The sequence below is a fragment of the Mycobacterium paraense genome, from assembly GCF_002101815.1.
Classification (GTDB): Bacteria; Actinomycetota; Actinomycetes; order Mycobacteriales; family Mycobacteriaceae; genus Mycobacterium; species Mycobacterium paraense.
Map to the genome: position 1 here is coordinate 111,549 of NZ_LQPM01000030.1, position 113,178 is coordinate 224,726.

Sequence of the window (113,178 nt, forward strand, 5' to 3'; positions counted from 1 at the left end):
TCGACCACCGGCAAGCCGTTCTCCGCGCTGCCGGCCTGGCGCGTCATCCGGCTGGCGTTCGATCCGCCGGCCAAGGACGCCTCGGCCGAGGAGAAGCTGGCCTTCGAGGTGCGCAACGTCGCGGTGTTCAACGGCCCCAACTTCCTGCCGACGGACGCCGAGCTGCACGCGCGGGTGCGCCGGCTCGCGGAGCGCTGCAGTTACCCGCCGGGCATGCTGCGCCAGTTCGACGCGGTGCTGGGCACCGGCAGCCTGCTCGGGTACGCGAAGGCGATCACCGCCCCGACCGTGGTGCTGCACGGTTCGGCCGATCCGATGGTCCGCCCGCGCAACGGGCGCGCCGTCGCCGCGGCCATCCCGGGCGCGCGGTTCGTGGTGGTGGACGGGATGGGACACGACCTTCCGCAGCCGGTCTGGCGGCCGATCCTCGAGACGCTCACCGAGCACTTCGCGCTCGCCGGGGCCGGGTGAGCGCGCTCACGGCAATTGGGACTTGACAGCCCCGATTTGGCAGACTGCTGGAATGACTACTACCAAACACCGCGAGGTGGCCAAGCTCGACCGGGTGCCGCTGCCGGTCGAAGCGGCCCGGGTAGCAGCCACCGGTTGGCAGGTCACCCGCACCGCCGCCCGCGTCGTCGCCAAGCTGCCCGGCCGGGGGCCGTGGCAACAGAAAGTGATCAAGCAGCTCCCGAACACGTTCGCCGACCTCGGGCCGACGTACGTGAAGTTCGGGCAGATCATCGCGTCCAGCCCCGGCGCGTTCGGCGAGTCGCTGTCCCGCGAATTCCGCGGGCTGCTCGACAAGGTGCCGCCCGCCGACCCCAAAGAGGTGCACAAGCTCTTCGTCGAGGAACTCGGCGGTGACCCCGCCGAGCTGTTCGCCAAGTGGGACGAGACGCCGTTCGCGTCGGCGTCGATCGCCCAGGTGCACTACGCGACCCTGCACAGCGGCGAGGAGGTCGTCGTCAAGATTCAGCGCCCGGGCATCCGGCGCCGTGTCGCGGCCGACCTGCAGATCCTGAAGCGGTTCGCCCAGGCCGTCGAGCTGGCCAAGCTGGGCCGGCGCCTGTCGGCGCAGGACGTGGTCGCCGACTTCTCCGACAACCTGGCCGAGGAGCTGAACTTCCGCCTCGAGGCCCAGTCGATGGACGCGTGGGTCTCGCACCTGCACGCCTCGCCGCTGGGCAAGAACATCCGGGTGCCGCAGGTGCACTGGGACTTCACCACCGAGCGGGTGCTGACCATGGAGCGGGTGCACGGCATCCGCATCGACGACGTGAAGGCCATCCGGCAGGCGGGCTTCGACGGCACGGAGCTGGTGAAGGCCCTGCTGTTCTCGCTGTTCGAGGGCGGGCTGCGGCACGGCCTGTTCCACGGCGACCTGCACGCCGGCAACCTGTACGTCGACGAGGCGGGCCGCATCGTCTTCTTCGACTTCGGCATCATGGGCCGCATCGACCCCCGCACCCGCTGGCTGCTGCGCGAGCTGGTGTACGCGCTGCTGGTCAAGAAGGACCACGCCGCGGCGGGCAAGATCGTCGTGCTGATGGGCGCCGTCGGGACCATGAAGCCCGAGGCGCAGGCCGCCAAGGACCTGGAGAAGTTCGCCACCCCGCTGACCATGCAGACGCTGGGCGACATGTCGTATGCCGACATCGGGCGGCAGCTGTCGGCGCTCGCCGACGCCTACGACGTCAAACTGCCCCGCGAGCTGGTGCTGATCGGCAAGCAGTTCCTCTACGTCGAGCGGTACATGAAGCTGCTGGCGCCGAAATGGCAGATGATGTCCGACCCGCAGCTGACGGGTTACTTCGCCAACTTCATGGTCGAGGTCAGCCGCGAGCACCAAAGCGACGTGGAGGTCTAGGGTCCACCCGATGGAAATCCGCACCGGCCATGCCATTTCGGGCGACCTGAAGCTGTACTACGAGGACATGGGCGACGTCGATCACCCGCCCGTCCTGCTGATCATGGGGCTGGGCGCCCAGCTGCTGCTGTGGCGAACCGGGTTCTGCGAGAAGCTCGTCGCCCAGGGCTTGCGCGTCATCCGCTACGACAACCGCGACGTCGGGCTGTCCGACAAGACGCCGAGGGCGGGCGCCGGCTCGCCCCTGGTCCCGCGGCTGCTGCGGTTCTGGTTCGGGCTGCGGGGCGAGGCGGCCTACGCGCTGGAAGACCTGGCCGACGACGCCGCGGCCGTGCTGGATCAGCTGGGCATCGAGCGCGCCCACATCGTCGGCGCGTCGATGGGCGGCATGATCGCGCAGGTCTTCGCGGGGCGGTTCGCCGAGCGGACCAAGAGCCTGGCGGTCATCTTCTCCAGCAACAACCGCCCGTTCCTGCCGCCGCCGGCCCCGCGCGCCCTGCTGGCGGTCCTCAAAGGGCCGCCGCCCGGTTCCCCCCGCGAGGTGATCGTCGACAACGTCGTGCGCGTCACGAGGATCACCGGCAGCCCGCGCTACCAGGCGCCCGAGGAGCAGGTCCGGGCCGAGGCGATCGAGGGCTACGAACGCAGCTACTACCCGTGGGGCGTGGCGCGGCACTTCAGCGCGATCATGGCCAGCGGCAGCCTGCTGGGCTACAACCGGCGGACGGTCGCACCGACCGTGGTGCTGCACGGCCGGGCCGACAAACTCATGCGTCCATCGGGCGGACGCGCGGTCGCACGCGCCATCGACGGCGCTCGACTATTCTTATTCGACGGCATGGGTCACGACCTGCCTCAGCAATTGTGGGATCGGTTGATCAGCGTGCTGACTAGCAACTTCGCCGAGGCCAGCTGAAGCCGAGATCGGCGGCTTTCGCCACTGCCCTGTGAATTTCACGGAAGCTCTTACCGCGTTGTACGGTTGGCGTTGGGAGGATGTCTAATAATGGCCGAGCTGAAACCCTACTACGAGGACTCGCAAGCGGCGTACGACATTTCGGACGACTTCTTCGGCCTCTTTCTCGACCCCACCTGGGTTTACACGTGCGCGTATTTCGAGCGCGACGACATGACCCTGGAAGAGGCGCAACTCGCCAAATTGGATCTGGCGCTGGACAAGCTCAATCTGGAACCCGGCATGACGGTGCTCGACGTCGGGTGCGGCTGGGGCGGCGCGCTGGTGCGCGCGGTCGAGAAGTACGACGTGAACGTCATCGGACTTACGCTGAGCCGCAACCACTATGAGCGCAGCAAGGCCAGGCTCGCCGCGCTCGACACGACGCGGCACGCGGAGGCGCGGCTGCAGGGCTGGGAAGAATTCGACGAGAAGGTCGACCGGATCGTCTCGTTCGAGGCGTTCGACGCGTTCCACAAGGAGCGCTACGGCGCGTTCTTTGAACGCTCCTACGAGATGCTGCCCGACGACGGCCGGATGCTGCTGCACAGCCTGTTCACCTACGACCGTCGCTGGTTGCACGAGCAGGGCATCGCGCTGACGATGAGCGACCTGCGCTTCCTCAAATTCCTGCGCGAGTCGATATTCCCCGGCGGCGAACTTCCTTCCGAGCCCGACATCGTCGACAACGCGCGCGCCGCGGGGTTCTCCCTCGAGCAGACCCAACTAATGCAGCAGCACTACGCGCGAACCCTGGACACCTGGGCCGCCAACCTGGAGGCCAACCGCGACCGCGCCGTCGAGCTGCAGTCCGAAGAGGTCTACAACAACTTCATGCACTACCTCACCGGGTGCGCGGTACGGTTCCGCAGGGGGCTCATTAACGTCGGGCAGTTCACCCTCACCAAGTGACCTGGCACCAACGGGGCCGAGGGAGGCATCGAGCGCCATGGCCAAGGATCTGACGCCGCACTTCGACGACGTGCAGGCGCACTACGACTTGTCCGACGACTTCTTCCGCCTGTTTTTGGACCCCAGCCAGACCTACAGCTGCGCGTACTTCGAACGCGACGACATGACGCTCGAGCAGGCGCAGCTCGCCAAGATCGACCTGGCGCTGGGGAAGCTGGGCTTGCGGGCCGGCATGACGCTGCTCGACGTCGGCTGCGGCTGGGGCGCCACCATGCGCCGGGCGGTGGAAAAGTACGACGTCAACGTCGTCGGCCTGACGCTGTCGAAGAACCAGGCCGTCCACGTGCAGAAGTCCTTCGACGACATGGACGACCCGCGCACCAAGCGGGTGCTGCTGGCCGGCTGGGAACAGTTCGACGAGCCCGTCGACCGCATCGTGTCGATCGGCGCGTTCGAGCACTTCGGCCACGATCGCTACGACGACTTCTTCGCGATGGCCCGTCGCGTGCTGCCCGAGGACGGCGTGCTGCTGCTGCACACGATCACCGGGCTCACCGGGCCGCAATGCATCGAGCGCGGCATACCGCTGACGTTCGAGATGGCCCGGTTCATCAAGTTCATCGTCACCGAGATCTTCCCCGGGGGCCGCTTGCCGTCGATCGAGATGGTGGAGGAGCACTCGGCGAAGGCGGGTTTCACGCTGACCCGCCGCCAATCGCTGCAGCCGCACTACGCCAGGACGCTGGATCTGTGGGCGCAGGCCCTCGAGGCGCACCGGGACGAGGCCATCGCGATCCAGTCCGAAGAGGTCTACGAGCGCTACATGCGGTACCTGACCGGCTGCGCCGACGCATTCCGGATCGGCTACATCGACGTCAATCAGTTCACGCTGGAGAAATAGGGGAGGCACCCGTCACACTGGGGTGCGGACTGGATCCAAAAACCCAGGGGCATGCGCTGTTAAATGCAAAGGATGCGCGCGGCCGCGTGTAGGGTGCCGAGGACGGCCACCTGGATAGGGTGCCTGTCCGGTCGGGAGGACGAAATGTCTGAAAATCGAGTGGGGGCGACGCGGATGCGGTCGGATTCCGACAATGTCCGCGCACATTACGATCTGTCGAACGAGTTCTTCGCGCTGTTCGTGGATCCGACCCGCACCTACAGCTGCGCCTACTTCCCGCGCGAGGGCATGACCCTGCAGGAAGCGCAGATCGCCAAGATCGACCTGATGCTGGACAAGCTGGGGCTGCAGCCCGGGATGACCCTGCTGGACGTCGGCTGCGGCTGGGGCTCCGTGATGAAGCGGGCGATCGAAAAGTACGACGTCAACGTCGTCGGCCTGACCCTGTCGAGGAACCAGCACGCCTACTGCCAGCAGGTGCTCGACGGCGTCGACAGCGACCGCTCGCGCCGGGTGCTGCTGCGCGACTGGGCCGACTTCAGCGACCCGGTGGACCGCATCATCATCATCGAGGCGTTGGAGCACTTCGGCTTCCACCGCTACGACGACTTCTTCAAGTTCGCCTACGAGGCCATGCCCGCCGACGGCGTGATGGCGCTGCACGCCATCACCGGGTTGCACGTGAAGCAGGTCATGGAGCGTGGCATCCCGTTGACCATGGAGATGGCCAAGTTCATCCGGTTCATCGTGACCGAGATCTTCCCCGGCGGCCGGCTGCCGACGATCGAGACCGTCGAGGAGCACTCCGAGAAGGTCGGCTTCAAGGTGACCCGCCGCCAGTCGCTGCAACAGGACTTCGCCACGACCCTGGACTTTTGGGCCGAGGCCCTCGAGGCCCACCGCGACGAGGCCATCGCGATCCAGTCCGAAGAGGTCTACGAGCGGTACATGAAGTTCCTGACCGGTTCCGCCAAGGCATTCCGCATCGGCTACATCGACTGCAACCAGTTCACGTTGGAGAAGTGAACTTCGGTATCGTCGTCAGGAATCTCGACGGCGCCCCACCGCGTCTTCGGCAGTGAACTCCCAGGAGAACAAGACGGATAATGGCTGATCAACCGACTAGCCCGACGAAGACGCGGACGCGCTTCGAAGACATTCAGGCGCACTACGACGTCTCCGACGACTTCTTCGCCCTGTTCCAGGACCCGAGCCGCATCTACAGCTGCGCGTATTTCGAGCCGCCGGACATCACGCTGGAACAGGCGCAGTACGCCAAGATCGACCTGAACCTGGACAAGCTCGACCTCAAGCCGGGCATGACCCTGCTCGACATCGGCTGCGGCTGGGGCACCACCATGAGGCGCGCGATCGAGAAGTACGACGTCAACGTCATCGGCCTGACGCTGTCCAAGAACCAGCACGCCCGCTGCGAACAGGTGCTGGGTGCACTCGACACGACCCGCTCGCACGACGTTCGGCTGCACGGCTGGGAGGATTTCAACGAGCCCGTCGACCGGATCGTGTCGATCGAGGCCTTCGAGCACTTCGGGCACGAGAACTACGACGACTTCTTCAAGCGGTGTTTCGACATCATGCCGGACGACGGCCGCATGACGATTCAGAGCAGCGTCAGCTACCACCCGTTCGAGATGGCGGCCCGGGGCAAGAAGCTGACCTTCGAGACGGCGCGCTTCATCAAGTTCATCATCACCGAGATCTTCCCGGGCGGCCGGCTGCCGTCCACCGAGATGATGGTCGAGCACGGCCAGAAGGCCGGTTTCGTTGTGCCCGAACCGCTTTCGCTGCGGCCGCACTACATCAAGACGCTGCGCATCTGGGGTGACACGCTGGAGTCCAACAAGGACAAGGCCATCGAGGTCACCTCCGAAGAGGTCTACGAGCGGTACATGAAGTACCTGCGCGGCTGCGAGCACTACTTCACCGACGAGATGCTCGACTGCAGCCTGGTGACCTACCTCAAGCCGGGCGCCGCCTAACTGTCGGATCGGGGCTGCGCCGTTCGTCGAGTAGGTAGAGAGTGGAACACAGGGTTTCGCTCACTACCGGAGGTGACGACACATGCAGTACTTCGCGCTGTTGATCAGCCAGGAGCAAGACCGCGCACCCGAAGATGCGGCCGCCGCCATGGCGGAATGGGAGAGCTTCCACGCCAAGGCCGGCCCGGCCATCAAATCCGGGGACGCGCTGGCCCCCGCCGCCGCGGCGGTGGCCATCACCGGCGGCCCGGACGCGCCGGTGGTCACCGACGGCCCCTTCGCCGAGGCCGCGGAGGTGGCCTGCGGCTACTACGTGTTCGAGGCCGAGAACCTCGACGAGGCGCTGGCGCTGGCGCGCGACATCCCGCTCGCCAAGTTCGGCGCCGTGGAAGTGTGGCCCGCGGTCCACTCGATTGAGCTGTCCCGCAAGCTCACCGGCAACGACTGGCTCGCGCTGCTGCTGGAGCCGGCCGAATCCGCGCACACGCCGGGCACGCCGGAGTGGGAGGCGGTCGCGGCCAAGCACGCCGATCTGCACGCCGCCGCGGGCGATCACATCATCGGCGGAGCCGCGCTGCACGACCGGTCCACGGCCACGACCGTGCGGGTGCGCAACGGCGAGGTTCTGATCACCGACGGCCCGTATGTGGAGGGCGCCGAAATCGCCACGGGGATCTACCTGCTCGGCGCCGCGGATCGCGAGGAGGCCGTCAAGATCGCCTCGATGATCCCCGCCTCGACCGTGCAGGTGCGGCAGCTGGCCGGGGTGTCCGGGCTCTAGATGCGCGAATGACCAACCTGGACGGCGTCTTCCGTCGCGAATGGGGACCCGCCGTCGCCGCGCTCGCGCGGTGGTCCGGCGACCTCACGATCGCGGAGGACGCCGTCCAGGAAGCCTGCGCCGAGGCGCTGCGCGCCTGGCCCCGCGACGGGATGCCGGACAGTCCCGGCGGCTGGCTGGTGACCGTGGCGCGCAACCGCGCCCGCGATCGGCTGCGCCGCGAATCGACGCGTCCCGGGAAGGAATTGGCGGCGGTGATGGACGAGATCCTCGCGCGCACCGACGGCGTCGACCCGCATCCGGTCCGCGACGACGAGCTGCGGATGATGTTCACCTGCGCGCACCCGGCGCTGGACCGGCCGTCGCAGCTGGCGCTCACGCTGCGGCTGGTGTCCGGGCTGACCGTCGGTGAGATCGCCCGCGCGCTTTTGCAGAGCGAAGCGGCGATCGGTCAACGAATCACGCGCGCCAAGAACAAGGTTCGGCACGCGAACATCCCGCTGCGGGTGCCGCCCGCCGTGCTGCTGCCCGAGCGCACGCCGCACGTGCTCGCCTGCATCTACTCGGTGTTCACCGAGGGCTATTGGTCGACGGCGGGCCCGTCGGCGATTCGGGACGAACTGTGCGACGAGGGGGTCCGGCTGGCCGGGGAGCTGTGCGCGCTGATGCCGCACGAGCTGGAGGCGCACGCCCTGGCCGCGCTGGTGCTGCTGCACGATTCGCGGCGGGCGACCCGGGTCGACTCCGCGGGAGCCCTGGTGCCCCTCGACGAGCAGGACCGCCGCCGATGGGACCGCGGGCGCATTGCGCGCGGGCTGGAGCGGTTGCGGCAGGCCGAGGGATCGACCGGCCCGTACCTGCCGCAGGCGGTGATCGCCGCGCTGCACGCGACGGCACCGTCCTGGGAGCAGACGGATTGGGTCACCATCTGCGCGGCCTACGACCGGCTGCTGCAGATCACCGACTCCCCGGTGGTGCGCGCCAACCGCGCGCTGGCGATCGGTTTCCGCGACGGGCCCGAGGCCGGCCTGACCGCGCTGGACTCCGTCGCGCACGATCCCCGGCTGGCCCGGTCGAACCTCGTCGCGACCGTGCGCGCCGATCTGCTGCGGCGCGCCGGGCGGCACGCCGAGGCCGCGCGCTGGTACCGCACGGCGTTGGAATCCAACGGTTCCGAGCCGGGCCGCGACTTCTTGCGGCGGCGCATCGCCGAGTGCGGTGGCTAGGCCTCGGCGAAGTTGCGGGTGACGGCCGGGTCCACCGGAATGCCGGGGCCCGTGGTCGTCGACACGGTGATCTTCTTCAGGTAGCGGCCCTTCGACGACGACGGCTTGAGCCGCAGCACCTCGTCGATTGCGGCGCCGTAGTTCTCCGCCAGGCTCTTCTCGTCGAACGACGCCTTGCCGATGACGAAGTGCAGGTTGGCCTGCTTGTCCACCCGGAAGTTGATCTTGCCGCCCTTGATGTCGGACACGGCCTTGGCGACGTCGGGGGTGACGGTGCCGGTCTTGGGGTTCGGCATCAGGCCGCGCGGGCCCAGGATGCGGGCGATGCGACCGACCTTGGCCATCTGGTCGGGGGTGGCGATCGCCGCATCGAAGTCCAGGAATCCGCCCTGGATCTTCTCGATCAGGTCGTCGCTGCCGACGATGTCGGCGCCGGCGGCCTGCGCCTGCTCGGCCTTGTCGCCCACGGCGAACACCGCGACCCGGGCCGTCTTACCGGTGCCGTGCGGCAGGTTGACGGTGCCGCGGACCATCTGGTCGGCCTTGCGGGGGTCGACGCCGAGCCGGATGGCCACCTCGACGGTCGCGTCCTGCTTGGCCGACGACGTCTCCTTGGCGAGCTTGGCCGCCTCCAGCGGGCTGTACAGGTTGTTGCGGTCCACCTTCTCGGCGGCGGCGCGGTATGCCTTGCTGTTCTTGCTCATTGATTCATCCAATCCGATGTTGGGTCGTGGTTAGCGGGCCGAAGCTGGCCCTCCCACGGCTTGACTTGCTACTCGACGGTGATGCCCATCGACCGGGCGGTGCCGGCGATGATCTTGGCGGCGGCGTCGATGTCGTTGGCGTTGAGGTCGGCCTTCTTGGTCTCGGCGATCTCCTTGACCTGATCCCAGCTGACCTTGGCGACCTTGGTCTTGTGCGGCTCGGCCGAGCCCTTGCCGACGCCGGCCGCCTTCAGCAGCAGCTTGGCCGCGGGCGGCGTCTTGAGCGCGAAGGTGAAGCTGCGGTCCTCGTAGACCGTGATCTCCACCGGGATGACGTTGCCGCGCTGGTTTTCCGTGGCGGCGTTGTACGCCTTGCAGAACTCCATGATGTTGACGCCGTGCTGGCCGAGCGCGGGACCGACCGGCGGGGCGGGGTTGGCCTGCCCGGCCTGGATCTGGAGCTTGATCAGCCCGACGACTTTCTTCTTCGGGGCCATGAGATGTTGTTCGTTCCTTCCTGACTAAATCTTGGAGACTTGGCTGAACGTCAGTTCGACGGGCGTTTCGCGGCCGAAGATCGACACCAGGACCTTGAGCTTCTGCTGCTCGGCGTTGACCTCGTTGATCGTGGCCGGCAACGTCGCGAACGGCCCGTCCATGACGGTGACCGATTCGCCGACCTCGTAGTCGACCTCGACGACGGGACGTTCCAGGCCGCCGGCCTCGGCGACGGCGGCGGTGCTGGCCGCGCCCTTGGCGGCCTTCTTCGCCGCACCCCGCGGCAGCAGGAACTTGACCACGTCGTCGAGCGCCAGGGCCGACGGGCGCGAGGTCGCGCCGACGAACCCGGTGACCCCCGGGGTGTTGCGCACCGCGGCCCACGAGTCGTCGGTCAGGTCCATGCGCACCAGGATGTAGCCGGGCAGCACCTTGCGGTTGACCTGCTTGCGCTGGCCGTTCTTGATCTCGGTGACCTCTTCGGTGGGCACCTCGACCTGGAAGATGTAGTCGCCGACGTCCAGGTTCTGCACGCGCGTTTCCAGGTTGGCTTTCACCTTGTTCTCGTATCCCGCGTACGAGTGGATGACGTACCAGTCCCCGGGCTTGCTGCGCAGCTCCGCCTTGAGCGCGGCGGCGGGGTCGGCCTCCTCGGCCTCTTCGGCCGGCTCGGCCTGTTCAGTGGTCTCGGTGGCCTCGGGGGCCTCAGGGGCGGCGTCAGTGGCTTCGGCCGCTTCCGTGGCTTCAGTGGCCTCTGGGGTCTCAGCGACCTCTTGCACGTCGACCGCTTCACCCGCGGACGTGTCACCGTCGAAGGTAGTCACGGTTTTCAGTCCTCTCTGTCTTTCTCAAGCTCAGCCGAACACCAGCAGCACGAGCTTGGCCAGGCCGAAATCCGCCAGGCCGACCAGCGCCACCATGAAGGCGAGAAACGCCAACACCACCGAGGTGTAGGTGAGCATTTGCTTGCGGTTCGGCCAGATCACCTTCCGCATCTCCGCAACGACCTGCTTGAGGTAGTTGTAGACGAACACGAACGGATTGACCGAACGGTCGCCGGGCTTCCGCGGCTTCTTCGAGGCCTTCGCCTTCTTGCCCGCCCGGCCCTTCTTGGCCTTGTCCTCCTTGGCGTCCTCGGCCTCGTCCGGCGACTCCACGTCGACTTCGTCGGCATCGGCCGCGCGCTGCCGCGACCGCTTGCCGGTCGGCCGTTGCGGCCGCGTCACCACGGCCGTCCGGCCGCCGCTGTCGCGGCTGTCCTCGGTGTCGCCGCCGTCGCGTGCGGCGTCGTTGGCTGCGTCGCCCTCGTCGCTCACCGCATGCTCCTTTGTTTGCTGTATCCCGCGAGCCGTCCCATTGTCATGGGGCACTTTCTTCCAGTGTCCACCATGGCACGGCACGAACCATTGTCCGGCTCCTCCTCAGGCCGTCCCGGCCTGCATCGTCGCCGGACGGCCGTTAGCAGGGGCGACAGGACTTGAACCTGCAACCTGCGGTTTTGGAGACCGCTGCTCTGCCAGTTGAGCTACGCCCCTTCGCGGTTGGCAGGCCAACCTGCGCTTACCTGCCGGGGCTTACATGACACGCGCGCTCCCCGAATGCTCGAATCCCGGAAAGCGCGCTAATGCTGGGAAAACCCCGAGGTCCGAGTGTACATCGAGGCGGGTGTCAGACACTAATTACGACGTTCTGATGACCTGTCCGGAGTCTTTGTCCCATTTGAGCCGGGCGGATTCCTCGCCCTGCTGGCCCATCAAGGTGGTGTAGGCCTCCAGCACGAGCTCGCCGTCGTCGTTGTGGCAGATGTTCTTGGTGACCACGATGTCGGCGCCGAAGCGCTCGTTCACCGAGTGGATGTCCATCCGGGCCCACAGCTTGTCGCCGGCCAGCACCGGCTTGTAAAACAGGAACTGCTGGTCGACCTGGACGATCTGCATCGTTTCCATGCCCACGTCGACGTTCCGGAAGAAGTCCAGCTGGACGTACTTGGCGAGGATCGTCACGAACGTCAGCGGCGCGACGATCGCGTCGTAGCCGAGCTCGGCGGCCGCGTCCTCGTCGAAGTAGGCGGGGTGGTCGCATTTGATGGCGCGGGCGAACTCACGGAGCTGTTCGCGGCCCACCACGAAGTAGTCCGGATACCGCCAGATCATCCCGCGGATGTCGGTTTTCAAAGCCATGAAGCAAGCCCCCGCCTACGCCAATTTTGCCGACGCGATGGCCCGTCCGAAGATCTTCTTGCCGCCGGTGGTCGCCGTGAGGGCGATCGTCACCGACTTGCTCTCCGGGTCGACGGACTTCACCCGGCCGCTGAACACCAGCTCGGCGCCCTTGCCGTCGTTGGGCACCGGCACCACGGCGGTGAACCGCACGTTGTATTCGGTCACCGCGCCGGGGTCGCCCACCCACGACGTGACGTAGCCGCCGCCCAGCCCCATGGTCAGCATGCCGTGGGCGATCGCGGTGTCCAGCCCGACGACCTTGGCGATCTCGTCGTCCCAGTGGATCGGGTTCAGGTCGCCGGACACCCCGGCGTAGTTCACCAGGTCCTGACGGGTCAGCGGATAGGTCTTCTCCGGGAGCTTGTCGCCCACCTTGACCGAACTGAACTCACGCAGTGGCATCAGAAAATCCCTTTTCTCCATCCTCGCCGGCACGCCCCGCCAGGGTCGTGTAGGTCTCCTGCACAACGTCACCGGCTTCGTCGCTGATGATGTTCTTGGTCACGATGATCTGGGTGCCGTGCGACTCGCGCATCGAGTCCACCCACACGTCGCAGTACAGCTTGTCCCCCGCCACGATCGGCTTCGCAAATTTCAGCACCTGGTCGACCTGGACGATCTGCGCGTCCTCGACGGCGATCTTGGCGTGCTTGAAGAACGCCGACTGCGCCTGGTAGCCGAAGACGGAGATGAACGTCAGCGGCGCCAGCAGGCCCTTGTAGCCGAGCTCGGCCGCTGCGTCCTCCTCGTAGAAGTACGTGTCGTCGTTTTGCACCGCGACCGCGTACTCGCGGATCTTCTCCCGCTCCACCTCGTAATGGTCGGGGTAGCGGTAGTGCATCCCGACGATTTTTGTGCTCAACGACACCGGTGGACCGCCCCTAGCGCGTCTCGCGGTGTGGCTGGTGCTTGCCGCAGTTCGGGCAGAACTTCTTCAGCTCCATCCGGTCGGGGTCGTTGCGGCGGTTCTTCTTGGTGATGTAGTTACGGTGCTTGCACACCTCACACGCCAAGGTGATCTTCGGCCGCACGTCGGTACTGGAAGCCATGTCCGTTCTCTCTGCTCTGGTGAAAAACTCGCGTTGTTGTGCTGTGTTGTGTTGTAGCGATGGCCGGACTCGAACCGGCGACCTAACGATTATGAGTCGTTCGCTCTAACCGACTGAGCTACATCGCCTCTGGTACGCGCCGCCTGCCAGCTCGGCGTCCGCCGAGCCCCCTAACGGAATCGAACCGTTGACCTTTTCCTTACCATGGAAACGCTCTACCGACTGAGCTAAGGGGGCCGTTCACCCAAGCGACAGTCGTGCCGCGGGCCTAAAAGAGGTTACAGCCTGGCGCGCAACGTCACCAAACCACGGATCGGCTGGGGGGCGGCTCCTCGACTAGTTTGCGTCGTGGCGCAGTTGCCACGCGCTGAGGTCGCTGAATTCGTCGTACTCGTCCCCCTGGTCGTCCGTCGCGTCCGCCTCCCCCACCAACGTCCGCAACGCGAGATGGACGGCCTCACGGGTGTCGGCCACATGGAACCGACGAATCACTTCTTGGACCAGATCGTCGTCGATTTCGATCTCGACCCGCTTCTTCATGCGCCAACAATACCCATTGCGCAGGGGCTCAACCGATGGGCGACGGGCGTGTGCCGGCAAACCGCGCGCCGATGAAAGGCCCCCAGCGGAGCGCTCGTGATCGCCACTAGTCTGGTCGGGTGTCAGAGGACCGGCTGTACTTTCGTCAACTCCTGTCGGGTCGCGATTTCGCCGCCGGCGACATGGTCGCGACGCAGATGCGCAACTTCGCGTACCTGATCGGGGACCGGCAGACCGGGGACTGCCTGGTGGTCGACCCCGCCTACGCGGCCGGCGACCTGCTCGACGCGCTCGAGAGCGACGGCATGCACCTGTCCGGGGTGCTGGTCACCCACCACCACCCCGACCATGTGGGCGGTTCGATGATGGGTTTCGAGCTGAAGGGCCTGGCCGAGCTGCTGGAGCGGGCGTCCGTCCCCGTGCACGTGAACACCCATGAGGCCCTTTGGGTTTCGCGGGTCACCGGGATCGGCCTCGGCGATCTCACCACCCACGAGGGCCACGACAAGGTCAGCGTCGGGGACATCGAGATCGAGCTGCTGCACACCCCGGGTCACACACCCGGCAGCCAGTGCTTCCTGCTTGGGGACCGCCTGGTCGCCGGCGACACGCTGTTCCTCGACGGCTGCGGGCGCACCGACTTTCCCGGCGGCAACTCCGACGAGATGTATCGCAGCCTGCAAAGGCTCGCCACCCTGCCGGGTGATCCGACGGTGTTTCCCGGGCATTGGTATTCGGCCGAGCCCAGCGCGTCGCTGTCGGAGGTCAAGCGCTCGAACTACGTCTACCGCGCGGCGAATCTCGACCAGTGGCGAATGTTGATGGGCGGCTGAGCGGGCCATTTTTGATTGCGCCCGATGAGTTCCCGGATCGGCAATGCGCGCCGAACGCCTTTACTATCGGTCCAGCGAAAGAAAGGGTGGGGCGAATGGGGTGGATCCGGAGCACCTGGCAGGGGGTCACCCAGGTGGGGTCGGGCACCTGGCTGGCGTGGGCGGCGTGGGCGGCGATACTGCTGGGTGTCGTCGCGCTGGTCTTCATAAACCGGCAGCTCAAACTGAACCGTCGGCAGTCGGCGGAGCGGACCCGGCCGCAGGTCGCGATGTTCATGGAACCCCATCCCGCCGACTGGCACGTGATCGAACTCGTCGTCCGGAATTTCGGTCAGACCGCGGCCTATGACATCCGGTTCGAGTTTGCCAACCCACCGACGGTGGCCGAATACGAAAACGCCGCCGACGGCTACGCCGATGTCGTCGAATTGCAACTGCCGCGCGAGTTGCCGGTCCTCGCGCCCGGCCAGGAATGGCGCATGGTGTGGGATTCGGCGCTCGACCGCGCCGAAATCGGAACCGGCATCGAGTCGCGCTTCGCCGGCTCGGTGGTCTATTACGACCGCCCGGACAAGCCGCGCGGCTGGCGGTTCTGGGAGGCCGAGCGGCCCGTGCTGCAGACCAGCGTCGTGCTGGACTGGGACGCGCTGCCGCCGGTGCAGCGCATCGAGTTGATGACCACCCACGACCTGGCGAAGCGGGAAAAGCAGAAGCTGGAGCTGCTGCGGGGGCTGCTGACCTACTTCCATTACGCGAGCAAGGAAACGCGTCCCGACGTGTTCCGCAGCGAGATCGAACGAATCAACGGCGCCGTGCAGGAGACGCAGGACCGCTGGCGCACCCGGCTGCTCGACCAGCCCACCGACGTCAGCCTGCGCTGGGGCAACGCGGAAGCCGACCTGGCCAAACACCGCAGCCAGCACGTCTGACCGAGGACCAAGGAGCGACCCATGAGCGGCCCGGTGCACTACAGCCAGAAGGATTCCATCGCGGTCATCCGGATGGACGACGGCAAGGTCAACGCGCTGGGCCCGACGATGCAGCAGGCCCTGAACGAGGCGATCGACCGGGCCGACAGCGACAACGCGGGGGCGCTGGTGATCACCGGCAACGAGCGGGTGTTCAGCGGCGGGTTCGACCTGAAGATCCTCACCTCCGGCGAGGCGCAGCCGGCGATCGACATGCTCAGGGGCGGCTTCGAGCTGGCGTATCGGCTGTTGTCCCATCCCAAGCCGGTGGTGATGGCCTGCACCGGCCACGCCATCGCGATGGGCGCGTTCCTGTTGTCGTCCGGCGACCACCGGGTGGCCGCCCACGCGTACAGCATTCAGGCCAACGAGGTGGCGATCGGCATGGTCATCCCGTATGCGGCCCTGGAGATCATGAAGCTGCGCCTGACGCAGTCGGCCTACCAGCAGGCCGTCGGGCTGGCCAAGACCTTCTTCGGTGAAACGGCGCTGGCCGCCGGCTTCGTCGACGAAATCGTGCTGCCCGAGATGGTGGTCGACCGCGCCGAGGAGGCCGCGCGCGAATTCGCCGGCCTGCACCAGCGCGCCCACGCCGCAACCAAGCTGCGCGCCCGCGCCGACGCGCTGAAGGCGATCCGCGCCGGAATCGACGGGCTAGAGGCGGAGTTCGGGCTCTGAGGCGCTGACCGCCTGAGGTTTTGACCACCCCCGGCCGGGTACGCCTTCCGGCGTGTCAGCAGACCGCATCGCCGACCCCTGGGGACCGCGGACGCCGTACGAGCCGGGCACCCCGTGGCCGGAGCGGGTCGACACCTACCTGGCGGACGGGGTCACCCCGGACTCGGTCGACCGGTGGGTGCAGTCGGCGGCGGTGTTGCACTCCAACGGCGACGGCCTGGACATCGCCGTCAAGGACGGGCGGATCGTCGGGGTCCGGGGCCGCGGGGTCGACCGGGTCAACCACGGCAGGCTCGATCCGAAGGACCTGTTCGGCTGGCAGGCCAACGCCTCACCGGACCGGCTGACGACGCCGCTGGTCCGGGTCGGAGGCGAACTGCAGCCGTGCGACTGGGACACCGCCATGGGCCGCATCGTGCTGCGCAGCCGGCAACTGCTCGACGACTTCGGCCCCAGCTCGATCGGCTTCTACACCTCCGGGCAGCTGTTCCTCGAGGCGTACTACACGCAGGGGGCCATCGCGCACGGGGCGATCGGGACCAACCACGTGGACGGCAACACCCGGCTCTGCACCGCGACCGCCGCCGAGGCGCTGAAGGAAACGTTCGGCTGCGACGGGCAACCGGGCTCCTACACCGACGTCGACCACGCCGACGTCATCGCGCTGTTCGGCCATAACGTCGCGGAGACGCAGACGGTGTTGTGGGCTCGGATGCTGGACCGGCTGGCCGGCAGCAACCCGCCGGCCATCGTGTGCGTGGACCCCCGGCTCACGCCGGTGGCCCGGCACGCCACCGTGCATCTGGCGCCGCTGCCGGGCACCAACGTGGCGCTGATGAACGGCCTGCTGCACGAGATCATCGCCCACGATTGGATCGACCGCGACTACATCGACGCGCACACCGTCGGTTTCGACGAGCTGCGCCGCCGGGTCGAGGAGTTTCCGCCCGAGCGGGTCGCCGAGATCTGCGGCGTGGACGCCGAGGACGTCCGCCACGCGGCGCGACTGCTGGGCACCGCGGAACGGTTGCTCTCGACCGTGCTGCAGGGCTTCTATCAGTCGCATCAGGCCACCGCGGCGGCCGTGCAGGTCAACAACGTTCACCTGCTGCGCGGCATGCTGGGCAAGCCCGGCTGCGGCGTGCTGCAGATGAACGGGCAGCCGACGGCCGAGAACACCCGCGAGTGCGGCGCTGACGGCGACCTGGCCGGCTTCCGCAACTGGGCCAACGACGCCCACATCACCGAGCTGGCGAAGCTGTGGAACCTTGAGCCCCTGCAGATTCCGCACTACGCACCGCCGACGCACGCGATGCAGATGTTCCGCTTCGCCGAGGAGGGCACGCTGCGGATGCTGTGGGTCACCGCCACCAATCCCGCGGTGTCCCTGCCGGAGTTGCCGCGGATCCGCGACATCCTGTCCCAGGACCGGCTGTTCCTGGTCGTGCAGGACATCTTCATGACGGAGACCGCCGCACTGGCCGACGTCGTGTTGCCCGCCGCGGCGTGGGGCGAGAAGACCGGCACGTTCACCAACGCCGATCGCACCGTGCACCTGTCCGAAAAGGCCGTGGAGCCACCGGGTTCCGCGCGTTCGGATCTCGAGATCTTCCTCGACTACGCGCGGCGGATGGACTTCCACGACAAGGACGGCCACTCGTTTCCGCCCTGGACCGATCCGGAGTCGGCGTTCGAGGCGTGGAAGAAGTGCAGCGCGGGCCGCCCGTGCGACTACACCGGCCTGAGCTACGCGAAGCTGCGCGGCGGCAGCGGCGTGCAATGGCCCTGCAACGCAGAGCATCCCGACGGGACCGAGCGCCTCTACGCCGACGCCCAATTCTGGGCGACACCGGACTACTGCGAGGCGTACGGCAAGGACCTCATCACCGGCGCCCCGCTGGAGCCGACCGAATACCGCGCGATGAACCCCTACGGCAAGGCCATCATCAAGGCGGCCGAATACATGCCGCCGCACGAGCGGCCCAGCCCCGAGTACCCGTTCGCCTTGATCACCGGGCGCACCGTGTACCACTTCCACACCCGAACGAAAACGGCTCGCGCGCAACAGCTTCAGCGGGCCGCACCCGAAGTGTGGGTGGAGGTCTCGCCGCGCGACGCCGAGCGGCTCGGCATCGAGGAGGGCGACATCGTCGAGGTGAGCACGCCGCGCGGGTGCGTCCGGTGCCCCGCCCGGATCTGCGGCATCCGCGACGGGGTGCTGTTCGTCCCGTTCCACTACGGCTACTGGGACACCGACGGCACCGACGGCCACCACCGGGCGGGCAACGAGCTCACGCTGACCGACTGGGATCCGGTGTCCAAGCAGCCGATCTACAAGACGGCGGCCGCCCGGCTGCGCAAGGCCCCGGCGCAATCGGTCGGCGGAAACGGTGCCGCGCGCGCGGCGGCGACCGAGGCCCTGCCGGCGGGGGCACGACGATGAAGCTCAAACTGGCCATCCGCGAGCTGCATCGCTCGGAACGGAAGCTGGCGCACGCCCTCAACGTGGTGGCCGCCCGGCACCGCAGCGATCAGGACATCTATCACCTGGCCCACGACATGGCCGGCTGGTCGGCGCAGCACCTGAGCCAGCTGGCCGAGCACGGTCGCCACTACGGCCTGAGCCTGTCCCCCGAGCCGCGCACCGGCGCCATCGTGGGTTCCGTCCAGTCGCGGATGAGCGGGCTGTTGCGGCGCCGGCCCGAACCCGGGTTGCTACTCCTCGCCGACCTGCGGCGGGTCCACCGGCTGGCCGCGGGAGCGTCGCTGGACTGGGAGCTGCTGGCCCAGGGCGCGCAGGCGGCCAAGGACTCCGAGCTGCTGGGCCTGGCGTCGCGCTGTCATCCCGAGACGCTGCGCCAGATGCGCTGGGCCAACGCCATGCTCAAAGAACTCTCACCGCAAGTGCTGATGAGCTGAGCGTGCGAACGCGGTGACCGGGGAAAGACCTGGCCACCGCGTTGCTCGCCTCCTCGCGGCCAGTGTGGCACGGATGCGGCGCGCCGTCACTTCACCCTTCGGCCGAGACCCATTGGTAGGGCAGGAACTTGCCGTCGAACGTCACCACCACCCGGTCGCCCGACTCGTGCGGCCTCTTCCGCAGGTCGACGCTGAAGTTGATCGCGCTCATGATGCCGTCGCCGAACTGCTCGTGGATCACTTCCTTGATGGCGCCGCCGTACACCTGCAGCGCCTCGTAGAAGCGGTAGATGGTCGGGTCGGTCGGAACGGCGGTGGGCAGGCCGCCGCGCACCGGCACCGCGGCCAGCACCGGCACCGCCGACTCGTCGAGACCGAGCATCTCGACGAGAACCTTGCCGAGCTCGGCGGGTATCGGATGCTGACCCAGCAGGGCCGACGTGGTCCACAGCACCGGCCTGCCGATCGCGTCGGCCAGCTCCTGCCAGGTCAGTCCCTTGGCCAGCCGCGCGACGACGATCTGTTCGGTGAGTTCGTTTCTCGTCATGCGTATCAGCATTGCACCGCCGAACCGACGTCGCAGGGCGTGGGCGTCACCCCGGTTTCGTCGCGGTGACCAAGCGCGTCGAGATCCACGGGCCGCCGTACCACATGCGCCATCCGACGTTGCGGCGCCGCACGTTTCGCCATCCCAACTCGCGCAGGCGGGCGGCGTGCTGACGGGTCTCCCAGAGGTCGGCGATGGCGAGGCGACCGCCCGGCCGCAACACGCGAACCGCCTCCGCAAGCGCCTGCCGGCGGCCGGCGCGGGTGGGGATGTTGTGGATCGCCAGGTTGCTGACGATGACGTCGACGCTCTCGTCGGGCAGCGGCAGGGCCGTCATGTCGGCGGTGCGCACCTCAACGCGGTCGGCGACGCCCTCCAGGGCCGCGTTGGCCGACGTGGCATCCTGCGAGTTGTCGGTCTGGTCCGCATGCCAGAGGTCGACGCCTATCGCGCGGCCGGCAGGTAGCCGCTTGGCGGCGGCGAGCAACACCGCGCCGCGTCCGCAGCCGAGGTCGAGGACGGTTTCGTCGCCGCGCAGCCCCAGCCCGTCCAGGACCCGGTCCCACACCACGAATTTGCCCGAGCGAGTCGCGTAGACGTACGACGCCATCGCGGAGAGCAGCGCGACCGCCCAGGTTCCGGCCAGCGCCGCCGTCACCCTGCGGCCGCGCGCCCAGCTGATCCCGGCCCACAGCGCCAGCGCGGCGGCCTGGGCGACGACGCTTATCGCCTGCCCGCGCGCCGAGATCGTCTTGAACGAGCCGTCGATTCCGTAATCGCCGCGGTGGTCATGCACGCCGCTTACCACCGCCCGTGGTGCACGACCTCGGCGAACGGCCGTCGATCCGGCTTGCGTATCGGGGCGAGCGGACGGTCGGCGGGATAGCCGATGCCCAGCAGGAAGGCCACCTGGTGATCGTCGGGCACCCCGAGGATGGCGCGCGCCTTGTCCTGGTCCCCCACCGACGAGTGGCCGGTGCCGATGCCCAGGTCGGTGGCGGCGATCATCATCGCCATCGTGGCCTGGCCGACGTCGTAGTTGTCGGTGACGAGCCGGCGCTCATCGGGCGGCACCGGCACGACGATCGCGATCGCGGCCGCGGCCGCGGCGATGTGACCGGCGCCCCGCCAGACCGTGGACAACTCTTGCAGCTGAGCCGGATCGGTGACGATCACGAAGTCCCACGGCTGCCGGTTTTTCGCCGACGGCGCCCGCCAGCCGGCCTCGGCGATGCGGTCCAGGTCGGCTTCGGGCACCGGTTCCGACTTGTACTGCCGCACATTGCGCCGCGCGCAGATCGCGTCCCAAGCTTCCATCGTCTTTCCTCTCAGTCCTTGCCCATGCTGCCACCACCGTCGAACGGCATGTCGGCGCAGAATCATCCCCGGCCGTCGGTGCGGCGTTCTATGGTGGCAGCGCAATGGCCCTCCATCTCCACCGTGCCGAACGCACCGACTCACTCGCCGACGGTCTGGGCGCCCTGTTGGCCGACCCGCTCACCGATCCGTTCGCCCAGGAGCTGGTGCTGGTCCCGGCGCGCGGCGTGGAACGCTGGCTCAGCCAGCGGCTGTCGCACGCGCTGGGGTGCAGGCCCGGCGCCGGCGACGGGGTGTGCGCGGGCGTGGCATTCCGCAGCCCGGCCTCGCTGATCGCCGAGATCACCGGCACGGTCGACGACGATCCCTGGTCACCGGAGGCGATGACGTGGCCGCTGCTGGAGGCCATCGACTGCAGCCTGGACGAGCCGTGGTGCGCAACGCTCGCAACGCATTTGGGCCATTTCGACACGGGCGAGGAGGCGCAGCTGCGCCGGGCCCGGCGCTATGCGACCGCGCGCCGGCTGGCCGGCCTGTTCGCCTCCTACGCGCGCCAGCGTCCGCAACTGCTCAGCGGCTGGTTGGACGGCGACGCCGGCGACGTCGCCTCCGACCTGCGCTGGCAGCCGGAGCTGTGGCGGGCGTTGGTCGAGCGCGTCGACGCCGATCCCCCGCACGTCCGCCACCACAAGACGATCGTGCGGTTGCGGGAGGGGCCCAGCGACCTGCCGGCGCGGCTGTCGCTGTTCGGGCACACCCGGCTGGCCGCCACCGACGTGCAGCTGCTCGAAGCGCTGGCGACCCACCACGACCTGCACCTGTGGCTGCCCCACCCCAGCGACGAGCTCTGGCGGGCGCTGGCCGGCGGCCACGGCGCCATCCCCCGCCGCGAGGACGTCAGCCACCGGGACGTCTCGCACCCGCTGCTGGCGACGCTCGGCAGGGACCTCCGCGAGTTGCAACGCAGCCTGCCCGCGGATCCGCGAACCGACGAATACCTCCCCGGCCGGACACGCCCCGGCACGCTGCTCGGCTGGCTGCAGTCCGACATCGCCGCGAATGCCGTTCGGCCACAAGGCCGCAAGCTCGCCGCCGATGACCGCTCCGTCCAGATACACAGCTGCCACGGCCCGGCCCGGCAGGTCGACGTGCTGCGCGAGGTGCTGCTCGGCCTCCTGCAGGACGACCCGACGCTGGAGCCGCGCGACATCCTGGTCATGTGTCCGGACATCGAGACGTACGCGCCGCTGATCGTCGCCGACTTCGGGCTCGGCGACGTGGTGCACGGCGCGCATCCGGCCCACCGGTTGCGGGTGCGGCTCGCGGACCGGTCGCCCACCCAGACCAATCCGCTGCTCGGCCTGGCCGCGCAGTTGCTGGGGCTGGCCGGCGGCAGGGTCACCGCCAGCGAGGTGCTCAACTTCGCCGAGGCCGCGCCGGTGCGCGCCCGCTTCGGCTTCACCGATGACGACCTGGAGGCGATCACCCGCTGGGTCCGGCAGGCGAACATCCGGTGGGGCTTCGACCAGGAGCATCGGCGGCCGTACCACGTCGACTTCGTGCACAACACTTGGCGTTTCGGCATCGACCGCGTGCTGGCCGGGGTCGCGATGTCCGACGATTCGCACGCCTGGATCGATTCCACCCTGCCCCTCGACGATGTCAGCAGCAACCGCGTCCAATTGGCCGGCCAGTTCGCCGAATTCGTCGACCGGCTGCAGCGCGCGGTCGACTCGCTCAGCGGGGCGCGGCCGCTGCGGGAGTGGCTGGCGGCCCTGACCGACGGCATCGCGGTGCTGGCGCACATCGACGATGCGGACCTGTGGCAAACCAGCCAGCTGCACCGCGAATTCGCGCGGGTGTTGTCCGATGCCGGCCCGCGCGCAGGCACCACGCTGCAGCTGCCCGACATCCGGGCGCTGCTCGACCGGCACCTCGCCGGGCGCCCGACGCGGGCCAACTTCCGCACCGGCACCCTGACCGTGTGCACCATGGTGCCGATGCGCTCGGTGCCGCACCGGGTGGTCTGCCTCGTCGGGCTGGACGACGGCGTGTTTCCGCGCCTTGGTGTCGTGGACGGTGACGACGTGCTGGCCCGCGACCCGATGACCGGTGAACGCGACATCCGTTCCGAGGACCGGCAATTGCTGCTGGACGCCATCGGCGCGGCCACCGAACACCTGGTGATCACCTACACCGGCGCCAACGAATATTCCGGCCAGCCGCGCCCGCCCGCGGTGCCCCTGGCCGAGCTGCTGGACACCCTCGACATGACCGTGCCCAGCGAAAAGCCGGACGAGATCCGCGGGCGCGTCGTCGTCCAGCATCCGTTGCAGCCGTTCGACATTCGCAACGTGATCCCGGGCAGGCTGGTGCCGGGCGTTCCGTTCACGTTCGACCCGACGGTGCTGCGCGCCGCGCGGGCCGCGGCGGGTGAACGCGGCGAGGCGCCGCCGTTCATTTCCGGACCGCTGCCGCCGCCGCGCCCCGACGACGTGATCCTCGCCGACCTCGTCGGCTTCTTCAAGGACCCGGTGAAGGGCTTCTTCCGCGCGCTGGACTTCACGCTGCCCCGCGACGTCGACGGCGTGCAGGACGCGATGCCGGTCGACATCAACAGCCTCGAGGAGTGGACGGTCGGCGACCGCATGCTCGGCGACATCCTGCTCGGGATGACACCGGACGACGCGCGTCAGGCCGAGTGGCGCCGGGGCACGCTGCCGCCGGGCCAATTGGGTTGGCGCAAGGCGGCCGAGGTTCGCGATCAGGCCGCGCTGCTGGCCGCGGCCACCCAGCAGCATCGGCGGGCGGACGCCCGGGCGTATGACGTCGACATCGACCTCGGCTCCGGCCGGCGGCTCACGGGCACGGTGTCGCCGGTGTATGGCGAGCGGCTGGTGTCGGTCACCTATTCCAAGCTCGACGGCAAGCACCTGCTCGAGTCGTGGATCCCGTTGCTGGCGTTGATCGTCCACGACCCTTCCCGCGACTGGTCGACGGTGTGCATCGGGCGTCGCAAGCGGGGCACGGGCCCGCGGGTGGAAGGGCTGGGGCGCCCCCACGACGACGCCGTCGCGATACTGCGCGATCTGGTGGCGATCTACGACGCGGGGCGCCGGGAGCCGATTCCGTTGCCCATCAAGACGTCCTACGCCTGGGCGGCCGCGCGGCACTGCGGCGACGACCCCGAACGCGAGGCGGAATATCGCTGGAAATACGAGGACGAGGAGCCGGCGCACGTGCGGGCCTGGGGCAGGAAGGCGCGGCTGGCCGACCTCATGCAGCCGCTGCGGCCGGGCGAGGAATGCGACGGCGAGGACAACCGGCTCGGCGCCTACGCCGCCCGGCTGTGGCTGCCGATGCTGCGCGCGGAGCGGAAGCCATGATGAGCCGGGCGGCGGAGCGTTTCGACCTGCTGGGTCCCCTGCCGGCCCGGCGGTCCACCACCGTGCTGGAGGCCAGCGCCGGCACGGGCAAGACGTTCGCGCTGGCCGGCCTGGTGACCCGCTACCTGGCCGAGGGCGAGGCGACGCTGGACCAGATGTTGCTCATCACCTTCGGCCGGGCCGCCAGCCAGGAGCTGCGCGAGCGGGTCCGCTGCCAAATCGTCGAAGCCGTGCAGTCTTTCGATGACCCGTCGATCGTCGGCGACAACGAGTTGGTGGCCTACCTGCTGGACGCCGGCGAACAGCAGCGCGCCCTGCGCAGGCAGCGGCTCCGCGATGCGCTGGCAGGCTTCGACGCGGCGACGATCGCCACCACCCACCAGTTCTGCCAACTGGTGTTGCGTTCGCTCGGCGTGGCCGGCGACACGGCGGGCAGTGTCACGCTGCTGGAGAGCCTCGACGAGCTGATCGTCGAGATCGTCGACGATCTGTACCTCGCCCACTTCGGCCAGGAGCGCGACGACCCGCTGTTGCAGTACCGGGACGCGCTGCGGCTGGCGCGCGAGGTGGCCAACAACCCGGCCACGCAGCTGCGCCCCCGCGACCCCGAACCCGGCTCGCGGGCCGCCGTCTGCGTCGGCTTCGCGGAAGAGGTTCTCGCCGAGCTGAATACCCGCAAGCACCGGCTGGGCGTCCTGGGCTACGACGACCTGCTGAGCCGACTCGCCGACGCGCTGGCCACCGACGAATCCCCCGCCCGGGTCCGCATGCACCAACGCTGGCCGATCGTGATGGTCGACGAGTTCCAGGACACCGATCCCGTGCAGTGGAAAGTCATCGACCGCGCATTCAGCGGGCGCTCCACCGTCGTTCTGATCGGCGATCCGAAGCAGGCGATCTACGCGTTCCGCGGCGGCGACATCGTGACGTACCTGCAGGCGGCCGAGGCGGCGGGCGAGAAGAAGACGTTGGGCATGAACTGGCGCAGCGATTCCGCGCTCGTCGAGCGGCTGCAGGTGGTGCTGCGCGGTGCGCAACTCGGTGACCCCACGATCGTGGTCAACGACGTCGACGCTTACCACCGGGGCCACCGGCTGGCCGGGGCGCCGCGAAACGATCCCTTCCGGTTGCGCGTGGTGCCGCGAAAGGCCTTGGGGCGCAAGGGCCTGGCGAACATGCCGATCGACGAGTTGCGCGAGCACATCGGCGCCGACCTCGCCGCCGACATCCGCGCGCTGCTGGCCGGCGGCGCGACGTTCGCCGGCGAGCCGCTGCGCGCCCGCGACATCGCCGTCATCGTGGAGAGGCATGAGGACGCCGCGGCGTGCTTCAGGGCGCTCTGCGATGCCGGCGTCCCGGCGGTGTACACCGGCAACACCGACGTGTTCGCGTCGGCGGCCGCCGCGGATTGGCTCTGCCTGCTGGAGGCGTTCGACCAGCCGCACCGTCCGGGCATGGTGCGCGCCGCGGCCGCGACGATGTTCTTCGGCGAGACCGCGGCGTCGCTGGCCGCCGGCGGCGACGCGCTGACCGATCGGGTCGCGGAAACGTTGCGGGAGTGGGCGGGCCACGCACGGGAACGGGGCGTCGCCGCCATCTTCGAGGCCGCCCAATTGCGGGGCATGGGTGACCGCCTGCTCTCCACCCAGGGCGGCGAGCGGCACATGACCGACCTGGCGCACGTCACGCAGCTGCTGCAGGAAGTCGCGCACCGCGACCGCTACAGCTTGCCGGCACTTCGCGACTGGCTGCGCAAGCAACGCGACGAGCGTGGCGGCGCACCCGAACGCAACCGGCGACTGGACAGCGACGCGGCCGCCGTGCAGATCATGACGGTCTACGTCAGCAAGGGCCTGCAGTACCCGATCGTGTACCTGCCGTTCGCATTCAACCGCAGTGTCGCCAAGCGCGACATCGTGCTGTTCCATGACGGCCAGGTGCGGTGCCTGCATGTCGGCGGCAAGGACAGCCCCGACTTCCCCAGGGTGGAAGCGCTGGGCCGCAAGGAGGATGCCGGCGACGCCAGCCGGTTGACGTACGTCGCGCTGACGAGGGCGCAGACGCAGGTGGTGGCGTGGTGGTCGCCGGCCTACTACGAACCCAATGGCGGCCTGTCCCGCCTGCTGCGCGGCCGGCGGCCCGGCGAGTCCGCGGTGCCCGACGAATGCGAACCGGCGAAGATCTCCGACGAGGACGCGATGGCCCGGTTCCGCGAGTGGGAGGCCTTGGGCGGTCCGGTGATCGAGGAGTCGGTGGTGGTGGCGGGCCCGGCGCTGATGCCCGCACCTGTGCCGTCGGACATCGACAGCCGCCACTTTCACCGCGACATCGACACCGGATGGCGGCGCACCTCCTACTCCGGCCTCATCCGGGCGGCGGAGACCTCCGACGCCACCGGGGTGAGCAGCGAGCCAGAAGTCACCGAGCTGGACGACGAGGCCGGCGATATCGCGTTGAGCCAGGCGGCATCCGGGCCGGACGTGCCGTCCCCGATGGCGGATCTGCCGGTGGGCGCGAAGTTCGGCTCGCTAGTGCACGCCGTGCTGGAGACCGCCGACCCGTTGGCGTCCGACCTGGCCGCCGAGCTTGCGGCGAACATTCGGCGGCACTCGGTGTGGTGGCCGGTCGCCGTGGCGCCGGAGCTGCTGGCCGACGCGATGGTGCCGATGCACGACACCCCGCTGGGTCCGTTGGCCGGCGGCCTGACGCTGCGGCAGATCGGGCTGCCGGATCGGCTGCGGGAGCTCGACTTCGAGTTTCCGCTGGCCGGCGGCGACCTTCGCTCGGCCGCGCCCGAGCTCCGCCTGGCGGACGTGGGGGCGCTGCTGCGCGAGCATCTTCCCGCCGATGACGCGCTGGCGTCGTACGCCGATCGGCTGGCGGGCCGCGCGCTCGGCGGGCAGCCGTTGCGCGGATACCTCACCGGATCGGTCGATGCCGTCCTGCGCATCCCCGACGGCGCGGGCCATCGCTATCTGGTGGTGGACTACAAGACCAACTGGCTCGGCGATCCCGAGCGGCCCCTGACGTCCGCCGACTACGACCGGGCGCGGCTGGTCGAGGCGATGCTGCATTCCGACTATCCCCTGCAGGCGCTGCTGTACAGCGTTGTGCTGCATCGGTTCTTGCGGTGGCGGGTCCACGGCTACCAGCCCGGCCGGCATCTCGGCGGCGTCCTCTACCTGTTTGTGCGCGGGATGTGCGGCGCCGGCACGCCGGTGATCGACGGGCACCCGTCGGGGGTGTTCAGCTGGCGCCCGCCCCCGTCGCTGGTAGCGGCGTTGTCGGACCTGCTCGAGGACGGGAGGGCCGCCGCGTGACGGTCGAGGCGATCGGCGCCGCGGGAATGCTGCGGCCATTCAGCGATGCCGGCGTCTTCGAGGCCGCGGATGTCCATGTGGCGCAACGGCTTACGGTTCTCGCCGGCGAGCCGGATGAGCGGGTGGCGCTGGCGATCGCCCTGGCGGTGCGGGCGCTGCGCGGGGGTTCGGTGTGCGTCGACCTGCGGGCGGTGGCGGCGCAGATCGGCATCGCCGACCTGCCGTGGCCCCGGGCAGACGAATGGATGGCCGCGGTGCGGGCGAGCCGGTTGCTCGGTTCACCGCCGGTGCTGCGGCTGTTCGGCGAGCTGCTGTACCTGGACCGGTACTGGCTCGAGGAAGAACAGGTGTGCGCGGACCTGCTCGCGCTGTCCGTGCGTGGGGCAACCGGTCGAACGCCGCCGCTGGAGCGACTTTTCCCGCCCGGCTATGACGAACAGCGGGCGGCCGCCGAAATCGCGCTGTCGCAAGCGGTTACGGTGCTCACCGGTGGGCCCGGCACCGGAAAGACGACCACGGTGGCGCGGCTGCTGGGCGTGCTGGTCGAGCGGGCGGAGCTGACCGGCGCACCGCGGCCGCGGATCGCCCTGGCCGCGCCGACCGGCAAGGCGGCGGCGCGGCTGGCCGAGGCCGTGGCCGCCGAGGTCGAGAACCTGGACGCGGTGGACCGGGCGCGGCTGGCCGGCCTGCAGGCGACGACGCTGCACCGGCTGCTGGGCTCCAGGCCGGATACCTCGGTGCGGTTTCGGCACCATCGCGGCAACCGGCTGCCGCACGACGTCATCGTCGTCGACGAGACATCGATGGTGTCGTTGACGATGATGGCCCGGCTGCTGGAAGCGGTGCGACCGGACACCCGGCTGATCCTGGTGGGCGATCCCGACCAGCTGGCCTCGGTGGAAGCCGGCGCCGTGTTGGCGGACCTGGTGGAGGGGCTGACCGCTCGCCACGACGTGCGGGTGGCCGCCCTGCGCACGCCGCATCGGTTCGGCGAATCGATTGGCGCACTGGCCGAAGCGATCCGGATCGGCGACGCCGACCGCGTGGTGGCCTTGCTGCGTGCCGGCGGCGAGCATGTCGAGTGGGTGGACTCCGACGGACCCACCGACCGGCTGCGTGGGGTGTTGACCGGGCACGCGTTGCGGGTGCGGGAGGCCGCGGTGCTCGGCGCCGCCGAGGCGGCCTTGGCGACACTCGACGAGCACCGCCTGCTGTGCGCGCACCGGCGCGGACCGTACGGGGTGTCGCAGTGGAACCGGCAGGTGGAACGCTGGCTGTCCGAGGAGACGGGGCAGCCGGTGTTCTCGGATTGGTACGTCGGTCGGCCACTGTTGGTGACCGCCAACGACTATGGGCTCAAGGTCTATAACGGCGACACCGGGGTGGCCGTCGCGGGCGACGACGGCTTGCGGGCGGTCATCGCCGCCGCGACCGGGACGTTGAGCTTCGCGACGAGCCGGCTCAGCGACATCGAGACGATGCACGCGATGACGATCCACAAGAGCCAGGGCAGCCAGGCCGCCGAGGTGACCGTGCTCATGCCGCCGGAGGATTCGCGTCTGCTGACCCGCGAGCTGTTCTACACCGCGGTGACCCGGGCCAAGGCGAAGGTGCGGGTGGTCGGCGCGGAGGCGTCCGTGCGCGCCGCGATCGAGCGGCGCGCGGTGCGCGCGAGCGGCCTGGCGCAGCGGTTGCAGACTGCGGCGCCTGTCGCATGAGCGGCCCGACGTGCGGCTGTCAACTCCGCGTGGGGACGAGCACCGCGACGTCGCTGTGCAGGTGCGCCAGGCCACTGTCGAGCGTCGCCAACTGACCGCTGTTGCCGCGTGCCAGCTGGGCGAGGTACGCATCGGTCACCTGTCGGTGACCGACCACGCCATTAGGCTGCACACCTGCGAAAGAGACATTATCGGGCCAGAACTCATGGCCTTTGGCATTTTCGACGGCGGTGACGACATCTCGCGCGGTCGCCGCAGTTTGCCCCATTCGCACCAGGAAGCGGACAAGACTTCCCTGCGTGATCGGACACGTCGCGAACCTTGTGTCGGCCACCGCCAGCCAATCCGCTGCGGCGTCATGATGCACATGCTCGGCGACGACCAACGCGATGAGCACGTTCGCGTCGAGTAGCGCCGTCACTCTTCATCCTCCAGCGATCGGACGTCCTCCGACGTCACGACCGTCCCAACACGAACCAGCGGCAACCCTGTCCTGCGGTCTTTGGAGACCGCGGCGGCGCTACCGGCGCCCAGGCCACGACGCATGAGATCGGCAACCGTCTCGCTCAGTGTTCGGTGGGTGTCCCGTGCGATCGCGGAGGCCTGTTTATGCAGGTCGTCCGGGAGATCGATGGTCGTGCGCACGGCCCATCCTAACATCAGCGCATCATGATGCTCTGATGCACCAGTTGGCCATGGCGAGGCGTCAAGCCGACTCGGCCTGGCTGGTCCGTAGTGGCCGCACGCCGCCCATATCGCCCACTTCCTTTTGACGCGATCTACGACGTCGCATCGATTGAGCCGAGTGTGCTCCGAGGGTCCGACAAGACGGGCACCGCAAGGTGGCCGCGACGGGTGCGCAAGAATCGCGGTCACCATGGCCGACGAAGAGGGGCCCGCGCCCGCATCCCGGCGGCGCCACATCGCGCGGCTCGCGGTGTTCGCCGCGTTCCTGGCCGCGATGTTCTACCTGGTGGCCGTCGCGCGGGTCATCGACATCGAGGCGGTGCGGCGCGCGGTCGCGGCGACGGGCCCGGCGGCGCCCCTGACCTACGTCGTGGTGTCGGCGGTCCTGGGCACGCTGTTCGTGCCGGGCTCGATCCTGGCCGCCGGCAGCGGAATGCTGTTCGGCCCGCTGCTGGGCGTCTTCGTGACGCTGGGCGCGACGGTCGGCACCGCGATGGTCGCCAGCCGCGTCGGGCGGCGGGCCGGCCGGGACAGCGCGCGGGCGCTGCTGGGGGCCCAACGCGCCGACCGCATCGACGCGCTGATCGAGCAGCGCGGACTGTGGGCGGTCGTGGGCCAGCGGTTCGTCCCCGGCATCTCCGACGCGCTGGCGTCCTACACGTTCGGGGCGTTCGGAGTCCCGTTGTGGCAGATGGCGATTGGCTCGCTCATCGGTTCGGCGCCGAGGGCGTTCGCCTACACCGCGCTGGGCGCCTCGATCAGGCATCTGTCGTCGCCGTTGGCGTACGCCGCGATCGCGGTGTGGTGCGTGAGCGCCATCGTCGGCGCGTTCGCGGCGCGGCGCGGATACCGACGATGGCGCGAGCACGCCCGCGACTCGCGCTGACGACTCACCCGCCCGTGTCGCCGCGCCGAGCGTGAAACTGTTGCGAGATTCAAGCCGTTGTGTCGCAGCAGCTTCACGCTCGGCGCAGGGGCTGCTAGCCCCCGGTGCGGTACGCGGCCACGAAGAGGTTGCCGGGAACTTGGTCCTCGACCTCTTTCGGGGCCCGGCGACCGTAGCCGGCCATCAGCTCGTCGGACGGCGTCACCGTCACGTCCCAGCCGTGGCGGCGGAACCAGTCGCCGACGTCCTCGCGCTCCTCGAAGTACCACAGCTCGTCGGTCCGCGGGATCTCGCGTCCGGGGTCCACCTTGGCCATGAGCGCGCGAATCCGCTCCATGCGCTCGCGGCGCCTGGCGCGAAACTCCGGGTCGAGGAACTTGGGTCCCAGCGCCTCGACGGCGACCCGGCTACCGGGCGCGGTGAGCTCCTGGACGCGTTCGAACAGCAACTCCTGCGCCACGGCGGGCAGGTAGGGCATCAGCCCCTCCGCCGACCAGACGCTGGGCGCCGACGGGTCAAATCCCGCCCGCCGCAACGCCTCCGGCCAGTCTTGGCGCAGGTCCACCGCGACGGCGACGCGGTCGCAGGCGGGCTGGGCGCCGTGCTCGGTCAGCGTCGCGAGCTTGAACTCCAGCACCCTGGGCTGGTCGAGCTCGTACACGGTGGTGCCGTCGGGCCAGGGCAGCCGCCAGGAGCGCGCGTCCAGCCCCGCGGCCAGGATTACGGCCTGGCGGATGCCGGCCTTCGTCGCGTCGAGGAAGAACTGGTCGAAAAACGCCGTCCGCGAAGCCATGTAGCCGACCATCGCCTGCATCTGCAGCGGCACCGAGGGTTCGGCCTCGACGAGCTCGGGCGGCAGCTGCGGAGCGGAGTGCCAGTTCCACACCCCGTCGCCGACCGCGTCGAGGAAGACCTGGGCGTACGGGTCGGAGATCAACGGATTCTCGCTGCGGGTTTCGGCCGCGCGCGCCGAGGCGACGCCCAGCGCCGTCGCGCCCACGCTTTCGGTGATCTCCCACGTGTCGTTGTCGGTGCGCACCACGGTCACTCCTTCTCGGCGGCCACGAACAGCGTCTTGGGCGCGGCGTCCTCGACGCCCTGCGGGGGCCGGCGGTCGTAGGAGGCCATCAACTCCTCGGCCGGCGTCACCGTCACCTTCCATCCGTGCCGGCGCAACCAGTCCCCGACGTCCTCGCGCTCCTCGAAGTACCACAGGTCGTGGACGTCGGGGATGTCGCGCTCCGGCTGGAGCTTGGCCATCAGGTCGCGCACCCGCTGCATGTCCGCGCGCCGCTTTTCGATGGCGGCCTCGTCGAGGAAGTCGGGGCCGGGGGCCTCCACCGCGATCCGGCTGCCCGCGGCGCCCAGCGCGTCGACGCGGTCGAACAGCAATTCCTGGGCCGCCGCCGGCAGGAACGGCAGCAGGCCCTCGGCCGACCAGGCGCTCGGCAGCGAGGCGTCAAAACCGGCCTCGCGCAACGCGGCCGGCCAGTCGTGGCGCAGATCGACCGGGACGTGCACCAGGTTGCACGTCGGCTCCGCGCCGTGGTCCCGCAGCGTCGAGGACTTGAACTCCAGCACCCGGGGCTGGTCGAGTTCGTACACCGTGGTGCCGTCGGGCCAGGGCAGCCGCCACGCCCGCGAGTCCAATCCGGCCGCCAGGATCACCACCTGCAGCGCGCCCGCGCGCGTCGCGTCGAGGAAGAAGCCATCGAAAAACGACGTCCGGGCGGCCATGTAATTGACCATCGACTGCATCCGCGGCTTCAGGTCGGGTTCGGCCTCGGCGATCTCGGCGGGCAGGTCCGGCGCCGCGAACCAGTTCCACATGCCCTCCCCCGCGGCGTCGAGGAACACCCGGGCGAAAGGATCGCTGATCAGCGGGTTTTCGCTCTCGGTTTCCGCCGCGCGGGCCGCCGCGACGCCCAGCGCCGTGGCGCCCACGCTCTCGGTGATCTCCCAGGTGTCGTTGTCGGTTCTGGCCACCTCACGCCCTCCAATTCGCTAGCACGACTACCTACCCGACCGTACGCGCGCCGGATGTGAACAAGCTGTCCGTCACGTTGATCCACCCTGGCCCGGAAGTATCCGGTTAAGGTCTCGACATGCGAGTTGACGGGCGCGATATCAGCGTTTCGGGCAACTTGCTGCAACCGCTGACCCGGCGGACCAACGACATCCTGCGACTCGCCGCGGCGGTGGTGTTCTTCGCGATCGTGATCGCCGGTTCGCTGATCACCCGGCCGCAGTGGCTCGCGCTGGAGCGATCGATCTCGGAGATCGTCGGGGTGCTGACCCCCACCCAGTCCGATCTCGTGTACCTGGCCTACGGCATCGCGATCCTGGCGCTGCCGTTCGCGATCCTCATCGGTCTGGTCGCCGGGCGGCAATGGAAGCTGCTCGGCGCGTACGCGGCCGCCGGGCTCATCGCGGTCCTTTCGCTGTCCATCGGCGGCAACGGCATCTCCGCACCGCGCTGGCATTTCGACCTGATGGACCGGCCGCAGACCGCGCTGGCGCAGATCCTCGACGACCCGCGGTGGATCGCGATGCTCGCCGCGGTCCTGACGGTGTCGGGTCCCTGGCTGCCCGCGCGCTGGCGGCACTGGTGGTGGACGCTGCTGCTGGCCTTCGTGCCGATCCACCTCTTCGTCAGCGCGATCGTCCCGGCACGCTCCCTGCTGGGGCTGGCGGTCGGCTGGCTCGTCGGCGCGCTGGTGGTTCTGGTGGTCGGCACTCCCGCGCTCGAGGTGCCGCTGGAAGGCACGGTGCGCGCGCTGGCCAAGCGGGGATGCGTGGTCTCGCGACTGCAGGTGGTGCGGCCGGCCGGACCCGGGCCGCTGGTGCTGTCGGCCACGTGCGAGGGCTCCGGCGCGGACTCCGAATCGGCGCTGATCGAGTTGTACGGCCCGCATCAGCGCAGCGGCGGTGCCCTGCTTCAGCTTTGGCGAAAGCTACGGCTGCGGGCCAGGGAAACCGCGCCGCTGGTGGCGTCGATGCGCCGCGCCGTCGAGCACCGCGCGCTGCTGGCCATCGCCGTCGGCGACGTCGGCCTCGCGAACACGTCGACGATCGCCGTCGCCAGCCTCGACCGGGGTTGGATGCTGTACGCGCACAGGCCAATCCGGGGCATTCCGCTCGAGCAATGCGCGAAGACGACTCCCGTCGACCGCGCGTGGAAGTCGCTGCGAGAGCTCAACGACCACCAGATCTCCCACGGTGACCTGCGTGCCCGGGAGATCACGGTCGACGGCGGCACGGTGCTCTTCGGCGGGTTCGGCAACGCCGAGTACGGGGCCACCGAGACCCAGTTGCAATCCGACATCGCCCAGCTGCTGGTGACGACGTCGGCGCTGTACGACGCGAAGTCGGCGGTGGCCGCCGCCATCGACGCGTTCGGCGCGGACACCGTCCTGAGCGCCTCGCGCCGGCTCACCAAATCCGCGGTCCCCAAATACATCCGGCGCTCGGTCGCCGATGCCGGGGCGGTGATCTCCGGCGCCCGCGCGGAGGTGAAGCGGCAGACCGGCGCCGACCAGATCAAGACCGAAACGATCACCCGGTTCACCCGCCGGCAGGTCATTCAGTTGGTGCTGCTCGTCGCGCTGGTCTATGTCGCCTACCCGTTCATCAGCACCGTTCCGACGTTCGTTGCCCAAGTGAGCAAGGCGAACTGGTGGTGGGCGCTGCTGGGCTTGGCGATCTCGGCGCTGACGTATGTGGGCGCCGCCGCCGCGCTGTGGGCGAGCGCCGACGAGTCGGTGGTCTTCTGGAAGCTGTCAATCGCCCAGGTGGCCAACACCTTTGCCGCGACCACCACACCGGCCGGCGTCGGAGGACTCGCGCTCAGCACGCGGTACCTGCAGAAGGGCGGCGGGCTGTCCGCGGTGCGTGCCACCACGGCGGTCGCCTTGCAGCAAGCGGTCCAGGTGATCATGCACCTCGTGCTGCTGATCCTGTTCAGCACGGTCGCGGGTGCGTCGATGGACCTCTCGCACTATGTTCCCAGCGCCACGGTGCTGTACCTGATCGCCGGCGTGGCGCTGGGCATCGTCGGCACCTTCCTGCTCGTGCCGAGGCTGCGGCGCTGGCTGGCAACGGATCTGCGGCCGAGGCTGAAGGAGGTGACCGGCGACCTGGTCGAAGTCGCCCGGGAACCGAAACGCTTGGGGCTGATCATCCTCGGTTGCGCCGGAACGACTCTCGGTGCCGCGCTCGCGCTGTGGACCAGCGTGGAGGCCTTCGGCGGCGGCGCGACGTTCGTCACGTGCACCGTGGTGACGATGGTCGGGGGGACGCTGGCGTCGGCGGCCCCGACGCCCGGCGGCGTGGGCGCCGTGGAGGCGGCGCTGATCGGTGGTCTGGCCGCGTTCGGCATACCCGCGGCCACCGGCGTGCCGTCGGTGCTGCTGTATCGCGTGCTCACCTGCTGGCTGCCCGTATTCGTCGGCTGGCCGGTGATGCGGTGGTTGACCGACAACGAGATGATCTGAGCGCGGTCAGGGTTCGTCGGGCTCGGACGTGACGACGAAAACGATTGACTTCCTGGCGGTTTCGCCGACCGTGGTGGTCAGGAACACCACGTAGTACTCGCCGGGCACCGACTGCGCGGCCGTGATCGCGACGTCGGCCGAGGCCGACCCGTCGGCGCCGAACTGCCCGGAGGCCGGTGTCACGGTGATCCCGGGATCGGTGGAGGTGCCGGTGACTTCGTAGCCGCCGGTGGCGTCGGCCATCCGTTGCAGGTCGAGCTGCACGGTGCCGGCGTGTCCCGGTTGGAGCCGGACGATGGGCTGGGGAGGGTTGACGGTCACCGCCGAACTTCCCGTGGCGAACGACGGGGGCGCGGCGGACTCGGCGGTGCCCCAGCTCTTGTTGGGGTAGGCGGCCAGGGAGTAGGCGACCTCGCCGCCGGTGCGGATGATCGACTCCGGCAGCCAGGTGCGATCCGTGGGCCGCCCGTCGACGCTCAGGCCGCCGATGAATCTCAGGTGGTGCGGCCCCGACGCGCCCGGGGCGGAGATCCGCATGAATCTCCCTGCGGAAAGGGCGATGACGACGCGGTCGAACAGGGGCGCGGCCACCGTCAGGATCGGCGTTCCCGGCGTGCTCGGGTACAGGCCGAGGGCGGCCCAGACGTACCAGCTCGACATCGCCCCGAGGTCGTCGTTGCCCGGCTCGCCGTCGGGCTTCGGTCCGAACAGGCCGCGCACCCGGTCGACGGTGAGCTGGGTCTTCCACGGTTGGCCGACGTAGTTGTACAGCCACGGCACCCCGAACCCGGGCTCGTTGCCGGCCCAGAGGTAGGGCGCGTTGGGGCCGACGTTGAGCTTGGTGGTGAACCGGTCGAGCCGGTCGGCCACCGCCGCGCGGCCGCCGAGCGCGGTGACCAGACCGGCGACGTTGTGCGGCACCCACCAGACGTATTGCTCGGCGTTGCCCTCGTCGTACCCGTCCTGGCCGAAAGCCCTTGGGGAATCGATGTATCCGGGGCCCTCGCGGAAGAACCCCATCGCGCCGCGGGGCGAGACATACCGGGTGGTGGGATTGAACAGGTTCTGCCAGTACTGGGCCCGGGTCTGGAAGGTGGCCGCGGTCCCGGCGTCGCCGAGCGCGTCGGCGAATCGGGAAATCGAGAAGTCGTCGACCGACCACTCCAGCGTGATCGACGCGTCGGCGATCCAACCGCCGTTGCCGAACTCGACGGTGTGCGGCGCGTAGCCCAGCCCCAGGTAGGTGGCGATGCCCGGCCGCTCCACGTAGCCGTCCCGGCCGACCCCGCCCTTGGTCGCCGCGTCGACCATGTAGCGCAGCGCCGCGCCGACGTCAAAGTCCTTGCCCCCGTAGGCGTACAGGTTCACGATCAGCGGGACCACGTTGTCGCCGCTCATCTCGCCGGTCGCCGAATTCGCCAGGGCCCAACGGGGAAGCGAACCGCTCTGCTCGGCGTCGTTCACCAGCGATTGCGCCATGTCGCTGGCCCGCTGGGGAAAGAGCAGGCCCTGCAGGGCGGCCAGGCTGCGGTAGGTGTCCCAGTCCGAGAAGTTCGCGTACTGGGTCCGCCCGTTTTCCACCCTATGGATCGCGCCATCGAATCCGATGTAGCGCCCGTCGGCGTCGTTGAACGTGTTGGGGTGCAGCAGCGAGTGGTACAGCGCGGTGTAGAAGGTATCCACGTTGCCAACGTTGCGGCCCGCCACCGAGATACACGACAACGTGGCGTTCCACTCGGATACGGCGGCGGCGCGCGCTTCGTCGAAGCTCATCCCGCCCTCGGCCTCCAGGTTCGCCCGCGCCCCGTCGATGCCGACGTAGGAGATCGCGGTGCGCACCTCCAGCGCCGAGCCGGGCGGGAACTCCACGTACCCCCCGCTGTAGGGCGATGCCGCGCCGCGGACACCGGGGTACACGGCATAGCCGTCCCAGGAGCCGTAGGAGGTGAACGGCCGGCTGAATTTCATCGCGAAATAGACGGTGTAGGTGTTCGGCTTGTCGCAAAATCCGCCGCTGGTCGCCCATCCGGTGATCGTGGTGTTGTCGTCGCCGATCTGGATGGCCGCGCGTGAATTGCCCGCCAGCGACGCGCCGGAACGGACGTGCAACAGGGCGGGCCGACCGTTGTGCGGGTAGCGGAACCGGCCGACACCGGTGCGGGTGGTGGCGGTCAGCTCCGCGGTCACGCCGGTGCGCGGAAACCGCACGGTGTAATGGCCCGGCGCGCCTTGCTCGCTGTCGTCGTGCGCGATCCCTTCCCACGCGTTCCACGGCTGCGCGCCGATCGGCGTGGTGGTCGGCAGCATCGAGATGTCACCGAACGCGGCGCAGCCCACCGAGGCGTGGGTCATGCTGAACCCGGTGGAGCGCGGGTTGTCGTAGTTGTAGCCGGCGTAGTTGCCGACGGTGTCCGGCGAGTACTGCACCATCCCGAACGGCACCGTGGCGCCGGGAAAGTTGTTGATCTCCCCGACGGTCTCGCCGCCCGTCCCGGTCCCGATCAGGGTGTCGACGTGGTCGACGGGGTTGGCGACCAACTGCGGCTCACCGTCGTAGGCGATCGGCGGGGCCGCCGCGATGAAGGTCAGCAAGAGGGCGGTCGCGGCGAGCAACGCGATGAGGCCCCGACGGAGGCCACGTGATCGCATAGCTGTCTATTACTGCATCCCCGCGTCGTTGCGGTGCTTTTCGCGCGTGCCGGAGGGCCCCAATTTTCTAGCAACTTTTCCCGCCCACTTCCGCTAGTCTCATTCCGCGTGGCTGGCGCTGGTACCGGCCCAAAATTCGGGAGATTTGATCGATGAAACAGTTGACCGCAGCAACCATTACCGTGGCGCTGAGTGTGGCGCTCGTGGCATGCGGCTCTAGCAACAAGTCATCGCCGTCGACATCGACATCGACGTCGACATCCACGTCAACCTCGACCACCACTTCGAAAGCCTCCGCGACGCCGAGCGCGCAGGGCGGCCCGACGATCGCCGACTACGTCCGCGACAACCACATCACCGAAACGCCCATCCACCACGGCGATCCCGGCCCCAACGTCGACCTGCCGGTGCCCGCCGGCTGGCAGATCACCCAGAACTCCGGCACGTCCTACGGCGGCATCGTGCTGTCGCAGCCGGCGAACCCCGCCGATCCGCCCACCATCTCGGCGCTCTACTCCAAACTCACCGGTGACGTCGACCCCGCGAAAATCCTCCAGTACGCCCCCAACGAACTGCTCGGCCTCCCCGGCTACCAGGGCGGCAGCGGAAACGGCAAGGCGTCCACGCTGGCCGGGTTCCAGGCCTGGCAGCTGGGCGGCACCTACCAGCGCGACGGCAAGACGCGCGCCGTCGCCCAGAAGACGGTGGTGATTCCCAGCCAGGGAGCGGTGTACGTGCTGCAGCTCAACGCCGACTCGCTCGAAAGCGACCAGGGACCGTTGATGGACGCCACCAACATCATCGACGACCAGACGACCATCACCCCCTGACCACCGGCGCCTTCCGGGGCGCCGCGGCCGTGAGATCGCTGCGCCGCGGCGCCCCGTTGGCCTTACGGTGTTGGCATGGCAGAACAGTCGCACGCGATAGACGCGGGGCACCCCCCGTCGGCACTACTGCGTCTCGTCAACCCCGTCCTGGGTTTCCTGCTGCGCACCCCACTCGCGGGGCCCGCGCGCAAGCAGCTGATGGTGTTGAGCTTCACGGGCCGAAAGACGGGGCGGCCGTACACGATTCCCCTGAGCGCGCACCTGATCGATGACCAGCTCTACGCGCTGACCGGCGCCCCGTGGAAGCAGAACTTCCGCAACGGCGCGCCCGCGCAGGTCGTCTACGACGGCAAGACGACGGCGATGCGTGGCGAGCTCATCCGCGACCGCGAAATCGTCTCCGACCTCTACCACCGCTGCGCCGAGTCCTACGGGCTGCAACGCGCACAGCGCATGATCGGGCTGAAATTCCGCGACCCGCGCATACCGACCCGCGAGGAGTTCGCGGAGGCCGTCGACCGGATGCACCTGGCGGCGGTCCGGTTGACTCCGGCCGGCTAGCGCTTCGGCGCGCGCGTGTGCGCGGTGAGCAAGCGCTGATCGAAGCGCGAGCGCGAGGTGATCGCCTCCCTGCCCAACTCGGCGAAGTCCTTGACGATCTGCTGGGCGAGCGGCCAGAGCTTCATGTTGCGCACCTGGGAGAGCGATTTGAGCAGGTTGAAAGCGGCGTCCTCGTCGACGCCGTACACCAGCATCAGCATGCCTTTGGCTTGGTCGATCACACCGCGGCGCTGCGCGATGGCGGCGACTTTCGCGGTGATGGCGTCCTCGGCATTCTTGGTGGCCGTCGGCGTGACGTCGATGTAGAAGCCGTGGGTGCCGATCACCTCGTCGTTGTCGTCGCAGAATTGGTCGCCCACCACGACCACGTGGTGGACGACGCCGTGGGTGTCGACGATGCGATGCCGTGTGCTGAACGCCTGGCGCTGATTGACCATGTCGTTGATGGTCGCGGCCACCTGGCCGCGATCGTCGGGGTGCTTGTGCGACAGCACGAGTTCGGTGGTCGGCGTGACCGTTCCGGGTTCGTACCCGTGCATGCGCTGCACCTGCTCGGACCATTCCCAGCGTTGGTCTTCGAAATAGAAACGGAACCAGCCCGCGCGCTGGGGTGTACCGCCGGCGAGCGCCTGCTCGACGGCTTCCGTTTGACCGTCTAGTTCCCAGGCCACGCTGGGCGCTTCCGGAGGATCGCGTCGCTTTCCCGCAGGCGACGCTCGGTGTCGCGACACAGTTCGCGGGATCGGTCGACCTGCTCCCGCGCGCGTTGCACGGCGCCGGCGACCGAGGGCCGCAGCGATCCGGCCGCACCGGAGCTTCGCCTGAGGGCCTCGCGGAGCACGGCCGTCCGCTGGGCGGTCCGGGCACGGTGGGCCTTCTGGCGGCACGCCGGGGAGCAGTAAACCGCGTCCGAGCGGGCCGAGAAGGCGCCGCCGCACATCGAGCACGTGGTCATGGCCATAGCCGTTACGTTACAGCTAATGGCAAGCGTTACGGCTACGCCGCGACCCGCGTCACCGCTGGCGGCGGTTGCGCTCGGTCACCCTGCGATAGGCCTGGTCGAGATCCTCAGCGGGAACCTGTGAGCCGGCGATGCCCTGTTCGGCGGCGAGCGCGGGGTCGATGACCGCCGCCGATCCGCGTCGATAGATCTCCTTGAGCCCTCGCATGGTGGTCCGCGGCACGGCGGCGATCTGGGCGGCCAGCTCGAGGGCGCGGGGCAGCAGGTCGCCGTGAGCGACGACCTCGGTGACCAACCCGATCCGTTCGGCCCGGCGGGCGTCGACGATCTCACCCGTCATCGACATGCGTCGCGCCATCGCCGCGCCGACGAGTTGCGGCAGGCGGGCGGTCATCCCCCCGCCGGGCAGGATGCCAACGTGCGCGTGGGTGTCGCCGAAGATGGCGCGCTCGGAGGCGATCAGGAAGTCGCAGCCGAGCGCGATCTCGAGGCCGCCGGTAAACGCCGGCCCGTTGACGGCGCCGATGACGGGTGTGCGCATCTGGCCGACGCGGGTCACGCAGTTGTGCGACTCGTACACCTCGAAGTAGTCCCTGCCCCTGCGCGCGGCTTCCTTCAGATCGACTCCCGCGCAGAAGGCGGGATCGGCGCCCGTCAAGACGACTACGGACACGCTCTCGTCGTCGTCGGCGGCACACAGCGCGTCGAACAGCGACTCAACGAGGCTGCGGCTCAAGGCATTACGCGCCTCGGGCCGGTTGAGGGTAAGCACTCGAATGCCGTCGCGGTCGACCGAGGCGAGGGGCTGGCTCACGCGCCCCCCTCGAGGCTCGCGCCCGCGCCCGCGCGGGTTCGGGTGATGATCGGCCGCGGATGACCCGCCGCGAGCGCCGTCCGCCGCACCGAATCGGCGACCGCGTCCGCCCGGCGGTCGGGCACCAACGCGATCACGCAGCCGCCGAATCCGCCGCCGGTCATCCTGGCGCCGAGGGCGCCGGCCTGCACCGCGGTGTCGGCGATCAGGTCGATGTGTTCGGTGGAGATCTGAAAGTCGTCGCGCATCGAGACGTGCGAGGAGGTCAGGATGTGGCCGGCTTCGACGAAGTCCGAATCGCGCAGTGCCGCCACGAAATCCAGCACCCTGCCATTCTCGGTGAGGACGTGGCGTGCGCGGCGGGCATCGATCGGGTTGCCGACCGCGTCCAGCTCCGCGCGCCCGCGATCCCAGACTTCCCGCAGCGACGACGCCCGCAAGTCGGCGGCCGCGCGCTCGCACGATTTGCGGCGGGCGGCGTATTCGCCGCCCGCGTGACCGTGCCGGGACCTGGAGTCGATCAGCAACAGCGTGACACCGCTCGCTTCGGGGTCGAAGGCCACCGGCGTGATGGCGAGGTCGCGAAAGTCGATCAACAGCGCGGTCGACGGTTCCCCGAACAGCGAGGCAAGCTGGTCGAGCAAACCCGTTGGGGCGCCGACATAATCGTTCTCGGCGCGCTGGGCCAGCCTCGCCTGCTCTTTTTCGTCGATGCGCATACCAGCGGCCGCCGCGATCGCGCCGAGGACCGCGCATTCCAGCGCGGCCGAGGAGGACAGCCCCGATCCCATCTCCACGTCGCTGGTGATCGACATCGTGCCGCCGGGTATCGGTTGGCCGGTTTGACGCAGCGCCCACACCACTCCGGCGACGTAGGCGGCCCAGCCCTCCACCTGGCCGGGAACGGTGTCGAGCGGGAACCGCACCGCGCCCTGGGCGCGCTGGCTGTGCACGGTGATCGCATCGGAGCGGTCGGGCGCGAACGTCACCACGGTGCGCTGCGGCAGCGCGATCGGCAGCGCGAAGCCGAGGTTGTAGTCGGTGTGCTCACCGATCAGGTTGACCCGCCCGGGCGCGGCGTAGCGGACCGTCATGACAGCTCCCGCAACCGCGCGGCCACGGCCTCGGGCGTGACGTCGCTGATGAACGCGTCCATCGCCGATTCGGAGGCCGCCAGGTACTTGAGCTTGGTCGCGCTGCGCCGGATCGACATCAACTCGATGTGGAAGTAACCGTCGGCCTGGGCGTGGGTGTCGGCGTACTGGTGCAGCGCCGAAATGTAGGGCAGCGGGCCCGAATACATGCGGTCGAACCGCCCCAGCACGTCGAGGTACATGCGCGCCAGCCCGTCCAGTTCGCCGTCGTCGAGTTCAACGAGGTTGCGCACGAACCTGTTCGGATAGATGTGCACCTCGACCGGCCAGCGCGCCGCGAAGGGCACGAACGCCGTGAACAGCTCGGTGCGCCCGACGACGCGAGCGCCGTCGGCGACCTCGCGCGCCAGCAGGTCGGCGAACAGGTTGCCGCCGTGGCGCATCCGGTGCTCCCGGGCCCGGGCCAGCATGGTGGCCGTGCGCGGCGTCAGGAAGGGATAGCCGTAGATCTGACCGTGCGGGTGGCTCAGCGTCACCCCGATCTCCTCGCCGCGGTTTTCGAAGCAGAACACCTGCTCGACGCCAGGCGTGGCCATCAGTTCGGCGGTGCGCTGGCGCCAGGCCTCGACGACCAGCCTGGCATGCGCCGGCGGCAACGCCGCGAACGACCCGCTGTGGTCGCTGGAATAACAGACCACCTCGCAGCGGCCGTGCGCGGGGGCGGACGCGAACCCGGCGCCGGCGGGCACCGACGCCGGCCGGCCGGCGCCCGAGAGGCTCGGGAAACGGTTTTCGAACACGACGACGTCGTAGTCGGGGGCCGGCACCTCACTGGTCAGGCCGGTCGGGCCCGGGCACAGCGGGCACTGATCGGCGGGTGGCTTGTAGGTGCGGTCCTGGCGCTGCGCCGCGACGATCACCCACTGCCCCGTCGAGAAGTCGAAACGCAGCTGCGACTGGTCCGGATCTCGCGGCGGCAGGGGCCTGCGGTCTTCGACCGGCGCCGGCCGGTGGCCGGGCAGCGCGAAAAACAGGAGGTCGCGGCCGTCGGCCAGCTTTGCCCGCGTCGGCGCTGTCACGAGGTCGAACACTAGCTTGGCCCGCGCGGTGCGGTTCGGGTAACCATGGGGTGTCCCGCAGACCAGAGGTCAGGAGATCACCGTTCTCTACGAAAAAGCCCGAAACTGGTGGATCGGGTCGGACCCCGGCCTGCTGCGGTTGCGGATGGCGACGCGGACGACGGCCGCGCTGGGCTGTTCGCTGCTGATCATGTACCTGGTGACCAAGGCGACGGGACAACCCCTGACCGTCGCCCTGCTCGGCGTCGTCATCACCATGGTCGCGTCGCGATCCGTCAACGAGCCGGACCTTCGCCAGCAGCGCATCACCATGGCGCTGCTGCCGGTGCCCGCCGCGCTGTCGATCAGCGCGGCGGCGCTGCTCGCGCCCTACGCCATCGCCAGCGACGCGGTGTTCGTCGCCATCGTCTTCACCGCGGTGTACATCCGGCGCTTCGGCGCCCGCGGCAGGGCGCTGGGCATGGTCGCCTTCATGTCCTACTTCTTCACTTTGTATCTGCGAGCGCGAATTTCGGAGTTGCCCTGGCTGATCGGGGCGGTGGTCGTCGGAACGCTGTGCACGTTCGTCATGAGCACCTACGTCCTGCCCGACCGGCCCGAAGGCGTGCTGCGGGCCACCGTTCGGGCGTTGCGGGCCCGGATGGCGATCGTCGTCGACACCACCGCCGAGGCGGTGGCCACCGGCCGTCTCGACGAGCGGCGTCGCCGCCGCATGCGCGCCCGCACCATCCGGCTCAACGAGACCGCCCTGATGGTGCAGGGCCAGATCGAGGACAAGGCCGATCCGGCCATGCTGTGGCCCGGGGTCAGCAGCGAACAACTGGCCCCCTGGCTGTTCGACGCCGAGCTGGCCATCGAATGGGTCGCGACCGCGGGCCGGCGAGCGGCCGCGCTGTCCGCCGACTTGCCCCCGGCCGTCCGCACCGAACTGGTCGCGGCGCTCACCCAGCTCGCGCGGGCGATCCGCACGGCGCAGGCCGGTGGCCTCGGCCAGGCCGCGGACCGGGCCCAACGGATCCTCGACCGGCAGGCTTCGGCGGGCGCAAGCGACGACGACCCCGGCGAGGCCGCGGTGCGCCGCCTCGCCCTGGCGATCATCAACGCCGCGACGGCGACCGCGGAGGTCCGGGCGATCGTCGAGGGCACGGCCGCCGCGAAGGCCGGCGCCCTGCGCGGCGACGAGAGCGTGCCCGCGCCCGACGCCGCGGCCCCCGACAACGCCGACGAGGAGGGGCTGCGGCCGACCACCCGCCAAGCCATCCAGGTGAGCGTCGCCGCGTCGCTGGCCATCGTCACCGGGGAGCTGGTGTCGCCGGCGCGCTGGTATTGGGCGGTGATCGCGGCGTTCGTGATCTTCGCGGGCACCAACTCCTGGGGTGAGACCCTGACCAAGGGCTGGCAGCGGTTGCTGGGCACCATTCTGGGCGTGCCCTGCGGCGTGCTGGTGGCCACGCTGTTCGCCGGGAACACGGGCGCCGCGCTGGCCGCGATCTTCGTGTGCCTGTTCTGCGCCTTCTATTTCATGACCGTCACCTACAGCCTGATGACCTTCTGGATCACCACGATGCTGGCGCTGCTGTACGGCCTGCTGGGCCAGTTCTCGTTCGGCGTGCTGATGCTGCGGATCGAAGAGACCGCGATCGGTGCCGTCATCGGTGTGGCCGTGGCAATCCTGGTGCTGCCCACCAACACACGGACCACCATCCGCAACGACACCCGCGCCTTCCTGACGGACTTATCGGCGCTGATCGAGATCTCCACGGCCTCGATGTTCGGCGAGGAGCAGACGGCGAGCCCGACCGAACAGGCCCGCCAACTCGACCGGGCGCTGCAGCAGTTCCGGATCAGCGCCAAGCCGCTGCTGGCCGGGGTGGCCGGGCTCGCCGGCCGGCGAAACATCCGGCGCGGCTTGCGGATATTCGCCGCGTGCGATCGTTACGGGCGAAGCTTGGCGCGCAGCGCCGAGCAATACCGGGACACCGCCGGCTGCGCCCCGGAGCTGGCCGAAGCGTTCAAATCGGCCGCCGCGCAGACGCAGCGCAACATCGAGGCGCTGATCGCGGCCATCGGCGGTGTCCACGCGCCGACGATCGTGTCGGTGACCGACGACCTCGACGCCGCCGAAACCCTGGCCCGTCAGCAGGACGGCGCGGACGCTCCGCGCCCCGAAACCCGGCGGTTCCTCACGGCGGTGCACGCGCTTCGCCAGATCGAGCGGGCCATCATCACCGCGGCCACCAACCTCGGCGCCCGGGACAACCCGAACGTGCCCAGCGCGGTCGCGAGCTGAACCTCACGACGCCGCACGCATTTTCCCGAGGATGTTCGCCAGCCGCATGACCGCCAGCATCAGCATCCCTTGCACCTCGGGCTTCTGGTCGGGGGGCAGGTTGTTGACGTCGTTTTGCACGGTGGTGGCTTGGTGCTGCAGCGCCGTCAGCCGCTGATTTCGCTGCGCCGGGTCCAGGCCGTTCCATTGGTCATCCAGCTCGGAGGTCTGCCGGAGCAACTCCTGCACCTCCGACCTGGCGTCGGTGGGCGGCGCGGGCGGCGGCTGCAGGGGGTGGAAGTGGCTCAGCGACGGTTGCGCGGGCGCCCCGGCACGTGCGGGGATCCCTACCAGGATCGCGGCGCCCAACAGGCCGGCCTCGATGATTGCCATGATTTTCGTTGGAAGGGTTGGCATTTGGCGTTCTCCGGGCTAGGGCGCGAACGCGCAGATGAATCCGAGCGCACGCTCGCATTCCTCCCGCGTGCGGAAGATGGGCGGTGGCGGAGGCGGCGGCGGTCCCTCGACGATGTTGTCGGGGCAACCGCCGTAATAGCCGGGCGGGCACTGCTCGTGATAGACGTGGCACACGTTCAGGTCCCACCCCGTGGCCCTTAGCCCGGGCCACACGTAATCGCCCGGGCACCAGCGCATTCCGGGCCCGTGGTAGCACCCCGTTCGTGACGAGCAGTGGTCGTCGTCGGCGCGGGCGGTCGCAGCGGCCGGCCCCGCGCCAACCGCCGCGACCCCGCCCGCGAGCACGGCGCCGGCGACGACCCACTTGAGGGTGTCGGTGGCGTACATGCGCTCAGGGTGCCGCGCAACGCTTGGCGGATCTTCGCCGAATCCTTGCGAAATTCTTGCGTTCGCCGGATCACCGTGACAGCGGGGCGCGCGCGGCTAGCATCTCCGCATGGGCACTCCGAACCTCCCGCCGGGGTTCGACTTCACCGACCCCGACATCTACGCCCACCGGCTTCCGGTGCAGGAGTTGGCCGAGCTGCGCGCGACGGCCCCGATCTGGTGGAACGAGCAGCCGCCCGGCCAGGGCGGGTTCGGCGACGGCGGCTACTGGGTGGTGAGCAAGCACCGCGACGTCCGCGAGGTTTCGCTGCGCAGCGACGTCTTCTCGTCGGCCGAGAAGTCGATCGTGCCGCGCTACCGCGACGACGTGGCCGCCGCCCAGATCGAGGCGGGCCGCACGTCGATGATCATGATGGACGATCCCGAACACAACCGGCTGCGCAAGATCGTCTCGCGCGCCTTCACGCCGCGCGCGATCGAGCGGCTGCGCGCCGACCTCAGCGAGCGCGCTGCGCGCATCGCCGCCGAGGCCGCCGCTGCGGGGTCCGGCGACTTCGTCCGGCAGGTGGCCTGCGAGCTGCCCCTGCAGGCCATCGCGCGCCTGCTCGGGGTGCCCGAGGAGGACCACGAGAAGCTGTTCGACTGGTCCAACAAGATGATCGGCAGCGACGACCCGGAATTCGCCGAATACGATTCCCTGACCGCCGCCGGCGAGTTGATGTGGTACGCAATGCAATTGGCGGCCCGCAAGGCCGAAGATCCCGGTGACGACATCGTCACCGCGCTCGTCCAGGCCGACGCCGACGGCCAGCGCCTCTCCGACGCCGAGTTCGGCATGTTCGTCGTCACGCTGGGCATCGCCGGCAACGAGACGACACGCAATTCGATCACGCAGGGGATGATGGCCTTCGCCGATCACCCGGAGCAGTGGGAGCTGTTCAAGGCCCGCCGGCCGAAGACCGCCGCCGACGAGATCATTCGCTGGGCAACGCCGATCACGGCGTTTCAGCGCACGGCACTGGTCGACACCGAACTGGGCGGCGTGCCGGTCACGAGGGGCCAGCGGGTGGCGCTGTTCTACCGGTCGGCCAACTTCGACGAAGACGTCTTCGACGACCCGTACGCCTTCGACGTCCTGCGCAGCCCCAACCCGCACCTCGGATTCGGCGGCACCGGCGCGCACTACTGCATCGGCGCCAACCTGGCGCGCATGACGATCGACCTGATGTTCAACGCGATCGCCAACCACCTGCCGGACCTGGTGCCCGCCGGCGAGCCCGAGCGGCTGCGGTCGTCGTTCATCAACGGCATCAAGCACTGGCAGGTCGACTACCAGGGCAGGCCGGCCCAGGCCTAGACGCTCGGCTGGGGGCTGCCCAGATCGTCGCGGTCGCTGGTCGCGATGAAGTCCTCGATCAACTCCACCACCTGGCTGGGCGCCTCCACCTGCGCGAAGTGGCCGACGTCGGGCAGGATTTCCAGCCGCGCGTCGGTGCGGGCCTCGTGCGCGGCGTAGGCGTGATCGACGGGAATGATGCCGTCCCGCTCCCCCCAGATCGCCATCACCGGGAGGTGCTCACGCAGCCGCAGCCTGCTGAGCGCGCTGACCGCCTGCCCGCGGTAATCGACCACCGAGCGCAGCGTCCGAAGGAACGACTGGCGGGTCTCCCGATCCGACAGGGACGAGTAGGCGGCCCACAATTCGGCGCCGCGCGGCGATTGAATGCCGGCGTTGCGCAGCCACGACCTCAGCTGGTTGCCGACGGACAGCACCGGCTTGGGCGCGATGATCGGCAACACCAGCTCCGCCCCGGGCGCCGAGAGCAACCGCAGCACCCACCCGACGTCGGGACCAAGGCCGCCGCTGCTGATCAGGATCAGCCGCTTGGCGTAGTCGGGGTGCTGGTACACGAACTGCATCGCGACCCCGCCGCCGAGTGATTGGCCGACCAGGGTGGCCTGGCTCACGCCGAGTTCGTCGAGCAGATCACGCAGCCAGACCGCGAAGGCCCCCAGCGAATAATCCGTGCGGGGCTTCGCCGACTCGCCGTGACCGAGCAGGTCCGGGGCGATGACCCGGAACTTCTTCGACAGCGGCGGTATCACCGCCCGCCACGTCTCTGAACTGCCGGCCATGCCGTGGATGAGCAGCAGCGCCTCGCCGTCGCCCTCGTCGCGGTAGGCGACCCGATCGCCGTGTAGCTCGAGAAACTTCAACTCGCTCATCGGCCCCGGATACCCGCTCGGGCCGGATTTACGGCCGCGCCGACCGAAATCGTGACGAGAAACGCATCCGGGCCCGGTCGTGCCGGGCGCCTCAGCGATGATTGAGGTCATGACCGAACCAGGCGCGGCTCGTGTGGCGGTCTACCTCGACTTCGACAACATCGTGATCTCGCGGTACGACCAGGTCAACGGGCGCAACTCGTTCCAGAAGGACAAGGCCGGCGGACTCGAGAAGCATCCCGAGCGCCAGTCCCGGGCCACCGTCGACGTCGGGGCGATCATCGACTTCGCGTCGTCGTTCGGGACGCTGGTGCTCACCCGGGCCTACGCGGACTGGTCGGCCGACGTCAACGCCGGATACCGCGGGCAGCTGGTGGCCCGCGCGGTCGATCTGGTGCAGCTGTTCCCCGCGGCGGCGTACGGCAAGAACGGCGCCGACATCCGGCTGGCCGTCGACGCGGTCGAGGACATGTTCCGGCTGCCCGATCTGACCCACGTGGTGATCGTGGCGGGCGACTCGGACTACATTCCGCTGGCCCAGCGCTGCAAGCGGCTCGGCCGCTACGTGGTGGGCATCGGCGTGGCCGGCTCCTCGAGCCGGGCGCTGGCGGCCGCCTGCGACGAGTTCGTCATCTACGACGCGCTGCCGGGGGTTCCGGTGCTCCAGCCCGAACCGGCGGCCGCCGGCGCCGCCAAGCCGACCAAGCGGACCGGACGCGCCAAGTCGGAAAAGCGCGACGAGCCGGACGAGCCGCCCGATCCGCAGGTCACCGCGACCGCGCTGCTCAAGCGCGCGCTGCAGATCGGTCTGGAGAAGGACGACGCCGACTGGCTGCACAACTCGGCGGTGAAGGCGCAGATGAAGCGGATGGACCCGTCGTTCAGCGAGAAGTCGTTGGGTTTCAAGTCATTCAGCGATTTCCTGCGGTCGCGGTCCGACGTCGTCGAGCTGGACGAAAGCTCGACGACCCGCATGGTGCGGCTGCGCGTGGAGGACTGAACGCCTCCCCTACGCTGACGACCGTGACGCAGGAAGTCGTTCGGCCCGGACGCTGGCTCACCCGCAACGTTCGGGTGCTGTCCGCGGTCTCGTTCCTGCAGGACACCGCCAGCGAACTGCTGTATCCACTGCTGCCGATCTACCTCACGGCCGTGCTGGGCGCGCCCGCGTCGGTGGTCGGTGCCGTCGAGGGCGTCGCCGAGGGCGCGGCGTCGCTGACCAAGCTCGCGGCGGGCCCGCTGGGCGACCGGTTCCAGCGGCGCCCGTTGATCGCCGCCGGGTACGGCATGGCCGCGCTCGGCAAGGTGATCATCGCAGTGGCCGCGGCGTGGCCGGGGGTGCTCGTGGGCCGCGTCGTGGACCGGCTCGGCAAGGGCATCCGGGGCGCGCCGCGCGACGCCCTGCTGGTCGACGACGTCGACGAGGCCGTGCGCGGCCGGGTATTCGGCTTCCACCGCGCGATGGACACCTTAGGCGCCGTCGTCGGCCCGCTGCTGGGCCTGGCGGGCTACGAGCTGCTCGACCACCGGATCCCGCCGTTGCTGTATGTCGCGATCGTGCCCGCCGTCCTCAGCGTGGCCCTCGTTCTTCTGGCCCGGGAGCGGGGCCGACGCGGTCCGCGGCCCCAGCGGCAATCCATGTGGGCCGGGGTACGCGCGTTGCCGCGGCCCTACTGGCGGGTGACCGCGCTCCTGGTCGCCTTCAGCGTGGTGAACTTCCCCGACGCGCTGTTGCTGTTGCGGCTCAACGAGATCGGCTTCTCGGTGGCCCAGGTGATTCTGGCGTATGTCGGCTACAACGCGGTGTACGCGGTGGCCAGCTACCCGGCCGGGGCGCTCGCGGACCGCGTCGGCCGTCCGGCGTTGTTCGGGCTCGGGCTGGCATTCTTCGCGATCGGCTACACGGGCTTGGGGCTGACCACCGACACGGTGACCGCGTGCCTGCTGATCGGCGCGTACGGGTTGTTCACCGGGTGCACCGACGGCGTGGGCAAGGCGTGGATTTCCGGGCTGGTCGACGGGGAGCATCAGGCCAGCGCGCAGGGCGTGTTCCAGGGCGGCACCGGCCTGGCCGTGCTCGTGGCGGGGTTGTGGGCGGGCTTCCTGTGGGGCTCGAACGGCCAACTGCCCCTGCTCATTTCGGGAATCGCGGGCGGCGTGTTCGCGGTGGCGGTGCTCGGCGGGCAGCTGGTCCGCGGCGCCAGGCGCGGGTAGCCACGGGCGCACTCGCTAGACATTTTTTGTCTGATGTATGGCGGGTACCCGCCGTTCGGCCCGACGTCGTTGACAGCCGACCGGCCTGGCCATACGGTGTGTGAAAGTTGTCGCGAGGAGACCGTCATGACCGTCGGTGCCGCTCCCACAAGCGTTTTCGATGCCGGCCTGCCGACGCTGGAGTACGCCCCCGAGGAAACCCCCGCCGAGGTCTATCCCCGCCTGCAGGCGGCGCAACGCCGGGCTCCCGTCGCGATGGGGCCGTTCGGCCCCGAAGTGCTCTCCTACCGGCTGGTGCGCTCCGTGCTGCGCGACTCCCGGTTCCTGATCCCGCCCGGGCTGAACCTGCTCAGCCAGGGCATCGATTCGGGGCCGCTGTGGGACAAGGTGGTCAACAGCCTGCTGGGCATGGAGGGCGCCACCCACCAGCGGGTGCGCAGCCTGGCCTCGAAGGCCTTCACGCCCCGGGCGACCCTGCGCCTGCACGACACCATGGTCGCCGTGATGAACGAATTGGTCGATCGGGTCGCCGACGCGGGCCGCTGCGACGTCGTCACCGACCTGGCCCGCCCCTACCCGGTCCCGATCATCTGCGCGCTGCTCGGCGCGCCACGCGAAGATTGGCAACGGTTTTCCGCGTGGGCGGACGACATCTTCAAGGCCTTCAGCTTCACCGTCGACCTTCGCGACGTCGAGCCGGTCGTCATGCGCGCGTGGGGCGAGCTCGACGAGTACGTCGACGCCATGGTGGCCCGGCGCCGGCACAGCCTCACCGACGACCTGCTGTCGGATCTGATCCGCGCCGAGGAGGACGACGGCGATCGGCTGAGCGCCGTCGAGTTGCGCATGATGGCGGGCGGCCTGCTGCTGGCCGGGACGGACACCACCCGCAACCAGGTGGCCGCGTCGGTGCATGTGCTGTGCGAGCACCCGGAGCAATGGGGGTTGCTCAAGGAACAGCCCGAGCTGGCGATGCGCGCGGTCGAGGAGACCATGCGCCACTCGCCGATCGCGTGCGGGACGCTGCGCCTGGTCGCCGAGGACGCCGAACTCGACGGCTACCTTTTCCCCGCCGGCACCACGGTCCTGGTGAATACCGCTGCGGCCAACCGTGATCCGTCGGTCTACGACGACCCGGACCGCGTCGACATCACGCGCGACGGGGCGCCCCCGATCTTGACCTTCGGCGGCGGCGTGCACTACTGCCTGGGCGCGAACCTGGCGCGGCGCGAGATCGCCGAGGCGCTGAACGTCATCGCGAGCCGGCTGCTGAACCCGCGCACCGCCGGACCGGTTCCATGGAAGCCGATGGCGAGCCTGAGCGGCCCGACGAGCCTGCCCATCGAATTCGACACGTAATTTCTTGCGCGAGGGAGGATGGTGCGGTGATCCTCGCCATCGACCTCGGCAAGACGTCCTGCCGGGCCGCGGCGGGCGGCCGGCGGGCCGAGGGCGCGGGCGCGCCGGGGCTGGCGGCGCCCGGCGGCGTGCGGGCCGCGGAGGCGGCGATCCTGGCCGTGGCAAGCGAATTCGCTCCCGCCGACCAGGTGATCGTGGGCGCCGCCGGGGCGCTGACGGCGCCCGACGCGGCGCGCCGGCTGGGCGCTGCTCTGCTGGCCGCGCTGCCCGCCGAGCGCGTCGCGGTGACCAGCGACGCCGTCATCGCGCACGCCGGCGCGCTGGACGGGCAGCCGGGGATCGTGCTGGTCGCGGGCACCGGCGTCGTCGCGCTGTCGATCGGCGCGGACGGCACGCTGCGGACCGCCGACGGCTGGGGCCCCTGGCTCGGCGACGAGGGCGGCGGCGCGTGGATCGGCGGCGCCGGGCTGCGTGCGGCGCTGCGCGCCCGCGACGGCCGCGGCCCGTCCACCACCCTGCTCGACGCCGCCCGGGCCCGCTTCGGCGCGCCGGAGACCTGGCCCGCACAGCTCACCTCCGCCGCCGCGCTCGCCTCGTTCGCGCCCGACGTGCTCGCCGCGACGGGTGACGCCGCGGCGCGGGCGATCGTGGACGCCGCCGCCGCGGCGCTCGCCGCGACCGCCCGCGCGGCCGGTGACGGCCCGGTCGCGATGGTCGGCGGGCTGGCGGGAGTCGAGGCGCTCCGCGAGCGGCTGGAGCTCGTCCCGGCCGCCGGCGACGCGCTCGACGGCGCGCTGCGGCTGGGGGCGATCCACGAGCCGCACGTGATCCGCGTGCAGGCCGGCTCAACAGCCCTTGGCCCACGCGGCCTCGACGGGCTGGCCACCGAGGCGTCCCGGCCGGACCTGGACGACCTGGACGCGCGGCCCATCGGCGACGTCGTCGCGCTGCTCGTCGCGGCCGAGGGCGAGGCGCACCGGGCGGTGGTCGCGGCGGTGCCGCGGATCGCGGCCGCGGCCGAGGCGATCGCCGCGCGGCTGCAGCGCGGCGGCCGCCTGATCTACGCCGGCGCCGGGACGCCGGGGCGCCTCGGCGTGCTCGACGCCGCCGAATGCGCGCCGACGTTCGGCACCGACCTGGTGCGCGGCGTCATCGCCGGCGGCCCGGCGGCGCTGACCGAGGCGATCGAGGGCGCCGAAGACCGTTTCGACCCAACCGATCTCGCCGACCTGACCGCCGCGGACGCGCTCGTCGGGGTCACCGCGTCGGGCCGCACACCGTACGTGCTCGGCGCCCTGCGGCACGCGCGTTCGATGGGCGCGCTGACCGTCGCGATCGTCAACAACCCGCGCAGCGAGGCGTCCGCCGACGTGGTGATCGAGTTGCTGACCGGGCCCGAGGTGCTCGCCGGCTCCACCCGGCTGACGGCGGGCACCGCCCAGAAGGTCGTGCTCAACGCGCTCTCCACGAGCGTGATGATCGCGCTCGGCCGGGCCTACGGGCCGCGCATGGTCGACGTGCGCGCGACCAACGCGAAGCTGCGCCGCCGAGCGGTGCGGATCGTGCGCGACGCGGCCGGCGTCGACGAGCAGGCCGCGGCCGCCGCGCTGGCCGCCGCGGGCGGTCACGCCAAGACCGCGATCGTCGCGCTGCTCGCGGGCGTCGACGCGGCCGAGGCGGCCGCGCGGCTCGACCGGGCGCGCGGACGCGTGCGGGACGCGGTCAGGCGACAGGCGGGCGCTGGGACGACCACGGATGGGCCGATTCCAGTTGCGCGGCAACGCGAATGAGCACATCCTCGCGCCCGTACGCGGCGACGAGCTGGACGCCGATCGGCAGGCCGTCGGCGCTGCGGTGCAGGGGCAGGCTGATCGCCGGCTGTCCGCTCATGTTGAACGGCGGGGTGAACACGGCGAATTGACCGGCGCGGCGCATCGGCGCGTTCGGATCGCCGGGATCGTTCTCGAATTCGGTGAGCGGCAGCGGCGGTTCGGCCAGGGTCGGAGTGAGCAGCAGGTCCCAGCCGTCGGCCCACCATCCCTGTAGCTCCCGGCGGAAGGCCCAGCCCGCCGCCTGGGCCGCCGCGTAGTCGAGCGCCGTCAGCCGCTTGGCGTGCCGGACGAGCGCCCAGTTCACCGGCTCGAGGTCGTCCTCGGTCAGCTCGCGTCCGAGCGTCTCGCCGAACCCGCGAGCGGCCATCGCCGTCTGCGTCGCCCACATCGCCATGAACTGGGGAGTCAACGACGTGTCGGCGAGGCACGCCGGCCAGGCCGGCTCGACGGCGTGGCCGAGCCCCTCCAGCATCGAGGCCGCGGCGCGCGCCGCCGCGGCGCAGTCGTCGTGCAAGAACTCGCCGCGCGGGTGCACGTCGAGCAGCCCGATGCGCAGCCGGCCCGGATCGGCGCCGAGGTCCTCGGCGTAGGGCCGCTGCGGCACGGGCGCGATGACGGAGTCACCGACGCCGGGACCGCGGACGGCGTCGAGCAGGCGCGCCGTGTCGCGCACCGTGCGGCTGACGCACAGTTCGACGCCCAGCCCGGACTCGCTGCGGGCCGGCCCGACCGTGATCCTGCCCTGGCTCGGCTTGAGACCCACCAGCCCGCAGCACGACGCCGGGATCCTGATGCTGCCGCCGCCGTCCGAGGCGTTGGCGAAGGGGACCATGCCGGCGGCCACCGCGGCCGCGGCGCCGCCGCTGGACCCGCCCGGCGTGCGGTCGAGCGCCCACGGGTTGCGGGTCGCCCCCCAGGCCACCGGCTGGGTGGTGGGCAGGGTGCCCAGCTCGGGGCTGTTGGTCCGCCCGGCGATCACCAGGCCGGCCGCCTTGAATCGGGCGACCAGCGTCGTGTCGGCGCTGTCGGGGATGGCCGCCTCCTTCAGCGCGCGGTTGCCGTTGGACAGGGTCTGACCGGCGAAGCTCGTATAGAGGTCCTTGAGCAGGAAGGGCACGCCGCGAAACGGCCCGTCGGGCAGCTCCGGGCCGGCCGCCACCGAGCGGGCGTGGTCGAACCACTCGATGACGACCGCGTTCAGCGCCGGGTTGAACCGCTCGATCCGCTCGATCGCCGCCTCGAGCAGTTCACCCGGCGCCACCTCGCCTCTGGCCACCAGTTCCGCCTGGTCCGTGGCGTCCATCCAGCGGGTCTCGTCGGCAAGGCTGCTCATGGCTTTGTTGTGTACCACGTGTGACCAAGACCGCTGCGCACAAGTCGCGGTCGGCCCCGGCCCGCCTTACGCTCGTTGGTTACACGAACTTAACGGGGGTTTTGTCAATGGGTGGGTGCACGGGCCGGACTGTGTCCACACTCAGGTTTGCCCTGATCGCGGCGGCCGTGTGCGTCGTCGGCGCAGCCTGTTCGGAAACCGTGGGTCCGCCCGCCGCCACGCCGACGACCACGATGTCCACCGCCAGGACGACCGCTTCGTCGGCTGCCGCGCCGCCCTCGATCACGGGTCCCCTGGAGAAGGACTGGAAGAGCTACGGCGGCACGGCGTTCTTCGGTTGTCCCGAGAAGTTCTCCCAGAGCAAGTCCGTGGTCGAGGACATCCGGCCCAAGGTGTTCGACACCAAGACCGGGCAGTACCTGGCGCCCGGTGCCCCCACGCTCGCCGCCGGCGAGAACGTGACCGGCGGCATCTGCGCGCTCGCGGGGACGGCCGACGACATGAGGGTCGTCTATGTGCTGACGACCGCCACCAAGACCACGGCCTACGCCTTCGACCTGAAGACCAGCCAACCGCTGGTGACCAAGGAGCTGCAACCACCGACCCCGGACCTGAAACTGACCGCCCCGAACCAATGGGGCCTGTCCGCGACGGCCTCCGGGGTGGCGTGGGTGAACGCCTTCACCGACGGGCACGGCGCCCCGTCGCCGCCGCGGACCGTCGTCCTTTCCGCCGCCGACCTGTCGATGACGTGGAACGACCCCCAGCCGGGCCGCGCGTGGCAGGACGTGCTGTCGTTTCAACGCAACACCGACCCCACCAAGGCGTCGGGCGCCGAACTGCGCCGCCCGAGCGGCGAAGCAATCTACCAGGACAACGACATCTCGAGCGTCGACGGCGAATTGTCCGACGGCCCAGACAAATTGGTGAAGATCACGCACCAGGACTCGTCCAACCCCCCGGTGGTCTCGACGATGTTCTATGACCTGAACACCAAATCCCCCATCAAAATCGGTGATACCGACCGGGTTTCGGGTGGCGGCCTGGCCGCCACGCTGTCCGACGGACAGTTGTTCATCGACGGCCGCAACTCGGGCAATTCGCAGTTCGGATTCGGGGTGTGGAACCTGCGAACCCAGCACTGGGACCTGTTGAAGACGCGGGACGACGCCAAGAAGATGTCGATCGCCAAACTGGCGTTCTTCGAAAACCACCTGTACATCACCAATGTCAGCAATACGTTCGCCGTCCTCGCCCTGCCCGGCACCGACCCGATCTCGACGACGTGGTCCGTCCGCCCGTTCGCGCGGATATCGGGCTGGACGCTTGTCTGCCGCGGCGAGAACGCCGCGGCCTTGAACGGGGACTGCAAGGACATCGTGATGGTGCAGGACCAGGACGGCCACTTTCCCGGACCCTGGTTCTGACTTTCCTCACCCGCCCGGGCCGGTGAAACGCTTGACCGGATATACCCTACGGGGGTACAGTTCTTCGCATGAACGAAATTGGAAAGTGCACCTGTAAATCAACCGGCTGCGGCTGCGGCGACTCCGCCTGCACCCAAGGCGCCGGCTGCACCTGCGGTCACCCCGATTGCACGTGCAACGACTGATCACGACGGTTAAGGCCCCGACACTCGTCGGGGCCTTAACTTGATCAGCGACCCCACCCTGCGATGGATCGTCACCGCGCTGTTCGGCGTCACCATCGCGACATACTCGTATACCCTTGTCGCCCAACGCCTCCGATGGACGAACACCGTCAACCACCTGCTGCACGTGGCGATGTCGGTGGCCATGATCGCGATGGCCTGGCGCGCCGCAATCGACATCCCGACGTTCGGGCCGATCGCCTTCTTCGTCCTGGCGGGGGCCTGGTTCGTGTGCCTGGCCACCCGCGTCGCCCGTGACCGAACGACCAACTACTACTACGCCGCGATGATGGCGGCCATGGCCTGGATGTACGCGGTGATGAATGGCGGCCGGCACGCGCCGTCGAGTTCGATGGCCGCCGGAATGGACATGTCGTCGCACGAGATGCACTGGGCCCCGGCCAGACCCGCCTGGATCACCGCGGTGAACTGGATCGTGACACTCGGGTTCGCGGTCGTGGCGCTGTATTGGCCGTGCCGCTGCCTCGCCAAGCGCCGCGTGAGCCCGGAGCCGGTTTATCACGCGTTCACCGCGGCCGGCACGGCCCTGATGTTCGGCGCGCTGCTGTAGAAGGCGGCGGCGACCCGCACGCGCGCGCGATGTAATCTAGTATCTACGCATGGATGCAGATAGTCGAGCATCTCATGGCCACCGCCATGTCCACCACGAGCACGGCCACGCCCATGAGCACCGGCCCGGGATTCGTGGCGTCCTGGCGCACCTCCTGGTCCCGCACAGCCACGACGCCGCCGAAAGCGTCGACACCGCACTGGAATCCAGCGCCGTCGGCATCCGCGCGGTCAAGGTCAGCCTGGTCGGGCTCGGCGCCACCGCGGCCGTACAGGTCGTCATCGCCGTCGCCTCCGGATCGATCGCCCTGGCCGCCGACACCATCCACAACTTCTCCGACGCCCTGACGGCGGTCCCGCTGTGGATCGCGTTCGCGGTGGGCAACCGCCCGGCGACCCGGCGCTACACCTACGGCTACGGGCGCGCCGAAGACATCGCCGGCCTGTTCGTCATCGCGATGATCGCGCTGTCGGCACTCATCGCGGGCTACGAGGCCGTGGTGCGGCTGATCCACCCCGTCGCCATCGAGCATGTCGGCTGGGTCGCCGGCGCCGGCGTGATCGGCTTCCTCGGCAACGAACTCGTCGCCCTGTACCGGATCCGCATCGGGCGCCGCATCGGGTCGGCGGCCCTGGTCGCCGACGGCCTGCACGCCCGCACCGACGGATTCACCTCACTGGCAGTGCTTTTCGGCGCCTTCGGCGTCGCGTTCGGCTACCCGTTGGCCGACCCGATCGTCGGACTGATCATCACCGTGGCGATCGTGGCGGTGTTGGGCCGCGCCGTGCGCGACATCTTCCGCCGGCTGATGGACGCGGTCGACCCCGAACTCGTCGACGTCGCCGAAGCCGCGCTCGCCGCGCGGCCCGGCGTCCGCAGCGTGCGCAGCGTCCGGATGCGCTGGATCGGGCACCGCCTGCACGCCGACGCCGAACTCGACATCGATCCGTCCACCAGCCTCGAGGACGCCCACCGCATCGCCCACGACGCCGAACACGAACTCACCCACGCCGTGCCGCGGCTCGACAGCGCGCTGGTGCACGCCTACCCGGCACACACCGCCTAGCTCCAGCCGAGGGCCTGCGGCACCATGTAGAGCCCGAAGCCCATCACCACCAGGCACAGGGCCCAGGCGATGTATTTGCGCGGCCCGCGCATGCGCCACTCCTCGGGCAGCGCGCGCGCTTCCAGCGCCAGCAGCAGGCCCAGCACGATGGGCAGCAGCAACGCGTTCATCACCTCGACGTCGACGGCGAGGTTGACCAGGTCGACGCTGGCCAGCACGAGCACGGCGCCGACGAGGTGGGCCAGCGCATAGGTGATGTAGAACTTGGCGGTCGCCCGGTTGGGCCGCTGGTTCAGCGTGTGCTTCCACCCGAACACCTCGGAGAGCCCCCACGCCCCGGCCAGCGACGACACGATGGCGGCGACCAGCGCCGCGCCCAGCATGCCCAGCCCGAACAGCACGGTGCCGCCGACGCGGCCCAGGTAGGGCGTCAGGGCATTGGCGATGTCGCCGACGGTGTTCAGCGCGCCCTCGCCGCCGTGGGCCCCGATGGTCGAGGCCACGGTGATGACGACCGAGATCATGATCAGCTGGGTCAGCACCGCGCCGGCGGCGGTGTCGTGCCGGGCCTGGCGGATGGTGGCCACCGACAGGTGCTTGTCGACCACGGCGCCCTGTTGGTAGAAGACCATCCAGGGCATGATGACCGCGCCGACGTTGGCCGCGACCAGCAGCAGGTACGACGAGTTGCCCAGCGGCATCGACTTCAGGCCCTCCACAAGGGCTTTCGGCTCGGGGCGCGCCATCACCATGGCGACCAGAAAGGCCAGTTCGGCCGCACCGATGACGAGGCCGATCCGTTCCACGCGCCGGTAGCTGCCGGTCAGCGCCAGCGCCAGCAACGCGGCCGTCGCGACCGGGATGCTCACCCACCGCGAAACCCCGAACAGCTCACCCACGCCGGCGACGCCGGCGAACTCGGTGAGCAGCGCACCGATCGCCGAGGCGAACAGCGTGAACGCCGAGATCCACGCCCAGAACCGGCCGAAGCGCTCCCGGATCAGCGCGCCGTGCCCCTTCTTGGTGACGATCCCCAGCCGCACGGTCATCTCCTGCACGACGTACAGGATCGGCATCAAGATCAGCTGCGGCAGCACCATCCGGTAGCCCCACTGGGCGCCGGACTGCGACGCGGTGATCAGCGAGCCCGCGTCGGTGTCGGCCAGCATCACGACCAGGCCGGGGCCCCAGACTGTCAGCAGGCCCCACCGCAGCCACCGTCCACGACGGGACGTCGCGGCGGACGACTCGCCCGACGCGTCCGCCACCGGTGCGGTTGTTTCGGTCACCCTCGACAAGCTCCTTCGTGCGATAGCGGTGGACAACAAACTAAGCCTCGCCTAACTAGCCGTCGCCACCGGCCCCGCGTTTTCGCCGGGCGGAAGTCACTCCTCCGGAGTTCCGTACTTTTTTGTAGACAACTCTCCGACAACACGCCGAGCGGAGCAGCAAAGGGTTTCACAGCGGGCGACCTGGTCACTACGATGATTTCGACAGCCTCAGCAAAGGAACACCGAGGATGCAGATGAGCGCCACGTGACCGCCCCGGTGCTCGACTTCGACGGCCGCATGGTCGACCGACGCCAAGAACTCGCCGAACTCCGCGACGCGGTGGACGCCGCCGGGCGCGCGGGCGGCGGGTGCATCCTGCTGAGCGGCGTGTCGGGGGTGGGCAAGTCGACGCTCGTCCAGGCCTTCGGCGCCGAGGTGTCCGGGCGCGACTGCGTCTTCGCGTACGGACGGTGCCGGGACGGGGCGCCGGCGCCGTACTCGGCGGTGGGGGATGCGCTGGGCGCCCTCGTCCGCATCATGGAGGCCACCGGGCCCGCCGAGCATGACCGCTGGCGCGAGGACATCGTCAGCGGGATGGCGTCGATCGCCGGCATCCTCGGGGAGCTTGTGCCGGACCTGGCCCGGGTGCTCGGCGGGGCGTCGCAGGTGCCCGACCTCGACGCGGCGGACGCCCGCCGGCGGCTGCATCGGGCGGTCGCTCGGCTGCTGTCCGCCACCGCGACCTATCGACCCGTGGTGTTGGCGATCGACGACCTGCAGTGGGCCGATCGGGACACGCTGCTGCTGTTGTCCGAAGTCCTGACGGTGTCCCTGCGCAACGTCTTGGTACTCGGTGCGCACCGCGCGGGCGGATTCGACCCGGGCTCGGCCGGACTCACCTCGGAAGGTGTGCGCAGCATCGAACTGAAACCGCTGTCCCGGGACGACGTCGAGGAGCTCCTCGCCGCGGTGGCCGGTCAGGGTGTGGAGCTCGGTGACGTGGCCGCCGAGTTCCAGCACCGGACCGGCGGCAATCCGCTGCAGGTTCGTCAGCTGCTGTACCGCGCGCAACGCGAAGGGGCGCTCACCCCGGTCGGCGCCGGCGGGCGTCCGAGTTGGGACCTGCGCGTCCTCGCGTCGATGGAGGTCACCGCCACGGCCGCCGAATTCCTCGGCCGCTATCTCGAGCAGCTGCGCCCGAGCGACCGCGCGGTGCTCCGATCGCTGTCGTGCATGGGCGGCGAGTTCGACCTCGACGACGCCACGGCGGCCGCCGCGCAGCCGCCCGACGTCGTCGCGCAGGCGCTCTGGGCCTGCCTCGAGCTTCGCCTGATCGAGGCCGTCGACAGCGGCGGCAGGCGGATCGCGAACGCGATCAGCCGCGACGCCCGCTACCGCTTCAGCCACGACCGGGTGGTCGAGGCGGCCCGCGACGGCCTGTCCGACGACGCCGCACGGGAGACCCACCTGCGGATCGGCCGGCGCCTGGTCGAGCAGGGGGACGGCCGGTTGTTCGAGGCCGCGCGCCACGTCGGCATCGGCGGACGCGGGCTCGCCGACGACGCCGAGCGCGTCCGATTCGTCGACGTCCCGCGGCGCGCGGCGCGAAAGGCCAAGGCGCAGGCCTCGTTCCCGCTGGCGCTGGAATACTCGCGCGACGCCCTGGACCTGCTCGGCGAACAGCGTTGGTCCACGCACGGCGCCCTGACCCGCGAGCTGCAGCTCGACGCCGCGGAAGCCGCCCTGCTGGTCGGTGACGTGGCGACGCTGCATGCGCTGCTCGACGAAGCCGAGGCGTTTCTGCCCGAGCCGCCCGACCGTGCGCGACTCGCCTACCTGCGGGTCAAGGGGCGGGTCGCACAGAATCGTCTCCAGGAGGCGCTCGAAACCGGGCTGCGGGCGCTCGACGAGCTGGGCGAGAAAGTGCCGACCGAGGCGGGCAAGCCGCGGATGGGCAACGCCCTGGTTCGGATGCGGCTGATGATGCGCCGCTGGAGCAACGAGCGGCTGCTTGCGCTGCCGCAGTGCGATGACGAGCGGGTCATCGCACTGCACCGGATTCTTGCCGAGCTGTGCAACATGGCGGTTCTGGTCCGGCCGAACCTCCTGCCCCTGCTCGTCCGCAAACAACTCGATCTCACGCTGGCCCACGGTCACACGCCGTCCTCGCCGCTGGTCATTGCCGGTTACGGAATCGTCCTCGTGCTGCTCGGTGACCACGACGGCGGCCAGCGCTTCGGCGAGGTAGCCATGCAGCTCGCGGAACGCCCGGAATTCCGGGAGGCCCGGCCGCAGACGGTGTTCATGCACCTGGACTACATCCACCACTGGCGCCACCCGATCCGCGATGGCTTGGGCGAGCTTCGCGACGCCGTCGAGGAGGCGCTCGACCAGGGCGACCAGGAGAACGCCGGCTTGCTGGTCGCGGTCCTGCTCTCCCAGATGTTCTGGGTGGGTCGGCCGCTCGCGGAGATCGACGCCCTCGCCAGCTCCCTGATCCCCCACATCCGTTCGCAGCCCGTGCCCACCGCGCTTTGCCAGGCCATGCAACAGCTTTGCCTCAACCTGATGGGCCGCACCGCGGATCCCCTTCTGCTCGCCGGCGAGAGCGGTTACGACGAGCGGGAAGTGCTGCCCGCGGCGCGCAGTGAGGGCGACGAGGTGGCGCTGGGCGTGGCCGCGGCCATGAAGCAGGGCCTGCACTTCTGGTGCGGTGACCACGACGGCGCGGTCGCCGCCACGTCGGAGGCGATCGAGCATCTCGGCGGCCTGGCCGGCATCGCGGCCTCCCAACTCGTCTACCTGCTCGGCGCCCTCAGCATGATCCAGTGCGCGCCGCGCGACCCCGCCACCGCCCGCTTCGTGCGGCAGTCCCTGGCGTCGCACCGCAAGTGGGCGGCCGGCGCCCCGGAAAACTATGCGGCGCCGTATGCGCTGATCCAGGGGACATGGGCGCGAGCGCGCGGGCAACACGCCAAGGCTGAGCGCTATCTACACCAGGCGATCGAGCTCGCAGAGGAGAACCGGCTACCCACGATCAGCGCGCGCGCCCACGAGGAGGCCGCCGCCCTCTACGCCGACACCGGGCGGAAGACGCTTCACGAACACATGCTGCGGTCGGCGTACCAGCGTTGGCTGAGCCTGGGTTTCACGGTGCGCACGGACTGGCTCGCGCGGGAGCACTCCTGGCTGCTGCGGCGCGATCTCAAGACGGGTTCGGCCGGGATCGATCCGGTCGGCGCGCACGAGCTGCTGCGCACTCTGTCGGGAGCGCGCACCGCGGACGGCCTGGCCAACATCATCCTGGGCTCCGTCGCGGACACGACCGATGCGCGCCGCGTCCTGTTCATCACCGGTGAGGCGGACAATCTGTCGGTCCGGGCGATCAACGACCACGGCCGCATCTCGATCGTGGACGGGCCGTGGACCGAGGTGGCCTACGACCGGGACATCGTGCGCCGCGTGATCGACGGCGGCTCCGCCGTCGTGGTGCCCGCCGACCAGGCGCCGGCGATCCTGGCGGTTCCGATCCGGTTGCACGACAGCACAATTGGTGTCATCTACGCCGAGCAGGACAAGCCCGGCAGGCATTTCGGCTCCGAGCACGAAGAGGCGGTCGCCTTCGTGTGCGCCCAGGCCGCCGCGCCGCTGTGGAACTTCCAGCTGGAGGCGCGACTGCGCGCCGCCGACGAGTACCGGCAGTCGCTCATGGACGTGCAATCGAGGTTCGTTCCCAACGAACTGCTGCGCATCCTGGACATCGACGACCTTCGCCGCGTCCGCAGCGGCTACCGCGTCGAACGCGAAATGACCGTTCTCATCAGCGATATCCGCGGCTACACGACCATGCTCGAGGACATGGACGTCGCCGAGGCCAGCAACCTGGCGATGGGGTTCCTGCGGGCCGTCGAGCTCCCGATCATCAGTTACAACGGCATGATCCAAGACGTGCGCGGGGACGAGATCGTCGCCGTCTTCGACTCCGAACCCGACGCCGTCCGGGCGGGGCTGGCGATGCTGCGGTCGCTGCGGGAGCACAACCGGGAGCGGACGGCACTGGGCTCCGAGGAATTGCGCGCCGGCATCGGCATCAACACCGGCGCGGTCGGGGTCGGGCTGGTGGGCGGGGTGAACCGCATGGTGCTCACCATCATTGGCGATGCGGTGAACCTGGCCGCCCGCATCGAGAGCACCAACAAGCGCTACGGCTCCGCATTGCTGATTTCCGATCGTACGTATAAGCGCCTCGCTCATTCCGAGCAGTTCGACGTCCGTCGCATGGAGCGCGTCATGGTGGTCAACCGGCGCCGCCCGGTAACGATTTACGAGGTCTACGACGAGGATTCGGCTCCGGTCCGGGCCGCCAAGCGGGCGGCGCAGCCCGCGTTCGACGAGGCCTTCGCGCTGTTCGACGCCGGCGATGTCGACCGTGCGCGCGCCGCCTTCGAACGCTGCCGCGCCCTGCTGCCCGAGGACCCCATTGCGCCGTTGCACATAGCGCACTGCGACGCGATGGCGCGTGGTGAGATGACCCCGGGTCAGGAGATAGCCCTGCTGAATAAGTAATGCACTACCCGACTTTAAAAAAACCGCATAAAAGTGCTTTTCGATTACCGAACTTGTCTGCCATGATTTGCTCGACAGTCAGGAGGGTCGCACCCATGGTGTACTTCAGCGCTGAGCATTTGGCCCTTGCCAATCAGGCCCTTCGCGAAACATTCGGGCAGTGCAGCGTTGCCTGGCAGGCCATCCCGCATTGGGACACCGGCGACCCCGGCCAGCTCACTGTCGCGAACGGCCTGCTGGGCGGGTCCGCGGGATTCCTACCCCTCGCTCCGCCGCCTCCTCCGCCGTCAGCGTTCCAGCTGACGGTCGCGGAGGCGATCGCGCCGACCCCGGATGCACTGCTGACCGGAGCCATGGCGGGGACCAAAACCCTCGCCAACAACTTTGACACCGTCGTCCTCAATGCGTGCTGCCAGCCCCCAACACCCCAACTCCCCATCCCGGCCAGCGCCAGCAACACTCCTCAGGACTTGCAAAAGGTGCTTATCACCTCCCGGGTGATGGTCGAGAATGCCGGATATCGGGCGCCGTCCTGTCTGGTGACAAACACGACGGGGCTCATATATCTGAACCAGCTGGCCAACGGCTATTACAACATCCTTCAGCAGACGCTCGCTGCGGCAAACATCAACTCGCTCTACCGATTTGAGATCGACGCCGCCAATACCACGACGAAGGCCAGGATGCTCTTGATAGGCCGTCGCCGGCGGATCGCCCAAGGCGCGGCGCCGGATGCATCACCCGGTGAGGAGCCGGTGGACCTTGCGGTCAGCGTCCTCCCAAGCCTGGAGGTCGACGGCGAAACCAACACGGGCACAATCCAGCTCTCCCCCCGGATCCGTTTTGCGACAAGGATCACCGATGCCACAGGCCTCGTCGCTCTCAAGGAGTGAATCGCGTGACGGCGGTCCGAACCCGATAGCCTGCAACCCGCTCGACGACTACCTCGCCCTGTGCAAGGACGCCTGCGACGGCGAGATCGACCGGCTGTACGGCGCGGACGCGCGCGGGTCGAACGGCCTCTACGACCTGATCCTCGACTACCCGATGCGCGGCGGGAAGGCGCTTCGGCCCGCACTGAGCATCGCCACCTGCCTCGGCCTCGGCGGCCACCTCGAGGCGATACTGCCGACCGCCGCGACGCTCGAGCTCTACCACAACGCGTTCCTCATTCACGACGACATCGAAGACGAATCATGGTGGCGGCGCGGCAAACCCACGCTGCACATCGACCACGGCGTGCCGATCGCCGTCAACGTCGGCGACGCCATGCTGTCGCTCTCGCTGCAGCCGCTGCTCGACAACGTCGAGCGGGTCGGGCTCGGGCCCGCCCTGCGGATCCTGCGCGCCGTCGCCAAGATGACCCGGCTGACCGTCGACGGACAGGCGTTGGAGCTGGAGTGGGTCCGGTCCAACACCTGGTGGCTCGGTGATGCCGACTACCTCAAGATGGTGGAGCTCAAGACCAGTTGGTACTCGTTCATCACCCCCCTGCAGGCCGGCGCGATCGCGGCCGGCGCCGGACCCGAGCGGTTGGCGCCGCTGGAGGCGCTCGGCCGGCACCTGGGCGCGGCCTTCCAGATCACCGACGACCTGCTGAACTTGCGGGCGGACCCCGAGGAGTACGGCAAGGAGATCGGCGGCGACCTCTGGGAGGGCAAGCGCACCCTGATGCTGTTGCACACCTTGCGCAGCGCCGAACCGAAGGACCGGGAACGCGCGGTGCAGGTTCTCGCCAGGCGCCGCCCGAGCACGGACGGCGAATTGGGTCTTATCCAGCTGCTGGACCGGCTCACCGCCCACGGCCAGTTGTCCCAACCCGGCAGGGCCGAGATCGAGACTCGGCTGCGCGGACGGCAGCCCTCGGAGTCGAAGAGCCTCAACGACATTCGCTGGCTCTACGAATTGATGCACCGTGTCGGATCGTTGAAGCACGCCCGGGAGATCGCCGCGCAGCAGGCCCGCGAAGCCGCCATCGTGCTTGCCAGGCTCGACTGGCTGCCACGCAGCCGGCACCGCGACATGCTGGCCGACCTGGTGGACTACGTACACGGGCGGACGCGATGAACCCCGAAGGCGTGCTCGGCATGCTGGCGGAGCTCGAGCGGATCCGCGAGCTCACTCTCGACCTCGTCGAACAACAGGCCCCGCAGTTGCAGCCGCCCCCGCCGGGCGAGGCCGGCGATATGCAGCGCACGGTGTTCGACCTACTCCTCGGCGCGCGCCGTGCGGTCCTCGGCAATCCCGCGGCCGCCCGGCGGCTACACGAGCTGCTCGTCGCCGAGGGCCGCCGTTACGCAAACACACCCCGCGGGGCGCGGCTGCGCGACGCGTTGGCCGCATCGGAAGCCGTGGAGAATCTGCGGCGCGTCTGGGAGATGGTGAGCCTCAACGTTCTCGGCGGCCCCGCCGCGCCCGGCGCCGTTCCCGACGCCTGGGCGGATCTGATGGCCGACGCCGTCATCGGGCGCGGTCTCGACGATGCCCTTCTGGATCGCCTGCGGCCCGAGGGGTTCGCATGACGCTCACCGATCCCCGCGAAGCGCTCGCAGACCAGAGCGATTTCATCGGCTATCTGGTTGGCCTTGCCCGCATCGCTCGGGTGGTGCACGGCCTGGCCTCGGACGGCCAGGGCCGAGCCGAGCACCCCCGCGACCCGGACGACTTCGTCTACCTGCTGCTCGGGTTTGCCAGCCTCGGCGCGGCGATCGAGGGATTCGCCGGTTCGGCCGTCGCACAACAGAAACCGGCTGCGGCTCCCCCGCCGGCGGCCCCGATCACGCGGTGGCTCCGATGAGCGCGCTCCTCGCCCGCAGCGACTTCCTCCGCGCCCCGGTGCTGGCCACCGCCCGGCCCGCGGGTTTCAAGGAGTGGCAGCACTTCGTGGTGCACGGGCGGGGCGCGCGGCTCTTGATCAACTTCAGCCTCAACAATGAAGTGCTCGCCGGAGGCGAAACCCGGCCGGCGCCACGCGTCATCGTGATCGCTCACGACGAGAACTGGACCGGCGCCATCGAGCGGTTCGCCGAGCGCGATCTGAACGTTTCGGCCGACCTGGGTGAATTGACCATCGGCGGCAACCGGATGACCATCCTGCCCGACGGCTACCGCGTGGCAATCGACCTGCCCGGCAACGGCATTCGGGGCGAATTGCACTTCACCTCGGCAAGCCGGCCGTTTGTGGTCCGCAACGAACCGGCGGGTGCAGGCCGCGTCAGTTGGCTCTTCGTACCGAGGCTGCGCGCCGACGGATGGCTCCGCATCGGTGACCGGGAATATCGCGTGGAGAACGACCTGGCCTATCACGACCACAACTGGGGCCGGTTCCGCTGGGGCGACGACTTCGGTTGGACGTGGGGCACCATCTTGCCGAGCAGAGCCGGCGACCCGTGGTCGATGGTGTCGGTGCACATCACCGACCGGCGGCGGCTGCGCTCTCTGTCCCGATCGCTGTACGTGTGGCACCACGACGAACCCGCGGCGATATTCCGACACGCGGCGGTGCAGGCGAGCGCGCACGGCTTGCTCGACCGCGCGGCGGATTGCACCTTGCCGCCCCCGATGCGGCTACTGATGGACGGTGAGGTGCCGGGCGTTCCGGAGCGGATCGAGATCACCGCGACGCGGGCCGGCGACAAGGTGCGCGCCGAGTTCCGCTCGCGTTCGTATGCCCGCCTGGCCCAACCGAGTGAGGTACGCCTCGACGGATCGACCGTGCTCTGCGAAGCCGACGGCGACGTCCGGGCGAGCGGCACAGTGAACGGCGACGACTTCGACTTCGTCGGAACCGGTGTATTCGAGTTCCTCCATGGCTGAACGGGTTTCGTCGCTATTGCGGCGTTCGGTCGGGCACCTGGAGGACGAGGTGCCCGACAGTTACCGATTGCTGGTATCCCGCGTCGGCCCGATGGTGGTCGAACTCAACGTCGACGGCGAGGTGTTTTCGCTGAGCGGTGGTCAGCGACTTCAGGTGTCCGACGGCGCGGCGCAGACCCCCTCCGTCCGGATCGTCACCTCGCGGGCCGGCATTCTCGATCTCCTCGACGCCCGGGTGGGGCTTGACGAGGCCGTGGAGGCGGGCACGGTGTGGGTTGGCGGTTCCCTCGATGACGTCCAGCGCGCGCACGACTCGCTGCTGGCGTACGTGCACGCCGCGGTCCGCGCGCCCACGCAGCCGGGCCTGCTATCCGAACTGCGGGAGGGCGCATGAGCGAGCAAATCTGCGCGCCGGCGTCCTGCGCAAGGCGTCCGACGGTGGCGGTGCTCGGGGCGGGCATCGCGGGCCTCACCGCCGCGCAGGAATTGGCCGAACGCGGTTTCGTGGTCACGGTGTACGAGGCGCGGCAGGACGAGCGCAACGGCTTGGGGCCCGAGCCGGCCGGGACCTACCCGCCCGTCAAGCTCGGCGGCCTCGCGGCATCTCAGTACTCGACGGTGGGCGCCGAGGGCGGGAGCCAAGCCGAACTGCGTCCCTTCCCGGGCCGGCGGGGCCAGCCACTCGCCCCCGGGCGAGCGGTGGCGGGTGAACACGGCTTCCGCTTCTTCCCGGCGTACTACCTCCACATCTGGGACCTGTTTCAGCGCATCCCGATCTATCAGCTCAGCGGGACCGCCGGCTGGATACCGACCTCCCGGACCGTCTACGACAACGTCCGGCGGGTGATCACCCAGGGCGTCACGATCGACGGTAAGCCGTCCCTGGTCTTTCCCCGCGAATTCCCGCGAAGCGGCGCCGAGTTTTTGGGCATCCTCGGCCAACTCGGGATGGTGGGCCTCACCGCGAGCGACGCCACCACCTTCCAGGGCAGGATGCTGCGCTACCTCGTCACCAGTCCGCTGCGTCGCGCGCGCGAACTGCAGAACGTGTCCGCCTACGACTTCTTCGTCGGACACGACAGCAAGACCGGAACCAACCAGTTTTCTTACTCGCCGGGTTGCGAAGCGCTATTGCGCCGGATGCCAAAGGTTCTGGTCGCCTTCGACTCGCACTGGGGTGACGCGCGCACCAACATCAGCACCTATCTGCAGCTGTACCTGAACATGGACCGCGACGACAATAAGGCCGATGGGGTGCTCAACGGTCCCACCACCGAATCCTGGTTCGACCATTGGTACCACCACCTCGTCGCGCTCGGGGTGGTGTTCGTCCGCAATGCCGCGACACGGCTCGACCCTCCGCCCTTCGACCCGACTCAGCCGCCGCATCTGCGCCCCCGGGTGCGGATCACGCTGGCCGACGGCACGCGGGTGTCCCCGGACTACACGGTCGTTGCCGTCGACGCCCCCGGGGCCGAATACCTCACGGCCGCGCTGCGCGCGGCGGGCACCGGCGGCACGGTGGCCAGGCTGGACGGGTTCACCACCATCCCTCCTCCGCCCGGTGGCCCCCTGCAGCCCTACACGACCCGGCCCCAGGGGCGGCGAAATCCCTACTCGATGGATGAGCTGGGACGGGTGCCGTGGGATCGCTTCCAAACGCTGTGCGGCATCCAGTACTACTTCGACACCGAATTTCAGCTTCTCCGAGGGCACATGTTGTACGCGGGCACGGAGTGGGCGCTGTCGTCGATCAACCAGGCCGGGTTGTGGGAGAAGCGACCGATTCTGGACCTCGATGGCCACGTCTCGGTGCTGTCGGTCGACATCGGGGATTTCAATGCCCCGTCCAGTCACCTGGGCAAGGCGGCGCGCGACTGCACTCCCGACGAGATCGCCGCGGAGGTATGGCGCCAAATGATTTCCGCGCTCACGAGCGACGCCGGATCCGTCGGGCAGGAGGTCATGCCGTGGCCCGCGTGGTATGCGCTCGATCGCAACCTGACCATGGCCGGCGGACCGGGACAGGGCCAGGGGCGCATGGTTCGCAATGAGGCGCCGTACCTCGTTCCCATCGTCGGCGACTGGGACAATCGGCCCAGCAGCGACCCGTGGAATCCGCACGGAACGTCGTGGAGCAGCGCACCGCCCGACGACTGGTGGCTGGCAGACCTCGAGCAGCGGAACGTCTGGCAGGCCCGCCACGGCGGCTACCAGGTGCACAACAATTCGGTGGTTTTCGCGGGTACGTGGAATAAGACGTTCACACGGCTGACGTCGATGGAGGCGGCGTGCGAGTCGGCACGGCATGCCGTCAACGCGATCCTCGACCACTACATCTGGGTTGCATCGGGAGGTCTCGATCGCCGGAAGAAGACCACGCTCGACTGGAAGTTTCCCTTCGGATTCCTGGACCAGGGCATGTCCAGCCCGATCCGAATGCCGACACCCGCGGGTGACTACTGCTACGTCTTCGACATCGAAAACCGGGAGCCGGCGGACACCCGTCTGCTACGCACGCTGGACTCGATGTTCTGCGAGCGGTCGCTGCCCCATCCGCTGGACGCGCCGGCCGAAATCGCGTTCGGCGTCCTCAAGTCGCTCGTTCCCCCATTCGCCGGAGGTAAGTAAATGTTCATGCCCGCAACGGATTACAACCAGCAGTTGCTCGCCTATCTGCAGATGTTGCGACAACTTCTGGACCAGGTGATGGCGATGGCGACGGCCGGAGCGGCGTTCCCGGCCCCACCGTTTGCAATGCCGCCCGCGCCGTTCATGGCGCCGGGAGGCCAGTTCATGCCGCCCACGATGCCAACGATGCCGCCCGCGCCCCCATCGACTTCACCGGCGCCACCGACACCGCCTGCGCCCGGCGATTACGCCCAACAGCTGTTCGGCTACCTGCAGGCGTGGCGGCAGTACCTCGAGCAGGTGGCGGCGACCGGTCCGGGCAGCGGACCCCTCGGCGGTGGTGGTAAGCCCGCGAACCCGCCGAATGGAACCAGTGCGCCGGGCAACGGTGCCGGGGGCGGTGACACCTCGCGCGGCGAAGCCGGTGGGGGATCGGGGCCCACGCCGCCTCCGAAACTGTTGGACCTCCCGCCCACCAACCTCGGGGGCAGCCAAATCACGGCCGACGACTTCGGGGGGACCAACCCCCTCGCCCCATCCGGCCAGACAGGGCCGCTGATCGCACTAGCGCCCACCGGCTATCCCACGAGCCAAATCTCCGGCCCGGGCCTGGACCTCGGGGGTTCGATGCAACAGGGACCGAACGAACCACAGATGCTGACTCCACCGGGCAACGATTTGGGGACTTTCATGCCCCCGCCCCCTCCGTTTCTGCTTGGCACGCCCGTTGCCACAGACGTCCTCAGGCCGGGGCCACTAGTCGAACAGTCACCGGGCTCGTCGTTTCAAAGCGCAATCGATCGCCTGGACCCCGCTGCTGTGCAGGAGGTTGTGCCGAAATCGCTCTTCTCTACTCCCGAGGCGTAGGCGCGGCGCCGTCGGGGGAAAACCTGCTCAGCAGTGAGTGGACCAGCACCGGAAGTTCGGGCAATAGGACGAATGCGCGAGGCCCACCATCGAGTGAACGTCGCCGAACGTGATGTTTCGCGGGTCCAGGGTGGCGTGGATGTTCTGCGCGATCTGCTCGTACGTCCAGCCCCACATGATGTCGTCGCAGATGAGGCGCCCGGTCGCGGTGAGGGCGTCGTCGTGGTCCGGCGGCCAACTGAAGCCCGCGCCGCGGAGTTGGGCCAGGTATGCGTCGTCGGCGGGATCGGCGGTCGCAATCGCAGCGCTGGAAACCAAGGCAGCGCCGGCCATGACGGGGATGGACAGCAGGGCCAGCCAACGAGGTGAGGGCATTTGATGCGCTTCCTTTCTTCCCGGCGTTCACGATGAACCAGGAAGAATAGAGAGCGCGGGGAAAAACCAGATTATCGAAAGCTGAATAATCGGATTTTCGTGGCTTTTTCTTGCAAAGCGCGTTTTCCGCGTAACCGCTTACGCGGCGCGGGGTCCGTGCCAGCGCGGGTCCGCCGAAGTCCACGTCGCGTCGCCGTGGCCGGTCAGGCGCAACGGGGTCACGGTCGCCGGCACGACGGCGTCACGCTCGTCGCTTCGCTCGAAGCGGCGCTCGACCTTGCGGTAGATCCAGGCAATCGCGGCCACGACCGCGAAGACGCCGGCCAGAACCGCCAGGGCCTCCCCGAAGGCGATCAGCATGATGATGCCGCCGAAGACCCAGAAGGCGATGGCTTCCACGTCATGAGTGCCGTTGTGGCCGCCGATCGTGAGATGCCGCATGGCTGCCTCCCGGGGGAGTAGGGATAGTAGTCACCTAGAACGCCGGCGCGTCGTGAGAGCTGCCCGATTTGCGGCGATGGTGACCCATTTCACGGCGCGATTTCTCAGCGCGCGGCGCCGTTGTCGCGATCCTCGTCGCCCTCGTCGTCCCGGTACGCCCATTCGGGAAGTGGTGTATTCGGCATAGCGCCGAAAGCGGACGCCTCATAACCGGGTTGGCCGCTTGGGCCCTTCCATCGCGGATCTGACCGGTTGGCGCGTGAGCGCCGAATTCCACGGGTGATCAACGCGACGGTGCCTGCGACGATAAAGACGACCAACGCCACCTTGACAACTAAAAGCACCAGGGCCATGTCTCCTCGCAGCGCAACTGGGCGAATGGCGGCGCGTCCGTCACCGCGCGCCGGCCACTGATAAGCCGGGCAAACCGAAATTCTGAGCTGCACAAACCTTGGTGGCAGGTACAGGATTCGAACCTGTGTAGGCGTAAGCCGACGGATTTACAGTCCGCTCCCATTGGCCGCTCGGGCAACCTGCCGCCAGACAGGTTACAACGAACGGGTAGACAAGGCACAAACGGCTAGCACCCGAGGAAGGGACGGATCGGATGGCTGACTCATCGTTCGACATCGTCAGCAAGGTGGACCGCCAGGAGGTCGACAACGCGCTCAACCAGGCGGCCAAGGAGCTGGCCACGCGTTTCGACTTTCGCGGCACCGACACCAAGATCGAGTGGAAGGGCGACGAGGCCATCGAGCTGACGTCCTCCACCGAGGAGCGGGTCAAGGCCGCGGTCGACGTGTTCAAGGAGAAGCTGATCCGCCGCGACATCTCGATGAAGGCCTTCGACGCGGGCGAGCCGCAGGCCTCCGGCAAGACCTACAAGGTCAGCGGCACCCTCAAGCAGGGCATCAGCAGCGAGAACGCCAAGAAGATCACCAAGCTCATCCGCGACGAGGGGCCCAAGACCGTCAAGAGCCAGATCCAGGGCGACGAGATCCGCGTCTCGAGCAAGAAGCGGGACGACCTGCAGGCCGTCATCGCGATGCTGAAGCAGGCCGATCTGGACGTGGCGCTGCAATTCGTCAACTATCGGTAGCGGGAAGCGAGGTTCTTCGATGACCGTGACTCCGCAGCGAGACGACCGCTTCGACGTCATCATCGTCGGCGCGGGCATCTCCGGCATCGACGCGGCCTACCGGATCGCCGAGCGCAACCCGGGCCTGACGTACACCATCCTCGAGCGGCGCGCGCAGATCGGCGGCACGTGGGACCTGTTCCGCTATCCCGGCGTTCGTTCCGACAGCAGCATCTTCACGCTGTCGTTCCCGTTCGAGCCGTGGACCCGGAAAGAGGGCGTGGCCGACGGCGGGCACATCCGCGAATACCTGGCCGCCACCGCGCGCAAGTACGGCATCGACCGCCACATCCGCTTCAACAGCCATGTGCGGTCGGCAAATTGGGATTCGTCCACCGACACGTGGACGGTCACCGTCGAGCAAGAAGGCGGCGAGAGGCAATACCGCGCGCGGTTCCTGTTCTTCGGCAGCGGCTACTACAACTACGACGAGGGGTATACCCCCGACTTCCCCGGCATCGAACGGTTCGCGGGCACGGTCGTGCACCCCCAGCACTGGCCCGAGGACCTGGACTACTCCGGCAAGAGGATCGTCGTGATCGGCAGCGGCGCCACCGCCGTCACGCTGATCCCGTCGCTGGCGGAACGCGCCGCAAAGGTGACCATGCTGCAGCGCTCGCCGACGTATCTGATTTCGGCGTCCAAGTACGGCAAGGTCGCCGCCGTCGCCCGGAGGCTGTTGCCCCGCAAGGCCGCCCATTTGGTGATCCGGATGTACAGCGCGCTGACCGAGGCGGTGTTCTTCTTGTTGTCCCGCAAGGCGCCGGGTTTGGTGAAGCGGCTCCTGCGCCAGGTCGCGATCAAGAACCTCCCCGCCGGCTACGACGTCGACCTCCACTTCAAGCCGCGGTACAACCCGTGGGACCAGCGGATGTGCCTGATCCCCGACGCCGACCTCTATAACGCCGTCAGCGGCGGCCGCGCCGAGGTGGTCACCGACCACATCGAGGGCTTCGACGCCAGCGGCATCGCGCTCGAATCCGGCAAGCACCTCGACGCCGACATCATCGTCACCGCGACCGGCCTGCAGCTGCAGGCGCTGGGCGGGGCCACGATCAGCATGGACGGCGTCGCGATCGATCACCGCGACCGCTTCGTCTACAAGGCCCACATGCTCGAGGACGTGCCCAACCTGTTCTGGTGCGTGGGTTACACGAACGCGTCGTGGACGCTGCGGGCCGACATCACCGCGCGGGCGACGGCAAAGCTGCTGGCGCACATGGCCGCCCACGGCTACACGCACGCCTATCCGCACCTGGGCGACGAGCCGATGGACGTCAAGCCGTCCTGGGACATTCAGGCCAACTACGTCAAGCGGTCGGTGCACGCGCTGCCCAAGTCGGGCACCAGGCGGCCGTGGAATGTGCGCCAGAACTACCTCGCCGACGCCATCGATTACCGGTTCGACCGGATCGAGGAGGCGATGGTGTTCGGCCGGGCCGCCGACCGCGCACAGCTGGCGGGTTAGCGGTTGGCTCCCTGAGCGGATTCGTCCCCGAGTACCTCTTTGCCGCAGTTCGGGCAGAACCTTTCGGCGGGGTGGTGTTCGGCTCCGCAACCCGAACAGAAATGAGGTTCCGCCGGCTCGTGTGGCGGCGCGACGCCGATGAGCCCTGCGGCGCCGACTTTGATGCCCGCCCGCGCGGAAACCCGTTTCCCGGCACCGGGACGCCTCCCCGAAACCAGCCGCAACCCAGGCGCTTTCGCCGGGGTGTCGAGGCGCCAACGGCTTCGCACCGCCAGGAACGTCACACCGGCGGCCACCGCAAGCGCCAGGGCGACGCCACCGGCGATGTACCACACCAGGTTTGAACCGCTGAGCACCGAGAAATCGCCGCGCTGCTGGCGAAGGTTGGCCGCGCTCGTCCTGAGGTCGGCCAGCCCGGGAAAGTCGGGTGACATCGACAGGGTCTGGTCGAAATCGCCGATCGCCTCGGTGTATTGGCCGGCGTAGTAATGCGTGAGCCCCTTGCGGTAATACGCGTCGGCCGGTCCCAGCGTCGCCTTGACACCCCTGCTCGCCAGGATCGCGGCCAGGCCGTCGGCGGGCGCGACGAAGTTGAACGGTTGCGATTCGCCGAGGGGCGCGAAGCTGTTCACCCCGATCACCTTGCCGTTGAGCGCGACGGTCGGACCGCCGCTCATACCCTCGGACACCGCGGCGTCGATCTCATACTCCGCGGCGGATCCCATCGTCGACTTCTTGCTGACCTTGCCGCTCTTGTTGGTCGGATCCAGCGATGGGCCGGTGACGTTCTCGGTGCTTTGCGAGAAACCCACCGCCAGAACCGCGGTGCCGATGCTGACGTCGGCGTCGGCGGCCAGCTCCGACGACGGCAGGTTGTGCTTGTCCACCTTGAGCAGCGCGACGTCGCCCTTGAAGAGCGGCCGGAAATCCACGACGTTGGCCGCGGCCTTACCCGCGACCCTGGCGCCGGTGCCGTACGTCAGCGCGAGGCTGACTTCGGGGCCCCGGTCGGGGGTGTCGCCCTCGACCTTCGCGTTCTTTTGCAGCCACTCCAGCGCCGCGGCCGGATTCCGCGCTTCGGGGGCGTCGGGGAACTGCGTGATGTATTCCTTGGCCGCCCGTTTGAGGATCAACAACTTCGCGCTGTCGGGATCGACGCAGTGACCCGCCGTGGCCACCCAGCCGTCGGGGTTGATGACGAACGCGGTGCACGCCCAGGCCGCGATGAACGGCATCGTCGTGCCCGGCCCGAACTGGGACAGGATCTGGCCGTCGGGCAGCCGCACCGCGCCGTAACTCTGGCCGGCCAGATACATGACGGCCGGCCGTATCATCGCCGCCGCCTTCTCCTCCGGGTTGGCCTGCGGGCGACCGCCGTCGGCGGCCGCAACGCCCGGAAAGCCGACCGAAACCGCGATGGCGGCCGCGGCCAGCGACGCGAACACGCGGCCCCGTCGAGCGTGTCCGGGCATGAAACCTCCCTCGTGGCGGACCTGTCCTTTGACGATCCGACAGATCCGGCCGGCGAGGTAGGGACCGAAGTCACCTGCGCTGAGGCCCTTGGGTTGGACTGAGGTGAACTGCTTCTAAATCTCGGATGTCGGCAATACGCTGGTCGCCATGGCAGCTGACAAGCGCGAACCCCGAGTCGTTGTCCTCGGCGGAGGTTCCTGGGGAACCACCGTGGCGTCCATCTGCGCGCGGCGCGGGCCGACGTTGCAGTGGGTGCGCTCGGAAGCCACCGCCAAGGACATCAACGAGGACCACCGCAACAGCCGCTATCTCGGCAACGACGTCATCCTGAGCGACACCCTGCGCGCCACCACCGACTTCGCGGAGGCGGCCAGTTGCGCCGACGTCGTGGTGATGGGCGTGCCCTCGCATGGCTTCCGCGGGGTGCTGACCGAGCTGGCCCGGGAGCTGCGGCCGTGGGTGCCGGTGGTGTCGCTGGTCAAGGGCCTCGAGCAGGGCACCAACATGCGGATGTCGCAGATCATCGAGGAGGTGCTGCCGGGTCACCCGGCGGGCATCCTGGCCGGCCCGAACATCGCGCGCGAGGTGGGCGAGGGCTACGCCGCCGCGGCCGTGCTGGCCATGCCCGACCAACACCTGGCGACCCGGCTGTCGGGGTTGTTCCGGACCCGGCGCTTCCGCGTGTACACCACCGACGACGTCGTCGGCGTCGAGATGGCCGGCGCGCTGAAGAACGTCTACGCCATCTCGGTCGGGATGGGCTACTCGCTGGGCATCGGGGAAAACACCCGCGCGCTGGTGATCGCGCGCGCCTTGCGGGAGATGACGAAGCTCGGCGTGGCGATGGGCGGTAACCCGGACACCTTCCCCGGGCTGGCCGGCCTGGGTGACCTGATCGTGACCTGCACCAGCCAGCGCAGCCGCAACCGCCACGTCGGTGAACAACTGGGTGCCGGCAAGCCGATCGACGAGATCATCGCCTCGATGAACCAGGTCGCCGAGGGCGTCAAGGCCGCCAGCGTGATCATGGAGTTTGCCAATGAATTTGGCCTGAATATGCCCATCGCCCGCGAGGTCGACGCCGTGATCAATCACGGCTCCACCGTCGAGGAGGCCTACCGCGGCCTGATGGTCGAGGTTCCGGGGCACGAGGTGCACGGCTCGGGGTTCTGAGTCAACCAAACAACTCGTAACGAAAATATTTGCATTCGATATGGGGCCGGCCCGTTGGGTTGACCTGCGGTTTGACCGCCCCATACCGTCGAACGAGGTAGCCAGGCTGTTGCCTGCCGGTTGGCGCAGTCGTAATTGATTGTGCGCCAATGAGCTACGCCGACGTAGCGAAGTCCCCCGCTCACACTTAACGACGGAAGCGACCGATGCAACACATCGAACAGCTCGGCGATCAAGCAATTCAGCAGGCCCCCAACGAATCACGGCGGGACCGGATCAGATCGATTGTCCGCCACGACCTGCCGTCTTCGCTGGTGGTTTTCCTGGTCGCACTCCCACTGTCACTGGGCATCGCGATCGCGTCGAACGCCCCGGTGCTCGCGGGCCTGATCGCCGCCATCGTCGGCGGGATCATCGCCGGAGCCATCGGCGGATCACCGTTGCAGGTCAGCGGTCCCGCGGCCGGGCTGACGGTCGTCGTCGCCGACCTCATCTCCGACTTCGGTTGGGGGATAACCTGTTTGATCACCGCCTTGGCGGGCGTGCTGCAAGTTCTGTTGGGGCTGAGCCGTATTGCCCGGGCAGCTCTGGCGATCTCACCGGTCGTCGTGCACGCCATGCTGGCCGGCATCGGGATCACGATCGCGTTGCAGCAGGCGCACGTGTTGTTGGGCGGGAAATCCAAAAGCTCTGCCTGGCATAACCTCATCGGTCTGCCGGGTCAGATCATCGACTCGCATCGGCCCGGCGTGCTGCTGGGCGCGCTGGTGATCGCCATCCTCGTCGCCTGGCGCTGGGTTCCGGCCCGGTTCCGCTTCATCCCCGGTCCGCTGGTCGCCATCGTGACGGTGACGGTCATCTCGTTGGTCTTCCCGTTCCACGTGCGACGGATCGAAATCGACTCGTCGCCGCTGAACGCGCTGCGGCTGCCCGATCTCCCGCACGGCAGCTGGGGCGCGGTGGCAATCGGGGTCATCACCATCACCCTCATCGCCAGCGTCGAAAGCCTGCTGTCGGCGGTGTCGGTCGACAGGATGCACAACGGCCCGCGCACTGATTTCAACCGCGAGTTGATCGGGCAGGGCACCGCAAACATCGTGTCGGGGACCATCGGCGGGCTGCCGATCACCGGTGTCATCGTGCGCAGCTCAACCAATGTCAACGCCGGCGCGAAGTCGCGCGCCTCGTCGATCATGCACGGTTTCTGGATCCTGTTGTTCACGGTGCCCTTTGCGGAGCTGGTGGAAGAGATCCCGACCGCGGCGCTGGCGGGGCTGCTGATCGTGATCGGCGTTCAGCTGCTGAAGCCGGCGCACATCGAAACGGCAATGAAGCACGGGGATCTCGCCGTTTACGTCGTGACCGCCGTCAGCGTCGTCTTCCTGAACCTGCTGCATGGCGTGCTGATCGGGCTGGCCCTGGCCATCGCCTTGACCGGGTGGCGGGTGATCCGCGCCAGGGTCGAAGCCAAGCCGGTCGGGCAGGAATGGCAGGTGCTGATCGAGGGGCCGGCATGTACCTTCCTCGCCCTGCCCCGGCTGACGCGCGTGCTGGCGTCGGTCCCCGCCGGATCCGTTGTGACGGTTGATCTTTCGGTCAACTACCTCGACCACGCCGCGCACCAGGCGATCGACGACTGGCAGCGGCAGTTCGAGGCGAACGGCGGCACGGTCCGGATCCGCGGCATGCTCGAGACGGGGCACCTCGCCGGTCGGGTGGGCGGTATGGACGATCGACGGGCGGCCTAGTCGACGCCGGCCAAGCCGTCAGTCGACGTCGATCCTGATGTGCAGCCGCTTGCCGCAGACCTGCGCCACACGCTCCAGCATGTCGACGCGCGGCACGTCGGCCCCGCTCTCCCAGGCCGCGACCGTTTCCCGGCTGACGCCGAGCGCTTCGGCCAGTTGCTCCTGATTCATCCCCGCGCCGGCCCGCGTCTCGAAGATCAGATCGGGCAGGTCGAGTGAGAGTCCGGCCTCGTGAATGTCCATCACCTTCGAGGGTACGTACGGTCTCAGCCGCGCGCCATCTCCTCCAGCCGGCGGATGCGGTCCTCGATCGGCGGGTGCGTCGAGAACAGCGACCCGATCCGCTCGCCCGCGCGGAACGGGTTGGCGATCATCAGGTGCGCCTGGCTGGCCAGCTGCGGCTCCGGCGGCAGTGGCGCCACCTGAACCCCGCCGGAGATCTTGCGCAGCGCCGACGCCAAGGCCAGCGGGTCGCCGGTCAGCACGGCGCCCGACTCGTCCGCCTGGTACTCGCGGGACCGGGACACGGCCAGCCGGACCACCGTCGCGGCGATCGGCCCCAACAACGAAACCATCAGCATCGCAAAGGGATTGCCGCCCTCGCGGTTTCCGCCGCCGAAGAACATCGCCATGTAGGACAGCGCGGTGATCACCGACGCCATCGCACCGGCGATGCAGGAGATCAGGATGTCGCGGTTGTAGACGTGCGAAAGCTCATGGCCCAGCACGGCGCGCAGCTCGCGCTCGTTGAGGATCCCCAAAATGCCCGTGGTGCAGCACACCGCGGCATTGCGCGGGTTGCGTCCGGTGGCGAACGCGTTGGGCGCGTTGGTGTCGCTGATGTACAGCCGGGGCATCGGCTGGTGCGCCGAGGTGGCCAGCTCGCGCACGATCCGGTACATCACCGGCGCCTGCAGCTCGGAAACGGGCTGCGCGTGCATCGCCCGCAGCGCCAGCTTGTCGCTGTTGAAGTACGTGTAGGCGTTCATGCCGATGGCGAACAGCACCGCCAGCCACATCGCGGTCCTGCCGAACAGCGAGCCGACAAACACGATCAACGCGGACATACCGACCAACAGGGCGAAGGTCTTCAGCCAGTTGGCATGCGGATGCCAGGTCATCAACGTCCTCCTTGGAGCATTACTACTGCTCATTGAACGCCTGAAACGGCGGTGGAGGTTCCGCAGGGTCGGTCAGGCGTTAACCGTGCCGGCTCACCGTGTAGTCGATCAGCGTTTCCATCGCGCGCCGGCCCGCGACCTCGGGCAAAAGGGCCAGCTCCTGGCGCGCCTGGGCCGCATACTGCGCCAGGAAGTCCTTGGCCCGGGCCATCCCGGGTGACGCACGCAACAGCGTCAACGCCTCGGCCACCGCCTCGTCGTCGGTGACGGGGCCGGACAGCAGCTCGCGCAGCCGCGCCGCCTCCGGCCCGGCCTCCCGCAGCGCGTAGACCATCGGCAGGGTGTGCACCCCTTCGCGGATATCGGTCCCGGGCAGCTTGCCGGACTCGTGCGAGTCGCTGTCGATGTCGATGATGTCGTCGGAAATCTGGAACGCGGTGCCCACGATGCCGCCCACGCGGCTCAGCCGCTCCACCTGCTCGCCGTCGGCGCCCGAGAACATCGCGCCGAACCGGCCCGCCGCGGAGATCAGGCACGCCGTCTTCTCGTACACCACCTTCAGGTAGTGCTCGACCGGATCCGCGCCGTCGGCCACCTCTTTCAGGCCCCGGGTTTCGCGCATCTGCCCGGTCACCAGCTGCGCGAACGTCTCGGCGATCAGCCGCACCGCCTCCGGCCCGAGCCGCGACACCAGCCGCGACGCCGTCGCGAACAGGTAGTCGCCGGCGAGGATCGCGACGTTGTTGCCCCAGCGCACGTTGGCGGTGGGCGTGCCGCGGCGGACCTCCGCCTCGTCCATCACGTCGTCGTGATACAGCGTGGCCAGGTGCACCAGCTCGATGACGGCGCCGGCGATCGTCACCTCCCCCGCGTCCGGGTTGGGCCCGATCTGCGCGGACAACACGGTGAACAGCGGCCGGAACCGCTTGCCACCGGCCTTGAATAGGTACGTCAGCGAGTCGGTCATCACCGCGTCGGCGCTGCGCAGCTCGTCGTCCATGAGCTGCTCGATCCGGCCGACGCCGTCGCGCACGGTCGCGGCGAAGGCGGCATCCCCGAAGTCGATGCCCGCCACCACCGTCGCCGGAGTACTCACGCGACCAACATACTGGTGGGCGTGAACGTCGGAGCCGACCTGGTGGTCGTGGGCGCCGGACCCGCCGGTTCGGCGGCGGCCGCCTGGGCCGCCCGCGCCGGTCGCGACGTCCTGGTCATCGACTCCGCCGGCTTCCCCCGCGACAAGCCCTGCGGGGACGGCCTGACCCCGCGCGCCGTCGCCGAGCTCGAACGGCTGGGGCTGGGTGGCTGGCTCGACACGCGCATCCGGCACCGCGGGCTCCGGATGAGCGGATTCGGCGGCGAGGTCCAGATCGAGTGGCCGGGCCCGTCGTTCCCGTCGACCAGCAGCGCGGTGGCCCGAGTCGAGCTGGACGACCGCGTCCGCAAGTGCGCGGAGGACGCCGGGGCCCGGATGCTGCTCGGAACCAAAGTGGTTGGCGCGCATCATGACTCGTCGCGACGCGTGGTGTCGCTGACGCTGGCCGACGGCACCGACGTGCGGTGTGACCGGTTGATCGTCGCCGACGGGGCCCGCTCGTCGCTGGGCCGCAAGCTGGGCCGGCGCTGGCATCAGGAAACGGTGTACGGCGTGGCCGCGCGCGGTTATCTGGCCACCCCCCGGGCCGACGACCCCTGGTTGACCTCGCACCTGGAGCTGCGCTCCCCCGACGGCGCCGTGCTGCCGGGTTACGGCTGGATCTTCCCGCTGGGCAACGGCGAGGTGAACATCGGTGTCGGGGCGTTGTCGACGTCGAAGCGGCCGGCGGACCTGGCGCTGCGGCCGCTGATCTCGTACTACACCGACCTGCGCCGCGAGGAGTGGGGCTTTTCCGGGGGGCCGCGGGCGGTGTGGTCGGCCCTGCTCCCGATGGGCGGCGCGGTCTCCGGGGTGGCCGGGCCCAACTGGATGCTGATCGGGGACGCCGCGGCCTGCGTCAACCCGCTCAACGGCGAGGGCATCGACTACGGCCTGGAGACGGGGCGGCTGGCCGTCGAACTGCTGGACGGCCGCGACCTGTCCCACGTGTGGCCATCGGTGTTGCAGGAGCACTACAGCCGCGGATTTTCGGTCGCACGCCGGCTCGCCTTGCTGCTGACCTTTCAGCGCTTCCTCCCCGCGACGGGCCCCGTCGCGATGCGCTCGACGCGGTTGATGACGATCGCCGTGCGGGTGATGGCCAACCTGGTCACCGACGACGACGCCGACTGGGTGGCGCGGGCCTGGCGGGGCGGTGGGCGCCTGTCGCGGCTGATCGATCGCCGAACGCCCTTCAGCTGAGCCAAGTTTCCAACCGCGGGCGACCCCTTCCGCCTATTATATCAATCTTCTTGACATATATCAGACCCGTTGATATACCTGGGACATGACTCAACCAGTTGATTTCGAATTCGAATCCGCCTACCGCGGTGAATCGTCATTTGGTGCGGGCGTGCGCCCGCCCTGGAGCATCGGCGCCCCGCAGCCGGAGTTGGCCGCCCTGATCGAGCAGGGCAAGTTCCACGGCGACGTCTTGGACGCGGGGTGCGGTGAAGCCGCCATTTCGTTGGCGCTGGCCGAGCGCGGCTACACGACCGTCGGCCTGGACGCATCGCCCACCGCGATCGACCTGGCCCGGCTCGAGGCCGAGAAGCGGGGCCTGACCAACGCCACCTTCGAGGTGGCCGACATCAGCTCGTTCACCGGCTATGACGGCCGGTTCGGCACCATCGTCGACTCGACGCTCTTCCACTCAATTCCCGTTGAGCTTCGCGAGGGCTACCAGCAATCGATCGTGCGGGCCGCCGCGCCCGGCGCCTCCTATTACGCCCTGGTCTTCGACAAGGCGGCGGTGCCCGAGGGCCCGATCAACGCGGTCACCGCGGGCGAACTGCGCGCGGTGGTGTCCAAGTACTGGGTCGTCGACGACATCACGCCGGCCCGCATCTACGCCAACCTGCCCGACAACGCCGACAACCTGCCGATCGTCGACGTCCGCGACGAGCCCGACGGCCGCAAGTCGGTCGGCGCCTGGCTGCTATCCGCGCACCTGGGCGTATAAAAACAACCGGGTGTATAGTCCGGCTAATGAAGGCTTTGAGGCTGGGTTCTCTGATCGCCATGGCGGGCGCCGCTGTCGCACTGGCGGCGCCCGCGCAGGCCGACGATTACGACTACGTGTTCAAGCAGACCGTCAACCACTTCGGCGTGTACGGCCCGCAGGACCAGCTCGCGTGGCTGGGCAAGATCGCCTGTGACCGGATCGGCAGGGGCGTGGACGGCGACCCCTACAAGTCGGCCACGTTCCTCCAGCGCAACCTGGCGCTGGGCACCACCCAGGGCCAGGCGTTCCAGTTCCTGGGCGCCGCGATCGACCACTACTGCCCCGACCAGGTCGGCTTCATCCAACGCGCCGGCCACTGAGTCATTTCGTGGCCGCCGCGAGAGTGCAAGTACCGACACCCTCTCTCGGGCGATGCGTAGGCAGTTGCACTTTCGCGGACGGACGGCGGCGTGTTAGGCCACTAAACCGGCTTGTATCCGGCGTGCAGCGCCACGATGCCGCCGGTCAGGTTGCGCCAGCGCACCGCCGACCACCCGGCCGCTGAAATCCGGTGCGCCAGCGTCGGCTGGTCCGGCCAGGCCCTGATCGACTCGGCCAGGTAGACGTAGGCGTCCGGGTTGGACGACACCGCCCGCGCCACCCGCGGCAGCGCCCGCATCAGGTACTCCTTATAGACAGTCGCGAAAACCCCGCTGGTGGGCGTGGAGAATTCGCACACCACCAACCGGCCGCCCGGCCGGGTGACGCGGAACATCTCGGTCAGCGCCGCCTGCTGGTCGGCGACGTTGCGCAGCCCGAAGCTGATCGTGACCGCGTCGAACACGGCGTCGCCGAAGGGCAGCTTGGTGGCGTCCCCCGCGACCTTCGGCACGTCGCGACCGGCGCCGGCCGCCAGCATCCCGACCGAAAAATCGGCGGCCACGCACCACGCCCCCGACTTGCGCAGCTCCACGGTCGACACCGCGGTGCCCGCCGCCAGGTCCAGCACCTTGTGGCCCGGCCCGATGCGCAGCGCCGAGCGGGTGGCCCGCCGCCAATACCGGTCCTGTCCCAGCGAGAGCACGGTGTTGGTCACGTCATACCGGCGGGCGACGCCGTCGAACATCGACGCGACGTCCCGGGGGTTCTTGTCCAACGCCGCGCGACTCACGCCGTCGACGCTACCGGGGCCGGGGCGGGTCAGTATTGCCGGTAACGCCGTTGGACGTGTTCCTGGCGCACCCTGATCTGCTCACGGCGCTCCTCGGCGGACACCACGCGGGTGTCGGCGGGGAGGTGTTCGCGCACGCGGGCGAGCGGCACCTTGGTGACCGAGGCCTTCGGCAATTCGGGCGGCGGCGTGGAGTACGTCCACCGCAGGGCCAGGAACCCAACCGGGTGGCCTACGGTGTCGAGCCAGTTCGGCACCCCGGGGTCACTCCCGGCGACGACGTAGCGGATGGTTCCGTCGGGATCCGGTTCGGACTGAAATCCGTTGAGGCTGCTGGTGTGGTTGGCGTAGTCGAGCGATTCGCCCCACAGGTTGGACAGGTGAAAGCCCATGTACGCGGGCGGCACCGGCACGACGACTTCCACCAGGAGCGCTTCGTCGTCGCCGAGGTCGTAGACGCCACCGGAGTAGACGTTGGTGCTCTGCCCGCCGCCCATCGCGAGGTTGGCCAATGCCGGCTCGTTCAGGTCGTTGCGCGGCATGAGGGTCAACCCGTCGCCGTTCTTGTCGCCGTGCGCCTCCAGCACCAGGTCATAGAACTGGTTCCAGAACGTCATCTGTTTCTCGACGATGCTTCCGATGCGACGGACGTTGCGCGCCATGGCGTCCGGGTCCAGCCGCGCGGGCTGGCCCCCCTCCTTGCCGATCTGCGCGATATGCAGGTCCGGCGCTGCCTCGTGCTCCCAGTCGTGAAAGAGCATGCGCGCGATCAGGTATCGCGCCGAGGCGGTCCCGTCGGCGGTCACCGTCGCGATGAAGTTTCCCGAGTGATCGGCGGGCCGCTGCGGCGCCAGCAGGATCTCGAACCGGCCGTCGTCGTCCACCAGCAGATCCGAAATGTCCAACGCACCGGTGATGGCGCGCCCGCCGGGAGCGAGTTCGGCGAGGCTGCCGGTGTCGCCGGCGTAGCTGCTGTGAGCCTCAAAGATGATGTACTGCGGCGCTTTCGGGACGAGCCGGCCGCGTACCCGGTAGCTCTTGGTGCCGTCGATGGACGCCGAGAGGTACAACGCGTCGGCGTTGTCGATGGTGGCCTTGTCCACGGGTTGGATGGCGCGCCGGAAATACGGGAAATCGGAATCTTCGCAGAGGCCGCGCTCGACGGCGCTGAACGCGAAGCCCAGCAGGTAGCGGTATCCCTCCGCCAGGCTTTGTTCGGTGACCGGCGGGGCGTGCAGCTCGGTGGAGTCGACGGCGTCGCGGGCCCGGTTCAGGGCGTCGATCAAGTCGGTCCAAGCGCCCCGCAGGGCGAGTTGGCTTGACTCAGTGGACATGTGCGCCCTCCCCTTCGGTATCCCACCGGTATTGCTCGAACAGCTCGGCCAGGCGCGTGTGGATCTCCTGCGGATCGAGTCCGAACTCCTCGAGGCTGTAGCGATGCGCCGTCTCGTGCCCGCCGCCGGCTCCGGCCGCCTCGAAGGCCTTGGCGGCCACCGGCCCCAGGTCGAGCTCCAGCGCGCGGTAGATCCGGCGCATGGTGGCCTCGGGATGCGCCACCAGCTCCCGGTAGTCGACGACGACCGATCGGACCTCGGGGTGCTCGGCCAGGACGTCGAGCGGGCGGAGGTACGCGTCGAACGACTGATCGGCCAGCACGCGCAGCGATTTCGCGATCAGCTGCTCGTCGCGGCCGCGCAGGTCCCACTCGTTCTTCAGCAGCTTGAGCAGGCTGGGAATCGTCTCGTTGGGATTGCGGAGCGGCACAATGAATCTCGCGTCGGGAAACGTCTCGATCAGCGCCTCGACGCGGCCGCAGAAGGTCGGGTTCTTGCTCAGGTGCGTCCCACCGCGGTTCAGCGCGATCTGCCGCCGGACGCATTCGGAGTAGAAGCCCATCGCCCGCCGGCGCTTGCGGTCCGGCCACTGGTCGACGTGGTAGAAGTCCAGCTCGCCCATGAAGGGAAACATGACGATCCAGAAGCCGGAGCACAGCGACCAGGTCAGGAAGAAGTCGTCTTCCTCCGGGACGAAGAAACCCGTCTTGTGCATGTCGTCGGTCGGCGCGAACCGCTGCTCCTCGGCCGCGTCGAGGCGGCGCCGCAGGCGCCCACCGAAAACCGCGACGTCGAGCCGAAACAGCAGGCGCAGCAGGCGCTTTTGCAACAGCGACGGGAAGAACAGCTCGTACATCAACGCGTAGCTGAACTGCGGGTCCGCGGCCATCAGCCGGTGCAGATACGTGGTGCCGCTGCGGGCATGCCCGATGCAGAAAACGGGCGCCGTCACCCGGGTGCAACGCAGCGACGGAAACAGGATCGGGTCGAGAGCGAAGCACACCGCGTGCATGGCCGCGACGGCGGGAACGCCGACCAGGAACGCGACATAGCGCAGCCACGGCCTGGACGCCGGCGGGTCGCGACGCAGCAGCCGCAGCATCGTCCGATAGTTCGCCCAGTCGAAGTAGAAAGGCGCTGCGTGCATGACCTCTCCCTCGGTCCGGGCCAGCGGGGTCAACCTATCCGCATTTATTTGACTATGTCAAGGGTATCCGGCTACCGTGCGCGTGTGACGGCGGCGCGCAAGCTGGATTCGGTGGACTCGATCAGCGCCACCCTGGCGCGGATCGTGCGGCTCAGTGCCAGCCGTTCGGCGTTCGCTCGTCAGGCCTCGGCGGCCGACACCGAACTGTCGCAGCCGTCCTACATTCTGCTCCGCGTGTTGATCGATGAGGGGCCGCAGCCGATGGGCCGGCTGGCGAGTATGGCGCACATGGACGTCGGGATGGCCACGCGTCGGGTGCAAGCGCTGGTCGACGCCGGACTCGCCGCGCGCCGGGCCGATCCGCGCGATGGGCGGGTGTCGGTCATCGAGGCGACGGCGCCGGGCGAACGCGCCGCGGGGGCACTCCACGAGGTGCGCCGGAATCATCTCACCCGGGCGCTGTCGGAATGGTCGGCGGCCGACCTGCACCAGCTCGACCGACTCCTCAAGAGATTCCTCAACGACACGCAATGGACGCCGATCTCTTGATCCGCCGGGAATGATGCGCCGACGGCTGCGTTGCATCACTGCGTGAGCGAAAAAGTTTGGTTTATCACCGGTACCTCGCGCGGATTCGGGCGCGAATGGGCGATTGCCGCGCTGGAGCGCGGCGACAAGGTCGCCGCGACGGCACGCAACACGGCATCGCTGGACGACCTGGTCGGAAAGTATGGCGACGCGCTGCTGCCGATTCGGTTGGATGTCACCGACCGTGCGGCCGACTTCGCGGCGGTCAAGCAGGCGCATGACCATTTCGGTCGCCTGGACATCGTGGTGAACAACGCCGGTTACGGGCACTTCGGGTTCGTCGAGGAGCTCAGCGAGCAAGATGCGCGCGATCAGATCGAGACGAACGTGTTTGGGGCGCTGTGGATTACCCAAGCCGCGTTGCCATACCTGCGCGAGCAGGGCAGCGGCCACATCATCCAGGTGTCCTCGATCGGCGGCATCACCGCGTTTCCATTGGTCGGCATGTACCACGCGTCAAAGTGGGCGCTGGAGGGCTTTTCGCAGGCCTTGGCGCAGGAGGTCGCGCCCTTCGGCGTGCACGTCACGCTGATCGAACCCGGCGGCTTCGACACCGACTGGAGTGGCGCGTCGGCCCGGCACTCCGATCCCCTGCCGGCGTACGACGAGGTCCGCGCCGCGGTCCAGGCCGAGCGCAGCAAGCGCTGGGCCAGCCCGGGCGACCCCGCGGCGTCGGCGGCCGCACTGCTGAAAGTGGTGGACGCGAAACAGCCGCCGCTGCGCGTGTTCTTCGGCGCTTCCCCGCTGCAGACGGCCAAGGCCGACTACGAGAACCGGCTACGCACCTGGGAGGAATGGCAGCCCGTCGCGGAGTTGGCGCAGGGCTGACCCGTCACTCGCCCTGCGCGTAGCGCTTGGCGAACATTCGCCGCCGCGAAAAGGGCGACAGCACGGCCTCGTAGTGGCCGAGCAACTCGTCGCAGATGACCGGCCAGCTGCGGCCCAGCACGCTGCGCCGGGCGGCGAGGGCATAGCGGTGGCGCTCCGCGAGCAGATGCGCCACGGCTTCGGGCAGCCGCGCCTCGAACTCGTTGACTTCCAACAACAGTCCGGTGCGGTACGGGGCCACCAGATCGCGCGGGCCGCCGGCGTCGGGGGCGATCACCGGCAACCCCGACGCCAGCGCCTCCTGCACCACTTGGCAAAACGTCTCGTGCTCGCCGGGATGGACGAAGACGTCCATGCTGGCGTACGCCGCGGCGAGCTCCTCGCCGTACAGGGCTCCGGTGAAAACCGCTGTGGGCATTGCCGATTGCAGCTTGCGTTGGTCGACGCCGTCGCCGACGATGACGAGCTGCACGGCGTCGTTGGCGGTCAGCGCGATCAGCCGTTCGACGTGCTTCTCCGGCGCGAGCCGGCCCACGAACCCCACGATCGGCTTGCCGGCCGGCGACCACCGCCGCCTGAGCTCCTCGCTGCGGGCCGACGGCGCGAACCGCAGCACGTCGACCCCGCGCGCCCACCGGTGCACCCGCGGGAACCGGTGGGAGACAAGGGAGTCCATCGTGACGCTGGACGGCGCCAGCGTCCGGTCGGCCAGGCTGTGCAGATGGCGGAACCACGCCCACGCCGCGCGCGTCGTCATCGGAATGCCGTAGCTCGCCGCGAAGCCCGGGACGTCGGTTTGATACACCGCAACGGTCGGCACCCCGAGCCAGCGCGCCGCCTTCACGCCGCCGTAGCCGAGCAGCGCCGGCGACGCCAGGTGCACCACGTCGGGGTCGAATCCGCGCAGCACGCCCACCATTCGGGGCATCGGAAGCCCGAGCGGCAGCGTGGTCACCTTGGGGAACATCCGCGACGGCACCCGATGCACCCGGATGCCGTCGTGCACCCGGTCCGCCCGGGGCTGGCCCGGCGGGTTGTCGGGGGCGATGACGAGGGCTTCGTGCCCGGTGCGACGCAGGTGCTCCAGGACGCGCAGCACCGAGTTGCTGACACCGTTGACATTGGGGAGGAAGGATTCGGCGACGATGGCTACGCGCACAAGACCACCATGTCAGCGCCGGCTGTCGGAAAGGTTGCCTACGGGCATACGTCGTGCGAAATCTGCTGGTCGCGCGCCGTGGCGCGGCGGTCCAGCCACCGGTCCAGCAACGCCAGGCCCGCCAGCGCCACCGCCGCCGCCAGCCAGGCCACCACCGCGATGGACCCCGCCGGAATGATCGCCAGCCCCGCGTTGCGGTGCTGCACCCGAACCAGGTTCGGGTCGTTCTTGTTGTATTCGACGTAGATCCGCATCCCCGTCGCCAACTCGGAGGGATACAGCACGCCCAGTTCGGGGCGGTAGGTAACGCGCTCGGGTGTGACGAATTCGATGGTGGAGCGCCGCGGCCCGGCGCTGAGCACCTCGGCCTGCGCCACGCCCATGTGATGCCGAATCGCGAGATCGTCGCGCCAGGCTCCCGCCACCAGCAGCACCGACTGCAGCGTCACGAGTCCCGCGAGGATCAACACCGCAATCCGCAACCACCGCAACGTAATCCTGGCCGGCGTCGTCGGCGGTTCATCGCTGCGACCATGAATGAGGATGCGCAGCAACGCCTTTGGCGATGTCACAAGGCGGCCTTGATGGCGGCGTGCAGCTGGCGCAGCGAGGAACGGTCGGCCTTGACCTCCAGCACGCGCATGCCGCCCCCCGGTTCGTCGAGGGCCGCGTTCAGTTCGTCGACCTCGATCTGCCGGCTCTCCACGTGGTACGCGCGGCACAGCGCGCCGACGTCGACGTCGTGCGGGGTGCCGAAGATCCGCGAGGACACGTCGGAGAACCGGGGGTCGCCCTGCTCGAGCAGTTCGAAGATGCCGCCGCCGTTGTCGTTGGACACCACGATCGTCAGCCGCTGCGGCGTCGGTTCGGTGGGGCCGATCAGCAGCCCGGAGCTGTCGTGCACGAACGTCAGGTCGCCGATCAGCGCGACGGTGCGGCCCTCGTGCGCCAGGGCGGCGCCGATCGCTGTGGACACGGTGCCGTCGATGCCGGCGACCCCGCGGTTGGACCTGACTTTGATTTCGTGGGCGTCCAAACCCACCAGCGCGGCGTCGCGCACCGGGTTGGACGCACCGAGCACCAGCTGGTCGCCCGGGCGCAGCGCGTCGGCCACGGCGGCGGCGACGTGCAGCCCGGTGGTCAGCGGGTGCACCGCCAGCTGGCCGCGCACCGCGGAGATCGCGTGCCGGTTCATTTCCGCGCAGCGGTGCAGCCACGCGGGGTGCGGCGTCCCGGTGGTCACCGCCCGGGTGCCGGTGGCCTGCGAGTTGCCCGAGACGTCGGGCCAGCGCGGCCCGGTGGTCAGCGCGTACACCGGCACCTTCGGGTCGGCCAGCAGCGCCGACACCGGGCGGTGCAGCGTCGGGCGGCCCAGCATGATCACCTGCCTGGGGCGCAGCAGCGGCAGGGCGAGCGGGTGCAGCGGGTTGGCCGGGGCGGGTGCCGTCGGCTCGGCGACCGTGGGCAGTTGCTCCAGGTTGGGGTGGGTTCCCGCGCCGTGCCCGGCGATGACGACCGTGTCGGCCGTCAGGTCGATGTCCAGCGGCTGGTCGAAGGTGACCGGCGGCGTGTACGTCCACGGCTTGCCGCCGGGGCGGCCCGGCGGGGTCGCGGCGCCGCGCGGTTCGCGATCGGGCACCAACGGTTCGCGCAGCGGGATGTCGAACTGCACGGGGCCGGCGTTGGCGGTGCGCGATCCCGTGGCGGCCGCCAGCACGCGGCAGGTGGCCGATCGCCAGGTGGCGTTGAGCGAATCCAGCCGCTCGGGCGCGTCCTCGGCCAGGCCCAGGCTGATGGTGGCGCGGACCTGGGTACCGAAGTAGCCCAGCTGCTCCATGGTCTGGTTGGCCCCGGTGCCCAGCAGCTCATACGGCCGGTTGGCCGACAGCACGATCAGCGGCACCCGCGCGTAGTTGGCCTCGACCACCGCCGGGCCGAGGTTGGCCACGGCGGTCCCCGACGTCATCGCTACACAGACGGGCGCGCCGGCGCCGATCGCCAGCCCGATCGCCAGGTAGCCGGCCGTGCGCTCGTCGATGCGGACGTGCAGCCGGATCCGGCCGGACCGGTCGGCGTCCTGCAGCGCGAAGGCCAGCGGCGCGTTCCGCGACCCCGGACACAAGACCACATCGCGGACGCCGCCGCGGATCAGCTCGTCGACGACGACGCGAGCCTGTGTCGTCGAGGGGTTCACCACTACAGCGTGTCACAACCCGCTAACAGGCCGCCGAACGTGGAGTTGTTGCGCCAAATGGCGTGATTTCCCGCAACAAGTCGACGCTGGGCGGCGCAGGGGCTTCAGGCGCCGGCGAAGAACTGCAGCGCCGCGGCGTTGACCGCCTCGGGCCGCTCCAGGAACCCGAGATGACCGGCGTCGGGTATCTGCAGGTATCGCCCGTTGGGCATCGCGTCGGCGACCTCCCGGCCCAGATACGGCGGGGTGACGATGTCCTCGGAGAAGCCGAGCACCAGCACCGGCGCGGCGATGCTGCGGTAGGCCGACAACCGGTTGGTCTGCGGAGAGACATACATCTGGGCGCGCAGGCCAGGGGTCTGCTTGACCGGCCAAGTGGTGAACATCGCGATCCAGTCGGCGACCGCCGCCTCATCGTTGATCGTCTTGCGGGAAAAGCTCTCCAGCAGCCGGTTTCTGGCGTCGAGCCCGGGCGGCAGCTGAATCCCGGAGGCGTGCAGCTCGACCTCGGCCTCGTGGAAGAACTGGCGGGCGCGGTCCAGGCGGCCGCGGGTGGCCATCAGCACCGCCGAGCGGACCAGCTCGGGCCGCGCCACCATGAGTTCCTGCGCGATGAACGCGCCCATGGACACCCCGACGAGCCGCGCCGGGGCGGCGCCCAGCGACTCGATCAGCGCGGCGGTGTCGGCGACCATCGTCTGCGTGGTGAAGCCCTCGGCGTTTTCCGTATCGCCGACGCCGCGGTTGTCGAACGTGATGCAGCGGTACCCGGCGGCCAGGAAGGCCGGGACCTGATGGGGATGCCAGGTACGCCCGGCGCCGCCGCGGCCGGCGATGAAAACGACGGGCTCACCGGACCCGCGATCGTCGTATGCCAGGTTGATCACCCGGACGACGGTACAAGGAGCGGATGGCAGGCCTTGATCCGGTCGATCCACCACCGGCGCCGCTCGGGCGGCGCGGCCAGCGCCCGCAGCCGGGCCGGGTCGGGCGTCACCGGCCCGACCGGCAGGCAGCCGTCGACCGGGGCGGCGACGTCCACCACGTCTTCGGTGAACAGGCCGCCGGTACCCAGCCCGCAGGCGTGGCGCAGGTGCGGCAGGGCCGCAGCGGCGGTCAACCCGTGGCTGATGCCGACCGCCGAGTCCAGCGCGCTGGAGACCACGACGGGGATGTCGATCTGGGCGGCGATGGCGAGCAGGACCGCGACCCCGCCCAGCGGGGCGACCTTCAGCACCGCGATGTCGGCGGCGCCGGCGCGGACCACCGCGAGCGGGTCGTCGGCCTTGCGGATGCTTTCGTCGGCGGCGATCGGCACGTCGATCCGCGCCCGCAACGCGGCGAGTTCGTCGACGCTCGCGCAGGGCTGTTCGAGGTACTCCAGCGGGCCGTCGGCGGTCAGGGCGGCGGCGGCCCGGACCGCCTGCTCGACGGTCCAGCCGCCGTTGGCGTCCGCCCGCACGGTCGGCACGAGCGCGCGCACGGCGTCGACCCGCGCCACGTCGTCGGCCAGCGTCTGGCCCGGCTCGGCGACCTTCACCTTGGCGGTGCCGGCCCCGGGGAATCGGGACAGCACCTCGCCCACCTGGGCGGCGGGCACGGCCGGCACGGTCGCGTTGATCGGGACGCGCTGGCGCAGGACGGTCGGCGGCGGCCGGTAGGCGCCCTCGATGGCGGCGGCCAGCCAGTGCGCGGCCTCCGGCGGCGCGTATTCCAGGAAGGCCCCGAACTCGCCCCAGCCCGCGGGGCCCTCGATCAGCGCGACCTCGCGGGTGGTGATGCCGCGGAAGCGCACCCGCATCGGCAGCGCCACCACGTGCAGGCGGTCCAGCAGGTCCGCGAGTTCGGGCGTCACGCGCCGTATACCTGGCGGCCCGCCAGAAACGTCGCGCGCACCTCGAGGTCGGCGATCCGCTCCGGCGGGACGGTCCGGGGGTCGGCCGACAGCACCACCAGGTCCGCGTACTTGCCGACCTCCAGCGAGCCGATCGCGTCGTCGGAGAACAGCTGCCAGGCGGCGTCGATGGTCTGCGCGCGGATCGCCTGGTCGACGGTCAGCCGCTCCTCGGGCGCCAGCACCCGGCCGCTGGGCGCCGTGCGCGTGACGGCCACGCTGATGTTGCGCAGCGGCTCCTCGGGCGTGACCGGCGGGTCGTTGTGCAACGAGATCCGCATGCCGGTGGCCACCGCGGAACCCGCCGGCATCCAACGGGAACCGCGCTCGGGCCCGAACAGGCCGTCGACGAGGATGTCGCCCCAGTAGTGGATCTGGTCGACGAAGATGCTGCAGGTCACGCCGAGGTCGGCGGCCCGCTGCAGCTGCTCGGGCCGGATGGCGCCGACGTGCTCGAGGCGCAGCCGGTGGTCGGGGCGGGGGTGCCGCGCGAGCGCCTCCTCGTAGACGTCCAGGATCGTGTCCACGCCGGCGTCGCCCTGCACGTGGCAGGCCATCGGCCAGCCCAGCGGGAAGTAGGCGCCGACGATCTCGGCCAGCTGCTCGCGGGTGTAGTTGGCGTGGCCGCAGGAGCCGGGCGGCACGCCGATGGCGCGGGTGGCCTCGGTGTCCAGGTACGGGAACGACAGCGCGATGTTGCCGACCCACGGCGAGCCGTCCACCCAGATCTTGATGCCGACCTGGCGCAGCATGTCGTCGCCCTGGCCGGGGGTGGCGTCGGTGCGCATCTGCGGGTTGGAGATCTCGTAGGTGCGCAGCCGGACGGTCAGGTCGTCGCGCAGCTGCTCGACCAGCGGCCCGAACGCCGGGTCGAAGGCCATTTCCGAGCAGGTGGTCAGCCCCGCGCGGTTGAGCCGGGCGCATTCGGCGCGCAGCATCGCCGGGTAGTCGCCGGGCTCGATGGCCCCGGCGAGCAGTGGAAACACCGCGCCGGTCTCCTCGGCGGTGCCGTCGAGATCGCCGTGCGCGTCGCGGCCGAACCGGGCGCCCTTGGGGTCGGGGGTGTCCCGGGTCAGGCCGGCGCGCCGGGCGGCGTGTGCATTGAAATACGCCTTGTGTCCGGAGTTGTGAATGATCACCAGCGGGTAGTCGGGCGCGATCTCGTCCAGCCAGCCCAGCGTGGCGTCGGGAAGCCCGTTCTGCAGCAGCGGATCCCAGCCGTTGAGGTAGGCGCCGGCGGCCCCGCGCGCTGTGACCTCGCGACCCACCGCCGCGACGACGTCGTCGGCGCGGGGCAGCGTGACCGGGCGGATGTCGACGATCCGGTCCGACAGCGCCATGGCCTCCATCAGCGGATGACCGTGCGCCTCAACGAATCCCGGCATGACGCAGCCGTCGCCCACGTCGATGGTCCGGGTGCCTTCGCCGATGAGGTCGGCGACGTCGGAGCGGGTGCCGACGGCGACGATGCGGCGGTCGGCCACCGCGAGCGCCTCGGCGGTGGGGCGCGCCTCGTCGACGGTCAGTACGGTCCCGGTGACGACCAGGTCTGCCTGCCCCATGTGCACGGATGCTAGTGCGTGCAGGGTGCGGCCGACCCGAATTGCAACACGTTCTAGTCTTGCCACATGACGGACGACCTGCTGCGCAACCCGACCCATAACGGCCACCTGTTGGTGGGGGCGCTCAAGCGCCACAAGAACCGGCCGGTGCTGTTTCTCGGCGACACCACGCTGACCGGTGGTCAGTTGGCCGAGCGGATCAGCCAGTACACGCAGGCGTTCGAGGCGCTGGGCGCCGGCACCGGCGTCACGGTCGGGCTGCTGTCCCTCAACCGCCCCGAGGTGCTGATGATCCTGGGCGCCAGCCAGACCCAGGGCTACCGGCGCACCGCGCTGCACCCGCTCGGCTCGCTCGACGACCACGCCTACGTGCTCTCCGATGCCGGGGTCAGCTCGCTGATCATCGACCCCAACCCGATGTTCGTGGAGCGGGCGCTGGGGCTGCTGGAGAAGGTGCCGTCGCTCCAGCAGATCCTGACGATCGGCCCGGTGCCCGAGGCGCTGCGCGGCGTGGCCGTCGACCTGTCGGCCGAGGCGGCGAAGTACGAGCCCAAGCCGCTGGTGGTCGCCGACCTGCCGCCGGACAACATCGGCGGCCTGACCTACACCGGCGGGACGACCGGCAAGCCCAAGGGCGTGATCGGGACGACCGGAAACATCGCCGCCATGACCGCGATCCAGCTCGCCGAGTGGGAGTGGCCGGAGCACCCGCGGTTTTTGATGTGCACGCCGCTGTCGCACGCCGGCGCGGCGTTCTTCACGCCCACCGTGGTCAAGGGCGGCGAGATGGTGGTGCTGAGCAAGTTCGACCCGGCCGAGGTGCTGAGAGTCATTGAGGAGCAGAAGATTACGGCCACCATGCTGGTGCCGTCGATGCTCTACGCGCTGATGGACCACCCCGATTCGCACACCCGCGACCTGTCGTCGCTGGAGACCGTCTACTACGGCGCCTCGGCGATCAACCCGGTCCGGCTGGCCGAGGCGATCCGCCGGTTCGGCCCGATCTTCGCCCAGTACTACGGGCAGTCCGAGGCCCCGATGGTGATCACCTACCTGGCCAAGGCCGACCACGACGAGAAGCGGCTGACCTCCTGCGGGCGCCCGACGCTGTTCGCCCGCGTGGCGCTGCTGGGCCCCGACGGCAAGCCGGTGCCGCAGGGCGAGCCGGGCGAGATCTGCGTCAGCGGACCGCTTTTGGCCGGCGGCTACTGGAATTTACCCGACGAGACGTCGAAGACTTTTAAAGACGGCTGGCTGCACACCGGCGACATGGCCCGCGAGGACGAGGACGGCTTCTACTTCATCGTCGACCGGGTCAAGGACATGATCGTCACCGGCGGGTTCAACGTGTTCCCCCGCGAGGTCGAGGACGTGATCGCCGAGCATCCCGCCGTCGCGCAGGTCTGCGTGGTCGGCACGCCCGACGAGAAGTGGGGCGAGGCCGTCACCGCGGTGGTGGTGCTGCGCGGCGACGCGGCCCGCGACGACGCCGCGATCGAGACGATGACCGCCGAGATCCAGGCCGCGGTCAAGGAGCGCAAGGGCTCGGTGCAGTCGCCCAAGCGGGTGGTGGTCGTCGACGCGCTGCCGTTGACCGGGCTCGGCAAGCCGGACAAGAAGTCCGTCCGGGCGCAGTTCTGGGAGGGCGCCGGCCGCGCGGTCGGCTAGCGCTTGGCCGCGATGCCGGCCACCAAGAGATCCAGCATGCGGCCCGTCTGCTCCGGCGAACCGCTGGCCACGAAGATGCCGATCAGGCTGGACACCACGTCGTCGGCCCGCACGTCGGCGCGCAAGCTGCCGTCCTCGGCCCCGGCCCGCAGCAGGATGTCGACGGCGCCGACGATGCTGTCGCGCGTCTGGCTCGGCTGCATCGCGCCGGAGTCGAAGATCGCGTGCAACGACTCGGCCATCCCGCGCTTGGCGGCCACGAAGCTCGCGTACCGGTCCATCCAGCGCCGCAGGGCCACCCGGGGAGGATGCCGCGTGAGCAGTTGTTCGGCGGTCGCGGCCACCTCGGCGAGCTCGGCGCGATAGATCGCCTCCACGAGCGCCTCCCGGTTCGGGAAGTGGCGGTACAGCGTGCCGATGCCGACGCCGGCGTCGCGCGCGATCGACTCCAGCGACACCGGTCGCCCCTGCGCGCCGGCGAACGCCGCCGTGGCCACCTCGAGCAGCTTCTCGCGGTTGCGGCGCGCATCGGACCGGCTGGGTTGCGCCAAGCGGAGGATCCTCCGTTTCTGCTAGGCTGCGGACAAGCGGAGGTGCCTCCGCATTTCTATCAGTGTGTCAGACGGGAGCATGATGACAACCTTTCCCACGGTCGCGCGGGTCGGCTACGGCGCGATGCAGCTGTTCGGCGCAGCCCGCGAGGACGCGACCCGCGTGCTGCGGCGCGCGGTCGAGCTCGGCGTCAACCACATCGACACCGCGTCGTTCTACGGACCCGGCGAGGTCAACCGGCGGATCAGGGAGGCGCTGGCCCCCTACCCCGACGACCTCGTCATCGTCAGCAAGATCGGCGCGCGCTACACCGGTGCGGAACCCATGCCGCTGACCGCCGCGCAGAAGCCCGCGGAGCTGCGCGCCGCGGTGGAAGACGACCTGCGCCAGCTCGGCCTGGACCGCGTTCCGGTGGTGAACCTGCGGCGCATGGACATCGGTCCGTCCGCGGAGGTCGAGGAGGGCCAGGACGTCGACGTCGACGACCAGCTCGCCGAGATGATCGCGCTGCGCGACGAGGGCAAGATCGGGGCGATCGGCATCAGCTCCGTGCCGGTCGACGTGGTGCGGCGGGCGTTGCCCGCGGGGATCGCCTGCGTGCAGAACGCCTACAGCGTGCTGGACCGCTCGCAGGAAGCCACCCTGGACCTGTGCGCCGCCGAGGGCATCGCCTGGGTGCCCTACTTCCCGCTGGGCTCGTCGTTCCCGGGCTTTCCGAAGGTCGCCGAGCATCCGGTGGTGGCCGAAATCGCCGGCGCGCTCGGCGTCACGGGCGCCCAGGTCGGCCTGGCCTGGCTGCTGGCGCACTCGCCGAACACGTTGCTGATTCCGGGCACGCGATCCGTCGGGCACCTCGAGGAAAACCTCGGCGCCGCGGAGGTCACCCTCGATGCCGAAGCGCTGGAACGGCTGGACGGCATCGGTTCGTTCGAACCCCAGGCCCATCGCGTGGAGCGCCTGCAGAGGTAACGTCGCTGCCGTGGGCAGCGCCAAATCCGTCCGGCCGCCGTGGTGGCTCAAGCCGGCGAACAGGGTCTTCATCCAGATGTCGCGGCTCGGAATGAGTTTCGGCGGCGAGAGCCCCGTCGTGCTGACGGTCAAGGGGCGCAAGTCCGGACGCGAGCGATCGACGCCGGTGACCCCGATGACCGTCGACGGCAAACAGTTCGTGGTCGCCGGGTTTCCCGGCGCCGACTGGGTGGCCAATGTGCGCGCCGCCGGGCAGGCGACGGTGGCCCGCGGCCGCCACACCCACACCGTGCGGATGGTGGAGCTGCCGCCCGACGACGCGCGGCCGATCCTGCGGGCCTTCCCGACCGAGGTGCCCACCGGCGTCGGCTTCATGAAGCGGGCCGGACTGGTCACCGACGGCCGGCCCGAGGAATTCGAAGCCCTGGCCGGCCGCTGCGCGGTATTCCGACTGGACCCGGTGTAGCCGCGATGCCGCGTGCCGTGCTGGTGGTGACCCTGCTCGTGGCCGCCTGCCTGGGGGTGCCCGCACCGCGGTCGTCGGCCACCACGGGCTGCGCGCCCGGCGGGGCGCCTCCCCCGGCCGGCGCCGCCCAGCGCACCGTCAGCGATCTGGACTGGGACGGCCAGCCGGACACGCTGTGGGTCGGGCAGTTTCGCGACGGCTCGGGCCGGACCGTGCGGGTCGTCGGGATCACGACGGCCAGCGGCGCCAACTCCGCCGTGCAGGTGCAGTCGGCCAGCCCAATCCCCTTGAGCGCCATGGCAATCGATGCCCAGCAGGATGGGCAGCACCAGGTCATCGTCAGCGACGGCCGCGGCGCGCACCTGTACGTGTTCGCCGACTGCCGGCTGCAGACCGTCTCCGACAACCAGGGCGCACCGTTCCTGTTCGACCTGCAGGACCTGCGCGAGAACGGCACCGGGATCGGATGCACCAACCTCGGGCCGCCGCTGCCCGGCCGTCACCTGGTCGGGTTGCGCGCGTCCAACCAGGACGGCCAGTGGACGGTGCGCCGCACCGAGATCGACCTCAACGGCACCCTGGCTACCATCGGAGCGTCCGACACCCTGACGGCCACGTCCGCGCAGGACCCGGCGGTGGTCGCCGCGCAGACGATCACCTGCGGCGACCTCACCATGAGCAAGGACGGAGTTCGACAGCCTTGAGTGCCAACCCCTTTGATGCGCAGGCGTGGCGGCCCGTCGACGGATTCGACGACCTGACCGACATCACCTACCACCGCCACGTCGACGACGCCACCGTGCGGGTGGCGTTCAACCGTCCCGAAGTGCGCAACGCGTTCCGGCCGCACACCGTCGACGAGCTGTACCGCGCGCTGGATCACGCCCGGATGTCACCCGACGTCGGCGTGGTGCTGCTGACCGGCAACGGCCCGTCGCCCAAGGACGGCGGTTGGGCGTTCTGCTCCGGCGGCGATCAGCGCATCCGCGGCCGGTCCGGCTACCAATACGCCAGCGGCGAAACCGCGGACACCGTTGACGCCGCGCGCGCCGGGCGGCTGCACATCCTCGAGGTGCAGCGGCTGATCCGGTTCATGCCCAAGGTGGTGATCTGTCTGGTCAACGGCTGGGCCGCCGGCGGCGGCCACAGCCTGCACGTGGTGTGCGACCTCACACTGGCCAGCCGGGAGCACGCCCGGTTCAAGCAGACCGACGCCGACGTGGGCAGCTTCGACGGCGGTTACGGCAGCGCGTATCTGGCCCGGCAGGTGGGCCAGAAGTTCGCCCGCGAGATCTTCTTCCTGGGCCGGGAGTACACCGCCGAGCAGATGCGCCACATGGGCGCGGTCAACGAGGTCGTGGCGCACGCGGACCTGGAGCGGGTCGGCGTGCAGTGGGCCGCGGAGATCAACGCGAAATCCCCTCAGGCGCAACGCATGCTGAAGTTCGCGTTCAACCTGCTCGACGACGGGCTGGTGGGCCAGCAGCTGTTCGCCGGGGAGGCCACCCGGCTGGCGTACATGACCGACGAGGCCGTGGAGGGCCGCGACGCCTTCCTGGAGAAGAGGCCGCCGGACTGGAGCTCGTTCCCGCGCTACTTCTGAGGCGGCTTCGCGCCCCCGCCTAGACTCCTCGCGTGAGCAAGAGTCCCCTTGGCAGGTTCCGAGACCAGCTGGTGCTGGCGACCATGCGACCGCCCGCGGCGCCGCAAATCCTGGTCAACCGTCCCGCGATCAAACCGGTCGACCTCGACGGCAAGCGGATCCTGCTGACCGGGGCTTCGTCGGGAATCGGCGAGGCCGGGGCCGAACAGCTGGCCCGCGAAGGCGCGACGGTGGTCGTGGTCGCGCGCCGCCAGGACCTGCTCGACTCCGTGGCGGACCGCATCACCAAGGCCGGCGGGGCCGCCGTCGCCATCCCGTGCGACGTCTCCGACATGGACGCCGTCGACGCGCTGGTGGCCGACGTCGAGAAGCGCCTCGGCGGCATCGACATCCTGATCAACAACGCCGGCCGGTCCATCCGGAGGCCGCTGGCCGAGTCGCTGGAACGCTGGCACGACGTCGAGCGGACCATGGTGCTCAACTACTACGCGCCGCTGCGGCTGATCCGCGGGCTGGCGCCGGGGATGCTGGAGCGCGGCGACGGACACATCATCAACGTCTCGACGTGGGGCGTGCTGTCGGAGGCGTCGCCGCTGTTCTCGGTCTACAACGCGTCGAAGGCCGCACTGTCGACGGTGAGCCGGGTCGTGGAAACCGAGTGGGGCCGCAAGGGCGTGCACTCCACCACGCTGTACTACCCGCTGGTGGCCACGCCGATGATCGCGCCGACCAAGGCCTACGACGGGATGCCCGCGCTGACGTCCGAGGAGGCCGCCGAGTGGATGGTCACCGCGGCGCGTACCCGGCCGGTGCGCATCGCCCCCCGGATGGCCATCGCGGCCAAGGCGCTGGACACGTTCGGCCCCCGCTGGGTCAACACGCTGATGCAGCGGCAGAGCATCCAGCCCAACCACGAGGCCTGACCGCCGGGACACCGTCGCGGCCGCCGCGCGTGATAGACACGACGGTATGGAGATCCTGGCCAGCCGGATGCTGCTCCGGCCGGCGGACTATCAGCGGTCGTTGAGGTTCTACCGCGACGAGATCGGGCTGGCGATCGCCCGCGAGTACGGCGCGGGCACCGTGTTTTTCGCGGGGCAGTCTTTGCTGGAGTTGGCCGGTTACGGCTCGCCGGACCACTCCCGCGGGCCCTTCCCCGGTGCGCTGTGGCTGCAGGTCCGCGACATCGCCGCGACCCAGGCCGAGCTGCAGGGCCGGGGGGTGCCGATCGCCCGCGAGGCGCGCCGCGAACCGTGGGGCCTACACGAGATGCACGTGACCGATCCGGACGGCATCACACTGATTTTCATCGAGGTTCCGGGGGATCATCCGCTGCGCCGCGACACCCGCGGCGATTGAGGGGAACACCGGGTTAACGAGCGGCTAACATCTGACGACAAGTCAAGGTACACCTGCGTTTCGGCTCTTTCTCCGTTCGACAATTTAAGCCCCCTACTACGAGAATCAGGCGCTGTGAACATCGATTTGTTCCTCCTCATCATTGTCGTAATCACGGCACTCGCTTTCGATTTCACCAACGGCTTCCACGACACCGGCAACGCGATGGCAACGTCCATTGCCAGCGGCGCGCTGGCGCCCAAGGCCGCCGTCGCGCTGTCGGCGGTGCTGAACCTGGTCGGCGCGTTCATGTCGACCGCCGTCGCGGCCACGATCGCCAAGGGCCTCATCGACGGGCACATCGTGACGCTGGAATTGGTGTTTGCCGGCCTCGTCGGCGGCATCGTCTGGAACCTGCTCACCTGGCTCCTCGGCATCCCCTCGAGCTCGTCGCACGCGCTGATCGGCGGCATCGTCGGCGCCACGCTCGCCGCGGTCGGCGCGCACGGGGTGATCTGGAAGGGCCTGGTGTCCAAGGTCCTCATCCCGGCCGTCGTCGCCGCGATCCTGGCCATCGTGGTCGGGGCGATCGCGACCTGGCTGGTCTACCGGATCACCCGCGGCATCCCGACCAAGCGCACGGAGGCCGGGTTCCGGTACGGCCAGTGGGGCTCGGCCTCGCTGGTCTCGCTGGCGCACGGCACCGGTGACGCCCAGAAGACGATGGGCATCATCTTCCTGGGGCTGATGTCCTACGGCGCGGTCAGCAAGACCGAGTCCGCGCCGCCGCTGTGGGTGATCGTGTGCTGCGCCCTGGCCATGGCGGCGGGCACCTACCTCGGCGGCTGGCGCATCATCCGCACCCTGGGCAAGGGCCTGGTCGAGATCAAGTCCCCGCAGGGCATGGCGGCCGAATCCTCTTCGGCGGCGGTCATTTTGCTGTCCACCCACTTCGGCTACGCGCTGTCGACGACGCAGGTCTGCACCGGTTCGGTGCTGGGCAGCGGGCTGGGCAAGCCCGGCGGCGAGGTGCGCTGGGGCGTGGCCGGCCGGATGGTCGTCGCGTGGCTGATCACGCTTCCGTCGGCCGGGCTGGTCGGGGCGATCACCTACTGGATCGTGCACGTCATCGGCGGGTACCCCGGCGCGATCATCGGCTTCGGCCTGCTGGTCGCCGTCTCGACGGTGATCTACATCCGGTCGCGGCGGGTCAAGGTCGACCACAAGAACGTCAACGCCGAATGGGAAGGCAGCCTCACGGCCGGTCTCGAAGGCTCGGACGAACATCCGCCCTCCGATACCGGGCCCAAAGTCGGCACCGGGGCCTCGGCCCGGTCCGGCTCCGACGACGACACGGTGAGCGCGGGGAGCCCCTCATGAGCCACTTCGGCGACTGGTTCAACTACGAGGCCTCGATGAAGATCCTCGTGTTCAGCATGCTGGCCGGTGCCGCACTGCCCGGGCTGTTCGCCCTGGGCCTGCGGTTCCACGCCGTCGGCGGCGGGCAGGTCAGCACCGACGGCAGCTCACCGCACAAGAATCCGGTGCTGCTGGGGATCGCCTGGCTGATCTACGCGGTGGTGCTGGCGGTGATCGCGTTCGCGCTGCTGTACATCTCCCGCGACTTCATCGCCCACCAGCTGGGCCAGCCCTTTCTCGGGGCCAAGCCACCCCACAAGTAGCATCGAATCGTCCACCCAGCCGAGCCCCCGCGCGGAGGGATAGCGAAGTGAACGGATTCCTGAATTCGATTGTGTCGTGGCTGCGCGCGGGCTATCCGGAGGGCGTCCCGCCGACCGACACCTTCCCGGTGCTGGCCCTGCTGACCCGCCGGTTGGGCCACGACGAGGTGATCGCGGTGGCGCACGAGCTCATGGAGCGCGGCTGCTTCGACGACATCGACATCGGTGTGGCGATCACCCAGATCACCGACGAGCTGCCGTCGCAGGAAGACGTCGAGCGGGTGCGGGCCCGGCTGGCCGCCCACGGCTGGCCGTTCGACGAGCCCCAGGACGCCCAGGACCCCGCATAGCCGTCCTGCGCGCGCTGGGCGTCCCACCGGGTTCCGCCGCCGCGGTGCTGCTGCCCGCCCTGGAAGGTGTGCTGGACGGCCGTGAGCCCGCCCTGGTGGCGGTGCCGCCCGGCGACGACGGCACGCAGCGCGCCCTGCGGGCCGGCGAGGCGATCGACGACGACGTGGCCCTGGTGGTGGCAACGTCGGGAACCACCGGCGCGCCCAAGGGTGCGCTGCTGACCGCGGCGGCGCTGACGGCCAGCGCTACCGCGACCCACCAGCGCCTCGGCGGGCCCGGCGCCTGGCTGCTGGCCCTGCCGCCGCACCACATCGCCGGGCTGCAGGTGCTGGTGCGCAGCGTGCTGGCCGGCTCGGCGCCCGTCGAGCTGGACGTGTCGGGCGGCTTCGACGTCGGCGAATTGCCCGCTGCGGTAAGGCGATTGGGCTCCGGCCGGCGCTACACCTCGCTGGTCGCCGCGCAGCTGGCCAAGGCGCTGGCCGACCCGGCGGCCGCGGCCGCGCTGGCCGAACTGGACGCCGTGCTCCTCGGCGGCGGGCCGGCGCCCCGGCCGATCCTGGACGCCGCCGCGGCGGCGGGCATCGCGGTGGTGCGCACCTACGGCATGAGCGAGACCGCCGGCGGCTGCGTCTACGACGGTGTCCCGCTGGACGGGGTGCGCGTGCGCGTCGGCGCCGACGGGCGCATCGTCATCGGTGGCGCGACGCTGGCCAAGGGCTATCGCAACCCGGTCGACCCCGACCCGTTCGCCGAGCCGGGCTGGTTTTACACCGACGACCTGGGCGCCGTGTCCGAGTCGGGCGTCCTGACCGTGCTGGGCCGCGCCGACGACGCGATCAGCACCGGCGGGTTGACCGTGCTCCCGCAGCCGGTCGAGGCCGCGCTGGGCACCCATCCCGCGGTCGGCGACTGCGCGGTGTTCGGTGTCCCCGACGACCGGCTGGGTCAGCGGGTGGTCGCCGCGATCGTGGTGCGCGACGGCAGCGACGCGCCGACCCTGCAGGCGCTGCGGACGCACCTGGCGGGCACGCTGGACGCCACCGCCGCGCCGCGCGAGCTGCACGTCGTCGAGGCGCTGCCTCGCCGCGGGATCGGCAAGGTGGACCGGGCCGCGCTGGTGCGCCGGTTCGCCGGCGCGGGCGATCAATAGGCTGGTCGATCGTGAGGGTCGCGCGACGGGAGTGGGCAGCCGTCGCGGTCGGGGTCGTCCTGGTGGCGGCGGCGTTCGTCCTGCCGCGCCTGCACTGGGGCGTGCGGCCGCGGCTGGACGTGGGCCAGGAGCGGTTCGGCACGCATGCCGGGGCCTCGCCGATCTTCGGGGCGTGGGAGATCCACGCCAGCTGGGGCACCGGCCCGGCGATTCTGATCGCCGTGGCCGCGGTGGTGTGGGGATCTGCTGTGGCGCAACGCCTTTCGTGGCGTGCGCTGACGCTGGGGACCTGGGCCACCGCCTGCGCGTGGGCGTTCGCGCTGGCGATGATCGACGGCTGGCAGCGCGGCTTCGCCGGGCGGTTGACCACCCGCGACGAGTACCTGTCGCAGGTGCCGACGATCACCGACATACCGGCCGCCGTCCGCACCTTCTCCAGCCGCATCGTGGACTACCAGCCGAACTCGTGGACCACCCACGTCTCGGGGCACCCGCCGGGCGCGCTCTTGACGTTCGTGTGGCTGGACCGGATCGGGCTGCACGGCGGCGCGTGGGCGGGGCTGCTGTGCCTGCTGGTGGGTTCCAGCGCGGCCGCGGCCGTGGTGATCGCCGTGCGCGCGCTCGCCGACGAACGCACGGCGCGCCTGGCGGCGCCGTTCGTCGCGGTCGCGCCGACGGCGATCTGGGTGGCCGTCTCGGCCGACGGGTACTTCGCCGGCGTCGCGGCCTGGGGGCTGGCGCTGTTGGCCGTGGCGGTACACCGCCGCGTCCGGTTTCCCGCGCTGCTCGCGGCGGCGGCCGGCCTGCTACTGGGCTGGAGCGTGTTTCTGAGCTACGGCCTGGTGCTGCTGGGCCTGCCGGCCTTGGCGGTGCTGGTCTCGGCGTCCGATTGGCGAGCGGTGCTGCGCGCGCTGGGCCCCGCGGCGCTGACCTCGCTGGCGGTGGCGGTGGCGTTCGCCGTGGCGGGGTTCTACTGGTTCGACGGCTATACCCTTGTGCAGCAACGCTATTGGCAGGGCATCGCCAAGGACCGGCCGTTTCAGTACTGGAGCTGGGCCAACCTGGCCTGCGTGGTGTGCGCGATCGGGCTGGGCAGCGTCGCCGGGATCAGCCGGTTGTTCGACGCGGCCGCCGTCCGGCGGCGTTCCGGTTTCCACCTGGTGCTGCTGGCGATGCTGGCCGCCATCGTGTTCGCCGACCTCAGCATGCTGAGCAAGGCCGAGGTCGAACGGATCTGGCTGCCGTTCACCGTCTGGCTCACCGCGGCGCCGGCTCTGCTGCCGGTCCGCTCACATCGGTTGTGGTTGGCGGTCAACGCCGTCGGCGCCCTGCTGATCAACACCGTCATGGTCACCAACTGGTGAGCCGGGCTGTGCCACCGAGACGGTAATTTCGCAGGCCTTCACTCGCATTTTGTCTGCGGATTTTCAGGCTCGGCGGCTCAGAGGCCGGCGGCGCGGGTGACCCGAGCGAAGCGGCTCGCCGGCCCGCACGCGTCGCGGACCACCGCGATGTCGTCGACGACGTCGACGTCGGCCAGGCGCTGCACCTCGGCCACGCCGATGCCGTTGTCGCGCAACGCCCGCAGCGTGAGCTCACCCGTGTCGGGCTGGGACATCGGCACGCCGCGCAGGCACTCCGCCATCGTCGGCGCCCCCACCCCGAGCACCCACCAGCCGCCGTCGAGGGCCAGGCCGAGGATCGCCGGCGCGTCCAGCAGCCGGCCCGCGCAGTCGGCCAACAGCCCGGCGGTGACCTGCGGGGTGTCCATCCCGATCTGCAGGACCGGATACCCGTCGGCCGAGTCGGCGTGGGCGTTCGCGAGCCGGTCGGCAAAGTCGTTGCCGCGCTGCGGGATCACGGCGAAGGCCTCGAGCCGCTGCCGGAGCTCGGCGGCGCGGGCCGCGGCGTCCAGATCGCCGGTGAGGGCCACCACCCGCGCCACGACCGGCGCGGCGGCCACCGCGTCCAGCGTGTCCAGCAGCGCGGCCGCGGCGATGTCGGCGGCGACGCGGTCCCCCACCGTCGCCGCCAGCCGCGTCTTGGCCCGGCCGGGCTCCGGCGCCTTGGCGACCACGAGCACGGTCACCGGCAGGTCGCTCACGAAATCACCTTCCAGAAGTCCAGGATCGCGGTGACGCTGCCCCGCAGCGAGCCGCTGACCTTCGACTTGCCGCCCGTGCGCGGGCCGTAGCTGACGTCGAGCTCGACCACCCGCCAGCCCGCGGCCGCCGCCCGGACCAGCAGTTCCAGGGGGTAACCCGAACGCCGGTCGGCGACAGCGAGATTCAGCAGCGCGTCCCGGCGGGCGACCCGCATCGGCGCGATGTCGTGCACCGGCAGGCCGTGGCGGGTGCGCAGCCGCCAGCTCATCACGACGGTCCCGACGCGGGCGACCCACGGCCAGTGCAGGCCGGGCACCGGGCGGCGCCGGCCGGTCACCAGGTCGGCGCCGCCGTCGAGCGCGTCCACCAGCCGGGGCAGGTCGCCGGGGTCCATCGAGCCGTCGGCGTCGATGACCGCGACGATCGGGGTGGTCGCGGCGACGACGCCCGCGTGCACCGCGGAGCCGTACCCCGGCCGCGGTTCGGCGACGACCTCGGCGCCGTGCCGGGCCGCGACCGCCGCGGTGCCGTCGGTGCTGTTGTTGTCCACCACCAGCGCCCGATAGCCGGGCGGGATGGCCGCCAGCACCCCCGGCAGCGACTCTTCCTCGTTGAGACACGGCAGCACGACCGTGACCGCGTCCTGGGGCATCGGGTCAGGCCACGATCAGTGCTGCGTATGCGGCAGCAGCGGTTTCACCGGTTGCTGCGGGGTCACCGGTTGCTGCGGGGTCACCGGTTGCTGCGGGGTCACCGGCTGCTGCGTGTGCGGCTGCGTCGGAACCGTTTGCGTCGGAACGGTCTGCGTATGCGGCGCCTGCGTCGTCGGCGGCGGGGCCTGCGTCGTCGGCGGCGCTTGGGTGGTGATCGGTGCCTGGGTGGTGGTGACCGGGGCCTGCGTGGTCGTGACCGGCGCCTGGGTCGTGGTGACCGGCGCCTGGGTCGTCGTCGGCGGGGTCGTCGGGGGCGTCGTCGGCGGCGTCGTCGGCGGCGTCGTCGGCGGGGTGGTCGGTGGAGTCGTGGGCGGCGTCGACGGTGGGGTCGTGGGAGGCGTGGTCGGCGGCGTGTACGGCGGATAGGGGTTGTACGGCGGATAGGGGTTGTACGGGGGGCGATAGCCCGGGTAGGGAACGATGACCGGCATCGGCACCGCCGGATTCGGATTCGGCACGAACGCGGGGACGTCGGGCGCCGGGTTGACCGGCGCGCCGGGCGAAACCAGTTGCGGCGGGATGTAGCCGTTGGCGTCCGGGATGACGCCGCCCTGGAACCCGGCGTTGGGCGCACCGAGCGGCGGCGGCGGCACCGGGGCCTGCTGCTGCGTGGGCAGCAGCGGCATGAACTTGCCCGGGGCGGCGTTCTGGTGGCCCACCACCGGCTGCTGGCTCGCGGTCGGCCGGATCGCGATGGCCACCGCGGCGGCCAGCGAGGCGAATCCGATGACGGCGAAGGCGATGACGGCGTTGCCCAGCACCAGGGATCGCCTGCTCAACGGCACCCGGCCGGTCGCGCCCTCCTCCTCGGCGTCGCCGAATTCGCCGAAGTCGTCGTATTCGGGCCCGAATTCGTCCGCGCCGAGCGGTGCACCCTCGTCGGCCATCGAGTACGCCAGCTGCGGCTCCTCGGCGGCCGCCCCGGCGGCCGGCGCGAAGGCGGTCTCGTCGCCGGTGAGCGCGGCCGCGGGCGCCATCGCCGTGGCGTCCCCGGCCGCCGCGCCCGCCACCGGCAGGGCGGCCAGCGCCGCGCCGCGCGCGAGCGCGAACGTCGGATCCTCGGGAACTTCCACGCGCATGGTCGACGCGTCGCGAAGCTGGTCGGCGACCCCGGCCAGGTTCGACGACGCGCCGACGAGATAGAGCTCGGTGGGGGCGCCGGGCTGGTCGGTGAGCCGGGCCATCATCGTGTCGAGCGCGGCGGTGGCCTCGGGGCCCGACGCGCCCGCCAGGGGCTGGCGCGCCAGCATGGTGGGCGGCTGGTCGGAGTCGCCGTGCGAGTCGACGAACGACAGCGTCGCCGTCTCGTCGTCGACCACGAGCACGCCGCCGGCGCGCCCGGCCGCGCGCATCAGCGCCGTCACCGCCTGCGACTCGGAGAGCACCGCGACGTCGTGGACGCCGGAGTCCTCGAGCGCCCGGCGCAGCTGGTCGGCCTTGGCGGCGTCGGGCCAGCACAGCCGGGTGGCCACCAGCCGGTGGTTCTCGTCGGACAGCAGCCGACTCGTCCCGGCTACGGTCTGGGTCAGCGTCTCGACCGGGTGGCCGGCCAGGTCGACGACGGATTGGTCGAGCACGTCCGAACCGTGCGCGCCCGACCCGACCAGCGCCAGGCGGGCAACGGGACCCGTGACCGCGACCCCCAAAACCACGTCCATCCAGGCTCTCCTTCGGCCGGCTACCCCACAACCAGCATGTCCCGGCATCATTACACTGCGATACCGTCGGCAGTAACAGTCATTCGGGCGACACGTTCGCCTGTGAGCGCAGCGTAACCGGGTTGGCAAACCGCGACGGGCGTCGTCCGAACGGAGATTATGTTTCCAAGTAAGCAACGAAGTCGGCGCGGCAGGGGGTTCCCCCGCCCCGCAAACTGCGTTGCGCGGCAAGTGACCGTCCTCGACCCCCGGGGGGAACCGTGAGTCAGACCGCCGACGACGCCCCAACCGGCCCGATCCGCCGGCCGGGGCCGCCCCCGGGCCGCCGCCCAGCCGCGGCCGGCAGCGTCCAGGCTCCGACGCGGCGGCGGAACATCGCGGGTGACCTGACCGCGGCCGCCTTGCTCGTGCTGGCGCTGCTGTTGCCGTGGAACTTGTACTTCGGGATGGGAATCCCCGGCAGCAACAAGGCGCTGCTGGCGGCGCTGTACGTGGTGACCCTGCTGGCCCTGCTTTCGATCGCCCTGGCCGGCTCCTGGCGGGCCTCCAGCGCCCGGTTCAACCCCGCGCTGGCCGGGCGGCTCCGGTTGGCGCTCAACGCCCCCTACGCGCTGCTGGTCCTCGGCTTCATCGCCTTCGATGTGTTCGAGACCATCCGCTTCGGGGGCACCGTGAACGTCCCGGGCGGCGTCGGACCCGGGGCGTGGCTGGGCATCGCCGGCGCCCTGCTGAGCGCGCGACCGGTGGTCCGGGCCGCCGACGACGGAGGCGACAACGGCAGGTCCGTCCGGATCATCGGCTACGCGTCGATGGTGGGCGCGGCGCTGAGCTTCGGCTTCAACCTGTTCTGGCGGGTGCGATACGCGCTGCAGAGCGCGGGCGGTTCGGATTTCGGCAAGCAGAACATCGCGGTCATCGCGACGGCGCTGGTGTACGGCGTGGTGGCGTTGGTCGCCGTCGTGGTTGGTTCGAGGTGGCTGCTGCGCAGCACCAGGGCCTCGCGGCTGGCGACGGTGGCGCTCGGTGTGTCGACGCTGATCGCCGGGATCGTCGTGTGGATCCTTCCGGTGGGCCGGGACATCGACGCGTTCCACGGCATCGCGCAGAACACCTCGACCGCGGGCGTCGGGTTCGAGGGCTACCTGGCGTGGGCGGCCGCCGCCGCGATCTTCGCGCCGCCCGCCCTGCTGGCCCGGCGGGATCCGTCGGCGACCGAGGAGAACGCCTGGCGCGCGGCGGCCCGAAACGGCTTGCTGCTCATCATCGTCTGGTGCCTGGGGTCGATGGTCATGCGGATCACCGACCTCGCCGTCGGCGTGGCGCTGAACTACCCCTTCTCGCGCTACGACAGCATGGTGCTGGCCGCATTCGACCTGACCACCGCCCTGTTGGCGGTGTGGCTGCGGATCAACCTGGCCAACGACGCGGTCTCCCCCCGGCTGATCTCGTCGCTGTGCGGGCTCGTGGCCACCCTGAGCATCACCCGCGTCGTCGTGGGCGTCGCGCTGGCGCCGCGCTTCGAGGAGTCGCCCAACGCGCCGGCGCCAAACCCGGTGTACGGCAACAACCTTGCCCAGCAGATCACCAGCACCTTCGACGTCGCGCTGTGCGTGCTGGCCCTGTGCATCCTCGCCGCCGCGGTCATCACCGGGCAACTCGGTGCGCGGCGGGCGCGACGCCGGCGGCGCCGTCCCGGCCACGCGCGCGGCGGCCCGGCGGGCACCCACCCGGGCCCCGCCGCGCCGACGACCCGCATCCCCGTCGGCCGCGGGGCCCCGCCGTCGGCGGCGGCGACGACGCGCATTCCGACCGGCGGTGCGCCGCAGCTGGCCGGTTCGCCGCGAATCTTCCGGGGCGACGACTCCGCGACGCGGCAGATCCCCGTTCAGAAGCCGCGGATCTTCCGGCCACCCTCGGGTTAACGCAAAGGCGCGTAGGCGAACTCGCGCAATCCCTCCAGCGGGTCGACGGCGGCCCGGAAGCCCAGCACCTCGGCGGCGCGGGTGGGATCGGCGACGATGTGGCGCACGTCCCCGCTGCGGTACTGCCCGGTGACCACCGGGGACACCGAGCCGTCCCGGGCGTCACACAGCGCGCTGGCGACCTCGAGGATCGAGATCGGCCGCCCGGAGCAGACATTGAACGCCGAGAAGCCCTCGGCGTTGCAGGCCGCCGCGGCGAGGTTGGCGGCGGCGACGTCGTCGACGTGCACGAAATCGCGCATCTGGCCGCCGTCCTCGAAAACCCTTGGCGGCTCGCCCTTTTCCAGCGATGAGCGGAAGATCGCGGCCACGCCGGAATACGGGGTGTCGCGCGGCATGCCGGGGCCGTAGACGTTGTGGTAGCGCAGCGCCACCACCGAGCCGCCCGTCGCCTCCGCCCACGCCAGGGCGTAATGCTCCTGCGCGGTCTTGCTGGCCGCGTACAGGCTGCGCGGCCGCAGGGCGGCGTCCTCGCCGACCAGCCGCCACGTCGCGTCGAGTCCGCAAACGGGACAGCGGTTTTCGAAGACCCCGGCGTCGAGGTCCGCGCGCCGCCGCGGCGGCGGGTCGACGAGCCCATGGTCCGGGCAGGCGTACTGGCCCGGCCCGTAGACGACCATCGACGACGCCAGCACCAACCGGCGCACCCCGGCGGCGAACATCCGCGCCAGCAACACCGTGGTCGCGAAGTCGTTGTGGCCGCCGTAGGCCGGCGCGTCGGCGGCGTCGACGCCGGCGCCCACCATCGCCGCCTGATGGCAGACGAGGTCCACCCCGTCCAACAGCGGGGCCAGCGCGTCGCCGTCGCGGACGTCCACCCGCCGGCAGCCCTGGGGCAGCACGGCATTCGGGCCGTGCGCGGCGGGCAGCAGGACGTCGACGGCGACCACATCGTGGCCCGCCGCGCGCAGCGCCGCGTCCACCCGCGACCCGATGAAGCCGGCCGCACCGGTCAGCAGCACCCTCATGGCAGCTCCACCGGCAGGGTGACGCCGGTGTGCGGCTGGCAGTGGGTGCAGGTCTGCTCGACGGCGACCCGGTGGATGGCCGCGCGCACCAGCTCCTTGAAAAGCCCCATGTTCCGTTCGAATTGGGCGAACACGTCGACGGCCTTCACCCCCTCGCCGGCCGTGATCCCGGCGTCCAGGTCGGTCACCAAAGCGATTGCCGCG

Annotated in this window: 106 protein-coding genes, 4 tRNA genes and 3 pseudogenes (2 of these 113 running past the window's edge); 61 read left to right on the forward strand and 52 right to left on the reverse strand. The window is 69.7% G+C overall.

What is annotated here, in order from left to right; translation table 11 throughout:
• The 9 genes from AWB89_RS21550 to AWB89_RS21590 form a co-directional block, all read left to right on the forward strand.
• Positions 1-471, forward strand: partial view of an alpha/beta fold hydrolase gene (locus tag AWB89_RS21550; protein WP_085176400.1) — the final stretch only. 477 nt of this gene lie to the left of the window's left edge; 471 of the gene's 948 nt are visible here — the last part of the coding sequence; its start codon lies off the left edge, out of view; the stop codon is at positions 469-471.
• A gap of 52 nt (positions 472-523) precedes the next feature.
• Entirely contained in the window at positions 524-1,870 is a 1,347-nt protein-coding gene (locus tag AWB89_RS21555) for an ABC1 kinase family protein (protein ID WP_142280255.1), read from the forward strand.
• Positions 1,871-1,880: 10 nt separating this feature from the next.
• Positions 1,881-2,786, forward strand: coding sequence for an alpha/beta fold hydrolase (locus AWB89_RS21560; RefSeq protein WP_085097169.1), 906 nt, complete (start codon positions 1,881-1,883; stop codon positions 2,784-2,786).
• Between the two features lie 90 nt (positions 2,787-2,876).
• Complete coding sequence (mmaA1, locus tag AWB89_RS21565; protein WP_085097172.1) at positions 2,877-3,737, forward strand: mycolic acid methyltransferase MmaA1; 861 nt, start codon at positions 2,877-2,879, stop codon at positions 3,735-3,737.
• Positions 3,738-3,774: 37 nt separating this feature from the next.
• A complete protein-coding gene (mmaA2, locus tag AWB89_RS21570; RefSeq protein ID WP_085176405.1) occupies positions 3,775-4,638 on the forward strand; it encodes a cyclopropane mycolic acid synthase MmaA2 in 864 nt (287 codons plus the stop codon).
• A 144-nt stretch (positions 4,639-4,782) separates the two neighbouring features.
• Positions 4,783-5,664, forward strand: coding sequence for a cyclopropane mycolic acid synthase family methyltransferase (locus AWB89_RS21575; RefSeq protein WP_085097178.1), 882 nt, complete (start codon positions 4,783-4,785; stop codon positions 5,662-5,664).
• 80 nt (positions 5,665-5,744) lie between these two features.
• Positions 5,745-6,638: a hydroxymycolate synthase MmaA4 gene (mmaA4, locus tag AWB89_RS21580; protein ID WP_085097180.1), complete on the forward strand. Its 894-nt coding sequence runs from the start codon at positions 5,745-5,747 to the stop codon at positions 6,636-6,638.
• Between the two features lie 82 nt (positions 6,639-6,720).
• On the forward strand, positions 6,721-7,419 hold the full coding sequence (locus tag AWB89_RS21585) for a YciI family protein (protein WP_085176407.1): 699 nt from the start codon (positions 6,721-6,723) through the stop codon (positions 7,417-7,419).
• Between the two features lie 8 nt (positions 7,420-7,427).
• Positions 7,428-8,645: an RNA polymerase sigma factor gene (locus AWB89_RS21590; RefSeq protein WP_085176409.1), complete on the forward strand. Its 1,218-nt coding sequence runs from the start codon at positions 7,428-7,430 to the stop codon at positions 8,643-8,645.
• On the opposite strand, the gene rplA is transcribed toward AWB89_RS21590, so the two are convergent.
• The 12 genes from rplA to AWB89_RS21650 all read right to left on the reverse strand — a co-directional run bounded on the left by rplA (position 8,642) and on the right by AWB89_RS21650 (position 13,658).
• Positions 8,642-9,349 carry a 50S ribosomal protein L1 gene (gene rplA / locus AWB89_RS21595; RefSeq protein ID WP_085097189.1) on the reverse strand — a complete coding sequence of 236 codons (708 nt, stop codon included), beginning with the start codon at positions 9,347-9,349 and terminating at the stop codon, positions 8,642-8,644. The genes AWB89_RS21590 and rplA overlap by 4 nt on opposite strands.
• Before the next feature lie 68 nt (positions 9,350-9,417).
• Complete coding sequence (gene rplK, locus AWB89_RS21600) at positions 9,418-9,846, reverse strand: 50S ribosomal protein L11 (RefSeq protein ID WP_066907205.1); 429 nt, start codon at positions 9,844-9,846, stop codon at positions 9,418-9,420.
• A 24-nt stretch (positions 9,847-9,870) separates the two neighbouring features.
• The gene (gene nusG, locus AWB89_RS21605; RefSeq protein ID WP_085176411.1) at positions 9,871-10,671 is read right to left on the reverse strand and encodes a transcription termination/antitermination protein NusG; all 801 of its coding nucleotides are present in this window, start codon (positions 10,669-10,671) and stop codon (positions 9,871-9,873) included.
• A gap of 30 nt (positions 10,672-10,701) precedes the next feature.
• Positions 10,702-11,163 (reverse strand): preprotein translocase subunit SecE, encoded by a 462-nt coding sequence (gene secE, locus AWB89_RS21610; RefSeq protein WP_085176413.1) that lies wholly within the window; start codon positions 11,161-11,163, stop codon positions 10,702-10,704.
• 146 nt (positions 11,164-11,309) lie between these two features.
• Positions 11,310-11,382, reverse strand: a tRNA-Trp gene (locus tag AWB89_RS21615).
• A 144-nt stretch (positions 11,383-11,526) separates the two neighbouring features.
• Positions 11,527-12,027 carry a (3R)-hydroxyacyl-ACP dehydratase subunit HadC gene (gene hadC, locus AWB89_RS21620; protein WP_085097198.1) on the reverse strand — a complete coding sequence of 167 codons (501 nt, stop codon included), beginning with the start codon at positions 12,025-12,027 and terminating at the stop codon, positions 11,527-11,529.
• Between the two features lie 15 nt (positions 12,028-12,042).
• The gene (gene hadB / locus AWB89_RS21625) at positions 12,043-12,471 is read right to left on the reverse strand and encodes a (3R)-hydroxyacyl-ACP dehydratase subunit HadB (protein WP_085097202.1); all 429 of its coding nucleotides are present in this window, start codon (positions 12,469-12,471) and stop codon (positions 12,043-12,045) included.
• A complete protein-coding gene (hadA, locus tag AWB89_RS21630; protein ID WP_085097205.1) occupies positions 12,458-12,937 on the reverse strand; it encodes a (3R)-hydroxyacyl-ACP dehydratase subunit HadA in 480 nt (159 codons plus the stop codon). Before hadA ends, hadB begins: the two co-directional genes overlap by 14 nt.
• A 13-nt stretch (positions 12,938-12,950) precedes the next feature.
• Positions 12,951-13,118, reverse strand: a complete 168-nt coding sequence (gene rpmG / locus AWB89_RS21635; RefSeq protein ID WP_066907182.1) for a 50S ribosomal protein L33 — start codon at positions 13,116-13,118, stop codon at positions 12,951-12,953.
• A 54-nt stretch (positions 13,119-13,172) separates the two neighbouring features.
• Positions 13,173-13,246: transfer RNA gene (locus tag AWB89_RS21640), tRNA-Met, on the reverse strand.
• Positions 13,247-13,282: 36 nt separating this feature from the next.
• Positions 13,283-13,355: transfer RNA gene (locus AWB89_RS21645), tRNA-Thr, on the reverse strand.
• Positions 13,356-13,454: 99 nt separating this feature from the next.
• The gene (locus AWB89_RS21650; protein ID WP_085176415.1) at positions 13,455-13,658 is read right to left on the reverse strand and encodes a type II toxin-antitoxin system VapB family antitoxin; all 204 of its coding nucleotides are present in this window, start codon (positions 13,656-13,658) and stop codon (positions 13,455-13,457) included.
• Between the two features lie 119 nt (positions 13,659-13,777).
• On the opposite strand from AWB89_RS21650, the gene AWB89_RS21655 reads away from it, so the two are divergent.
• The 5 genes from AWB89_RS21655 (at position 13,778) to AWB89_RS21675 (ending at position 19,056) form a co-directional block, all read left to right on the forward strand.
• Positions 13,778-14,491 (forward strand): MBL fold metallo-hydrolase, encoded by a 714-nt coding sequence (locus AWB89_RS21655; protein ID WP_085176417.1) that lies wholly within the window; start codon positions 13,778-13,780, stop codon positions 14,489-14,491.
• 95 nt (positions 14,492-14,586) lie between these two features.
• Complete coding sequence (locus tag AWB89_RS21660; protein ID WP_085097214.1) at positions 14,587-15,420, forward strand: hypothetical protein; 834 nt, start codon at positions 14,587-14,589, stop codon at positions 15,418-15,420.
• A gap of 21 nt (positions 15,421-15,441) precedes the next feature.
• Positions 15,442-16,137, forward strand: a complete 696-nt coding sequence (locus AWB89_RS21665) for a crotonase/enoyl-CoA hydratase family protein (RefSeq protein ID WP_085097217.1) — start codon at positions 15,442-15,444, stop codon at positions 16,135-16,137.
• Between the two features lie 52 nt (positions 16,138-16,189).
• Complete coding sequence (locus tag AWB89_RS21670; RefSeq protein WP_085176419.1) at positions 16,190-18,580, forward strand: molybdopterin oxidoreductase family protein; 2,391 nt, start codon at positions 16,190-16,192, stop codon at positions 18,578-18,580.
• Positions 18,577-19,056, forward strand: coding sequence for a hypothetical protein (locus AWB89_RS21675; protein WP_085176421.1), 480 nt, complete (start codon positions 18,577-18,579; stop codon positions 19,054-19,056). The genes AWB89_RS21670 and AWB89_RS21675 overlap by 4 nt, the downstream gene beginning before the upstream one ends.
• A gap of 91 nt (positions 19,057-19,147) precedes the next feature.
• Here the strand turns inward: AWB89_RS21675 and cynS are convergent, their stop codons facing one another.
• From cynS to AWB89_RS21690, 3 genes are read right to left on the reverse strand one after another with little or no spacing between them, the layout of a single operon-like run.
• Entirely contained in the window at positions 19,148-19,603 is a 456-nt protein-coding gene (gene cynS / locus AWB89_RS21680; RefSeq protein ID WP_443677814.1) for a cyanase, read from the reverse strand.
• Between the two features lie 46 nt (positions 19,604-19,649).
• A complete protein-coding gene (locus AWB89_RS21685; RefSeq protein ID WP_085176592.1) occupies positions 19,650-20,399 on the reverse strand; it encodes a class I SAM-dependent methyltransferase in 750 nt (249 codons plus the stop codon).
• A gap of 5 nt (positions 20,400-20,404) precedes the next feature.
• Entirely contained in the window at positions 20,405-20,920 is a 516-nt protein-coding gene (locus tag AWB89_RS21690; RefSeq protein WP_085176422.1) for a nitroreductase family protein, read from the reverse strand.
• Positions 20,921-21,024: 104 nt separating this feature from the next.
• Between AWB89_RS21690 and recC the strand changes: the two genes are divergently transcribed.
• Genes recC through recD form a run of 3 tightly spaced genes read left to right on the forward strand, consistent with a single transcriptional unit; the run spans position 21,025 to position 29,344 of the window.
• Complete coding sequence (gene recC / locus AWB89_RS21695; protein WP_085176424.1) at positions 21,025-24,306, forward strand: exodeoxyribonuclease V subunit gamma; 3,282 nt, start codon at positions 21,025-21,027, stop codon at positions 24,304-24,306.
• Positions 24,306-27,626, forward strand: a complete 3,321-nt coding sequence (gene recB / locus AWB89_RS21700; protein ID WP_085176426.1) for an exodeoxyribonuclease V subunit beta — start codon at positions 24,306-24,308, stop codon at positions 27,624-27,626. Before recC ends, recB begins: the two co-directional genes overlap by 1 nt.
• A 26-nt stretch (positions 27,627-27,652) precedes the next feature.
• Entirely contained in the window at positions 27,653-29,344 is a 1,692-nt protein-coding gene (gene recD / locus AWB89_RS21705; protein ID WP_085176594.1) for an exodeoxyribonuclease V subunit alpha, read from the forward strand.
• A 19-nt stretch (positions 29,345-29,363) separates the two neighbouring features.
• On the opposite strand, the gene AWB89_RS21710 is transcribed toward recD, so the two are convergent.
• Both AWB89_RS21710 and AWB89_RS21715 read right to left on the reverse strand, forming a co-directional pair.
• Complete coding sequence (locus AWB89_RS21710) at positions 29,364-29,765, reverse strand: TA system VapC family ribonuclease toxin (protein WP_085176428.1); 402 nt, start codon at positions 29,763-29,765, stop codon at positions 29,364-29,366.
• Positions 29,762-29,989, reverse strand: a complete 228-nt coding sequence (locus tag AWB89_RS21715; protein ID WP_085097738.1) for an antitoxin — start codon at positions 29,987-29,989, stop codon at positions 29,762-29,764. The genes AWB89_RS21710 and AWB89_RS21715 overlap by 4 nt, the downstream gene beginning before the upstream one ends.
• Before the next feature lie 232 nt (positions 29,990-30,221).
• On the opposite strand from AWB89_RS21715, the gene AWB89_RS21720 reads away from it, so the two are divergent.
• Positions 30,222-30,917 (forward strand): TVP38/TMEM64 family protein, encoded by a 696-nt coding sequence (locus AWB89_RS21720; protein ID WP_085176430.1) that lies wholly within the window; start codon positions 30,222-30,224, stop codon positions 30,915-30,917.
• Positions 30,918-31,011: 94 nt separating this feature from the next.
• Here the strand turns inward: AWB89_RS21720 and AWB89_RS21725 are convergent, their stop codons facing one another.
• Both AWB89_RS21725 and AWB89_RS21730 read right to left on the reverse strand, forming a co-directional pair.
• Entirely contained in the window at positions 31,012-31,959 is a 948-nt protein-coding gene (locus tag AWB89_RS21725) for a class I SAM-dependent methyltransferase (protein WP_085176596.1), read from the reverse strand.
• Positions 31,960-31,961: 2 nt separating this feature from the next.
• Positions 31,962-32,903: a class I SAM-dependent methyltransferase gene (locus AWB89_RS21730; RefSeq protein WP_085176432.1), complete on the reverse strand. Its 942-nt coding sequence runs from the start codon at positions 32,901-32,903 to the stop codon at positions 31,962-31,964.
• 119 nt (positions 32,904-33,022) lie between these two features.
• Here AWB89_RS21730 and AWB89_RS21735 point away from each other — a divergent pair, with 119 nt between their 5' ends.
• Positions 33,023-35,410 carry a lysylphosphatidylglycerol synthase transmembrane domain-containing protein gene (locus tag AWB89_RS21735; protein WP_085176434.1) on the forward strand — a complete coding sequence of 796 codons (2,388 nt, stop codon included), beginning with the start codon at positions 33,023-33,025 and terminating at the stop codon, positions 35,408-35,410.
• 6 nt (positions 35,411-35,416) lie between these two features.
• On the opposite strand, the gene AWB89_RS21740 is transcribed toward AWB89_RS21735, so the two are convergent.
• On the reverse strand, positions 35,417-38,059 hold the full coding sequence (locus AWB89_RS21740; RefSeq protein ID WP_085176436.1) for a GH92 family glycosyl hydrolase: 2,643 nt from the start codon (positions 38,057-38,059) through the stop codon (positions 35,417-35,419).
• Between the two features lie 152 nt (positions 38,060-38,211).
• Between AWB89_RS21740 and lpqN the strand changes: the two genes are divergently transcribed.
• Positions 38,212-38,889, forward strand: coding sequence for an envelope biogenesis lipoprotein LpqN (gene lpqN / locus AWB89_RS21745; RefSeq protein WP_085097253.1), 678 nt, complete (start codon positions 38,212-38,214; stop codon positions 38,887-38,889).
• 75 nt (positions 38,890-38,964) lie between these two features.
• Positions 38,965-39,450 carry a hypothetical protein gene (locus AWB89_RS21750; RefSeq protein ID WP_085097254.1) on the forward strand — a complete coding sequence of 162 codons (486 nt, stop codon included), beginning with the start codon at positions 38,965-38,967 and terminating at the stop codon, positions 39,448-39,450.
• Here AWB89_RS21750 and AWB89_RS21755 read toward each other — a convergent pair.
• The 4 genes from AWB89_RS21755 to galT form a co-directional block, all read right to left on the reverse strand.
• Positions 39,447-40,121, reverse strand: a complete 675-nt coding sequence (locus AWB89_RS21755) for a PAS and ANTAR domain-containing protein (RefSeq protein WP_085176438.1) — start codon at positions 40,119-40,121, stop codon at positions 39,447-39,449. The genes AWB89_RS21750 and AWB89_RS21755 overlap by 4 nt on opposite strands.
• A 342-nt stretch (positions 40,122-40,463) precedes the next feature.
• Positions 40,464-41,225, reverse strand: a complete 762-nt coding sequence (locus AWB89_RS27115; RefSeq protein WP_139830651.1) for an enoyl-CoA hydratase — start codon at positions 41,223-41,225, stop codon at positions 40,464-40,466.
• A complete protein-coding gene (locus AWB89_RS21770; RefSeq protein WP_085176440.1) occupies positions 41,222-42,319 on the reverse strand; it encodes a galactokinase in 1,098 nt (365 codons plus the stop codon). Before AWB89_RS21770 ends, AWB89_RS27115 begins: the two co-directional genes overlap by 4 nt.
• A complete protein-coding gene (gene galT / locus AWB89_RS21775; RefSeq protein ID WP_372515321.1) occupies positions 42,316-43,398 on the reverse strand; it encodes a galactose-1-phosphate uridylyltransferase in 1,083 nt (360 codons plus the stop codon). Before galT ends, AWB89_RS21770 begins: the two co-directional genes overlap by 4 nt.
• A gap of 145 nt (positions 43,399-43,543) precedes the next feature.
• Between galT and AWB89_RS21780 the strand changes: the two genes are divergently transcribed.
• Positions 43,544-45,688, forward strand: a complete 2,145-nt coding sequence (locus AWB89_RS21780; RefSeq protein ID WP_085176444.1) for an FUSC family protein — start codon at positions 43,544-43,546, stop codon at positions 45,686-45,688.
• 3 nt (positions 45,689-45,691) lie between these two features.
• On the opposite strand, the gene AWB89_RS21785 is transcribed toward AWB89_RS21780, so the two are convergent.
• Together AWB89_RS21785 and AWB89_RS21790 are read right to left on the reverse strand one after the other, a co-directional pair.
• Positions 45,692-46,060: a hypothetical protein gene (locus AWB89_RS21785; RefSeq protein ID WP_085176446.1), complete on the reverse strand. Its 369-nt coding sequence runs from the start codon at positions 46,058-46,060 to the stop codon at positions 45,692-45,694.
• A gap of 39 nt (positions 46,061-46,099) precedes the next feature.
• Entirely contained in the window at positions 46,100-46,471 is a 372-nt protein-coding gene (locus tag AWB89_RS21790; protein ID WP_085097274.1) for a hypothetical protein, read from the reverse strand.
• 109 nt (positions 46,472-46,580) lie between these two features.
• Here AWB89_RS21790 and AWB89_RS21795 point away from each other — a divergent pair, with 109 nt between their 5' ends.
• Entirely contained in the window at positions 46,581-47,828 is a 1,248-nt protein-coding gene (locus tag AWB89_RS21795; RefSeq protein WP_085176448.1) for a cytochrome P450, read from the forward strand.
• On the opposite strand, the gene AWB89_RS21800 is transcribed toward AWB89_RS21795, so the two are convergent.
• Positions 47,825-48,697, reverse strand: coding sequence for an alpha/beta fold hydrolase (locus tag AWB89_RS21800; protein WP_085097277.1), 873 nt, complete (start codon positions 48,695-48,697; stop codon positions 47,825-47,827). The genes AWB89_RS21795 and AWB89_RS21800 overlap by 4 nt on opposite strands.
• A 97-nt stretch (positions 48,698-48,794) precedes the next feature.
• On the opposite strand from AWB89_RS21800, the gene AWB89_RS21805 reads away from it, so the two are divergent.
• The 5 genes and pseudogenes from AWB89_RS21805 to murQ all read left to right on the forward strand — a co-directional run bounded on the left by AWB89_RS21805 (position 48,795) and on the right by murQ (position 54,060).
• A complete protein-coding gene (locus tag AWB89_RS21805) occupies positions 48,795-49,697 on the forward strand; it encodes an NYN domain-containing protein (RefSeq protein WP_085097280.1) in 903 nt (300 codons plus the stop codon).
• A 23-nt stretch (positions 49,698-49,720) separates the two neighbouring features.
• Complete coding sequence (locus AWB89_RS21810) at positions 49,721-50,911, forward strand: MFS transporter (RefSeq protein WP_085176450.1); 1,191 nt, start codon at positions 49,721-49,723, stop codon at positions 50,909-50,911.
• Positions 50,912-51,037: 126 nt separating this feature from the next.
• Positions 51,038-52,270: a cytochrome P450 gene (locus AWB89_RS21815; RefSeq protein WP_085176452.1), complete on the forward strand. Its 1,233-nt coding sequence runs from the start codon at positions 51,038-51,040 to the stop codon at positions 52,268-52,270.
• A pseudogene (locus AWB89_RS28505) lies at positions 52,210-53,013 on the forward strand (BadF/BadG/BcrA/BcrD ATPase family protein); the annotation flags it as partial. The gene AWB89_RS21815 and the pseudogene AWB89_RS28505, both read left to right, overlap by 61 nt.
• Before the next feature lie 90 nt (positions 53,014-53,103).
• A complete protein-coding gene (murQ, locus tag AWB89_RS28510; protein ID WP_372515371.1) occupies positions 53,104-54,060 on the forward strand; it encodes an N-acetylmuramic acid 6-phosphate etherase in 957 nt (318 codons plus the stop codon).
• Here murQ and AWB89_RS21825 read toward each other — a convergent pair.
• A complete protein-coding gene (locus AWB89_RS21825; protein WP_085176456.1) occupies positions 53,993-55,435 on the reverse strand; it encodes an amidase in 1,443 nt (480 codons plus the stop codon). The genes murQ and AWB89_RS21825 overlap by 68 nt on opposite strands.
• Positions 55,436-55,542: 107 nt before the next feature.
• On the opposite strand from AWB89_RS21825, the gene AWB89_RS21830 reads away from it, so the two are divergent.
• The 3 genes from AWB89_RS21830 to AWB89_RS21840 all read left to right on the forward strand — a co-directional run bounded on the left by AWB89_RS21830 (position 55,543) and on the right by AWB89_RS21840 (position 58,723).
• Positions 55,543-56,862 carry a hypothetical protein gene (locus AWB89_RS21830; protein ID WP_085176458.1) on the forward strand — a complete coding sequence of 440 codons (1,320 nt, stop codon included), beginning with the start codon at positions 55,543-55,545 and terminating at the stop codon, positions 56,860-56,862.
• Between the two features lie 225 nt (positions 56,863-57,087).
• On the forward strand, positions 57,088-57,657 hold the full coding sequence (locus AWB89_RS21835; protein WP_085176460.1) for a DUF5134 domain-containing protein: 570 nt from the start codon (positions 57,088-57,090) through the stop codon (positions 57,655-57,657).
• Positions 57,658-57,706: 49 nt separating this feature from the next.
• Entirely contained in the window at positions 57,707-58,723 is a 1,017-nt protein-coding gene (locus AWB89_RS21840; RefSeq protein ID WP_085176462.1) for a cation diffusion facilitator family transporter, read from the forward strand.
• Here the strand turns inward: AWB89_RS21840 and AWB89_RS21845 are convergent.
• Positions 58,720-60,012, reverse strand: a complete 1,293-nt coding sequence (locus tag AWB89_RS21845; protein WP_085176464.1) for an NRAMP family divalent metal transporter — start codon at positions 60,010-60,012, stop codon at positions 58,720-58,722. The genes AWB89_RS21840 and AWB89_RS21845 overlap by 4 nt on opposite strands.
• A gap of 259 nt (positions 60,013-60,271) precedes the next feature.
• On the opposite strand from AWB89_RS21845, the gene AWB89_RS21850 reads away from it, so the two are divergent.
• From AWB89_RS21850 to AWB89_RS21885, 8 genes and pseudogenes are all read left to right on the forward strand, one after another.
• Entirely contained in the window at positions 60,272-64,561 is a 4,290-nt protein-coding gene (locus AWB89_RS21850) for an AAA family ATPase (RefSeq protein ID WP_174627864.1), read from the forward strand.
• A 95-nt stretch (positions 64,562-64,656) separates the two neighbouring features.
• Positions 64,657-65,454 carry a hypothetical protein gene (locus AWB89_RS21855; protein ID WP_241520560.1) on the forward strand — a complete coding sequence of 266 codons (798 nt, stop codon included), beginning with the start codon at positions 64,657-64,659 and terminating at the stop codon, positions 65,452-65,454.
• On the forward strand, positions 65,423-66,628 hold the full coding sequence (locus tag AWB89_RS21860) for a polyprenyl synthetase family protein (protein WP_085176466.1): 1,206 nt from the start codon (positions 65,423-65,425) through the stop codon (positions 66,626-66,628). The genes AWB89_RS21855 and AWB89_RS21860 overlap by 32 nt, the downstream gene beginning before the upstream one ends.
• The gene (locus AWB89_RS21865) at positions 66,625-67,083 is read left to right on the forward strand and encodes a hypothetical protein (RefSeq protein ID WP_085176468.1); all 459 of its coding nucleotides are present in this window, start codon (positions 66,625-66,627) and stop codon (positions 67,081-67,083) included. The genes AWB89_RS21860 and AWB89_RS21865 overlap by 4 nt, the downstream gene beginning before the upstream one ends.
• Positions 67,080-67,358 (forward strand): hypothetical protein, encoded by a 279-nt coding sequence (locus tag AWB89_RS21870; protein ID WP_085176470.1) that lies wholly within the window; start codon positions 67,080-67,082, stop codon positions 67,356-67,358. The genes AWB89_RS21865 and AWB89_RS21870 overlap by 4 nt, the downstream gene beginning before the upstream one ends.
• On the forward strand, positions 67,355-68,377 hold the full coding sequence (locus AWB89_RS21875) for a hypothetical protein (RefSeq protein ID WP_085176472.1): 1,023 nt from the start codon (positions 67,355-67,357) through the stop codon (positions 68,375-68,377). Before AWB89_RS21870 ends, AWB89_RS21875 begins: the two co-directional genes overlap by 4 nt.
• On the forward strand, positions 68,370-68,771 hold the full coding sequence (locus AWB89_RS21880) for an SCP-2 sterol transfer family protein (RefSeq protein ID WP_085176474.1): 402 nt from the start codon (positions 68,370-68,372) through the stop codon (positions 68,769-68,771). Before AWB89_RS21875 ends, AWB89_RS21880 begins: the two co-directional genes overlap by 8 nt.
• Positions 68,768-71,875 (forward strand): annotated as a pseudogene (locus AWB89_RS21885) (NAD(P)-binding protein). The gene AWB89_RS21880 and the pseudogene AWB89_RS21885 overlap by 4 nt, the downstream one beginning before the upstream one ends.
• Before the next feature lie 27 nt (positions 71,876-71,902).
• Here the strand turns inward: AWB89_RS21885 and AWB89_RS21890 are convergent.
• The 4 genes from AWB89_RS21890 to AWB89_RS21905 form a co-directional block, all read right to left on the reverse strand.
• Positions 71,903-72,250, reverse strand: coding sequence for a DUF732 domain-containing protein (locus AWB89_RS21890; RefSeq protein WP_420914734.1), 348 nt, complete (start codon positions 72,248-72,250; stop codon positions 71,903-71,905).
• Positions 72,251-72,388: 138 nt separating this feature from the next.
• Positions 72,389-72,691 (reverse strand): hypothetical protein, encoded by a 303-nt coding sequence (locus tag AWB89_RS21895; RefSeq protein ID WP_085176476.1) that lies wholly within the window; start codon positions 72,689-72,691, stop codon positions 72,389-72,391.
• 104 nt (positions 72,692-72,795) lie between these two features.
• Complete coding sequence (locus tag AWB89_RS21900; protein WP_085176478.1) at positions 72,796-73,044, reverse strand: hypothetical protein; 249 nt, start codon at positions 73,042-73,044, stop codon at positions 72,796-72,798.
• A gap of 99 nt (positions 73,045-73,143) precedes the next feature.
• Positions 73,144-73,229 (reverse strand) — tRNA-Tyr (locus AWB89_RS21905).
• A gap of 69 nt (positions 73,230-73,298) precedes the next feature.
• Here AWB89_RS21905 and AWB89_RS21910 point away from each other — a divergent pair.
• Positions 73,299-73,790, forward strand: coding sequence for a YajQ family cyclic di-GMP-binding protein (locus AWB89_RS21910; protein WP_085097371.1), 492 nt, complete (start codon positions 73,299-73,301; stop codon positions 73,788-73,790).
• A 19-nt stretch (positions 73,791-73,809) separates the two neighbouring features.
• Entirely contained in the window at positions 73,810-75,297 is a 1,488-nt protein-coding gene (locus AWB89_RS21915) for a flavin-containing monooxygenase (RefSeq protein WP_085176480.1), read from the forward strand.
• Here AWB89_RS21915 and AWB89_RS21920 read toward each other — a convergent pair.
• The gene (locus AWB89_RS21920) at positions 75,294-76,769 is read right to left on the reverse strand and encodes a trypsin-like peptidase domain-containing protein (protein WP_085176482.1); all 1,476 of its coding nucleotides are present in this window, start codon (positions 76,767-76,769) and stop codon (positions 75,294-75,296) included. The genes AWB89_RS21915 and AWB89_RS21920 overlap by 4 nt on opposite strands.
• 148 nt (positions 76,770-76,917) lie before the next feature.
• On the opposite strand from AWB89_RS21920, the gene AWB89_RS21925 reads away from it, so the two are divergent.
• Together AWB89_RS21925 and AWB89_RS21930 are read left to right on the forward strand one after the other, a co-directional pair.
• Positions 76,918-77,943 (forward strand): NAD(P)H-dependent glycerol-3-phosphate dehydrogenase, encoded by a 1,026-nt coding sequence (locus AWB89_RS21925; RefSeq protein WP_085097380.1) that lies wholly within the window; start codon positions 76,918-76,920, stop codon positions 77,941-77,943.
• A gap of 206 nt (positions 77,944-78,149) precedes the next feature.
• Entirely contained in the window at positions 78,150-79,691 is a 1,542-nt protein-coding gene (locus AWB89_RS21930; protein ID WP_085176484.1) for a SulP family inorganic anion transporter, read from the forward strand.
• A gap of 18 nt (positions 79,692-79,709) precedes the next feature.
• On the opposite strand, the gene AWB89_RS21935 is transcribed toward AWB89_RS21930, so the two are convergent.
• The 3 genes from AWB89_RS21935 to grcC1 all read right to left on the reverse strand — a co-directional run bounded on the left by AWB89_RS21935 (position 79,710) and on the right by grcC1 (position 81,908).
• Positions 79,710-79,934 carry a helix-turn-helix transcriptional regulator gene (locus tag AWB89_RS21935; protein ID WP_085097388.1) on the reverse strand — a complete coding sequence of 75 codons (225 nt, stop codon included), beginning with the start codon at positions 79,932-79,934 and terminating at the stop codon, positions 79,710-79,712.
• Positions 79,935-79,957: 23 nt separating this feature from the next.
• The gene (gene htpX, locus AWB89_RS21940; RefSeq protein ID WP_085097391.1) at positions 79,958-80,812 is read right to left on the reverse strand and encodes a zinc metalloprotease HtpX; all 855 of its coding nucleotides are present in this window, start codon (positions 80,810-80,812) and stop codon (positions 79,958-79,960) included.
• A 79-nt stretch (positions 80,813-80,891) separates the two neighbouring features.
• A complete protein-coding gene (gene grcC1 / locus AWB89_RS21945) occupies positions 80,892-81,908 on the reverse strand; it encodes a nonaprenyl/(2E,6E)-farnesyl/geranylgeranyl diphosphat synthase (RefSeq protein ID WP_085176486.1) in 1,017 nt (338 codons plus the stop codon).
• A 21-nt stretch (positions 81,909-81,929) separates the two neighbouring features.
• On the opposite strand from grcC1, the gene menJ reads away from it, so the two are divergent.
• The 3 genes from menJ to AWB89_RS21960 all read left to right on the forward strand — a co-directional run bounded on the left by menJ (position 81,930) and on the right by AWB89_RS21960 (position 84,272).
• Positions 81,930-83,150, forward strand: coding sequence for a menaquinone reductase (gene menJ, locus AWB89_RS21950; protein WP_372515324.1), 1,221 nt, complete (start codon positions 81,930-81,932; stop codon positions 83,148-83,150).
• 85 nt (positions 83,151-83,235) lie between these two features.
• Positions 83,236-83,910 carry a class I SAM-dependent methyltransferase gene (locus AWB89_RS21955; protein ID WP_085097398.1) on the forward strand — a complete coding sequence of 225 codons (675 nt, stop codon included), beginning with the start codon at positions 83,236-83,238 and terminating at the stop codon, positions 83,908-83,910.
• A gap of 26 nt (positions 83,911-83,936) precedes the next feature.
• On the forward strand, positions 83,937-84,272 hold the full coding sequence (locus tag AWB89_RS21960) for a DUF732 domain-containing protein (protein WP_085097401.1): 336 nt from the start codon (positions 83,937-83,939) through the stop codon (positions 84,270-84,272).
• Between the two features lie 101 nt (positions 84,273-84,373).
• On the opposite strand, the gene AWB89_RS21965 is transcribed toward AWB89_RS21960, so the two are convergent.
• Genes AWB89_RS21965 through AWB89_RS21975 form a run of 3 tightly spaced genes read right to left on the reverse strand, consistent with a single transcriptional unit; the run spans position 84,374 to position 87,544 of the window.
• Positions 84,374-85,063 (reverse strand): demethylmenaquinone methyltransferase, encoded by a 690-nt coding sequence (locus tag AWB89_RS21965; protein WP_085097404.1) that lies wholly within the window; start codon positions 85,061-85,063, stop codon positions 84,374-84,376.
• Positions 85,064-85,092: 29 nt separating this feature from the next.
• Positions 85,093-86,397 (reverse strand): hypothetical protein, encoded by a 1,305-nt coding sequence (locus AWB89_RS21970; RefSeq protein WP_085176488.1) that lies wholly within the window; start codon positions 86,395-86,397, stop codon positions 85,093-85,095.
• A complete protein-coding gene (locus AWB89_RS21975; protein ID WP_085176604.1) occupies positions 86,387-87,544 on the reverse strand; it encodes a sulfotransferase family protein in 1,158 nt (385 codons plus the stop codon). Before AWB89_RS21975 ends, AWB89_RS21970 begins: the two co-directional genes overlap by 11 nt.
• 84 nt (positions 87,545-87,628) lie before the next feature.
• Here AWB89_RS21975 and AWB89_RS21980 point away from each other — a divergent pair, with 84 nt between their 5' ends.
• Positions 87,629-88,093 carry a MarR family winged helix-turn-helix transcriptional regulator gene (locus AWB89_RS21980; RefSeq protein WP_241519338.1) on the forward strand — a complete coding sequence of 155 codons (465 nt, stop codon included), beginning with the start codon at positions 87,629-87,631 and terminating at the stop codon, positions 88,091-88,093.
• A gap of 42 nt (positions 88,094-88,135) precedes the next feature.
• Positions 88,136-88,960 carry an SDR family oxidoreductase gene (locus AWB89_RS21985; protein ID WP_085097413.1) on the forward strand — a complete coding sequence of 275 codons (825 nt, stop codon included), beginning with the start codon at positions 88,136-88,138 and terminating at the stop codon, positions 88,958-88,960.
• 4 nt (positions 88,961-88,964) lie between these two features.
• Here AWB89_RS21985 and AWB89_RS21990 read toward each other — a convergent pair whose 3' ends face one another.
• From AWB89_RS21990 to AWB89_RS22015, 6 genes are all read right to left on the reverse strand, one after another.
• On the reverse strand, positions 88,965-90,119 hold the full coding sequence (locus AWB89_RS21990; protein WP_085176490.1) for a glycosyltransferase family 4 protein: 1,155 nt from the start codon (positions 90,117-90,119) through the stop codon (positions 88,965-88,967).
• Between the two features lie 38 nt (positions 90,120-90,157).
• Positions 90,158-90,691, reverse strand: coding sequence for a DUF3592 domain-containing protein (locus AWB89_RS21995; protein WP_085097419.1), 534 nt, complete (start codon positions 90,689-90,691; stop codon positions 90,158-90,160).
• Positions 90,688-92,313: a 2-succinyl-5-enolpyruvyl-6-hydroxy-3-cyclohexene-1-carboxylic-acid synthase gene (gene menD, locus AWB89_RS22000; RefSeq protein WP_085176607.1), complete on the reverse strand. Its 1,626-nt coding sequence runs from the start codon at positions 92,311-92,313 to the stop codon at positions 90,688-90,690. Before menD ends, AWB89_RS21995 begins: the two co-directional genes overlap by 4 nt.
• 104 nt (positions 92,314-92,417) lie before the next feature.
• Entirely contained in the window at positions 92,418-93,200 is a 783-nt protein-coding gene (locus AWB89_RS22005) for an alpha/beta fold hydrolase (RefSeq protein ID WP_085097422.1), read from the reverse strand.
• A complete protein-coding gene (locus tag AWB89_RS22010) occupies positions 93,197-94,114 on the reverse strand; it encodes an o-succinylbenzoate synthase (protein WP_241520569.1) in 918 nt (305 codons plus the stop codon). The genes AWB89_RS22005 and AWB89_RS22010 overlap by 4 nt, the downstream gene beginning before the upstream one ends.
• Positions 94,115-94,164: 50 nt before the next feature.
• Entirely contained in the window at positions 94,165-95,769 is a 1,605-nt protein-coding gene (locus AWB89_RS22015; RefSeq protein WP_085176494.1) for an amidohydrolase, read from the reverse strand.
• Positions 95,770-95,835: 66 nt separating this feature from the next.
• On the opposite strand from AWB89_RS22015, the gene fadD8 reads away from it, so the two are divergent.
• Complete coding sequence (gene fadD8, locus AWB89_RS22020; RefSeq protein ID WP_085176496.1) at positions 95,836-97,437, forward strand: fatty-acid--CoA ligase FadD8; 1,602 nt, start codon at positions 95,836-95,838, stop codon at positions 97,435-97,437.
• Here fadD8 and AWB89_RS22025 read toward each other — a convergent pair.
• The gene (locus AWB89_RS22025; RefSeq protein WP_085176498.1) at positions 97,434-97,988 is read right to left on the reverse strand and encodes a TetR/AcrR family transcriptional regulator; all 555 of its coding nucleotides are present in this window, start codon (positions 97,986-97,988) and stop codon (positions 97,434-97,436) included. The genes fadD8 and AWB89_RS22025 overlap by 4 nt on opposite strands.
• Positions 97,989-98,067: 79 nt before the next feature.
• Here AWB89_RS22025 and AWB89_RS22030 point away from each other — a divergent pair, with 79 nt between their 5' ends.
• From AWB89_RS22030 to AWB89_RS22080, 11 genes and pseudogenes are all read left to right on the forward strand, one after another.
• On the forward strand, positions 98,068-98,958 hold the full coding sequence (locus AWB89_RS22030) for an aldo/keto reductase (protein WP_085176500.1): 891 nt from the start codon (positions 98,068-98,070) through the stop codon (positions 98,956-98,958).
• 10 nt (positions 98,959-98,968) lie between these two features.
• The gene (locus tag AWB89_RS22035; RefSeq protein WP_169716612.1) at positions 98,969-99,424 is read left to right on the forward strand and encodes a nitroreductase family deazaflavin-dependent oxidoreductase; all 456 of its coding nucleotides are present in this window, start codon (positions 98,969-98,971) and stop codon (positions 99,422-99,424) included.
• Positions 99,425-99,429: 5 nt separating this feature from the next.
• Positions 99,430-100,128, forward strand: a complete 699-nt coding sequence (locus AWB89_RS22040; RefSeq protein ID WP_085176502.1) for a hypothetical protein — start codon at positions 99,430-99,432, stop codon at positions 100,126-100,128.
• Entirely contained in the window at positions 100,125-101,027 is a 903-nt protein-coding gene (locus AWB89_RS22045) for a 1,4-dihydroxy-2-naphthoyl-CoA synthase (RefSeq protein ID WP_085097445.1), read from the forward strand. The genes AWB89_RS22040 and AWB89_RS22045 overlap by 4 nt, the downstream gene beginning before the upstream one ends.
• A 32-nt stretch (positions 101,028-101,059) precedes the next feature.
• Positions 101,060-101,950 (forward strand): SDR family oxidoreductase, encoded by an 891-nt coding sequence (locus AWB89_RS22050; RefSeq protein ID WP_085097447.1) that lies wholly within the window; start codon positions 101,060-101,062, stop codon positions 101,948-101,950.
• Positions 101,951-101,996: 46 nt separating this feature from the next.
• On the forward strand, positions 101,997-102,386 hold the full coding sequence (locus tag AWB89_RS22055; protein ID WP_085176504.1) for a VOC family protein: 390 nt from the start codon (positions 101,997-101,999) through the stop codon (positions 102,384-102,386).
• Positions 102,387-102,500: 114 nt separating this feature from the next.
• Positions 102,501-103,725, forward strand: a pseudogene (locus AWB89_RS22060) (inorganic phosphate transporter).
• Positions 103,726-103,741: 16 nt separating this feature from the next.
• Entirely contained in the window at positions 103,742-104,047 is a 306-nt protein-coding gene (locus AWB89_RS22065; protein WP_085097456.1) for a hypothetical protein, read from the forward strand.
• Positions 104,048-104,094: 47 nt separating this feature from the next.
• Positions 104,095-104,397 (forward strand): DUF3349 domain-containing protein, encoded by a 303-nt coding sequence (locus tag AWB89_RS22070; RefSeq protein ID WP_085097459.1) that lies wholly within the window; start codon positions 104,095-104,097, stop codon positions 104,395-104,397.
• Positions 104,398-104,441: 44 nt separating this feature from the next.
• A complete protein-coding gene (gene menE, locus AWB89_RS22075) occupies positions 104,442-105,548 on the forward strand; it encodes an o-succinylbenzoate--CoA ligase (protein WP_206601254.1) in 1,107 nt (368 codons plus the stop codon).
• Between the two features lie 11 nt (positions 105,549-105,559).
• Positions 105,560-106,912 carry a hypothetical protein gene (locus AWB89_RS22080; RefSeq protein WP_085176508.1) on the forward strand — a complete coding sequence of 451 codons (1,353 nt, stop codon included), beginning with the start codon at positions 105,560-105,562 and terminating at the stop codon, positions 106,910-106,912.
• A gap of 77 nt (positions 106,913-106,989) precedes the next feature.
• Here the strand turns inward: AWB89_RS22080 and AWB89_RS22085 are convergent, their stop codons facing one another.
• Genes AWB89_RS22085 through AWB89_RS22095 form a run of 3 tightly spaced genes read right to left on the reverse strand, consistent with a single transcriptional unit; the run spans position 106,990 to position 110,024 of the window.
• On the reverse strand, positions 106,990-107,652 hold the full coding sequence (locus AWB89_RS22085; RefSeq protein ID WP_085176510.1) for a TIGR04282 family arsenosugar biosynthesis glycosyltransferase: 663 nt from the start codon (positions 107,650-107,652) through the stop codon (positions 106,990-106,992).
• Positions 107,649-108,305, reverse strand: a complete 657-nt coding sequence (locus AWB89_RS22090; RefSeq protein WP_085097468.1) for a glycosyltransferase family 2 protein — start codon at positions 108,303-108,305, stop codon at positions 107,649-107,651. The genes AWB89_RS22085 and AWB89_RS22090 overlap by 4 nt, the downstream gene beginning before the upstream one ends.
• Positions 108,306-108,320: 15 nt before the next feature.
• Positions 108,321-110,024, reverse strand: coding sequence for a DUF7159 family protein (locus AWB89_RS22095; protein WP_085176512.1), 1,704 nt, complete (start codon positions 110,022-110,024; stop codon positions 108,321-108,323).
• Positions 110,025-110,284: 260 nt separating this feature from the next.
• On the opposite strand from AWB89_RS22095, the gene AWB89_RS22100 reads away from it, so the two are divergent.
• Entirely contained in the window at positions 110,285-111,946 is a 1,662-nt protein-coding gene (locus tag AWB89_RS22100) for a DUF7937 domain-containing protein (RefSeq protein WP_085176514.1), read from the forward strand.
• Here the strand turns inward: AWB89_RS22100 and AWB89_RS22105 are convergent.
• Positions 111,943-112,974, reverse strand: a complete 1,032-nt coding sequence (locus AWB89_RS22105) for an NAD-dependent epimerase/dehydratase family protein (RefSeq protein WP_085097477.1) — start codon at positions 112,972-112,974, stop codon at positions 111,943-111,945. The two genes, AWB89_RS22100 and AWB89_RS22105, sit on opposite strands and share 4 nt — an antisense overlap.
• Positions 112,971-113,178, reverse strand: the 3' end of a protein-coding gene (locus AWB89_RS22110; RefSeq protein ID WP_241520563.1) for an S-methyl-5'-thioadenosine phosphorylase. Its footprint extends 569 nt past the window's final position; 208 of the gene's 777 nt are visible here — the last part of the coding sequence; its start codon lies beyond the right edge, outside the window; it ends in the stop codon at positions 112,971-112,973. The genes AWB89_RS22105 and AWB89_RS22110 overlap by 4 nt, the downstream gene beginning before the upstream one ends.

What these genes read in the sequence shown, in the direction of transcription:
- AWB89_RS21665 (WP_085097217.1), top strand. Translation starts at nt 15,442, where the DNA reads ATGAGCGGCCCGGTGCACTACAGCCAGAAGGATTCCATCGCGGTCATC.
- AWB89_RS21585 (WP_085176407.1), top strand. Translation starts at nt 6,721, where the DNA reads ATGCAGTACTTCGCGCTGTTGATCAGCCAGGAGCAAGACCGCGCACCC.
- mmaA2 (WP_085176405.1), top strand. Translation starts at nt 3,775, where the DNA reads ATGGCCAAGGATCTGACGCCGCACTTCGACGACGTGCAGGCGCACTAC.
- AWB89_RS21875 (WP_085176472.1), top strand. Translation starts at nt 67,355, where the DNA reads ATGAGCGCGCTCCTCGCCCGCAGCGACTTCCTCCGCGCCCCGGTGCTG.
- AWB89_RS21770 (WP_085176440.1), bottom strand. Translation starts at nt 42,319, where the DNA reads ATGACGGTCCGCTACGCCGCGCCCGGGCGGGTCAACCTGATCGGTGAG.
- AWB89_RS21750 (WP_085097254.1), top strand. Translation starts at nt 38,965, where the DNA reads ATGGCAGAACAGTCGCACGCGATAGACGCGGGGCACCCCCCGTCGGCA.
- AWB89_RS22055 (WP_085176504.1), top strand. Translation starts at nt 101,997, where the DNA reads ATGGAGATCCTGGCCAGCCGGATGCTGCTCCGGCCGGCGGACTATCAG.
- AWB89_RS21870 (WP_085176470.1), top strand. Translation starts at nt 67,080, where the DNA reads ATGACGCTCACCGATCCCCGCGAAGCGCTCGCAGACCAGAGCGATTTC.
- mmaA1 (WP_085097172.1), top strand. Translation starts at nt 2,877, where the DNA reads ATGGCCGAGCTGAAACCCTACTACGAGGACTCGCAAGCGGCGTACGAC.
- rplA (WP_085097189.1), bottom strand. Translation starts at nt 9,349, where the DNA reads ATGAGCAAGAACAGCAAGGCATACCGCGCCGCCGCCGAGAAGGTGGAC.
- recD (WP_085176594.1), top strand. Translation starts at nt 27,653, where the DNA reads ATGCTGCGGCCATTCAGCGATGCCGGCGTCTTCGAGGCCGCGGATGTC.
- AWB89_RS21825 (WP_085176456.1), bottom strand. Translation starts at nt 55,435, where the DNA reads ATGAGCAGCCTTGCCGACGAGACCCGCTGGATGGACGCCACGGACCAG.
- AWB89_RS22065 (WP_085097456.1), top strand. Translation starts at nt 103,742, where the DNA reads ATGAGCCACTTCGGCGACTGGTTCAACTACGAGGCCTCGATGAAGATC.
- AWB89_RS21575 (WP_085097178.1), top strand. Translation starts at nt 4,783, where the DNA reads ATGTCTGAAAATCGAGTGGGGGCGACGCGGATGCGGTCGGATTCCGAC.
- AWB89_RS21955 (WP_085097398.1), top strand. Translation starts at nt 83,236, where the DNA reads ATGACTCAACCAGTTGATTTCGAATTCGAATCCGCCTACCGCGGTGAA.
- AWB89_RS21650 (WP_085176415.1), bottom strand. Translation starts at nt 13,658, where the DNA reads ATGAAGAAGCGGGTCGAGATCGAAATCGACGACGATCTGGTCCAAGAA.
- AWB89_RS21890 (WP_420914734.1), bottom strand. Translation starts at nt 72,250, where the DNA reads ATGCCCTCACCTCGTTGGCTGGCCCTGCTGTCCATCCCCGTCATGGCC.
- AWB89_RS21675 (WP_085176421.1), top strand. Translation starts at nt 18,577, where the DNA reads ATGAAGCTCAAACTGGCCATCCGCGAGCTGCATCGCTCGGAACGGAAG.
- AWB89_RS22095 (WP_085176512.1), bottom strand. Translation starts at nt 110,024, where the DNA reads ATGGACGTGGTTTTGGGGGTCGCGGTCACGGGTCCCGTTGCCCGCCTG.
- AWB89_RS21800 (WP_085097277.1), bottom strand. Translation starts at nt 48,697, where the DNA reads ATGAGCGAGTTGAAGTTTCTCGAGCTACACGGCGATCGGGTCGCCTAC.
- AWB89_RS21590 (WP_085176409.1), top strand. Translation starts at nt 7,428, where the DNA reads ATGACCAACCTGGACGGCGTCTTCCGTCGCGAATGGGGACCCGCCGTC.
- cynS (WP_443677814.1), bottom strand. Translation starts at nt 19,603, where the DNA reads ATGACGAGAAACGAACTCACCGAACAGATCGTCGTCGCGCGGCTGGCC.
- AWB89_RS21555 (WP_142280255.1), top strand. Translation starts at nt 524, where the DNA reads ATGACTACTACCAAACACCGCGAGGTGGCCAAGCTCGACCGGGTGCCG.
- AWB89_RS22010 (WP_241520569.1), bottom strand. Translation starts at nt 94,114, where the DNA reads ATGCGGGTGCGCTTCCGCGGCATCACCACCCGCGAGGTCGCGCTGATC.
- AWB89_RS21805 (WP_085097280.1), top strand. Translation starts at nt 48,795, where the DNA reads ATGATTGAGGTCATGACCGAACCAGGCGCGGCTCGTGTGGCGGTCTAC.
- AWB89_RS21790 (WP_085097274.1), bottom strand. Translation starts at nt 46,471, where the DNA reads ATGTACGCCACCGACACCCTCAAGTGGGTCGTCGCCGGCGCCGTGCTC.
- AWB89_RS22015 (WP_085176494.1), bottom strand. Translation starts at nt 95,769, where the DNA reads ATGGGGCAGGCAGACCTGGTCGTCACCGGGACCGTACTGACCGTCGAC.
- AWB89_RS21795 (WP_085176448.1), top strand. Translation starts at nt 46,581, where the DNA reads ATGGGCACTCCGAACCTCCCGCCGGGGTTCGACTTCACCGACCCCGAC.
- AWB89_RS21785 (WP_085176446.1), bottom strand. Translation starts at nt 46,060, where the DNA reads ATGGCAATCATCGAGGCCGGCCTGTTGGGCGCCGCGATCCTGGTAGGG.
- rpmG (WP_066907182.1), bottom strand. Translation starts at nt 13,118, where the DNA reads ATGGCTTCCAGTACCGACGTGCGGCCGAAGATCACCTTGGCGTGTGAG.
- recC (WP_085176424.1), top strand. Translation starts at nt 21,025, where the DNA reads ATGGCCCTCCATCTCCACCGTGCCGAACGCACCGACTCACTCGCCGAC.
- AWB89_RS21930 (WP_085176484.1), top strand. Translation starts at nt 78,150, where the DNA reads ATGCAACACATCGAACAGCTCGGCGATCAAGCAATTCAGCAGGCCCCC.
- htpX (WP_085097391.1), bottom strand. Translation starts at nt 80,812, where the DNA reads ATGACCTGGCATCCGCATGCCAACTGGCTGAAGACCTTCGCCCTGTTG.
- AWB89_RS21960 (WP_085097401.1), top strand. Translation starts at nt 83,937, where the DNA reads ATGAAGGCTTTGAGGCTGGGTTCTCTGATCGCCATGGCGGGCGCCGCT.
- AWB89_RS22040 (WP_085176502.1), top strand. Translation starts at nt 99,430, where the DNA reads ATGCCGCGTGCCGTGCTGGTGGTGACCCTGCTCGTGGCCGCCTGCCTG.
- AWB89_RS21660 (WP_085097214.1), top strand. Translation starts at nt 14,587, where the DNA reads ATGGGGTGGATCCGGAGCACCTGGCAGGGGGTCACCCAGGTGGGGTCG.
- AWB89_RS21865 (WP_085176468.1), top strand. Translation starts at nt 66,625, where the DNA reads ATGAACCCCGAAGGCGTGCTCGGCATGCTGGCGGAGCTCGAGCGGATC.
- AWB89_RS21925 (WP_085097380.1), top strand. Translation starts at nt 76,918, where the DNA reads ATGGCAGCTGACAAGCGCGAACCCCGAGTCGTTGTCCTCGGCGGAGGT.
- AWB89_RS21900 (WP_085176478.1), bottom strand. Translation starts at nt 73,044, where the DNA reads ATGGCCCTGGTGCTTTTAGTTGTCAAGGTGGCGTTGGTCGTCTTTATC.
- lpqN (WP_085097253.1), top strand. Translation starts at nt 38,212, where the DNA reads ATGAAACAGTTGACCGCAGCAACCATTACCGTGGCGCTGAGTGTGGCG.
- hadC (WP_085097198.1), bottom strand. Translation starts at nt 12,027, where the DNA reads ATGGCTTTGAAAACCGACATCCGCGGGATGATCTGGCGGTATCCGGAC.
- AWB89_RS21860 (WP_085176466.1), top strand. Translation starts at nt 65,423, where the DNA reads ATGCCACAGGCCTCGTCGCTCTCAAGGAGTGAATCGCGTGACGGCGGT.
- AWB89_RS21780 (WP_085176444.1), top strand. Translation starts at nt 43,544, where the DNA reads ATGGCGACGCGGACGACGGCCGCGCTGGGCTGTTCGCTGCTGATCATG.
- AWB89_RS21910 (WP_085097371.1), top strand. Translation starts at nt 73,299, where the DNA reads ATGGCTGACTCATCGTTCGACATCGTCAGCAAGGTGGACCGCCAGGAG.
- AWB89_RS21915 (WP_085176480.1), top strand. Translation starts at nt 73,810, where the DNA reads ATGACCGTGACTCCGCAGCGAGACGACCGCTTCGACGTCATCATCGTC.
- AWB89_RS21560 (WP_085097169.1), top strand. Translation starts at nt 1,881, where the DNA reads ATGGAAATCCGCACCGGCCATGCCATTTCGGGCGACCTGAAGCTGTAC.
- AWB89_RS21720 (WP_085176430.1), top strand. Translation starts at nt 30,222, where the DNA reads ATGGCCGACGAAGAGGGGCCCGCGCCCGCATCCCGGCGGCGCCACATC.
- AWB89_RS21690 (WP_085176422.1), bottom strand. Translation starts at nt 20,920, where the DNA reads ATGGAAGCTTGGGACGCGATCTGCGCGCGGCGCAATGTGCGGCAGTAC.
- AWB89_RS21920 (WP_085176482.1), bottom strand. Translation starts at nt 76,769, where the DNA reads ATGCCCGGACACGCTCGACGGGGCCGCGTGTTCGCGTCGCTGGCCGCG.
- recB (WP_085176426.1), top strand. Translation starts at nt 24,306, where the DNA reads ATGAGCCGGGCGGCGGAGCGTTTCGACCTGCTGGGTCCCCTGCCGGCC.
- AWB89_RS21735 (WP_085176434.1), top strand. Translation starts at nt 33,023, where the DNA reads ATGCGAGTTGACGGGCGCGATATCAGCGTTTCGGGCAACTTGCTGCAA.
- AWB89_RS21975 (WP_085176604.1), bottom strand. Translation starts at nt 87,544, where the DNA reads ATGCACGCAGCGCCTTTCTACTTCGACTGGGCGAACTATCGGACGATG.
- AWB89_RS21935 (WP_085097388.1), bottom strand. Translation starts at nt 79,934, where the DNA reads ATGGACATTCACGAGGCCGGACTCTCACTCGACCTGCCCGATCTGATC.
- AWB89_RS21815 (WP_085176452.1), top strand. Translation starts at nt 51,038, where the DNA reads ATGACCGTCGGTGCCGCTCCCACAAGCGTTTTCGATGCCGGCCTGCCG.
- AWB89_RS21840 (WP_085176462.1), top strand. Translation starts at nt 57,707, where the DNA reads ATGGATGCAGATAGTCGAGCATCTCATGGCCACCGCCATGTCCACCAC.
- AWB89_RS21880 (WP_085176474.1), top strand. Translation starts at nt 68,370, where the DNA reads ATGGCTGAACGGGTTTCGTCGCTATTGCGGCGTTCGGTCGGGCACCTG.
- fadD8 (WP_085176496.1), top strand. Translation starts at nt 95,836, where the DNA reads ATGACGGACGACCTGCTGCGCAACCCGACCCATAACGGCCACCTGTTG.
- AWB89_RS21970 (WP_085176488.1), bottom strand. Translation starts at nt 86,397, where the DNA reads ATGTCCACTGAGTCAAGCCAACTCGCCCTGCGGGGCGCTTGGACCGAC.
- AWB89_RS22105 (WP_085097477.1), bottom strand. Translation starts at nt 112,974, where the DNA reads ATGAGGGTGCTGCTGACCGGTGCGGCCGGCTTCATCGGGTCGCGGGTG.
- mmaA4 (WP_085097180.1), top strand. Translation starts at nt 5,745, where the DNA reads ATGGCTGATCAACCGACTAGCCCGACGAAGACGCGGACGCGCTTCGAA.
- AWB89_RS21830 (WP_085176458.1), top strand. Translation starts at nt 55,543, where the DNA reads ATGGGTGGGTGCACGGGCCGGACTGTGTCCACACTCAGGTTTGCCCTG.
- AWB89_RS21895 (WP_085176476.1), bottom strand. Translation starts at nt 72,691, where the DNA reads ATGCGGCATCTCACGATCGGCGGCCACAACGGCACTCATGACGTGGAA.
- AWB89_RS22030 (WP_085176500.1), top strand. Translation starts at nt 98,068, where the DNA reads ATGATGACAACCTTTCCCACGGTCGCGCGGGTCGGCTACGGCGCGATG.
- hadB (WP_085097202.1), bottom strand. Translation starts at nt 12,471, where the DNA reads ATGCCACTGCGTGAGTTCAGTTCGGTCAAGGTGGGCGACAAGCTCCCG.
- rplK (WP_066907205.1), bottom strand. Translation starts at nt 9,846, where the DNA reads ATGGCCCCGAAGAAGAAAGTCGTCGGGCTGATCAAGCTCCAGATCCAG.
- AWB89_RS21740 (WP_085176436.1), bottom strand. Translation starts at nt 38,059, where the DNA reads ATGCGATCACGTGGCCTCCGTCGGGGCCTCATCGCGTTGCTCGCCGCG.
- AWB89_RS22090 (WP_085097468.1), bottom strand. Translation starts at nt 108,305, where the DNA reads ATGCCCCAGGACGCGGTCACGGTCGTGCTGCCGTGTCTCAACGAGGAA.
- AWB89_RS21855 (WP_241520560.1), top strand. Translation starts at nt 64,657, where the DNA reads ATGGTGTACTTCAGCGCTGAGCATTTGGCCCTTGCCAATCAGGCCCTT.